General features: G+C 66.0%; 113 protein-coding genes and 1 other RNA gene (2 of these 114 only partly in view). 46 read left to right on the top strand and 68 right to left on the bottom strand.

Translation table 11 applies throughout. The features are described from left to right. The 8 genes in view from ACK4FJ_RS10730 to cysG are tightly spaced (at most 40 nt apart) and all read right to left on the bottom strand, a layout consistent with a single transcriptional unit that may run on beyond the window. Positions 1-619 carry the 5' portion of a sulfite exporter TauE/SafE family protein gene (locus ACK4FJ_RS10730; RefSeq protein WP_409766230.1) on the bottom strand. 155 nt of this gene lie to the left of the window's left edge, so only the first 619 of its 774 coding nucleotides appear in the window; it begins with the start codon at positions 617-619; its stop codon lies beyond the left edge, outside the window. A 40-nt stretch (positions 620-659) separates the two neighbouring features. Continuing rightward, a complete protein-coding gene (gene cysC / locus ACK4FJ_RS10725) occupies positions 660-2,546 on the bottom strand; it encodes an adenylyl-sulfate kinase (protein ID WP_409766228.1) in 1,887 nt (628 codons plus the stop codon). 10 nt (positions 2,547-2,556) lie between these two features. Beyond that, entirely contained in the window at positions 2,557-3,357 is an 801-nt protein-coding gene (cysD, locus tag ACK4FJ_RS10720; RefSeq protein ID WP_409766226.1) for a sulfate adenylyltransferase subunit CysD, read from the bottom strand. A 5-nt stretch (positions 3,358-3,362) separates the two neighbouring features. Next, positions 3,363-4,091: a phosphoadenylyl-sulfate reductase gene (locus ACK4FJ_RS10715; protein ID WP_409766224.1), complete on the bottom strand. Its 729-nt coding sequence runs from the start codon at positions 4,089-4,091 to the stop codon at positions 3,363-3,365. Next, the gene (locus ACK4FJ_RS10710; RefSeq protein WP_409766222.1) at positions 4,088-4,606 is read right to left on the bottom strand and encodes a DUF934 domain-containing protein; all 519 of its coding nucleotides are present in this window, start codon (positions 4,604-4,606) and stop codon (positions 4,088-4,090) included. The genes ACK4FJ_RS10715 and ACK4FJ_RS10710 overlap by 4 nt, the downstream gene beginning before the upstream one ends. Next, positions 4,593-6,254, bottom strand: a complete 1,662-nt coding sequence (locus tag ACK4FJ_RS10705; RefSeq protein ID WP_409766220.1) for a nitrite/sulfite reductase — start codon at positions 6,252-6,254, stop codon at positions 4,593-4,595. Before ACK4FJ_RS10705 ends, ACK4FJ_RS10710 begins: the two co-directional genes overlap by 14 nt. A 16-nt stretch (positions 6,255-6,270) precedes the next feature. Next, complete coding sequence (locus tag ACK4FJ_RS10700; RefSeq protein ID WP_409766218.1) at positions 6,271-6,579, bottom strand: DUF2849 domain-containing protein; 309 nt, start codon at positions 6,577-6,579, stop codon at positions 6,271-6,273. An 11-nt stretch (positions 6,580-6,590) separates the two neighbouring features. After that, positions 6,591-7,976 (bottom strand): siroheme synthase CysG, encoded by a 1,386-nt coding sequence (gene cysG, locus ACK4FJ_RS10695; protein ID WP_409766216.1) that lies wholly within the window; start codon positions 7,974-7,976, stop codon positions 6,591-6,593. Positions 7,977-8,185: 209 nt separating this feature from the next. Between cysG and ACK4FJ_RS10690 the strand changes: the two genes are divergently transcribed. From ACK4FJ_RS10690 to ACK4FJ_RS10680, 3 genes are all read left to right on the top strand, one after another. Further along, positions 8,186-8,599: a hypothetical protein gene (locus ACK4FJ_RS10690; protein WP_409766214.1), complete on the top strand. Its 414-nt coding sequence runs from the start codon at positions 8,186-8,188 to the stop codon at positions 8,597-8,599. Between the two features lie 28 nt (positions 8,600-8,627). Continuing rightward, positions 8,628-9,524, top strand: a complete 897-nt coding sequence (locus ACK4FJ_RS10685; RefSeq protein WP_409766212.1) for a helix-turn-helix domain-containing protein — start codon at positions 8,628-8,630, stop codon at positions 9,522-9,524. Between the two features lie 66 nt (positions 9,525-9,590). Then, positions 9,591-10,301, top strand: a complete 711-nt coding sequence (locus ACK4FJ_RS10680; protein ID WP_409766210.1) for a CBS domain-containing protein — start codon at positions 9,591-9,593, stop codon at positions 10,299-10,301. A gap of 21 nt (positions 10,302-10,322) precedes the next feature. Here ACK4FJ_RS10680 and ACK4FJ_RS10675 read toward each other — a convergent pair whose 3' ends face one another. Both ACK4FJ_RS10675 and ACK4FJ_RS10670 read right to left on the bottom strand, forming a co-directional pair. Further along, the gene (locus ACK4FJ_RS10675; RefSeq protein WP_409766208.1) at positions 10,323-10,805 is read right to left on the bottom strand and encodes a DUF4442 domain-containing protein; all 483 of its coding nucleotides are present in this window, start codon (positions 10,803-10,805) and stop codon (positions 10,323-10,325) included. Position 10,806: 1 nt separating this feature from the next. Then, positions 10,807-11,454 carry a TetR/AcrR family transcriptional regulator gene (locus ACK4FJ_RS10670; protein ID WP_409766206.1) on the bottom strand — a complete coding sequence of 216 codons (648 nt, stop codon included), beginning with the start codon at positions 11,452-11,454 and terminating at the stop codon, positions 10,807-10,809. A 147-nt stretch (positions 11,455-11,601) separates the two neighbouring features. Between ACK4FJ_RS10670 and ACK4FJ_RS10665 the strand changes: the two genes are divergently transcribed. The 3 genes from ACK4FJ_RS10665 (at position 11,602) to zapE (ending at position 15,500) form a co-directional block, all read left to right on the top strand. Further along, a complete protein-coding gene (locus ACK4FJ_RS10665) occupies positions 11,602-12,666 on the top strand; it encodes an NAD(P)H-dependent flavin oxidoreductase (RefSeq protein ID WP_409766204.1) in 1,065 nt (354 codons plus the stop codon). A 138-nt stretch (positions 12,667-12,804) separates the two neighbouring features. Further along, positions 12,805-14,304 (top strand): CoA-acylating methylmalonate-semialdehyde dehydrogenase, encoded by a 1,500-nt coding sequence (locus ACK4FJ_RS10660; protein WP_409766203.1) that lies wholly within the window; start codon positions 12,805-12,807, stop codon positions 14,302-14,304. A gap of 68 nt (positions 14,305-14,372) precedes the next feature. Beyond that, positions 14,373-15,500 carry a cell division protein ZapE gene (gene zapE, locus ACK4FJ_RS10655; protein ID WP_409766201.1) on the top strand — a complete coding sequence of 376 codons (1,128 nt, stop codon included), beginning with the start codon at positions 14,373-14,375 and terminating at the stop codon, positions 15,498-15,500. A 3-nt stretch (positions 15,501-15,503) separates the two neighbouring features. Here the strand turns inward: zapE and ACK4FJ_RS10650 are convergent, their stop codons facing one another. The 8 genes from ACK4FJ_RS10650 to ACK4FJ_RS10615 all read right to left on the bottom strand — a co-directional run bounded on the left by ACK4FJ_RS10650 (position 15,504) and on the right by ACK4FJ_RS10615 (position 24,081). Next, a complete protein-coding gene (locus ACK4FJ_RS10650; RefSeq protein WP_409766199.1) occupies positions 15,504-16,853 on the bottom strand; it encodes a pentapeptide repeat-containing protein in 1,350 nt (449 codons plus the stop codon). Between the two features lie 120 nt (positions 16,854-16,973). Next, complete coding sequence (locus ACK4FJ_RS10645) at positions 16,974-17,765, bottom strand: succinate dehydrogenase iron-sulfur subunit (RefSeq protein ID WP_409766197.1); 792 nt, start codon at positions 17,763-17,765, stop codon at positions 16,974-16,976. Positions 17,766-17,786: 21 nt separating this feature from the next. Next, positions 17,787-19,574: a succinate dehydrogenase flavoprotein subunit gene (sdhA, locus tag ACK4FJ_RS10640; protein ID WP_409766195.1), complete on the bottom strand. Its 1,788-nt coding sequence runs from the start codon at positions 19,572-19,574 to the stop codon at positions 17,787-17,789. 4 nt (positions 19,575-19,578) lie between these two features. Beyond that, entirely contained in the window at positions 19,579-19,974 is a 396-nt protein-coding gene (sdhD, locus tag ACK4FJ_RS10635) for a succinate dehydrogenase, hydrophobic membrane anchor protein (protein ID WP_409766193.1), read from the bottom strand. Between the two features lie 10 nt (positions 19,975-19,984). After that, complete coding sequence (sdhC, locus tag ACK4FJ_RS10630; RefSeq protein WP_409766191.1) at positions 19,985-20,371, bottom strand: succinate dehydrogenase, cytochrome b556 subunit; 387 nt, start codon at positions 20,369-20,371, stop codon at positions 19,985-19,987. A gap of 203 nt (positions 20,372-20,574) precedes the next feature. Continuing rightward, the gene (locus tag ACK4FJ_RS10625; protein ID WP_409766189.1) at positions 20,575-21,885 is read right to left on the bottom strand and encodes an ammonium transporter; all 1,311 of its coding nucleotides are present in this window, start codon (positions 21,883-21,885) and stop codon (positions 20,575-20,577) included. Between the two features lie 251 nt (positions 21,886-22,136). After that, positions 22,137-23,195 (bottom strand): MaoC family dehydratase, encoded by a 1,059-nt coding sequence (locus ACK4FJ_RS10620; RefSeq protein WP_409766187.1) that lies wholly within the window; start codon positions 23,193-23,195, stop codon positions 22,137-22,139. A 7-nt stretch (positions 23,196-23,202) separates the two neighbouring features. Then, positions 23,203-24,081, bottom strand: a complete 879-nt coding sequence (locus ACK4FJ_RS10615) for an HpcH/HpaI aldolase/citrate lyase family protein (protein ID WP_409766185.1) — start codon at positions 24,079-24,081, stop codon at positions 23,203-23,205. A 153-nt stretch (positions 24,082-24,234) separates the two neighbouring features. Here ACK4FJ_RS10615 and pdxY point away from each other — a divergent pair, with 153 nt between their 5' ends. Next, complete coding sequence (pdxY, locus tag ACK4FJ_RS10610; RefSeq protein WP_409766183.1) at positions 24,235-25,101, top strand: pyridoxal kinase; 867 nt, start codon at positions 24,235-24,237, stop codon at positions 25,099-25,101. Between the two features lie 3 nt (positions 25,102-25,104). Here the strand turns inward: pdxY and ACK4FJ_RS10605 are convergent, their stop codons facing one another. The 6 genes from ACK4FJ_RS10605 to ACK4FJ_RS10580 all read right to left on the bottom strand — a co-directional run bounded on the left by ACK4FJ_RS10605 (position 25,105) and on the right by ACK4FJ_RS10580 (position 28,581). Beyond that, positions 25,105-25,611 (bottom strand): PAS domain-containing protein, encoded by a 507-nt coding sequence (locus tag ACK4FJ_RS10605; protein ID WP_409766181.1) that lies wholly within the window; start codon positions 25,609-25,611, stop codon positions 25,105-25,107. Further along, positions 25,608-26,102, bottom strand: a complete 495-nt coding sequence (locus ACK4FJ_RS10600) for a hypothetical protein (RefSeq protein ID WP_409766179.1) — start codon at positions 26,100-26,102, stop codon at positions 25,608-25,610. The genes ACK4FJ_RS10605 and ACK4FJ_RS10600 overlap by 4 nt, the downstream gene beginning before the upstream one ends. Positions 26,103-26,167: 65 nt before the next feature. Further along, positions 26,168-26,605, bottom strand: a complete 438-nt coding sequence (locus ACK4FJ_RS10595) for a DoxX family protein (RefSeq protein WP_409766177.1) — start codon at positions 26,603-26,605, stop codon at positions 26,168-26,170. Positions 26,606-26,616: 11 nt separating this feature from the next. Further along, on the bottom strand, positions 26,617-27,372 hold the full coding sequence (locus tag ACK4FJ_RS10590) for a putative DNA-binding domain-containing protein (protein ID WP_409766175.1): 756 nt from the start codon (positions 27,370-27,372) through the stop codon (positions 26,617-26,619). A 1-nt stretch (position 27,373) separates the two neighbouring features. After that, positions 27,374-28,210, bottom strand: a complete 837-nt coding sequence (locus ACK4FJ_RS10585) for a DUF692 domain-containing protein (RefSeq protein ID WP_409766173.1) — start codon at positions 28,208-28,210, stop codon at positions 27,374-27,376. An 86-nt stretch (positions 28,211-28,296) separates the two neighbouring features. Next, entirely contained in the window at positions 28,297-28,581 is a 285-nt protein-coding gene (locus ACK4FJ_RS10580) for a DUF2282 domain-containing protein (RefSeq protein WP_409766171.1), read from the bottom strand. 213 nt (positions 28,582-28,794) lie between these two features. On the opposite strand from ACK4FJ_RS10580, the gene ACK4FJ_RS10575 reads away from it, so the two are divergent. Both ACK4FJ_RS10575 and ACK4FJ_RS10570 read left to right on the top strand, forming a co-directional pair. Continuing rightward, positions 28,795-29,349: a sigma-70 family RNA polymerase sigma factor gene (locus tag ACK4FJ_RS10575; RefSeq protein WP_409766169.1), complete on the top strand. Its 555-nt coding sequence runs from the start codon at positions 28,795-28,797 to the stop codon at positions 29,347-29,349. Continuing rightward, positions 29,346-29,981 carry an NrsF family protein gene (locus tag ACK4FJ_RS10570; protein ID WP_409766167.1) on the top strand — a complete coding sequence of 212 codons (636 nt, stop codon included), beginning with the start codon at positions 29,346-29,348 and terminating at the stop codon, positions 29,979-29,981. Before ACK4FJ_RS10575 ends, ACK4FJ_RS10570 begins: the two co-directional genes overlap by 4 nt. A 60-nt stretch (positions 29,982-30,041) precedes the next feature. Here the strand turns inward: ACK4FJ_RS10570 and ACK4FJ_RS10565 are convergent, their stop codons facing one another. Then, on the bottom strand, positions 30,042-31,067 hold the full coding sequence (locus tag ACK4FJ_RS10565; RefSeq protein ID WP_409766165.1) for an aspartate-semialdehyde dehydrogenase: 1,026 nt from the start codon (positions 31,065-31,067) through the stop codon (positions 30,042-30,044). 209 nt (positions 31,068-31,276) lie between these two features. On the opposite strand from ACK4FJ_RS10565, the gene ACK4FJ_RS10560 reads away from it, so the two are divergent. The 4 genes from ACK4FJ_RS10560 (at position 31,277) to ACK4FJ_RS10545 (ending at position 33,964) form a co-directional block, all read left to right on the top strand. Then, positions 31,277-31,741: a DUF1348 family protein gene (locus ACK4FJ_RS10560; protein ID WP_409766163.1), complete on the top strand. Its 465-nt coding sequence runs from the start codon at positions 31,277-31,279 to the stop codon at positions 31,739-31,741. A 79-nt stretch (positions 31,742-31,820) separates the two neighbouring features. Continuing rightward, complete coding sequence (locus ACK4FJ_RS10555; protein WP_409766161.1) at positions 31,821-32,381, top strand: TetR/AcrR family transcriptional regulator; 561 nt, start codon at positions 31,821-31,823, stop codon at positions 32,379-32,381. 51 nt (positions 32,382-32,432) lie between these two features. Continuing rightward, complete coding sequence (locus ACK4FJ_RS10550; protein WP_409766159.1) at positions 32,433-33,353, top strand: glutathione S-transferase family protein; 921 nt, start codon at positions 32,433-32,435, stop codon at positions 33,351-33,353. A 5-nt stretch (positions 33,354-33,358) separates the two neighbouring features. After that, positions 33,359-33,964 carry a 2-hydroxychromene-2-carboxylate isomerase gene (locus ACK4FJ_RS10545; protein WP_409766157.1) on the top strand — a complete coding sequence of 202 codons (606 nt, stop codon included), beginning with the start codon at positions 33,359-33,361 and terminating at the stop codon, positions 33,962-33,964. A 114-nt stretch (positions 33,965-34,078) separates the two neighbouring features. Here ACK4FJ_RS10545 and ACK4FJ_RS10540 read toward each other — a convergent pair whose 3' ends face one another. Next, positions 34,079-34,714, bottom strand: a complete 636-nt coding sequence (locus tag ACK4FJ_RS10540) for a LysE family translocator (RefSeq protein WP_409766155.1) — start codon at positions 34,712-34,714, stop codon at positions 34,079-34,081. A gap of 70 nt (positions 34,715-34,784) precedes the next feature. Here ACK4FJ_RS10540 and ACK4FJ_RS10535 point away from each other — a divergent pair, with 70 nt between their 5' ends. Continuing rightward, positions 34,785-35,288, top strand: a complete 504-nt coding sequence (locus tag ACK4FJ_RS10535) for a 2'-5' RNA ligase family protein (RefSeq protein ID WP_409766153.1) — start codon at positions 34,785-34,787, stop codon at positions 35,286-35,288. A gap of 1 nt (position 35,289) precedes the next feature. Here the strand turns inward: ACK4FJ_RS10535 and ACK4FJ_RS10530 are convergent, their stop codons facing one another. The 4 genes from ACK4FJ_RS10530 to leuC all read right to left on the bottom strand — a co-directional run bounded on the left by ACK4FJ_RS10530 (position 35,290) and on the right by leuC (position 39,373). Continuing rightward, on the bottom strand, positions 35,290-35,907 hold the full coding sequence (locus ACK4FJ_RS10530) for a glutathione S-transferase family protein (protein WP_409766151.1): 618 nt from the start codon (positions 35,905-35,907) through the stop codon (positions 35,290-35,292). A gap of 198 nt (positions 35,908-36,105) precedes the next feature. Further along, positions 36,106-37,218: a 3-isopropylmalate dehydrogenase gene (gene leuB, locus ACK4FJ_RS10525; protein ID WP_409766149.1), complete on the bottom strand. Its 1,113-nt coding sequence runs from the start codon at positions 37,216-37,218 to the stop codon at positions 36,106-36,108. A gap of 104 nt (positions 37,219-37,322) precedes the next feature. Then, on the bottom strand, positions 37,323-37,946 hold the full coding sequence (leuD, locus tag ACK4FJ_RS10520; RefSeq protein WP_409766147.1) for a 3-isopropylmalate dehydratase small subunit: 624 nt from the start codon (positions 37,944-37,946) through the stop codon (positions 37,323-37,325). Positions 37,947-37,963: 17 nt separating this feature from the next. After that, positions 37,964-39,373: a 3-isopropylmalate dehydratase large subunit gene (gene leuC, locus ACK4FJ_RS10515; protein ID WP_409766144.1), complete on the bottom strand. Its 1,410-nt coding sequence runs from the start codon at positions 39,371-39,373 to the stop codon at positions 37,964-37,966. Between the two features lie 160 nt (positions 39,374-39,533). Here leuC and gcvA point away from each other — a divergent pair, with 160 nt between their 5' ends. Both gcvA and ACK4FJ_RS10505 read left to right on the top strand, forming a co-directional pair. Beyond that, the gene (gene gcvA, locus ACK4FJ_RS10510) at positions 39,534-40,448 is read left to right on the top strand and encodes a transcriptional regulator GcvA (protein WP_409766142.1); all 915 of its coding nucleotides are present in this window, start codon (positions 39,534-39,536) and stop codon (positions 40,446-40,448) included. Positions 40,449-40,475: 27 nt separating this feature from the next. Next, complete coding sequence (locus ACK4FJ_RS10505; protein ID WP_409766140.1) at positions 40,476-41,345, top strand: hypothetical protein; 870 nt, start codon at positions 40,476-40,478, stop codon at positions 41,343-41,345. On the opposite strand, the gene ACK4FJ_RS10500 is transcribed toward ACK4FJ_RS10505, so the two are convergent. From ACK4FJ_RS10500 to ACK4FJ_RS10490, 3 genes are all read right to left on the bottom strand, one after another. Continuing rightward, positions 41,331-41,798 carry a DUF2867 domain-containing protein gene (locus ACK4FJ_RS10500; RefSeq protein ID WP_409766138.1) on the bottom strand — a complete coding sequence of 156 codons (468 nt, stop codon included), beginning with the start codon at positions 41,796-41,798 and terminating at the stop codon, positions 41,331-41,333. The two genes, ACK4FJ_RS10505 and ACK4FJ_RS10500, sit on opposite strands and share 15 nt — an antisense overlap. 111 nt (positions 41,799-41,909) lie before the next feature. Further along, positions 41,910-42,314 (bottom strand): DoxX family protein, encoded by a 405-nt coding sequence (locus ACK4FJ_RS10495; RefSeq protein WP_409766135.1) that lies wholly within the window; start codon positions 42,312-42,314, stop codon positions 41,910-41,912. Between the two features lie 117 nt (positions 42,315-42,431). Continuing rightward, the gene (locus ACK4FJ_RS10490) at positions 42,432-43,082 is read right to left on the bottom strand and encodes a glutathione S-transferase family protein (protein ID WP_409766133.1); all 651 of its coding nucleotides are present in this window, start codon (positions 43,080-43,082) and stop codon (positions 42,432-42,434) included. Between the two features lie 105 nt (positions 43,083-43,187). Between ACK4FJ_RS10490 and ACK4FJ_RS10485 the strand changes: the two genes are divergently transcribed. Beyond that, on the top strand, positions 43,188-43,589 hold the full coding sequence (locus tag ACK4FJ_RS10485; protein WP_409766130.1) for a winged helix-turn-helix transcriptional regulator: 402 nt from the start codon (positions 43,188-43,190) through the stop codon (positions 43,587-43,589). Positions 43,590-43,720: 131 nt separating this feature from the next. Here the strand turns inward: ACK4FJ_RS10485 and rplS are convergent, their stop codons facing one another. The 8 genes from rplS to ACK4FJ_RS10445 form a co-directional block, all read right to left on the bottom strand. Further along, on the bottom strand, positions 43,721-44,104 hold the full coding sequence (rplS, locus tag ACK4FJ_RS10480; protein WP_409766128.1) for a 50S ribosomal protein L19: 384 nt from the start codon (positions 44,102-44,104) through the stop codon (positions 43,721-43,723). 39 nt (positions 44,105-44,143) lie between these two features. Continuing rightward, positions 44,144-44,881 (bottom strand): tRNA (guanosine(37)-N1)-methyltransferase TrmD, encoded by a 738-nt coding sequence (gene trmD, locus ACK4FJ_RS10475; RefSeq protein ID WP_409766126.1) that lies wholly within the window; start codon positions 44,879-44,881, stop codon positions 44,144-44,146. A 3-nt stretch (positions 44,882-44,884) separates the two neighbouring features. Continuing rightward, positions 44,885-45,439: a ribosome maturation factor RimM gene (gene rimM / locus ACK4FJ_RS10470; protein ID WP_409766124.1), complete on the bottom strand. Its 555-nt coding sequence runs from the start codon at positions 45,437-45,439 to the stop codon at positions 44,885-44,887. Positions 45,440-45,457: 18 nt separating this feature from the next. Further along, positions 45,458-45,835, bottom strand: coding sequence for a 30S ribosomal protein S16 (rpsP, locus tag ACK4FJ_RS10465; protein WP_300295478.1), 378 nt, complete (start codon positions 45,833-45,835; stop codon positions 45,458-45,460). Between the two features lie 67 nt (positions 45,836-45,902). Further along, positions 45,903-47,276: a signal recognition particle protein gene (gene ffh / locus ACK4FJ_RS10460; protein ID WP_409766122.1), complete on the bottom strand. Its 1,374-nt coding sequence runs from the start codon at positions 47,274-47,276 to the stop codon at positions 45,903-45,905. A gap of 278 nt (positions 47,277-47,554) precedes the next feature. Further along, positions 47,555-47,941: a response regulator gene (locus ACK4FJ_RS10455; protein ID WP_409766120.1), complete on the bottom strand. Its 387-nt coding sequence runs from the start codon at positions 47,939-47,941 to the stop codon at positions 47,555-47,557. A gap of 23 nt (positions 47,942-47,964) precedes the next feature. Beyond that, positions 47,965-48,870 (bottom strand): DUF3108 domain-containing protein, encoded by a 906-nt coding sequence (locus tag ACK4FJ_RS10450; protein WP_409766118.1) that lies wholly within the window; start codon positions 48,868-48,870, stop codon positions 47,965-47,967. 124 nt (positions 48,871-48,994) lie between these two features. Next, positions 48,995-49,498 carry a hypothetical protein gene (locus ACK4FJ_RS10445; protein ID WP_409766117.1) on the bottom strand — a complete coding sequence of 168 codons (504 nt, stop codon included), beginning with the start codon at positions 49,496-49,498 and terminating at the stop codon, positions 48,995-48,997. Between the two features lie 140 nt (positions 49,499-49,638). Here ACK4FJ_RS10445 and ACK4FJ_RS10440 point away from each other — a divergent pair, with 140 nt between their 5' ends. The 4 genes from ACK4FJ_RS10440 to ACK4FJ_RS10425 all read left to right on the top strand — a co-directional run bounded on the left by ACK4FJ_RS10440 (position 49,639) and on the right by ACK4FJ_RS10425 (position 54,374). Beyond that, complete coding sequence (locus ACK4FJ_RS10440; RefSeq protein WP_409766114.1) at positions 49,639-51,876, top strand: ATP-binding protein; 2,238 nt, start codon at positions 49,639-49,641, stop codon at positions 51,874-51,876. Continuing rightward, positions 51,873-52,265 carry a response regulator gene (locus ACK4FJ_RS10435; protein WP_409766111.1) on the top strand — a complete coding sequence of 131 codons (393 nt, stop codon included), beginning with the start codon at positions 51,873-51,875 and terminating at the stop codon, positions 52,263-52,265. The genes ACK4FJ_RS10440 and ACK4FJ_RS10435 overlap by 4 nt, the downstream gene beginning before the upstream one ends. Before the next feature lie 73 nt (positions 52,266-52,338). Beyond that, positions 52,339-53,367 (top strand): methylmalonyl Co-A mutase-associated GTPase MeaB, encoded by a 1,029-nt coding sequence (gene meaB, locus ACK4FJ_RS10430; protein WP_409766109.1) that lies wholly within the window; start codon positions 52,339-52,341, stop codon positions 53,365-53,367. Beyond that, entirely contained in the window at positions 53,364-54,374 is a 1,011-nt protein-coding gene (locus ACK4FJ_RS10425; RefSeq protein WP_409766107.1) for an alpha/beta fold hydrolase, read from the top strand. The genes meaB and ACK4FJ_RS10425 overlap by 4 nt, the downstream gene beginning before the upstream one ends. Before the next feature lie 8 nt (positions 54,375-54,382). On the opposite strand, the gene ACK4FJ_RS10420 is transcribed toward ACK4FJ_RS10425, so the two are convergent. Continuing rightward, positions 54,383-54,805, bottom strand: a complete 423-nt coding sequence (locus tag ACK4FJ_RS10420; protein WP_409766105.1) for a DOPA 4,5-dioxygenase family protein — start codon at positions 54,803-54,805, stop codon at positions 54,383-54,385. After that, a complete protein-coding gene (gene nudC, locus ACK4FJ_RS10415; protein WP_409766103.1) occupies positions 54,802-55,761 on the bottom strand; it encodes an NAD(+) diphosphatase in 960 nt (319 codons plus the stop codon). The genes ACK4FJ_RS10420 and nudC overlap by 4 nt, the downstream gene beginning before the upstream one ends. A 107-nt stretch (positions 55,762-55,868) precedes the next feature. Between nudC and ffs the strand changes: the two genes are divergently transcribed. The 5 genes from ffs to ACK4FJ_RS10390 all read left to right on the top strand — a co-directional run bounded on the left by ffs (position 55,869) and on the right by ACK4FJ_RS10390 (position 59,754). Beyond that, positions 55,869-55,964: signal recognition particle sRNA small type (gene ffs, locus ACK4FJ_RS10410), an RNA gene on the top strand. A gap of 84 nt (positions 55,965-56,048) precedes the next feature. Further along, positions 56,049-57,800: a DNA polymerase III subunit gamma/tau gene (locus tag ACK4FJ_RS10405; protein WP_409766101.1), complete on the top strand. Its 1,752-nt coding sequence runs from the start codon at positions 56,049-56,051 to the stop codon at positions 57,798-57,800. A 14-nt stretch (positions 57,801-57,814) separates the two neighbouring features. Further along, positions 57,815-58,138 (top strand): YbaB/EbfC family nucleoid-associated protein, encoded by a 324-nt coding sequence (locus ACK4FJ_RS10400; protein WP_409766099.1) that lies wholly within the window; start codon positions 57,815-57,817, stop codon positions 58,136-58,138. Between the two features lie 10 nt (positions 58,139-58,148). After that, the gene (gene recR, locus ACK4FJ_RS10395; RefSeq protein ID WP_409766096.1) at positions 58,149-58,757 is read left to right on the top strand and encodes a recombination mediator RecR; all 609 of its coding nucleotides are present in this window, start codon (positions 58,149-58,151) and stop codon (positions 58,755-58,757) included. Between the two features lie 205 nt (positions 58,758-58,962). Further along, positions 58,963-59,754: a substrate-binding periplasmic protein gene (locus ACK4FJ_RS10390; protein WP_409766093.1), complete on the top strand. Its 792-nt coding sequence runs from the start codon at positions 58,963-58,965 to the stop codon at positions 59,752-59,754. Here the strand turns inward: ACK4FJ_RS10390 and gloB are convergent. Then, entirely contained in the window at positions 59,744-60,517 is a 774-nt protein-coding gene (gene gloB, locus ACK4FJ_RS10385; protein ID WP_409766091.1) for a hydroxyacylglutathione hydrolase, read from the bottom strand. The genes ACK4FJ_RS10390 and gloB overlap by 11 nt on opposite strands. 43 nt (positions 60,518-60,560) lie before the next feature. Here gloB and ACK4FJ_RS10380 point away from each other — a divergent pair, with 43 nt between their 5' ends. Then, the gene (locus ACK4FJ_RS10380; protein WP_409766089.1) at positions 60,561-61,328 is read left to right on the top strand and encodes a class I SAM-dependent methyltransferase; all 768 of its coding nucleotides are present in this window, start codon (positions 60,561-60,563) and stop codon (positions 61,326-61,328) included. Between the two features lie 12 nt (positions 61,329-61,340). Here ACK4FJ_RS10380 and metW read toward each other — a convergent pair whose 3' ends face one another. Continuing rightward, on the bottom strand, positions 61,341-61,967 hold the full coding sequence (gene metW / locus ACK4FJ_RS10375) for a methionine biosynthesis protein MetW (protein ID WP_409766087.1): 627 nt from the start codon (positions 61,965-61,967) through the stop codon (positions 61,341-61,343). Then, entirely contained in the window at positions 61,964-63,154 is a 1,191-nt protein-coding gene (locus ACK4FJ_RS10370; RefSeq protein ID WP_409766085.1) for a homoserine O-acetyltransferase, read from the bottom strand. Before ACK4FJ_RS10370 ends, metW begins: the two co-directional genes overlap by 4 nt. Positions 63,155-63,361: 207 nt before the next feature. Here ACK4FJ_RS10370 and pheA point away from each other — a divergent pair, with 207 nt between their 5' ends. From pheA to ACK4FJ_RS10355, 3 genes are read left to right on the top strand one after another with little or no spacing between them, the layout of a single operon-like run. Beyond that, entirely contained in the window at positions 63,362-64,228 is an 867-nt protein-coding gene (gene pheA / locus ACK4FJ_RS10365; RefSeq protein WP_409766084.1) for a chorismate mutase, read from the top strand. A 26-nt stretch (positions 64,229-64,254) separates the two neighbouring features. Continuing rightward, on the top strand, positions 64,255-65,343 hold the full coding sequence (hisC, locus tag ACK4FJ_RS10360) for a histidinol-phosphate transaminase (RefSeq protein ID WP_409766082.1): 1,089 nt from the start codon (positions 64,255-64,257) through the stop codon (positions 65,341-65,343). Between the two features lie 3 nt (positions 65,344-65,346). After that, positions 65,347-66,273, top strand: coding sequence for a prephenate/arogenate dehydrogenase family protein (locus ACK4FJ_RS10355; protein WP_409766080.1), 927 nt, complete (start codon positions 65,347-65,349; stop codon positions 66,271-66,273). 96 nt (positions 66,274-66,369) lie between these two features. Here the strand turns inward: ACK4FJ_RS10355 and ACK4FJ_RS10350 are convergent, their stop codons facing one another. Continuing rightward, positions 66,370-67,389, bottom strand: coding sequence for a DUF2125 domain-containing protein (locus ACK4FJ_RS10350; protein WP_409766078.1), 1,020 nt, complete (start codon positions 67,387-67,389; stop codon positions 66,370-66,372). 113 nt (positions 67,390-67,502) lie between these two features. Here ACK4FJ_RS10350 and ACK4FJ_RS10345 point away from each other — a divergent pair, with 113 nt between their 5' ends. Continuing rightward, entirely contained in the window at positions 67,503-68,408 is a 906-nt protein-coding gene (locus tag ACK4FJ_RS10345) for a DMT family transporter (protein ID WP_409766076.1), read from the top strand. After that, positions 68,408-69,031 (top strand): gamma-glutamylcyclotransferase, encoded by a 624-nt coding sequence (locus ACK4FJ_RS10340; protein WP_409766073.1) that lies wholly within the window; start codon positions 68,408-68,410, stop codon positions 69,029-69,031. The genes ACK4FJ_RS10345 and ACK4FJ_RS10340 overlap by 1 nt, the downstream gene beginning before the upstream one ends. Positions 69,032-69,117: 86 nt before the next feature. On the opposite strand, the gene ACK4FJ_RS10335 is transcribed toward ACK4FJ_RS10340, so the two are convergent. The 4 genes from ACK4FJ_RS10335 to ACK4FJ_RS10320 form a co-directional block, all read right to left on the bottom strand. After that, positions 69,118-70,656, bottom strand: a complete 1,539-nt coding sequence (locus ACK4FJ_RS10335) for a class I adenylate-forming enzyme family protein (protein ID WP_409766071.1) — start codon at positions 70,654-70,656, stop codon at positions 69,118-69,120. Next, positions 70,653-71,315: an HAD-IA family hydrolase gene (locus ACK4FJ_RS10330; protein WP_409766069.1), complete on the bottom strand. Its 663-nt coding sequence runs from the start codon at positions 71,313-71,315 to the stop codon at positions 70,653-70,655. Before ACK4FJ_RS10330 ends, ACK4FJ_RS10335 begins: the two co-directional genes overlap by 4 nt. A 62-nt stretch (positions 71,316-71,377) precedes the next feature. Continuing rightward, complete coding sequence (locus ACK4FJ_RS10325) at positions 71,378-73,753, bottom strand: adenosylcobalamin-dependent ribonucleoside-diphosphate reductase (RefSeq protein WP_409766067.1); 2,376 nt, start codon at positions 73,751-73,753, stop codon at positions 71,378-71,380. A gap of 288 nt (positions 73,754-74,041) precedes the next feature. Then, entirely contained in the window at positions 74,042-74,671 is a 630-nt protein-coding gene (locus ACK4FJ_RS10320) for an NADPH-dependent F420 reductase (protein WP_409766065.1), read from the bottom strand. A gap of 113 nt (positions 74,672-74,784) precedes the next feature. Here ACK4FJ_RS10320 and ACK4FJ_RS10315 point away from each other — a divergent pair, with 113 nt between their 5' ends. Beyond that, positions 74,785-75,720, top strand: a complete 936-nt coding sequence (locus tag ACK4FJ_RS10315; protein WP_409766063.1) for a LysR family transcriptional regulator — start codon at positions 74,785-74,787, stop codon at positions 75,718-75,720. 127 nt (positions 75,721-75,847) lie between these two features. Here ACK4FJ_RS10315 and ACK4FJ_RS10310 read toward each other — a convergent pair whose 3' ends face one another. From ACK4FJ_RS10310 to ftsE, 6 genes are read right to left on the bottom strand one after another with little or no spacing between them, the layout of a single operon-like run. Continuing rightward, entirely contained in the window at positions 75,848-76,351 is a 504-nt protein-coding gene (locus tag ACK4FJ_RS10310; RefSeq protein ID WP_409766061.1) for a hypothetical protein, read from the bottom strand. After that, on the bottom strand, positions 76,348-77,076 hold the full coding sequence (locus tag ACK4FJ_RS10305; protein ID WP_409766059.1) for a lysophospholipid acyltransferase family protein: 729 nt from the start codon (positions 77,074-77,076) through the stop codon (positions 76,348-76,350). Before ACK4FJ_RS10305 ends, ACK4FJ_RS10310 begins: the two co-directional genes overlap by 4 nt. Further along, positions 77,073-77,798: a YdcF family protein gene (locus ACK4FJ_RS10300; RefSeq protein ID WP_409766057.1), complete on the bottom strand. Its 726-nt coding sequence runs from the start codon at positions 77,796-77,798 to the stop codon at positions 77,073-77,075. The genes ACK4FJ_RS10305 and ACK4FJ_RS10300 overlap by 4 nt, the downstream gene beginning before the upstream one ends. Beyond that, the gene (locus ACK4FJ_RS10295) at positions 77,798-78,364 is read right to left on the bottom strand and encodes a D-glycero-alpha-D-manno-heptose-1,7-bisphosphate 7-phosphatase (RefSeq protein ID WP_409766055.1); all 567 of its coding nucleotides are present in this window, start codon (positions 78,362-78,364) and stop codon (positions 77,798-77,800) included. Before ACK4FJ_RS10295 ends, ACK4FJ_RS10300 begins: the two co-directional genes overlap by 1 nt. Positions 78,365-78,371: 7 nt before the next feature. After that, positions 78,372-79,259 (bottom strand): cell division protein FtsX, encoded by an 888-nt coding sequence (locus ACK4FJ_RS10290; protein WP_409766053.1) that lies wholly within the window; start codon positions 79,257-79,259, stop codon positions 78,372-78,374. Beyond that, a complete protein-coding gene (gene ftsE, locus ACK4FJ_RS10285) occupies positions 79,256-79,924 on the bottom strand; it encodes a cell division ATP-binding protein FtsE (RefSeq protein ID WP_409766051.1) in 669 nt (222 codons plus the stop codon). The genes ACK4FJ_RS10290 and ftsE overlap by 4 nt, the downstream gene beginning before the upstream one ends. Before the next feature lie 130 nt (positions 79,925-80,054). Here ftsE and ACK4FJ_RS10280 point away from each other — a divergent pair, with 130 nt between their 5' ends. Together ACK4FJ_RS10280 and ACK4FJ_RS10275 are read left to right on the top strand one after the other, a co-directional pair. Further along, positions 80,055-81,014: a zinc-ribbon domain-containing protein gene (locus tag ACK4FJ_RS10280; protein ID WP_409766049.1), complete on the top strand. Its 960-nt coding sequence runs from the start codon at positions 80,055-80,057 to the stop codon at positions 81,012-81,014. A 240-nt stretch (positions 81,015-81,254) separates the two neighbouring features. Continuing rightward, positions 81,255-81,629, top strand: a complete 375-nt coding sequence (locus ACK4FJ_RS10275) for a response regulator (RefSeq protein WP_409766047.1) — start codon at positions 81,255-81,257, stop codon at positions 81,627-81,629. Between the two features lie 191 nt (positions 81,630-81,820). On the opposite strand, the gene ACK4FJ_RS10270 is transcribed toward ACK4FJ_RS10275, so the two are convergent. Genes ACK4FJ_RS10270 through argH form a run of 4 tightly spaced genes read right to left on the bottom strand, consistent with a single transcriptional unit; the run spans position 81,821 to position 87,290 of the window. Beyond that, positions 81,821-84,415 carry a TIGR02302 family protein gene (locus ACK4FJ_RS10270; RefSeq protein WP_409766045.1) on the bottom strand — a complete coding sequence of 865 codons (2,595 nt, stop codon included), beginning with the start codon at positions 84,413-84,415 and terminating at the stop codon, positions 81,821-81,823. Continuing rightward, positions 84,391-85,683 carry a diaminopimelate decarboxylase gene (lysA, locus tag ACK4FJ_RS10265; protein WP_409766043.1) on the bottom strand — a complete coding sequence of 431 codons (1,293 nt, stop codon included), beginning with the start codon at positions 85,681-85,683 and terminating at the stop codon, positions 84,391-84,393. The genes ACK4FJ_RS10270 and lysA overlap by 25 nt, the downstream gene beginning before the upstream one ends. A gap of 7 nt (positions 85,684-85,690) precedes the next feature. Further along, positions 85,691-85,843, bottom strand: coding sequence for a hypothetical protein (locus ACK4FJ_RS10260; RefSeq protein ID WP_409766040.1), 153 nt, complete (start codon positions 85,841-85,843; stop codon positions 85,691-85,693). After that, positions 85,833-87,290, bottom strand: coding sequence for an argininosuccinate lyase (argH, locus tag ACK4FJ_RS10255; RefSeq protein ID WP_409766038.1), 1,458 nt, complete (start codon positions 87,288-87,290; stop codon positions 85,833-85,835). The genes ACK4FJ_RS10260 and argH overlap by 11 nt, the downstream gene beginning before the upstream one ends. 13 nt (positions 87,291-87,303) lie before the next feature. On the opposite strand from argH, the gene ACK4FJ_RS10250 reads away from it, so the two are divergent. From ACK4FJ_RS10250 to ACK4FJ_RS10210, 9 genes are all read left to right on the top strand, one after another. Further along, positions 87,304-87,888 (top strand): TlpA disulfide reductase family protein, encoded by a 585-nt coding sequence (locus ACK4FJ_RS10250; RefSeq protein ID WP_409766036.1) that lies wholly within the window; start codon positions 87,304-87,306, stop codon positions 87,886-87,888. Between the two features lie 242 nt (positions 87,889-88,130). Then, positions 88,131-88,679: an RNA polymerase sigma factor gene (locus ACK4FJ_RS10245; protein WP_409766034.1), complete on the top strand. Its 549-nt coding sequence runs from the start codon at positions 88,131-88,133 to the stop codon at positions 88,677-88,679. A gap of 44 nt (positions 88,680-88,723) precedes the next feature. Next, a complete protein-coding gene (locus tag ACK4FJ_RS10240; RefSeq protein WP_409766032.1) occupies positions 88,724-89,698 on the top strand; it encodes a FecR family protein in 975 nt (324 codons plus the stop codon). Between the two features lie 333 nt (positions 89,699-90,031). After that, positions 90,032-92,284 carry a TonB-dependent siderophore receptor gene (locus tag ACK4FJ_RS10235; protein ID WP_409766030.1) on the top strand — a complete coding sequence of 751 codons (2,253 nt, stop codon included), beginning with the start codon at positions 90,032-90,034 and terminating at the stop codon, positions 92,282-92,284. 2 nt (positions 92,285-92,286) lie between these two features. Continuing rightward, positions 92,287-93,327: a PepSY-associated TM helix domain-containing protein gene (locus tag ACK4FJ_RS10230; protein WP_409766028.1), complete on the top strand. Its 1,041-nt coding sequence runs from the start codon at positions 92,287-92,289 to the stop codon at positions 93,325-93,327. Positions 93,328-93,342: 15 nt separating this feature from the next. After that, a complete protein-coding gene (locus ACK4FJ_RS10225; protein ID WP_409766026.1) occupies positions 93,343-93,975 on the top strand; it encodes a hypothetical protein in 633 nt (210 codons plus the stop codon). Positions 93,976-94,017: 42 nt separating this feature from the next. Beyond that, positions 94,018-94,515 carry a sigma-70 family RNA polymerase sigma factor gene (locus tag ACK4FJ_RS10220; protein ID WP_409766024.1) on the top strand — a complete coding sequence of 166 codons (498 nt, stop codon included), beginning with the start codon at positions 94,018-94,020 and terminating at the stop codon, positions 94,513-94,515. A 115-nt stretch (positions 94,516-94,630) separates the two neighbouring features. Further along, positions 94,631-95,569, top strand: a complete 939-nt coding sequence (locus tag ACK4FJ_RS10215) for a FecR family protein (RefSeq protein ID WP_409766022.1) — start codon at positions 94,631-94,633, stop codon at positions 95,567-95,569. 169 nt (positions 95,570-95,738) lie between these two features. Further along, positions 95,739-98,165, top strand: coding sequence for a TonB-dependent siderophore receptor (locus tag ACK4FJ_RS10210; protein ID WP_409766020.1), 2,427 nt, complete (start codon positions 95,739-95,741; stop codon positions 98,163-98,165). An 85-nt stretch (positions 98,166-98,250) separates the two neighbouring features. On the opposite strand, the gene ACK4FJ_RS10205 is transcribed toward ACK4FJ_RS10210, so the two are convergent. From ACK4FJ_RS10205 to ACK4FJ_RS10185, 5 genes are all read right to left on the bottom strand, one after another. Continuing rightward, on the bottom strand, positions 98,251-99,123 hold the full coding sequence (locus ACK4FJ_RS10205) for a 3-hydroxybutyryl-CoA dehydrogenase (RefSeq protein WP_409766018.1): 873 nt from the start codon (positions 99,121-99,123) through the stop codon (positions 98,251-98,253). 15 nt (positions 99,124-99,138) lie between these two features. Continuing rightward, the gene (locus tag ACK4FJ_RS10200) at positions 99,139-100,071 is read right to left on the bottom strand and encodes an electron transfer flavoprotein subunit alpha/FixB family protein (protein ID WP_409766016.1); all 933 of its coding nucleotides are present in this window, start codon (positions 100,069-100,071) and stop codon (positions 99,139-99,141) included. Between the two features lies 1 nt (position 100,072). Then, positions 100,073-100,822 carry an electron transfer flavoprotein subunit beta/FixA family protein gene (locus ACK4FJ_RS10195; RefSeq protein WP_409766014.1) on the bottom strand — a complete coding sequence of 250 codons (750 nt, stop codon included), beginning with the start codon at positions 100,820-100,822 and terminating at the stop codon, positions 100,073-100,075. Positions 100,823-101,045: 223 nt separating this feature from the next. Next, on the bottom strand, positions 101,046-102,992 hold the full coding sequence (gene asnB, locus ACK4FJ_RS10190) for an asparagine synthase (glutamine-hydrolyzing) (protein WP_409766012.1): 1,947 nt from the start codon (positions 102,990-102,992) through the stop codon (positions 101,046-101,048). 103 nt (positions 102,993-103,095) lie between these two features. Next, positions 103,096-103,680, bottom strand: a complete 585-nt coding sequence (locus ACK4FJ_RS10185; protein WP_409766010.1) for a hypothetical protein — start codon at positions 103,678-103,680, stop codon at positions 103,096-103,098. Positions 103,681-103,853: 173 nt separating this feature from the next. Here ACK4FJ_RS10185 and ACK4FJ_RS10180 point away from each other — a divergent pair, with 173 nt between their 5' ends. Both ACK4FJ_RS10180 and clpB read left to right on the top strand, forming a co-directional pair. After that, positions 103,854-104,756, top strand: coding sequence for a hypothetical protein (locus tag ACK4FJ_RS10180; RefSeq protein ID WP_409766008.1), 903 nt, complete (start codon positions 103,854-103,856; stop codon positions 104,754-104,756). Between the two features lie 266 nt (positions 104,757-105,022). Continuing rightward, on the top strand, positions 105,023-107,629 hold the full coding sequence (gene clpB, locus ACK4FJ_RS10175; RefSeq protein WP_409766006.1) for an ATP-dependent chaperone ClpB: 2,607 nt from the start codon (positions 105,023-105,025) through the stop codon (positions 107,627-107,629). Positions 107,630-107,749: 120 nt separating this feature from the next. Here clpB and ACK4FJ_RS10170 read toward each other — a convergent pair whose 3' ends face one another. Together ACK4FJ_RS10170 and ACK4FJ_RS10165 are read right to left on the bottom strand one after the other, a co-directional pair. Continuing rightward, positions 107,750-108,358 carry a glutathione S-transferase family protein gene (locus tag ACK4FJ_RS10170; protein WP_409766004.1) on the bottom strand — a complete coding sequence of 203 codons (609 nt, stop codon included), beginning with the start codon at positions 108,356-108,358 and terminating at the stop codon, positions 107,750-107,752. A 95-nt stretch (positions 108,359-108,453) separates the two neighbouring features. After that, positions 108,454-108,696 carry the 3' end of a peptidoglycan DD-metalloendopeptidase family protein gene (locus tag ACK4FJ_RS10165; RefSeq protein ID WP_409766002.1) on the bottom strand. The gene runs 1,050 nt beyond the window's last position, so 243 of the gene's 1,293 nt are visible here — the last part of the coding sequence; its start codon lies beyond the right edge, outside the window; its stop codon occupies positions 108,454-108,456.

Raw genomic sequence — 108,696 nt, 5'->3', positions numbered from 1 at the left:
CGGTGCTGCCGATGGTGGTGAGCGTGGCCGCGCCCAGCCAGAAGGAAAACACCGCAGCCTGCACGGCGGCCACGACGGGTTCCGCCGTGTTGGCTGAACCGACGGCCTTGCGCGGATCGCGGCCCTGCATGATCAGGCTGGTGGTGACGATCGGGCCCCAGCCGCCGCCGAAGGAATCGAACAGGCCGCCGAACAGCCCGACGATGCCGGGCCGGCCTTTCGGCGCGTCGATGGCAACCGGAGCAAAGCCGTGCCAGCGCATGGCGCGCAGAATCACCACGATGCCCATGACGCCCAGATACAGCGCGGCCAGCGGCCGGATCACGTTCAGCGGCAGCAAGGCGATCACGCTGGCGCCGACGATGCCGCCCACGATGCCGGGCAGGATCAGGCGGCGGCAGACGGCCCAGTCGATATTGCCGAACTTCCAGTGCGACAGGGCCGAGGCAATGCCGGTGGGAATCTTGGTGACATGCACGGCGGCGCTGGCCACCGCCGGCGGCAGGCCGGTCGCCACCAGCACGCTGCTGGCGATCACGCCATAGCCCATGCCGATGGCACCATCGATAAGCTGTGCGGCAAAGCCTACAGCGGCAAAAAGCGCCAGATCGAAATCCACGCCGCCTCCTGGTTACGGTAACGCTTGAACCGGAGAAATATCACGCAGCAAAGCTGCGCAGGGCATAGTCTACCAGAGTCTGCACCGTTTCCGACAGGGCGCACTGCGTGGTGTCGAGTGTCAACTGTGGTGTCCGTGGCGCCTCATAAGGCGCCGAGATGCCCGTGAAACCGGCAATTTCTCCGGCACGGGCGCGCTTATACAAGCCCTTGGGGTCGCGCGCCTCGCAGGTCGCAAGATCGGCCTGCACAAAAATTTCGTGGAAGTTCTCGCCAATGATCGTACGCGCATGATCGCGCTGCTGTTGTAGCGGGCTGATGGCGGAAACCAGCACGATCAGGCCGGCATCGCTCATCAGCTTCGCCACTTCGGCGATACGACGGATATTCTCCGCACGGTCGGCATCCGAGAATCCCAGGTCGCGATTCAGGCCATGGCGCAGGTTGTCGCCATCCAGCACCGTTACCTGGCGGTCGCGCGCGAACAATGCCGCCTGCGCCGCCATTGCCAGAGTCGACTTACCAGCGCCCGACAAACCGGTCAGCCACAGCACCCCGCCACGATGACCATTTACGGCGGCGCGGTCCTGTCCGGTAACACTCGAATCCACGGCCACGGTGGCCGGGGTGGCCTGCTGCAATACGTCCTCGATCACCAGACCGCCGGCGATCTGCGGCCCGCGGATCAGCACGCCGCGTCCGGTACGCGGCAGCGCATCGTAGAGATCCAGCGCCAGCGGCCGGCGGCAGCGCAGGATCGCGCGGGCCACGCCGTTGCGTTCGATCTGCGCAGCATCGGCACTGCTTAAGGATTCCACGTCCAGCGCCTCGGTGATCGCCTCGATCTCGACCTCGCGTTCGGTGGTGCCGATTTTCAGCGTCAGGCGGTCGCCGGGTTTCAGCGGTGCCTTGTCCAGCCAGAACAGCCGCACGGCAATGCGACTGGCCTCGCGTGGGGCCTGGTCCGGGTGGCTGGCCAAGACGCCACGTTCGACGAACACATCCTCGTCCAGCGTGAAGGCGACGCTGTCGTCGGCGATGGCCTCCTCGCGCGGCTGGTGATGACTGGCATTGCCGCGCCAGCTTTCCAGGCTGGCTACCACGGCCTCGCGACCCAGCGGCGCAAAACGGATGCGCTCGCCCACCTTCAGGCGGCCGCTTTCGATGCGGCCCACCACCACGCGGCGGTCGTCCAGGCGGTAAAGATCCTGGATCGGCAGACGCAGCGGCTGTTCCACCGGCACGGCCCGTGCGCCAAAGGCATCCAGCGCACCGATCAGGGTCGGACCGCGATACCAGCCGGTCTGCGCGCTGTGCGTGGCGATGTTGTCGCCGGTGCGCGCCGAAACCGGCACCAGGGCGGCGACCTCGATGCCGATATCGGCCAGGTAGTTGCGCACGGATTCGGCCACGGCCTGGAACCGGGCTTCGTCATGGTCGATCAGGTCGATCTTGTTGATCGCCACCGCCACCTGACGGATGCCCAGCAAATGCAGCAAATAGGCATGGCGCCGCGTCTGTTCGGCCAGGCCCTGGGCGGCATCCACCACCAGGATGGCGGCATCGGCCTGGGCCGCGCCGGTCACCATGTTCTTCAGGAATTCCTTATGGCCGGGCGCGTCGATGATCACATAGCGGCGGCGCTGGGTGGTGAACCAGATCTGTGTGGTGTCCACCGTGATGCCCTGGTCGCGTTCCACTTGCAGTGCGTCGAGCAGGAACGACCATTCGAAATCCAGGCCGCGTTTTTCCGACACGGCCTTCAGCTGTTCCAGTTTGCCGGCGGGCAGTGAATCCGTGTCGTGCAGCAGGCGGCCGACAAGGGTGGATTTGCCGTGGTCGACATGGCCGACGATCACGATGGGGAAGGCGCGGCCCTTCTGCAGGCCGGCCGCCTTCGGGTGGATGGCGAGATCGATAACGCTCATGGCGCGGTCCTTACATATAGCCGGCGACGCGCAGCCGCTCGAAGGCATCTTCCGAATCGTGATCCATGGCTCGACCGGCGCGTTCCGGTTCGCGCGTTACTTCCAGCTCGGCGATGATCTGCTCGATATTGGCGGCGCGGCTGTCGATCGGGAAGGTGATGCCGATCTCGCCCAGGGAGCGGAAGCGCTTGCCTTCATCATTGGCGAAATACAGCGGTACCACCGGAATCTCTTCGCGCTGGATGTAGCGCCAGATGTCCAGCTCGGTCCAATGCAGCAGGGGATGGATGCGCATATGCACGCCCTCGGGCAACTCGGACGCGAAATGGTCCCACAATTCGGGCGGCTGGTCGCGGAAGTCCCAGGCGCCGTCATCGCCACGCGGGCTGAACACGCGTTCTTTGGCGCGCGTGGCCTGTTCGTCGCGCCGGATGCCGGCGATCACGCCCTTCCACTGGTATTTGGCGATGGCCTCTTTCAGGCCCAGCGTCTTGCGCGCGGCGATGCGCGAGTTATGCGGCAGGGTGGGGTCGGTGGCTTCCAGCGGCGGGCAGGAATCCTTGATCAGTTCCAGCCCCCATTCCCGGGCATAGCGGTCGCGGAAGGCATAGGTCTCGGGGAATTCCAGCCCGGTATCCAGATGCGCCACCGGAAACGGCACGCGGCCCAGGAAGGCCTTCTTGGCCAGCCAGATCATCACATTGGAATCCTTGCCCAGCGACCACAGCATGGCCAATGGGCGGATGCGGCTGTAGGCCTCGCGCAGGATGTAGATGCTCTGGGCTTCGAGTTGGTCGAGATCGTCGTGCATGACTGTCACTTCAGGGAGGAATAAGGGCGGTTATGGATGCCGCATTCGGTTTTTTCGCTGTCGCGCCAGCGGCCGGCACGGGTATCCTCGCCGGCCTGCACCGGCTGGGTGCAAGGCGCGCAGCCGATGGAGGGATAGCCCTGCGCCACCAGCGGATGGCGCGGCAGGTCGTGGTGGATGAAATAGGCCTCGATCTCGGCCGGGCCCCAGTCGGCCAGCGGATTGAATTTCAGCCGCGCACCATCAGCTTCCACCAGCGGGATGGCGCTGCGGGTCGCGGCCTGGAAACGCTTCCGGCCGTTGATCGAGGCGGCGAAAGGCTTCAGTCCGCGTTCCAGCGGCTCCACCTTGCGGATGCGGCAGCAGGCATCGGCATCGCGGAACCACAGCGTGCCGCCTTCGTCGTTGGCGGCCAGCGCCCTGGGATCGGGCCGCAGGTTGCGCAGATTGGTCAGACCCAGTTTGTCGATGAGCAGGTCGCGATAGGCCAGCGTCTCGTCGAACAGCTTGCCGGTTTCCAGGAACAGCACCGGCGTGCTGCGGTCTACCTGCGCCACCAGATGCAGCAGCACGGCCGCTTCGGCGCCGAAGGACGAAACCAGCGCGATCTGGCCGGGGAACAGCTCGGCGATGGCAATGCGCAGGATGTCTTCGGCCGGTTTACCCTGCAGTCGCGCATCCAGCGACCGGGCGTAATCGTCGATATCCAGAGAAGCGAAGGCAAGCGCGCTCATTCGGCGGCCTCCTGCCGGCGTACCGTGGCCAGTCGCAGTTTCAATGCGCTGGTTCGGCCATCGCCCGTAGGCTGGTAGACATGGCTGAAACTGCGCATCGCGGCGGCAAAGGCCTCGGCGGCGTCTTCGCGGGCGATCTCGAAGGTATCGAAGCCGCTGCGCTGCATGTGCCAGAGCTGGTCCTGCAGCACATGGCCGGTGGCGCGCAGTTCGCCCGCGAAACCGAAGCGTTCGCGCAAAAGGCGCGCCTGGCTGTAGGCGCGGCCGTCGCTGAATTTGGGGAATTCCAGCACGATCAGGCCGAAGCGGCCGGCTTCGGGACCGAATTCCAGCACGTCCACAGTGTTGGGCAGGCGGATGCCCAGCGGCGCATTGCGTCCGGCCAGAGCTTCCTTTTCGGCCTGCCAGCGTGCGTAAGAAACCAGCGCCGGCCTGTCTTCGGGCAGTGGCGCGTCGTCGGCGACGCTCACCCAGGCATCCTCGCCGATCAGGCGTCCGTCCTTAAGCAGCGGCATAGACGGCCTCCTTGAACGGCTGCAGGCCGACACGGCGGTAGGTATCGAGGAAACGCTCGTCGCTGCTTTTGCGCAGATGCAGATAGGTCTCCACCAGCGCGTCGATGGCATCCACGGTCTGGGTCGTGTTCAGCGCGGGCCCGAGGATGTCGCCCAGCGCCGCATCCTGGTCGGCCGAGCCGCCGAGCGTGAGCTGGTAGAATTCCTCGCCGTTCTTGTCGACACCGAGGATGCCGATATGGCCCACATGATGGTGCCCGCAGGCATTGATGCAGCCCGAGATCTTGATCTTCAGTTCGCCTATGTCATGCGCACGCTCCCAGTTTTTGAAACGCAGGGCGATCTGCTGGGCGATCGGGATCGAACGGGCATTAGCCAGGGCGCAGTAATCCAGGCCTGGGCAGGCGATGATGTCGGAAGCCAGGCCCACATTCGGCGTGGCCAGGCCCCAGGCCTTCAGGGCCTTGAACAGGGCCGGCAGGTCGGCCTGTTTCACATGCGGCAGAACCAGGTTCTGCTCATGCGTCACGCGAATTTCGCCGAAGGAATAGCGGTCGGCCAGGTCGGCCACAGCCAGCATCTGCTCGGCCTTCATGTCGCCCGGCGGTTCGCCCTCTTTTTTCAGCGAGATGGTGACGATGCTGTAGCCCGGCTGCTTGTGCTTGAAGGTGTTGCGCCGGGCCCAGAGGCCAAACTCGAAATCGGTGCGGAAGGCGGCGGCATAATCTGGCGCCACGCCGCCCGGCAGGCTCTCGAAGGCCGGCGGGGCGAAATGCGTCGCGATCTGGTCGATGGCGTCCTGCGGCAGCTGCAGGGCGCCGTCGCGGATCGCCTGCCACTCGGCTTCCACCTTCTCGCGCATGGTCTCGATGCCGATCTCGTGCACCAGGATCTTGATGCGCGCCTTGTAGATGTTGTCGCGCCGGCCGAACTGGTTGTAGACGCGCAGGATGGCTTCCAGGTAGCTCAGCAGATGCAGTCTGGGCAGGAAATCGCGGATCGTCTTGCCGATGAAGGGTGTGCGGCCCAGGCCGCCACCCACGATCACCTCGAAGCCGGTCTCGCCTTCGGCATTCCTGTGCATGCGCAGCCCGATATCATGCACCCGCACGGCGGCACGATCATTCGGCGAGCCGGTGACGGCGATCTTGAACTTGCGCGGCAGGAAGCTGAATTCGGGATGGAAGGTCGACCATTGCCGGATGATCTCGCACCACAGGCGCGGATCCTCGATCTCGTCATGGGCGGCGCCGGCGAACTGGTCGGTGGTGGTGTTGCGGATGCAGTTCCCGCTGGTCTGGATCGCATGCATCTGCACTTTCGCCAAGTCGGCCAACGCATCGGCGGCGTCTTCCAGCCGGATCCAGTTGTATTGCAGGTTCTGCCGGGTGGTGAAATGGCCCCAGCCGCGATCGTATTTGCAGCCGATCTGCGCCAGCGTGCGCAATTGCTGCGACGACAGCGTGCCATAGGGAATGGCGATGCGCAGCATGTAGGCGTGCAGCTGCAGATACAGGCCATTCTGCAGGCGCAGCGGCTTGAACTCATCCTCGCTGATCGCGCCGCTCAGGCGCCGCGCCACCTGGTCGCGGAACTGCGCCACGCGTTCGTCCACAAGGGTCTGATCGATCTGGTCATACTGGTACATGGGGCAAATCCTCAGGCTACGCCGCCGGCCGTTTTTCGGTGGTCGGCCCGGCGGCGCGGATGCGTTCGCGGAACTGGATCGGCCATGGTGGTGTCTGGCCGGCATCCACCGGCACCAGATATGGCCCCACCACGATGTTGCGTGCCGCCTGCGCCTCGGCTTCGGCCAGCCAGGCGGCGGCCGCCTCGGCATTCGGCGCCACGAAGGCGGCGGCGATGTCGCGGCTCCAGTCGTTGCGGATGGTCAGGTAGACCACGTCGCCGCTGGTCAGATGATTGGCGGTGACGATATGGGCCTGGTCTTTCAGTTTGGGGGCTTTGGCCATGGATCTGGTCCTTATGCGCGGCGCTGCTGCGGCAGGATGGAATGCTGGACTGCGGCGGCCACCTTGCCGATCACAAGCAATACGGGTCCGTTGCCATGCCGTGCGGCCAGCGCGGGCAGGGCCTGAAGCGGCCCGGCGCTCACCTGCTGGTCGGGCCGCGTGCCGTTTTCGATCAGCGCGACGGGTAGTGTGGGCGACACGCCGGCCTGCAGCAGGCGGTCGCGGATATCCGCCGCCCGGCTCAGGCCCATATAGACCACGACGGTTTCACCCGCGCGGGCGCGCGAGGCCCAGGCGAGGCCGTCCTCGCCGTCTTTCAGGTGGCCGCTCACCAGCGTCACGCCATGGCTCAGGTCGCGATGGGTCAGCGGTATGCCGGCTGCGGCCGCGCAACCTAGCGCCGCCGTGATGCCCGGCACCACCTGCACAGCAATGCCGCGCGCCTGCAGATATTCCATTTCCTCGCCGCCACGGCCGAAGATGAAGGGATCGCCGGCCTTCAGCCGCACCACGCGTTTGCCCTGCGCAGCCAGTTCGGCCATCAGGGCGTTGATGTCGTCTTGACTCAGGCGATGATGACCCTTGCGTTTGCCCACGGCGATGCGCTCGGCGTCGCGGCGTGCGCGGTCCAGGACAGCCGGCGCCACCAGGTCGTCGAACAGCACCACATCGGCCTGGCTCATTGCCTGCTGCGCCTTCAGGGTCAGCAGGTCGGGATCGCCCGGTCCGGCGCCCACCAAAGCCACGCTGCCCTCGATCCCGGCCTGCGGCATGTTGAGCTGGGCCAGCAGGGCGCTGCGCGCGCCGCTCAGGTCGCCGGCCAGCGCCTTTTGCGCAATGGCGCCATCGAACACACGCTCCCAAAAGCGTTTGCGTAGAGCGGGCTCGCCGATCACACGCGCCACGCTGTTGCGGAATTCACCGGCCAGCGCGGCAAGGTCGCCCAGACGCGACGGCAGCAAAGCCTCGATCTGCGCGCGGATGCGGCCCAGCAGCAGCGGCGCGGTGCCGTTGGATGCGATGCCGATGGTGATGTCGCCGCGCTCGACGATGGCGGGCACGAGAAAGTCGGAAAGGTCGGCGCGGTCCACCACGTTCACGAAAACACCGCGTGTGCGCGTCGCCTCGGCCAGGGCGAGGTTCTGCGCCTCATCCTCGGCGGCGCCGATGGCCAGCCGTATCCCATCGAGCAGGGCGGGGGAGAAAGCCATTGCCAGATAACGCACATGGCCAGCGACGACGTGGCCGGCGATCTCGTCATTGATATTGGGCGCTGCCACGGTGACCGCAGCTTCGGCCTTCAGCAGCAGGCGAATCTTGCGCGCGGCATTTTCGCCGCCACCCACTACCAGCACGGGCTGGTCTTTCAGCACGAGGAAACTCGGGAATGTCTGCATGGCGCACCCTCTCCGTGGCGCAGGACCGATGCGGCATGATATTTAACAGTCACATATGAGAGTCAACATAATTATACCTTCATAAGTGATATTATAAATAATCAAACATTATAATAATGTATAATAAGAACACTATTACCTGCTCGGTAATTGTTAAGCTGCTGTTCTGCCTGAAATATCGGGTCACCACTCAAACCCGGAGGTTTCCCATGCTTACCCAACGCAGCCTGCTCCGTTTCGATGCCGCCCTGTGTTTCACCTGCGGCCTGCCCGGCCTGCTGGCCGCCGGCTGGACGGCGAAATTCCTTTTGCCGGCCCAGGCTGGCCTGTTCGGTCTGCCCATGGCCGGAGTGATGCTCGGCCTGGGCATCGCGCTGGCCGCCTATGCCGCCCTGCTGCTGGTCATGTCGGGCCGGCCGCAGCTGCCGCGCGCTTTCGTGGCCTTCACCGTGCTGGCTGATGGCCTGTGGGTGCTCGGCACGCTGGCCCTGCTGGCCGCCTTCGGCGGCGTGTTCAGCCTGTGGGGCAGTGTCGCCCTGCTGGCGGTTGCGGTCGATACGGCGCTGATCGGCTGGCTCAAGGCCCGTACCCTGCGCGGTACCGGCAGGCTGGCTGCCGCCTGAGGCAGAGCAATGGCGGGGGCGGGCGTTCATGCTGGACGCCCGCCATCCTGCCACGCATAACCGCTTCAGGGAGATCATTGCCATGGCCAGCCTGCACGGCGAAATGCCGATCCGTTCCAGCGCGACCGAAACGCCCGGCTTCGGCACGTTGATGCGGCAATGGCGCCGCCGCCGCGGCTTCAGCCAGCTGGAACTGGCCGAACTGGGCCGCGTGTCGCAGCGCCATGTCAGTTTCCTCGAATCCGGCCGTGCCCGGCCGAGCCGGCAGATGGTGCTGCATTTGAGCGAACTGCTCGACATGCCCTTGCGCGAACGCAACCGCCTGCTGCATGCCGCCGGCTTTGCCGCGGCCTATCGCGAAAGCCGGCTCGATGCGCCGCAACTGGCCGAGGCGCGCCACGCGTTGGATCTGCTGCTGCGCCAGCAGGAGCCCTTTCCCGCCGTGGTCGTCGATGCCGCCTGGAATGTGCAGCTGGCCAATGCCGCCGCCCAGCGCATGGTGGCTTTCCTGCTCGGCGCCGCGCCCGATCCGGCGCAGCCGCTGAACATGATGAAGCTGCCGCTGCACCCCAAAGCCGCCCGGCCTTACATGCTGCGCTGGCCCGAGGTCGCCTCGGCCTTGCTGCATCGTTTGCAGCGCGAGGCGATGGACAGTCCCGCCGCTGCCGCCGTGCTGGCGGAAGTGCGCGGCTATCCCGATGTGGATGCGCTGTGGCGCAAGGTGGACTGGGACAGCGAGCCGGCGCCCCTGCTGGGCTTCAGTGTGGAGAAGGATGGCCTGCGGCTCGACATGGTCACCCTGATCGCCACCTTCGGCACACCGCAGGATGTCACCCTGCAGGACATGCGGATCGAAAGCTTCCTGCCGGCCAATGCGGCGAGCGAACAGCTTCTGCGCGAATTGGCGAAACAGGCGGGCGATTGACGCGGATCAAGCCTGGCGGCGCGGTTTGCGCTAGGATCGCGGCAGCTTCAGTCCAGGAGATGCCGCATGAAAGCCGCCGATATCATGACCAGTCCGGTCTACACCGTTGCCCAGGATGCCAAGGTGGCCGAGGCGGTGCGCCTGATGCTGCAGAAGCATGTCAGCGGCCTGCCGGTGGTGGATGCGGCCGGCAAACTGGTCGGCATGGTCACCGAGGGCGATTTCCTGCGCCGCAGCGAGATCGGCACCGCAAAGCGCCGCGCCCGCTGGCTGGAGATGCTGCTGGGTCCCGGCGCCCAGGCCGAGACTTACACCCACAGCCATGGCCGCCGCGTGGACGAGGTCATGACGCGCGAACCGGTCGCCATTGCCGAAGACACGCCGACCACTGAGATCGTGCGGCTGATGGAAAAACATCGCGTGAAACGCCTGCCGGTGGTGCGTGACGGCAAACCCGTCGGCATCGTCAGCCGCGCCAACCTGCTGCATCTGTTCGCCGGCGCGCTGGCAGACGTGAAACCGGTGGCGGCCAGCGACGCGGCGATCCGCGAGCATATCCTGGCCGAGATGAAGGCTCAGTCCTGGGCGCCGACCGGCAGCACCAATATCATCGTGCGCGACGGCGTGGTGCAGCTCTGGGGCACCATCTTCGACGAACGTGAACGCCAGGCCCTCAAGGTGCTGGCCGAGGGCGCGCCCGGCGCCAAGGGCGTCGAGGATCACCTGATCTGGCTGGAGCCGATGTCGGGCCTCTACCTCGAACCGCCCAAGGTCTGAGTTTTAAGCCTTCGCCCCGTTTTAAGCCTTCACGGCGTCCGGGCCGATCTTCCAGCGCGGCGTGGCCAGCATCACGATGTCGCCGGCGGCGTCGCGCAGTTCCACGCGGCCCGACAGGCTCTGCGGCTGCGACCAGTCCAGCGGCGCCACCTCGCATTGCGCCGTCACCGCGCCGCGTGCCTTCTTGACGAATTCGGTGTCGAAACCGGTGACGATCCAGCGCGCACCCTTTGCCGGCTGGCGGCTCATGATGGCGAGGTTGGCGGTCAGTTCGGCCAGGTTGGTCAGGGCCACGGCATGGATCGAGCGCAGATGGTTGCGCACGGCACGACGGTCGGCCATCTGCGCTTGCGCGCGGCCAGGCACCAGGCTCAGCACGCGGGCATTGATGCTGGCCGCATAGGGCACGGTCAGGCCGATCAGACGGCTGAACAGCCAGTTACCGAAAGGCAGGCGCGAAACACGCTGCCATTGCTGCAGGATCGCGGGTTCGTTGCGGGACATGTCAGCTCTTCCTTGTTTTGCGGGCGGGGGTGGGGGCGGCGATGGCGTCCCAGATCGTGTCGGCCAGTTGTTTTGCTGCCAGATCGGGCCGGATGCTGGCCTTGCCGGCGCGATGGCTGCGCAGCCAGGCCTGCACCGGACCGACGATCAGGCTGATCAGCACATCGGGTGCAATCGGCTTCAGGATGCCGGTCTCCACCGCGGGGCGGAACAGCAGCATCAGTGGACGCAGGAAATCGGCGGTGCCGCGCTGCAGTTTGGCTTCCGCCACGGTGACGGCGCGATGGTAGCGATGCTCGGCCAGGAACCGTGCGGCATCGGGATGTCGTATCGACCAGGCGATATGGGTTTTCACGAAAGCGTCGAGGAAGGCGCGCGGCGTATCGTGCCGGGACAATTCCGCCATCAGCGCCACGCGATAACGCTCCAGCAGATCTTCATATAACGCGGTGACCAAACCCTCGCGGCTGCCGAAATGGTGATACAGGCTGCCGATCGAGACCTCGGCGGCGTCGCGCACCTGTTCGATGGTGGTGGATTCCACACCCTGTGCGTCGAACAGCGCCAGGGCTGCAATCAACGCTCGCTCGCGCGTGCCGGCTTTCGCGGTGTAATCCGGGATGGTGGGTTTGCGGGCGGCTCTGGTCATGGTCGGGTTATAACAGTGTTAGAATAAAATTCTAGAAAAATATTCTAATCGATCCAATCGGCACAATTTTGCCGACCCTATCCCCTTGGCGGCCGCTGCGGAAAGGCGCAGTCTTAAGCCAGACCCATCTGGGGAGAGAGAAACGCCATGATCCAAGACTTCGTCCGCCGACTCGGCATAGACCATCCCTTGCTGCTGGCCCCGATGGCCGGCGAAACCGCAAAACCGGCACTGGCCATCGCCGTCTCCAATGCCGGCGCGCTGGGTGCGCTGGGCGGGGCCTATATGGCGCCGCAGGCCCTGCGCGATGCGATCCGCGCCATCCGCGCCGGCACGCAGCGGCCCTTCCACATCAACCTGTTCTCACCGCAGCCCTGGAGCGCCGATCAAACCAAGATGGCGGCCTATCGCGCGGAGCTGGGCAAGGCGCATGCCGAGCTTGGCCTCGGCGCACCCGATCTGCCGAACACGTATCAGGAATCCTTCGAGGCTCAGTTCGCGGTGGTGCTGGAGGAAGCGCCGCCGGTCTTCAGCACCACCTTCGGCACGCTGACGCCCGATCAGGTGGCGGCGCTGAAAGCCCGCAACATCCTGGTGATCGGCACGGCCACCACGGTGGCCGAGGCGCGTATGCAGGAAGCGGCCGGGGTCGATGCCATCCTGGCGCAGGGCGCCGAGGCGGGCGGCCATCGCGGCAGTTTCCTAGACAGCGTGGAACACAGCCTGGTCGGCACCATGGCGCTGGTCCCGCAGATCGTATCCGCAGTGAAGCTGCCGGTGATCGCCGCTGGCGGCATCGGCGACGGGCGCGGCATCGCCGCCGCACTCTGCCTGGGCGCTTCGGCCGTGGCCATGGGCACCAGCTTCCTGCTGGCCGAGGAAATGGCGCTGTCGCCCGGCTACAAGGCCCTGCTGCAAAGCGAGCGTGCGGAAAGCACGGCGCTCACACGGGTCTTTTCCGGCCGCCATGCCCGTGGCATCCGTAATGCCTTTCTCGACCGCATGGCCGGCCGCGACGACATCATCCCCGATTTCCCGGTCGCCAATGCCATGAGCAAGGCCATGCGCGGCGCGGCCTCGAAATCCGGCCAAACCGACTACCAGTCGCTCTGGGCCGGACAGGCGGCGCGGCTGGCCCGGCCGGAGCCGGCGGCGGCCATCGTCGCCCGCCTGCTGGCCGAGGCACGGCAGGCGCTGCAGACCCGGTTCTGAACCGTCTCCCGGCCCTTGTCATTGGGGCCGGGGCCTTTAGAGTCTGCCGGTCTTAAATCGAGCATCGGGCTTAGCAACATACAGGCTGCCGGCCGCCATACAGACAAGGCCGCCGGAACCTGTCCTGGGGAGTGAGTCATGGCGAAGGAACTGCATCATTTCATCGGCGGCAAGAAGGTGGCGGGCAAGTCGGGCCGCTTCCTTGACGTCTATAATCCCAGCACCGGCGAGGTCGGCGCCAAGGCACCGCTGGCCACCAAGGCCGAGGTCGAGGCCGCCATCGCCGACAGCCAGCGCGCCTTCGCCGAATGGAGCGCCACCTCGCCGCTGGTGCGCGCCCGCGTGATGTTCAAGTTCAAGGAGCTGTGCGAAAAGCATGCCGACGAGCTGGCCCTGCTGATTGCCAATGAGCATGGCAAGGTCGTCTCGGATGCCAAGGGTTCGCTGCAGCGTGGCCTGGAAGTGGTGGAATTCGCCTGCGGCATCCCGCATCTGCTGAAGGGCGAGTATTCCGACAGCGTGGCGCGCGGCATCGACGTCTATTCGATGCGCCAGGCGCTCGGCGTCGTCACCGGCATCACCCCGTTCAACTTCCCGGCCATGGTGCCGATGTGGATGTTTGCCATTGCGATTGCCGCCGGCAACACCTTTGTGCTCAAGCCCAGCGAAAAGGACCCCTCCTGCCCGCTGCGCCTGGCCGAACTGATGCTGGAAGCCGGCGCACCGGCCGGCGTGCTGAACTGCGTGATCGGCGACAAGGAAGCGGTGGATACGCTGCTCACCGATCCGCGCATCCAAGCGGTCAGCTTCGTGGGCTCGACCCCGATCGCGCAGTATGTCTATTCGACGGCGGCGGCACATGGCAAACGCGTGCAGGCCATGGGCGGCGCCAAGAACCACATGATCATCATGCCGGATGCCGACATGGACCAGGCCGTGGATGCCCTGATCGGCGCCGGTTACGGCTCGGCGGGCGAGCGCTGCATGGCGGTGTCGGTCGCCGTGCCGGTGGGCAAGGGCACGGCCGATCGTCTGGTCGAGGCGCTGGCGCCGCGTGTGCGGGCGCTGAAGGTCGGTCCCAGCACCGACAAGGATTCCGAAATGGGTCCGCTGGTCACCAAGGAGCACCTTGCCAAAGTGAAGGGCTATGTCGATGCCGGTGTGGCCGAGGGCGCCAAGCTGGTGGTGGATGGTCGCGGCCTGAAGCTGCAGGGCTACGAAGGCGGCTATTTCATGGGCGGCTGCCTGTTCGACAATGTCACGCCGGACATGCGCGTCTATAAGGAAGAGATCTTCGGCCCAGTGCTGTCGGTCGTGCGCACCGAAAGCTTCGAGGAAGCAGCCAAGCTGCCCACCGAGCATGAATTCGGCAACGGCGTGGCGATCTTCACTCGCGACGGCGATGCCGCCCGCGACTTCGCCGCGAAGGTGCAGGTCGGCATGGTCGGCATCAATGTGCCGATCCCGGTGCCGCTCGCCTTCCACACCTTCGGCGGCTGGAAGAAATCGGCCTTCGGCGACACCAATCAGCATGGCCCGGAAGGCGTGAAATTCTACACCAAGATCAAGACGGTGACGGCGCGCTGGCCGACCGGCATCCGTTCGGGTGCCGAGTTCAACATCCCGACCATGAAGTAAGATAAGTAATGTCAAAACTGGGCGGGCGGCAGATGACTCTGCCGCCCGTTTTGTTTTAAAGAAACCTCATGTCCATCCTCGAAGCCTACCGCGCCAAGCTCGCCGCCCGGGAAATCGCCGAAGACCCGGCGCAGGAACTGGCGGTGGAGAAGCTGGAACTGCTCAGCCACCGGCTGCAGCATTACCGGCCGGGCGAAGATAGCTGGCTGCAGAAGCTCAGTTTCGGCCGCAAGCGCGAGGCGGCGCCGCAGGGCCTGTATATCTACGGCGATGTCGGGCGCGGCAAGTCCATGCTGATGGACCTGTTCTTCGGCGCGGCACCGGTGGAAAAAAAACGCCGCGTGCATTTCCATGCCTTCATGCAGGAGGTGCATGCCGAAATCTTCCGCTATCGCCAGCTACCAGATGACGATGCCGAGAAAAAGAAAGGCGGCGACGACCCGATCCGGCCGCTGGCCAAGAAGATCGCCGAGGCGAGCTGGCTGCTCTGCTTCGACGAGTTGCAGGTGACCGACGTGGCCGATGCCATGATCCTCGGTCGCCTGTTCGAGAAACTGTTCGAACGCGGCGTGGTGGTGATCGCCACCTCGAACCGCGCACCCGAAGACCTGTACCAGGGCGGGCTGAACCGCCAGCTGTTCCTGCCCTTCATTGCCCTGTTCAAGGAAAAACTCGACGTGCTGCATCTGGCGGCCCAGCGCGACTATCGGCTGCAGCGCCTGAGTCGCGAGAAGGTCTGGTTCAGTCCCTTGAGCGCCAAATCGACGCTGGCGCTGGACCGCGCCTGGGGCCTGCTGACCGACGAAGCCGAAGGCAGGCCGATGGACCTGGAGCTGCTGGGCCGCAAGCTGCATGTGCCCGAACAGGCGCGCGGCGTGGCGCGCTTCACCTTCGGCGATCTCTGCGAGGCCAATCTGGGTCCGGCCGATTTCCTCGCTATCGCGCGCGCCTTCCACACCGTGATGATCGACGGCATCCCCACGCTCAGCCCGGCGCGGCGCAACGAGGCCAAGCGCTTCGTCACGCTGGTCGATACGCTGTATGAGGCGAAGGTGAAGCTGATGGCCACGGCCGAGGCGCCGCCCGAGACGCTGTATCCCGAAGGCGACGGCGCGTTTGAATTCCAGCGCTGCGTGTCGCGGCTGAACGAGATGCAGAGCGAAGATTACCGCGCGCTGGCGCACGCGGCGCAATAATCGTCAGTTCGGCAGCAGCAGGTCGCGGGCGCGGTCCAGCCGCGCGTTGGTGAATTGCGCGCCGGTCAGCACCGCGCCGTCGAAGCGGCCATCGGTGAGGTCGGCGCCGGTCAGGTCGGCGCCCGACAGGTTGGCCTCGCGCATATCCACGCCCACCAGGCTGGCACCGCTTAAGTTAGAAGCCACCAGCAGGGCTTTCTTCAGCTTGGCCGCGCTCAGGTTGGTGCGTGCGGTGCGGCTGTTCGGCGTATCCTCGCGGATCGCCGCCAGATTGGCACCCGACAGGTCGGCGCCATCCAGGATGGCGCGCGTCAGGCTGGTGCCGCGCAGGTTCGCTTTGGTCAGGATCGCGCCGCGCAGGTCGGCAAAGTTCAGCCGCGCCAGCGCCAGATTGGCCTGGGTCAGGCGCGCATTGGCGAAGCAGGCGCGTTCCAGCAGCGCGCCCATCAGGTTGATGCCCTGCAGGTCGCGGCCGGAGAAATCGAAATCGCTCAGGTCGGCGCGCAGGCCCTGGCGGCCTTCCGAATGCACCCAGAGTTCGTGTTGGCGCAGCACCTCGCTCAGGTCGTCCAGGGTATGGCGCGAGGCACCGGCGAAAATCGCGGCCGACAATTCGGGCAGGGTGCGGCTGGCGGCATCGACGATGGCGCCGCGCAGGTCGGCGCCGGCAAAGTTGGCGCCGCCGAAATTGGCGCCGGTCAGCGTTGCGCCCGACAGGTTGGCACCGGAGAAATCGGAATGCTGCAGGTCGGCGGACCCGAGCCGGGCCGACATCATCTGCGCCTTGCGCAGGTCGGCGCGGGCCAGGTTGCTGTCGTCCAGGTTGGCGTCGGCGAAATCGGCATGCAGGGCGAAAGCGCGCGACAGCTGGGCGCCCGAAAGATCGGCGCGCTGCGCCGAGGCGCCCGAAAGGTCGATGGCCCGCTTGGCCGGGCCGCTGTCGCTGATCTTGCCCTCCGAATCGTAGACCGGGGCCAGGGCCTCGACGCCGTTCGACTCGGCCATGTTGGCATCGTTCAGGCCGGCGGCGCGCAGGCAGGCGCCGCGCAGGTCGGCCCAGCGCAGGTCGGCGCCGTCCAGCGTGGCGTTACGGAAATCCGAACCGCCGCATTTCGACATGGAGAGCCTGGCGCCGTCGAGACGGGCGCGGTGCAGCCGCGTGCCGGTCAGGTTGGCCAGCGTGAGATTGGCGCCGGTCAGGTCGGCGTCGGACAGGTCGGTATAGGAGAGGTCGGCCGGCTTGGCGTCGGTCTTGCCGGCCAGATGGGCCTCATGCTCGCGCAAAACGTCGCGCAGCTTTTCCGCGCCAAGCTTGGTCAGGTGCGAGGGGGCCCCGCGGGTAAAATCGCCCATAACGTTCTGCGGCCTTGCTAACGAACGATGCACAGAAAACAGAATCGGCCGCGAGTTTATCCCGGACCGGCCATGCCGATCCAGCCGTTTGCCCCCTGTATTGGTCGTAAGTCTAGCAGCTTAGCCGCGGCGTTCCACCATCAGCTTCTTGATTTCGCCGATCGCCTGGGCCGGGTTGAGGCCCTTGGGGCAGGTCTGCGCACAATTCATGATGGTATGGCAGCGATACAGCCGGAACGGGTCTTCCAGGTTGTCGAGACGCTCGCCGGTCATCTCGTCGCGGCTGTCGGCGATCCAGCGATAGGCCTGCAGCAGGATGGCCGGGCCCAGATAACGGTCGGAATTCCACCAGTAGCTGGGGCAGGAGGTGGAACAGCAGGCGCACAGGATGCACTCATACAGGCCGTCCAGCTTTTTGCGGTCTTCCGCAGATTGCAGACGCTCGCGCGCCGGCGCCGGGCTCTGGGTCTGCATCCACGGCTTGATCGAGGCATATTGCGCGTAGAAGTTGGTGAGGTCGGGCACCAGGTCCTTGATCACCGGCATGTGCGGCAGCGGATAGATCTTCACGTCGCCGTCGATATCCTCGCAGGCCTTGGTGCAGGCCAGCGTGTTGCCGCCGTCGATGTTCATGGCGCAGGAACCGCAGACGCCCTCGCGGCAGGAGCGGCGGAAGGTCAGCGACGGGTCGATCTCGTTCTTGATCTTGATCAGCGCGTCCAGGACCATCGGGCCGCAATCGTTCATGTCGACTTCGTAGGTGTCGACCTGCGGGGTCTTGCCGTCATCCTGGTTCCAGCGATAGACGCGGAAGCGCTTGACCTTGCGCTCCTCGCCCGGCTTGGCCGGCGGCAGGCTCCAGGTCTTGCCTTCGGTGATCTTGGAATTCTTCGGCAGCGCGAACTCGGCCATGGGGAGCGTCCTCGTCTTCTCTTAGTACACGCGCTTCTTGGGCTCGATATACGAGACCTCGTTGGTCAGCGTGTAGGTATGCACCGGGCGGTAGTCGATGGTGATGTCGCCCTTGTCGCCGAGCCAGGTCAGCGTGTGCTTCATCCACTGCGAATCGTCGCGGTCGGGGAAATCCTCGCGGGCATGGGCGCCGCGGCTTTCCTTGCGGTTCTCGGCCGAATGCATGGTCACGACGGCCTGGCGGATCAGGTTGTCGAGTTCCAGCGTCTCGACCAGGTCGGAATTCCAGACCAGCGAGCGGTCGGAAACGCCGATATCCGGCATCATCTTGTAGACGTCGTCGATCAGGCCGACGCCTTCCTTCAGGACCTCGCCGGTGCGGTACACCGCGCAGTTGTTCTGCATGGCGCGCTGCATCTTGTCGCGGATCTTCGCCGTCGCGCTGCCGCCCTTGGCATTGCGGAAACGGTCCAGCCGCGCCAGTGCTTCATCGCCGGCCTTCGGCATGTCCTTGTGCTTGGCGCCCTTGTCGACCACCTGGGCGGCGCGGATGGCGGCGGCGCGGCCGAACACCACCAGGTCGATCAGCGAATTCGAACCCAGGCGGTTGGCGCCGTGCACCGACACGCAGGCGGCTTCGCCCACGGCCATCAGGCCGGGCACCACCTTGTCGGGGTTGCCGTCCTTAAGCGTGACGACTTCGCCATGATAGTTGGTCGGGATGCCGCCCATGTTGTAGTGCACGGTCGGCAGCACCGGGATCGGCTGCTTGGTCACGTCGACGCCGGCGAAAATCTTGGCGCTTTCCGAGATGCCGGGCAGGCGCTCGTGCAGGATCTTCGGGTCCAGGTGATCCAGGTGCAGGAAGATGTGGTCCTTGTTCTTGCCCACGCCGCGGCCTTCGCGGATTTCCATGGTCATGGCGCGGCTCACCACATCGCGCGAGGCCAGGTCCTTGGCCGACGGCGCGTAACGCTCCATGAAGCGCTCGCCTGCGGAATTGACGACATAGCCGCCTTCGCCGCGTGCGCCCTCGGTGATCAGGCAGCCGGCGCCATAGATGCCGGTCGGGTGGAACTGCACGAATTCCATGTCCTGCAGCGGCAGGCCGGCGCGCAGCACCATGCCGCCGCCATCGCCCGTGCAGGTATGGGCCGAGGTGCAGGAGAAATAGGCGCGGCCGTAACCGCCGGTCGCCAGCACCACCATATGGGCGCGGAAGCGGTGGATCGTGCCATCGGCCAGGTTCCAGGCCATCACGCCGCGGCAGGCGCCGTCCTCGTCCATGATCAGGTCGAGGGCGAAATACTCGATGAAGAACTCGGTGTCGAACTTCAGCGACTGCTGATACAGCGTGTGCAGCATCGCATGGCCGGTACGGTCGGCGGCGGCGCAGGTGCGCTGGGCCGGCTCGGCGCCGAAATTCTTGGTCATGCCGCCGAAGGCGCGCTGGTAGATTTTGCCTTCTGCCGTGCGGCTGAACGGCATGCCGAAATGCTCAAGCTCCAGCACGGCCGGCACGGCCTCGCGGCACATGTATTCGATGGCGTCCTGGTCGCCGAGCCAGTCGGACCCCTTGACGGTGTCGTACATGTGCCAGCGCCAGTTATCCTCGCCCATGTTGCCGAGCGAAGCCGAGATGCCGCCCTGCGCCGCCACGGTGTGGCTGCGGGTGGGGAACACCTTCGAGATGCAGGCTGTCTTCAGGCCGGCCGCGGCCATGCCCATGGTGGCGCGCAGGCCGGCGCCGCCGGCGCCGACGACGACGACATCGTAGAAATGATCTTCAACCTGATAGCTGGCGGGCATGGTCTTACACCCCAAGGAAAAGCTTGAGCACGGAGAGCGCGGCGATGCCGCCGACGACGAAGACCGCGAAGGTCACGCCGAGCAGGCTGGCCATCTTCAGGCCCTCGCTATGGACATAGTCCTCGATCACCACCTGTAAACCGAGCTTCAGGTGCCAGAACACCGCCAGGGTGGCGAGCAGGGCGATGATCGCAAAAATCGGGTTGCGGAAGGCGGCGACGACGGCGGCATGGTCGCCAGTGGCCAGCTTCAGCACGCAGACCAGCATGACCAGCAGCAGCGGGATCATCGCCACGGCGGTGACGCGCTGGACCCACCAATGCTGCACGCCGTCCTTGGCCGCGCCGAGGCCGCGCACGGATTTCAGCGGGCTGCGCATGTGTTTGTTGGCATTGCTCATGGCGCGCTCCTCACTTCCAGGCGTAGGCGACGATCCAGGCCAGCACGGCCAAGACCACCGAGCCGACGATCACCAGCCAGGCCGTGCGGTTGGCGACGGGGATGCTGTAGCCATAGCCGGCATCCCAGAACAGGTGCCGGATGCCGTTGAGCAGGTGGTAGAACAGCGCCCAGGTGAAGCCGAACAGGACCAGGCGGCCGAGCCAGGAGGCCAGCACCATTTGCACCCAGGCGTAGTATTCGGGGCCGGCGGCGGCGGCGACCAGCCACCAGGTCAGCAGCAGGGTGCCAAGGCCAAGGCCGACGCCGGTGGCGCGGTGCAGGATCGAGGAAGCCATGGTGACAGGCCAGCGGTAGACCTGCAGATGCGGGGAGAGCGGTCGTTCGACATTCGCCATTTTATGCGCCTTCGAGTGGGGACGGCGCGCCGGGATCGGTGGAATACGTCTCCTGATCGGCGCCCCGAAAGCGGGGCAGATACTAGACCCGGCCACCGCCTAGTCAATGATTGGCAGCCCTGTTTTTAACGACCTAAACCCGCTGCCGGCAAGGCAAATTACCGGCAGCGGGAATGTTCTCGAGGATGTTCCTTGATGCGGGTCTATCGCAGATCGTAGGCCCGCTCGCCATGGGTAGTGATGTCGAGGCCGTCGAACTCCTCTTCCTCGCTCACCCGCAGGCCGCTGGTGGCGCGCAGCAGCGCCAGGATGGCCCAGCTCACGCCGCCGGCCCATGCGGCCGTGACGACGAGGCCCAGCAGCTGGCTGCCGAGCTGGCCCATGGCGTCGACGCCTTCGGCGAAGCCGCTGCCGCCGAAGCCGGGCTGGCCGATCAGGGCCACCAGCAGGATGCCCAAAGCGCCGCCCACGCCATGCACGGCGCAGACATCCAGGGAGTCATCCAGTTTCAGGCGCTGTTTCAGCAGGGCCGTGACGCTGAAGCAGATTACGCCGCCGCAGAAGCCGGCGATCAGGCCGCCGACCGGGCCGGCCACGCCGGCTGCCGGCGTGATGGTGGCCAGGCCTGCGATCAGCCCGGTGACGGTGCCAACCAGCGAAGGACGGCCATGGCGCAACCATTCGATGCCCATCCAGGTCAGCGCGCCGGCCGCAGCCGACATATGGGTGGCCAGCAGGGCCATGCCCGCGCTGCCATTGGCGGCCAGCGCCGAACCGGCATTGAAGCCGTACCAGCCGACCCACAGCATGCCGGCGCCCGTGGCGGTCATGCCCGGATTATGCGGCAGGATCGGCTCATGCGGGAAATCGCGGCGCCGGCCCACCGTCAGGGCCGCGGCCACCGCGGCCATGCCGGCGGTCACGTGCACCACCAGGCCGCCCGCGAAGTCGATCACGCCGGCCTCAAACAGCCAGCCGCCGCCCCAGATCCAGTGGCAGACCGGCACATAAACCAGCAGCAGCCACAGAGCCGAGAACAGCACCACGGCCGAGAACTTGATGCGTTCGGGATAGGCGCCGACGATCAGTGCCGGCGTGATGATGGCGAAGGTGGCCTGGAACATGAAGAAGACGGCTTCGGGGATGCCATCCTTCAGCGTGTCGGCCGTGATGCCGGCCAGGAAGGCGCGGTCCAGCCCGCCGATCCAGGCCTGGTTCGCGCCGCCGTCGGAAAAGGCCAGGCTATAGCCGAAGGCCAGCCACAGCACCGACATCAGGGCGGCAATCACCACGCAATGCATCAGTACACTGAGCGCGTTCCGCGCCCGCACCAGCCCCGCATAGAACAGCGCCAGGCCGGGCAGGGTCATGAACAGCACTAGGGCCGTGGCGGTCAGCAGCCAGGCCGTGCTGGCCATGTCGAGCGGTTTCTCGTCGGCAGCCAGGGCCGGCAGCGGCGACGCAAGCAGCAGAATAGCGGGCGCCGCCAGACGGCGCGCGAAGAAGGCGATCATGGGTCCCACCCTGTGTCATTAAAGACTGGATCGTTATGTCTTGCCCGGCTCCTGCCGGCGGGCGAAACGCCGGCAAAACGGGCAGACTGCCCAAGCACGAGGCATGCCAGCAGACAGGGCGGGTCATGGCACGGGAAGTGCTGATAAACGCTCAGGCAGGCCGGCGTCTCGGGATATACCTCCCGAGGCTGCCGGTAAATTCAGCATATTGCCGCTGAAGAAATGATCTTTTGCCTTTTAAATAGGCAGAATTAGCCGCGACGCGGCATCGCCACCCAATAATCCAGGTCCAGCACCACGTTGTCGGGGTATTTGCCGGCGGCATCCCTGTCGGGGAAGCCCTGCGCGGGCTGGTCCTTCACCGCCAGCGTGCGGATGCGCAGCAGGCCCACATCACCGCGGGCCTCGACCTCGCCTTTGTCCAGCACTTCCGACCAGGCATAGATCGTGTTGCCGGCCAGGGTGGGGTTCACATGCCGGCCGCCATTGATGCCCACCACGAAGGCGGCATTGCCCAGGCCATTGAAGCTTAAGCCGCGGGCGAGGCTGATGACATGGCCGCCATAGATCAGGCGGCGGCCGAGTTTCTCCTGCCCCTGGCGGTGCTGGTCGAAATGCACCTTGGCCGTGTTCTGGTACAGCCGCGTCGCCAGCATGTGCTCGGCCTCCTCGATGGTCATGCCATCGACATGGTCGATCTTCTCGCCGACCGCGTAATCCTCCCAGCCATGCGGGCTGCCGGCCATCACCCAGTCGTATTTGCGGAAATCGGTGCCCTCGGGCACGCGCAACTGTGTCGGCGCCAGCGCCTCGGCCAGTTGCGGCACATGCTCCTCGGTGATCGCGGCGTTTTCGTCACGCTTCTTCACCATCACCCAGCGCACGTAATCCAGCACAAGGTCGTTGCCGTTCTTGTAGCCCTGGCTGCGAACATAGACCACGCCGGTCTTTTTGTTCGAATTCTCCTTCAGGCCGATCACGCCCGACACGGTATGCAGCGTGTCGCCGGGATAGACCGGCGCGAACCAGCGGCATTGCGCGTAACCCAGATTGGCCACGGCATTCAGCGATATTTCCGGCACGGTCTTGCCGAAGATGATGTGGAAGGCCAGCAGGTCGTCGATGGGTGCTGCCTTCATACCGATGCTGCGCGCCAGCGTGTCGGCCGATTGCAGCGGGAAGCGCGATCCATACAGCGCAGTATACAGCGCCACGTCGCCGCTGGTCACCGTGCGCGGCGTGGCATGACGCAACTGCTGTTTCAGTTTGAAGTCTTCGAAGAAATTGCCGGGATTGGTCTTGTTGCTCATGACCGCCTCACGCCGCCTGCAGTTTCGCGATGGCATCGGCCAGTGCGGCCAGCTTCTTCGCCTGCTCGACATGCAGGTTTTCCACCAGCTTGCCATCCACCAGCACCACGGCCTTGCCTTCCTTCGATGCGGCTTCGAAAGCGGCGATGATCTTGTGGGCATGTGCCACCTGCGCTTCGCTGGGGGCAAACACGCGATTGGCGGCATCGATGGTCTTGGGATGGATCAACGTCTTGCCGTCGAAACCCAGTTCCAGGCCCTGTTTGCAGGCCGCTTCGAAGCCGGCCTCATCGTCCAGATCGAGATAGACGCCGTCAAGGATGCTCAAGCCGTAGGCGCGGGCCGCCAGCATGCACAGGCCCAGCGACGTGATCACCGGCAGGCGCAAAGGCGTGTGCTGCGCGTTCAGGTCCTTCACCAGATCGGATGTGCCCATCACGAACACCGCCAGCCGCTTCGAGGCGCTCGCGATTTCCTCGGCATGCAGGATGCCCTTCGGCGTTTCCATCATGCACCAGATCGCGGTCTTGTCCGGCGCGCCGCTGGCCTTCAGCAGGGCCTCGGCCGCCTGCACCTGGGCTGCGCTTTCCACCTTGGGCAGCAGCACGGCGTCCGGGCCGGCCTTGGCGGCGGCGACCAGGTCATCCTTGCCCCAGGCGGTGTCGAGGCCGTTGGTGCGGATGATCAGCTCGCGCCCGCCATAGCCGCCGCCGGCGACGGCGGCGCAGACCTGCTCGCGGGCCAGCGCCTTCTGTTCCGGCGCCACGGCATCTTCCAGATCGAGGATCAGCGCATCGGCCGGCAGCGTCTTGGCCTTGTCCAGCGCCCGGGCATTCGAGCCCGGCATGTACAGCACGCTGCGGCGGGGGCGGACGGATGCGGACATGCGGATTCCTCTCTGGTTTATGGTTATGCTGCACTGCGAAAAAGATCGCCGGCGCCACTATAATCGCGGCCGGGGGCATGGCAAGTTTCCCCAATGGCTTTCCCTGGCGTCCCGATCCGCTGTGGCAAGCAATTCGCACAGGAACAACCGGCCATGCGTGTCCTGAGTATCCAGAGCCAGGTGATTTTCGGCCATGTCGGCAACAATGCCGGCATCTTCCCGCTGCAGCGCCAGGGGGTGGAGGTCTGGGCCGTGCCGACCGGCCTGCTGGCCTTCAATCCTTCCTACGGCCCGCCGGCGCACCGGCCGACCGAACCGGCCGAACTGGATGCCTGGATCGCCGCTTTGCAGACCCGGCCGGAATGGCACCAGATCGACGCCGTGCTGTTGGGCTGGCTGGGCAATCCGCGCATGGCCGAGGCGGCTTTGCGCGCGGCGCAGGCCGTGAAGGCGGCCAATCCGAAGGCGATCTTTCTCTGCGATCCGGTGATGGGCGACAGCGACAGCGGGCTTTATGTGCAGGACAGCCTGCCGCCTTTCATCCGCGACCATCTGCTGCGCCATGCCGACATCGCCACGCCGAACGGCTTCGAGCTTGAATATCTGACCGGTTCGAAAATCGAGGACCTGCCCGCCGCGTTGGCCGCCTGCGACGCGCTGCGCGCGAAGGGCCCCCATACCGTGATCGCCACCACGCTCAAGCGTCGCGATGGCGGGTTGAATCAGGGCGTGGGGATGCTGGAGGCCCTGCTGGTCAACCGCGACGGTGCCTGGCTCTGCGCCGTGCCCGATCTGGGCGAGAATCTGCCCAAGGGCGCGGGTGACCTGTTCGCCGCGCTGTTTCTGGCCCGGCTGCTGAAAGGGCGCACGCCGAAAAAAGCCATGCTGTTCGCCATGGCGGGCACCTATGCGCTGCTGCGCGATGCACTGGAGCGCAAGGCGCCCGAGATGCGCCTGGAGGCGAAGCAGGACGACCTGATCGCGCCACCGCATCTGCCCGATATCGAACGGGTGCGTTGATCGCTACAGCGCCGGATGCAGTTCGGCGCCGTTGCTCTCGTAGAAAACCGTGAAGCCCAGCAGCATGTCGACGTCGCGGCCGTTGCCGGCCAGCGGCAGCATCAGCCGCTCCAGTTCGGCCGCGGCGGCGTTCATGCCGAAACGCGGAGCGCCACGCCGGTGACTGATGCGGCCTTCCGTGGCGGCGGCGACGAAACTGGCCTGCATCGCCGCGTTGCTTTCGAAATCCGGCTCTATCTCATGCAGCCAGCGTCCGGTCTTGGGTCCGCCGAAGCCCAGGTCGACATGGCTGCCGACCAGCCGGAAACGAAAGCGTGGGATGGTCATGCCGTCGGCTGGCCGATGCACTTCCAGCAGCCAGGCATAAGGCAGCAGCCTTGGCATGCTCAGCGGATCGATATGCTGCCGGCCCGGCAGTAGGCCGCCGCCCGGATGCGCCTTTCGCCAATAGGCCAGGCCGTCATGCATCACGCGATGCGCGGAATCGGGCAGCTGGAAATCGGCGCTCATATGCTTCCCTTCAGGACCTGCCCGGTCCGGGTCAGGAACAGCGACAGGCAGAACAGCATGTCGACATGGCTGCCATCGGCGGCCAGTGGCAGGAAGATGCGTTCGATGGTCAGATGTTCTAGGCTTGGCGGATAGACCGGCGTACCCTTGCGATAGCCGGGGCGGCCCTGTTCCGCCACTTCGGCAAAGGCGGCAAAGCGCGGATGGCCCGGCGCGAAGCCGGGGTCGACCTCGTCGATCCAGCGGCCTACCACCGTCGCCCCCGATTCCGTCACGCGCCGGATCGCGGTACCCAGCAGGCGATAGCGGAAGCGCAACGGCTCGCGCTGCACATCCACCAGCCAGACATGGGGCAGCAGGGTGGGTACAGCGGTCGGATCCAGCCGCGTGCGGCCGGGCAGGCCCCCGCCGGGTGGATGGATGTTCAGCCAATACTCATGGGCCCGCCGGATCAGCGGATGCGAATCGGCGGGCAGGTCGAAGGCGTGCATGCGATGGCATTACGCATGACGACCCCGACTTCCGCAATCGGTGATTGCGAAGAGAATTGTATCGGTTATGTCAGGCGCCGCGCGATCAGCGCATCCAGCGCGATCCGGCCCGGACCGCGCGCGGTAACGATCAGCAGACAGATCGCCCAGACGCCATGGGTGGGCCAGGCATCGGGATAGACGAAAACCTGGATCACCGCCGTCATGCCCAGCAGGCCCAGCGCCGCGAAGCGGCTGGCCAGGCCGAGTGCCAGCAGCAGGGGCAGCAGATGCTCGCCCAAAGCCGCCAGATGCGCGGCCAGTGCCGGATCGATCAATGGCAGCTTGTATTCCTCGCGGAACAGGTAGATCGCGTTGTCGGAAACCCGCCAGCCTTCCAGCTTGCTCTGGCCCGATTGCCAGAAGATCGCGGCGGGGAATACGCGCGCACCCAGGGCGATCAGGCTGTAGGGGATGCGGTCAAGGCCGGACACAATCTGCCGGATCAGGTCGGTTGCGGACATGAGATGCTCTTTCAGTCTATGCGGATGGCAGTGACGAGGCCGTCGGCGAACAAAGCTGCCAGCGCGGCGGCTAGGTCGAAGTCGGGGGCTTCGGCAAAGGCGGCCAGGGCGGCATCACCCAGCGGCCGGTCGTTGCGCAGGCCATTCAGGAAGGCGGTTGCTCCCGGCGGCAGGCGGCGGATCTCAACGCGCTGTGCCAGGTCACTGCCGACACGCAGCACCAGCGCATCCTCCGGGCTCCAGTCGGTGATCTCCTGCAGGGGCAGGGCATCGCTGTTCATCGCCCAGATGGTGACGACGGGATGTCGCGAACGCAGCACCGCGCAGGCCGGATGCAGCGTCACACGCAACTGCTGCAGGCTGGCGGGATCGAGCCGGGCTAGCATGGCGGGCGGCAGGGCGGAAGCATCGGCGGCGTGATGCACATGTCTGCGCAAAACCTCCAGCCGCGCCACATCGGCCAGATAAGGCAGGGCGGCGGCCGGTGCGAAGCCCGCGACGAAATCGGGGAAGGTTTCGCCATAACGCAGCAGCACGGGTGAACGCGGCGGTTCGACCCTGATGTAGTCCTGCGCCATGGCGGCGAAGAATTCCGCGCCGACGATGCGTTCGGTGGCGGGAAAGCCGGCGGCCAGTGCGCGTGCAAGGCCGACCACCACATTGTTGCGATAGACGTTGAAGCGCTGCGTGAGATCGCTCGGTGCGATTATGCCGGCCGGCGGTTGCAGGGCCGGGTCGAGCAGAGCGGCGGCGAAGGCGGGCTGCATGTCAGGCCGCCTGCCGCAGGGCATCGAGCGCGGCCTGTGCCCTGGCCGCCTCGCGGGCCAGCACCGGCCAGTCCGGCAGATCGTTATCCCATTCGATCAGAGTCGGCTGCGGGCCGCAGAACTGCAGCGCGGCGCGATATAACGTCCAGACCGCATCGGCCACCGGCGCGCCGTGATGATCAATCCACAACGGCATGCCATGGTCGTCGGTCGTGGCGTCATGGCCGGCCAGGTGGATTTCGCCGACATATTGCTGCGGAAAACGCCGCAGGTAATCCAGCGGGTCCTCGCCGCGGTTGCGGCAGGCCACGTAGACGTTGTTCACGTCCAGCAGCAGGCCGCAGCCGGTCTGCCGCGCGATGGCGGCCAGGAATTCGGTTTCCGGAATCGTGCTGGCGCCGAAGCTTAAATAGGTCGCCGGATTTTCCAGCAGGATGCGCCGGCCCAGCATCTCCTGCGTCTGGTCCACATGCGCGATCACGCGGGCCAGCGTGGCTTCCGTATAGGGTAGGGGCAGCAGGTCGTTCAGGAAGACGCCGCCATGGCTCGACCAGGCCAGATGCTCGGAAAAGCTCTGCGGCGCGTAACGGTCGCACAGAGCGCGCAGGCGGCGCAGGTGATCCTGATCCAGTGTGGCCTCGCCGCCGATGGACAGGCCGACGCCATGCAGCGACAGCGCATGGTCGCGGCGCAGGTCGGCCAGCATCGCATGGGGCAGGCCGCCATCGCCCAGGTAATTCTCGGCATGTACCTCGATGAAGCCGACCCGTGCCGCGCCTTCGCGCATGGCGGCGAAATGCTCGGGCTTGAAACCGGTACCGGCGGAAACGGGCAGCATCGAAGAACTCCGGTAGGATGATTGGGGCGCCGGGGGTAACGGCCGGCGCCCCGCCCCTTGTCGTGTCAGCGTCAGGGGAGGAAAACTCAGCTCTTGATCGGCTGCAGCGACCCCGTGCCCTTGGGCGTCTTGATGGTGACGCAGGTGCCCTTCGGCACCAGGGTCCAGGCATTGCCCTGGTAATCCACCTTCGAGGTGCCGGCGCAGGTGGTGCCGGGGCCGGCGGCGCAGTCGTTCTTGCCGGCCAGCGAAACGCCGTAGCATTTCTCCTTGTCGGCCGGCTGGGCCGGCGCGTCCATGGCGATCAGGCCGATGGCGGTGGCGAGCGAGCCGGCCAGGAGGGCGGCGGACAGATGGGTCTTAGCAAGCATGGGTGTTTCCTTCAGTGGTGCAGCCGCAGGGGATCGGGAGGCGGGCGGATGCGGCCTGCTGCCGCCCATACCCGGACATTCGCAGCCATCCCGGCCTGTGTTACGCTGCTCACGGTTTCGTGTAGCCTGTCCCCATGGCTGGGTTTTCTTGCCCGCCGCCCGTAACACTCCGACCCCGTAACATTTCGACCTTGTGCAGCGAATGGATTTGATGTGAGCGAGCGAGACGCCGAATGGGCAGCCCTGATGCGGGCCGGCCTCGCGGGCGACCGCGCCGCTTATGCCGAGTTGCTGGCCGTGCTGGCGCCGGTTTTGCGCGCGGCCGCGCGGCGTGGCCTGCAGCGGGCCGGCATGCCGGCGGATGATGCGGAGGATGTGGTGCAGGAGACCCTGCTGGCGATTCACCTGAAGCGGCAGACCTGGCGGCCCGACGAGCCGGTGGGGCCGTGGATCCGTGCCATCGCCCGCAACAAGCTGATCGATGCCCTGCGCCGACGGGGCCGGCGGGGCCGCGAGGTCGATATCGACGATCTCAGCGACGTGCTGGCGGCACCGCCCGAGGCCGATGGCAGCCTGGCACGTGACGTCGCCCGCCATCTGGATGGTCTCAGCAGTGGCCAGCGCCAGGTGGTGCAGGCCATCGCCGTGGAGGGCGTGTCGATCCGCGATACGGCGGCCCGGCTGCTGATGAGCGAGGGGGCCGTGCGCGTTGCCTTGCATCGCGGGCTGGCTGCGCTGGCGGCCAAACTGAGGGAGAGGCCGGAATGAAGACCGACGATCTGATCCGCGCCATTGCCGCCGACGCGGCGCCGGTGCCGCCGCTGCATCTGCGCTTCGCCCTGCTGCTTGGCCTGGCGGTCGCGGCGGCGGCTACAACCTTCTGGATTCTGCTCGGCCCGCGCGATGACGCCGTGCAGTCGCTGGGCGAGCTGCGTTTCGTGTTCAAGTTCGTGGTCACGCTCAGCCTGGCCGTGCCCGCCATCGGTCTGGTGCTGCGGCTGGTGCGGCCGGGGGCGGCTATGGGCATCTGGCGCATCGCCATCCTGCTCAGCCCCGGCCTGCTGGCGCTCGGCGTGGCGCTGGAACTCGCCGCCCTGCCATCCGATACGTGGCGCGCGGCCATGGTGGGCGAGAATGCCCGCATCTGCCTCACCTATGTGCCGCTGATCGGGCTGGCCCCGCTGGGCCTGCTGCTGCTGGCCCTGCGCCAGGGCGCGCCGGCGCATCCGATGCGGGCCGGCGCCGTGGCCGGGCTGATCGCCGGCGGCATCGCCGCCAGCTTCTATGCCGCCCATTGCCCGGACGACAGCCCGCTCTTCGTCGCCGTGTGGTACAGCATCGCCATTGCCATGCTCACGGGGCTCGGCGCGCTGATCGGCCGCCGGCTGCTGCGCTGGTAACAAAAAGGGCCGCTGAAACAGCGGCCCTTTCGGTATTCGGTGCCTGCGCGGCAGGTCGGTTTACGCCGCCTGCTTCTTCAGGTGGCGGGCTGCCAGTTCCTCGGCAATCTGCACGGCATTCAGCGCCGCGCCCTTGCGCAGGTTGTCCGAGACCACCCACATCGCCAGGCCGTTCTCGACAGTGAAATCCTCGCGGATGCGCGACACGAAGGTGTTGTAGTCGCCCGCGCATTCCAGCGGCGTGATGTAGCCGCCCGGCTCGCGACGATCCAGCACCTGCACGCCCGGCGCGGTCGACAGAATTTCGCGCGCTTCCTCGGCCGAGATCGGTTGCTCGAACTCGATGTTCACGGCTTCCGAATGGCCGATGAAGACCGGCACGCGCACACAGGTGGCGGTCAGCTTGATCTTCGGGTCGAGAATCTTCTTGGTCTCGGCCGTCATCTTCCATTCCTCCTTGGTGAAACCGTCGTCCATGAAGACGTCGATGTGAGGAATGACGTTGAAGGCGATCTGCTTGGTGAACTTGTGCTTCTCGACCGGATCGTTGACGAAGATCGCCTTGGTCTGGCGCTCCAGCTCGGTCACGCCCTCGTTGCCGGCGCCCGACACGGACTGATAGGTCGAAACCACCACGCGCTTGATCGTGGCGCGGTCGTGCAGGGGCTTCAGCGCCACGACAAGCTGCGCGGTCGAGCAGTTCGGATTGGCGATGATGCCCTTCCTGGTATAGCCGGCAATGGCATCGGCATTCACTTCCGGCACGATCAGCGGCACGTCGGGGTCCATGCGCCACTGGCTGGAATTGTCGATCACCACCGTGCCCTGGGCAGCCACGCGGGGCGCCCATTCCTTCGAGGTGGCGCCGCCGGCCGAAAACAGCGCGATGTCGACGCCCTTGAAATCGTAATCGTCGAGCGCCTTCACCTTGATCTTCTGGTTGCCGAAATGGGCGTCCTTGCCCACGCTGCGGCGCGACGCAAGCGCGACCACTTCCGAGACCGGGAAGTTGCGTTCGTGCAGGATGTTGAGCATTTCGCGGCCCACCACACCGGTGGCGCCGACGACAGCGACCTTATAGGCCATGACGTACCTTCTTTCTCTGATCCGGCAGGTCGACACCCGGCGGACGGTGATACACGAGGACAAATGTTGGTGCCCGGCAGGCCGTGCCCGGCAGGCGAGGCGGAAATTAGGCCCGGATTTGCCCCCGGGCAAGCGGGAAATTGTCGCGGTTGACACCCGGACGGCCATATTGTACCTATCAGTACAATTCTTCTTAGCCGGAGCCAGTCATGTCCCGCCCGCCTCTGCCGCCCTTCACCGCCGAAACCGCCGCCCAGAAAGCCCGCATGGCCGAGGATGCCTGGAACAGCCGCGACCCGGCCCGGGTGGCGCTGGCCTATACCCCCGACAGCCAATGGCGGAACCGGGCGGAATTCATCCGCGGCCGGGCCGAGATCGGGGCGCTGCTGACCCGCAAATGGCAGCGCGAGATGGATTACCGCCTGATCAAGGAGGTCTGGGCCTTCACGGAGAACCGCATCGCCGTGCGCTTCGCCTATGAATGGCATGACGACAGCGGCCAGTGGTATCGCAGCCATGGCAACGAGCAGTGGCAGTTCGATGCGAACGGCCTGATGGAGCGTCGCGAGGCCAGCATCAACGACGTGCGGATCGCGGAGAGCGACCGAAAATTCCACTGGCCGCTGGGCAGACGCCCGGACGATCATCCGGGGCTCAGTGCGCTGGGGCTTTAAGTTTTTTGTCACCCCGGCCTTGAGCCGAGGTCCCATTAATGGGATGCCGGGTCAAGCCCGGCATGACGAAGGAGAGACGATGCCCGCCGCCCTGCTCAGCCGCGAAGACGCCATCGCCCGCATCGCCGAGGTGTTCCGCGAACACGGCTTCGCCGGCGCGTCTTTGAGCGCAATCACCGAAGCCACGGGGCTGGGCAAGGGCAGCCTGTATAACCACTTCCCCGGCGGCAAGGACCAGATGGGCGAAGAGGTGCTGGCCCATATCGATGGCTGGTTCGAAACGCAGGTCTATGCGCCGCTGCGCGATTCAGACGACCCGCGTGCAGCGATAACGGCCATGTTCGATGCGGTGGACGCCTATTTCCGCTCCGGCCGGCGCATCTGCCTGGTCGGCGCCTTCGCCCTGGATGTCACGCGCGACCGTTTCGCTTCCCGTGTGCAGGATTATTTCCTCCGCTGGATTGAGGCGCTGGCGGCGGCGCTGCACAAGGGCGGCGCGGCGGATGCCCGCGTCCTGGCCGAAACCGCCGTGGCTGGCATCCAAGGCGCGCTGATTTTAAGCCGCGCGCTAAACGATCCGGCCGTGTTCACGCGGCAGATCCAGGAAATGCGCGCCCGGCTGAAGGCCGCGCTTGCCTGACGCTGCGGCAACGCCCTTAATCTCCCCGGCATAGTCCGGGAGGAAAACACAATGTCGGGTCCGATCCTGCATCATTACGGCACCTCGCCGTTTTCGGAAAAAGTACGCGTCGCCTTCGGTATCAAGCAGATCGCCTGGCGTTCGGTGAAAATCCCGCCGATGATGCCCAAGCCCGACCTGACGCCGCTCACCGGCGGCTACCGCAAGACGCCGGTGATGCAGATCGGCGCCGACATCTTCTGCGACACTCAGGTTATCCTGCGCGAGATCGAACGCCGCCATCCGCAGCCCACTTTGTTCCCCGGCCTGGCTAAAGGCCTGGCCGAGGGCGTCGCCTACTGGGCCGATCACCAGCTTTTCTCCGCCTGCGTGGCCATTGCCTTCGGCATCATGGGCGAGCAGATGCCCGATGCCTTCCTGGAAGACCGCGCCAAATTCTCCGGCCGCCCGATCGACCGCACCAAGCTCAAACGCCAGTCGGCCGTGATGCACGGGCCTTTGCGCGCCCATCTCGGCTGGGTGGAAGAGGCGCTGAACGATGGCCGCGCCTTCCTGTTCGGCGATGCGCCCAGCCTGGCCGATCTTGCCGTCTATCATGGCGTATGGTTCGTGCGCGACCGCGCCAAATCGGATGCCGTGGCCGATTACGCGAAGCTGAATGCCTGGGCCGACCGCATGAAGGGCTTCGGCCACGGCACGGTCAGCGAGATGGACGGCAAGGAGGCTCTGGCCATTGCCGCGCAGGCGCAGCCGATGGCGATGCCAAACGGCGTGGCGCCCAATGCGCTGGGCCTCAGCCTGAACGACACCGTCAGCGTCACGCCCGACGATACCGGCCGCGATCCGGTGGTGGGGCAACTGGTGGCGCTGGATGCCCAGAGCATCACCATCCGTCGGGCCTCGGAAGAAACCGGCGAGGTGCAGGTGCATTTCCCGCGCGCCGGCTTTATCCTCGTGCCGCATAAAGGATAAGCGTTATGAGCAAGCAGATCGAGGTCTTCTACGACGTCTCCTCGCCCTGGACGTATCTGTGTTTCGTCAACGTGCAGACGCTGGCGAAGGAAGAGGGTGCCGAAATCCTCTGGCGGCCGTTTCTGGTGGGCGGCGTGTTCAACACGGTGAATCCCACCATGTATCGCATGCGCGAGAATCCGGTGCCGGCGCGCGATGAGTGGACACGCAAGGATATGCAGGCCTGGGCGCGGCTGGCCGGCGTGAAGATCGTGTTTCCGCCGAAAGTCTTTCCGGTCAATCCGGTGAAGGCCCTGCGCGCCCTGCTCTGGGCCAAGCAGTTCGGGAAAGAGGTTCCGCTGGCGTTGGCTTTCTTCGAACTCTACTGGAGCGAGGATCGCGATATCAGCCAGGACGACGTGGTGGCCGAAGCGGCGCGGCGTGCTGGCCTCGATCCCGCGCGCCTGGCGCAGGCGATCACCGAACCCGGCGTGAAAGAACAGCTCAAGAAAAACACCGACGAACTGATCGCGCGCGGCGGCTTCGGCTCACCTACGCTGTTCGTGAACGGCGAGATGTTTTTCGGCAACGACCGCCTGCCACTGGTGCGCGAGGCGCTGAGGCGCGGCTGAGGCAAGCTTCACTATTCTTTTCGTCATGGCCGGGCTTGGCCCCGCCATCCACGAGTTTCTTGTAAAACAAGACGTGGATGCCCGGCACAGGGCCGGGCATGACGGGCTAGGGAATCACGCCCGCCGCAGCAGCCCCGGCGTTGATTGCCACAGCGCCTGCAGGCCGAAGCCTAAAAAGATCACGCCGGAAATCCGCGTCACCCAGAGTTCGTGGCGGCGATAGAGCCGGCGCACCGGCGCGGCCCCGATCACCCAGACCAGGATCGCGTCGCCGATCACGAAGCCGGCGCAGGCCGCCAGCAGCAGGGGCGGCAGACTGGCCCAGGTCAACGCGCCGGCATGGGCCGCCAGCAGGGCCGTGAACATGGCGATCGCCACGGCATAACTCTTCGGATTGGTGATGCCGAAGGCCAGCCCGCGCCGCAAAGGCTGCGTGACCTCGGTGCTCAGGTTTCCGTCATCGCGCCGCTGCACCGTCACGGCGCGCCAGCCGAGCAGCAGCAGATAGGCGCCGCAGATGAAACCCAGGATGTCGAAGACCAGCGTGCCGAGGCTGGCCGAGCCGATGATGGCGGTGAGCGCCAGCGTGGCCCAGACGATGTCGCCCGCGAAATGGCCGGCCAGGAATTTCAGGCCCGCCACGCGGCCCTGCCCCGCGCCGATGCCCAGCAGGGCAAGGAAAGCCGGACCGGGGGTGAGGGTATAGGCGGCGCCGGCAATGGCGGCAGCGAGATAGAGCGAGAGCGGCATGGTTTCAGCCTAGCGGATCGCGCCGGCCGGCGGAATATGCCAGTCTCGATACACGCCATAGGATTTCGTTATGTATGCCGTGATTGCGATACCGGAATTTTCACCCAGTGATGCCGCCTGGATCGATGCGATCCGGCAGAGCCACGATCCGCAGCATGCCCGTGTCGCCGCCCATGTCACGCTAAGCTTCCCGCACCGGCCGGCCGATGCCGCCTGGTTCGCCGGCCATGTGGAAAGCGTCGCCGCCGTCACCGCGCCCTTCGATGTTGCCTTCGACCGTCTGGAGCGCATGGACGATCCCTTCAATCCCAAATACCGCCATCTCGCCGTGCTGCTGGCCGACGATGTTTCCGCCGCGCCGCTCACGGCGCTGTATCGCGCCCTGGGCGGCGAGGGCGAGTACCGGCCGCATGTCACGCTGGCCCGCTTCGGCGCGGTGTTTTCGGCCAAGGCCCTGCTGCGGCAGATAGGCGAGATGCAGCAGCCCCTGCGCGGGCGCATCGCGGCACTGGAGCTGCTGAATCTGGAAAACGGCGCGATCCGGATTGAAGCGACGCTGCCGCTGCGCGGCTAGATCAGGGCGTTTCCAGCTTATGCGCCTGGAAGGCCGGCAGGGCCTCGGCGCGGGCGGTGAGCTCGTGCAGCTTCGGATACAGGCCGCTGCCGATCAGGTCGGGCAGCATGGCCTGCAGGAAGGTCACCGTCACGGCAGCGGTGATGTCGGCCATGGTCAGATGATCGCCCTGCAGCCAGGGATTCTGCGGCCGCTGTTCCAGCGCCGCCAGTCCGCCGCTGGCCTGGCGCAGCAGATGCTGGCGCCATGGCTCATGGATTTTATCCGCCGGGCGGCGGCGCATCTCATAGATCGCGTTCACCGACTTGTCCAGCACGCCGCTGGCCACGGCCATGAGTTGCAGGCAGTCGCGCCGCGCCTTGCCGTGCGGCGGGATCAGGCTTTTCGCCGGGCCGACAAGGTCCATCAGGTAGTCGAGGATCGCGCCGGATTCGATCAGCGTGTCGCCGTCTTCCAGCTGCAGGGCCGGCACGCGGCCGACCGGGTTGATCTCAAGTCCACGATCCGGATCGACGGTCACCGAGAGGTATTCGCGCGCATGCGGCACGTCCAGCATGGTCATGGCAATCGCCACGCGGCGCGTATAGGGCGACAGGTTGCGGCCGATCAGCGTCATCATGGTCTTGCTCTCCCCGGTAACGGCGGCAAGAGTTGCGCCATCGCGCGACGAAGGCAAGGGGTTGTCATGAAAAAGGCCGGGATAACGCCCGGCCTCCAATCACAATCGTCACCCTCGGACTTGGTCCGAGGGTCCACGAGTTTTTTTAATTAAAACGTGGATGCCCGGCACAAGGTCGGGCATGACGGTCTTTTCTTTTTACGCCGCCAGCTTGTCGAGCTCCTTGAGCAGGGCGTCGCCCATGCCGCTGGTGCCGACCTTGGCGGAGCCGCCGCCGAGGTCGGCGGTGCGCACGCCGCTCTTCAGCACGTTCTCGGCCGCCTTATCGATCAGGTCGGCATCGTTGCCGAGATCATAGGCATAGCGTAGGGCCATCGAAAAACTCTGGATGGTGGCGAGCGGATTGGCCACGCCCTTGCCGGCGATGTCGGGCGCCGAGCCGTGCACCGGCTCGAACAGGGCCATGCGGCGGCCGGTGGCCGGATCGGCGGCGCCGATCGAGGCCGAGGGCAGCATGCCGAGCGAACCGGTCAGCATCGCGGCTTCGTCCGACAGGATGTCGCCGAACAGGTTGTCGGTCACCATCACGTCGAACTGCTTCGGGTTGCGCACCAGCTGCATGGCGCCGTTATCGGCATACATGTGCTCGAGCTGCACATCCTTGTACTTCTCCTGGTGCAGCTTGGTGACTTCCTCGCGCCACAGCACGCCGGATTCCATCACGTTGGCCTTTTCCAGCGAGGTGACCTTGTTGCCGCGTTTCTGCGCCAGCTCGAAGGCCACGGCCGCCACGCGGCGGATTTCCGACGTCGTGTAGACCTGGGTGTTGATGCCGCGACGCTCGCCGTTGGGCAGGGTCTCGATACCGCGCGGCTGGCCGAAATAGACGCCGCCGGTCAGCTCGCGCACGATCATGATGTCCAGCCCGCGCACCAGTTCCGGCTTCAGGCTGCTGGCTTCCACCAGCGCGTCGAAGCATTTCGCCGGGCGCAGGTTGGCAAACAGGTCCATCTCCTTGCGCAGGCGCAGCAGGCCGCGTTCGGGCTTCTTGTCGAAGGAGAGGTTGTCCCATTTCGGGCCACCCACGGCGCCCAGCAGCACCACGCCGCAATCCAGCGCGTCCTGCATGGTCTTGTCGGCCAGCGGCGTGCCGTGCTTGTCATAGGCGGCGCCGCCCACAAGGTCTTCCTTCACGTCGAAGGAAACATGCCGGCGCTTGTCCATCCATTCGATCACCCGGCGCACTTCGCCCATCACCTCGGGACCGATCCCGTCGCCGGGCAGCATCAGCATGGTACGGTTGGAAGCCATTTCAGTTTTCCTCTGTTCTTCATGCGTCATGCCGGGCCTGACCCGGCATCCCATTTTTTAATGGGACCCCGGCTCAAGGCCGGGGTGACAGTTGGTGGTTGTGCTTACCGCCCCACCTGGGCATAGAGCCAGGGCTGGGTGCCATGCTGCTTGCTTTCGAAGGCGTCGATTTTCGACTTCTTCTCCAGCGTCAGCCCGATATTGTCCAGGCCGTTCAGCAGGCAGTGCTTCTTGTGGGCGTCGATCTCGAACTTGATGGTGCCGCCATCGGGGCCCTTGATCTCCTGTTTTTCCAGATCGACGGTGACGCGGGCATTCTGGCCGCGCTTGGCATCGTCCATCAGCTTGTCCACATCGGCCTGCGGCAGCTTGATCGGCAGGATGCCGTTCTGGAAGCAGTTGTTGTAGAAGATATCGGCAAACGACGGCGCGATCACGCAGCGGATGCCGTAATCCAGCAGCGCCCAAGGCGCATGCTCGCGGCTTGAGCCGCAGCCGAAATTGTCGCCGGCCACCAGGATCTGCGCGCCCTTGTATTGCGCCTGATTCATGAAGAAATCGGCTACAGGCTTGCCGTCCGGCGTCTCGCGTAGTTCGAAGAACAGGCCTTTGGCCAGCCCGGTGCGCTCCACGGTCTTCAGGAACTGCTTGGGGATGATCATGTCGGTATCGACGTTGATCATCGGCAGCGGGGCGGCAACGGCGGTCAGTGTGGTGAACTTGTCCATTGGTCTTCTCCTGCCCCTTAAATCTTGCGCACGTCGGCCAGCTTGCCGGCAATGGCTGCGGCTGCCGCCATCGCCGGGCTCATCAGATGGGTGCGGCCGCGCGCGCCCTGGCGGCCCTCGAAATTGCGGTTCGAGGTGGAGGCGCAGCGCTCCTCGGGCTTCAGCTTGTCGGCATTCATCGCCAGGCACATCGAGCAGCCCGGCTCGCGCCACTCGAAGCCGGCCGCGACGAAGATCTTGTCCAGGCCCTCTTCCTCGGCCTGATGCTTCACCAGGCCGGAACCCGGCACCACCATGGCCTGCACGCCGGCGGCCACCTTTCGGCCCTTGGCGATTGCGGCGGCAGCCCGAAGGTCCTCGATGCGGCCATTGGTGCAGGAACCGATGAACACGCGCTGGATCGGCACGGTATCCAGCTTCTCGCCGGCCTTCAGGCCCATGTAGTTCAGCGCGCGCTCCAGCGCCGCGCGTTTCTGCTCGTCCTTCACATCGGCGGGGTTCGGCACCACGCCGGTGATCGGCGCCACGTCCTGCGGGCTGGTGCCCCAGGTGATATGCGGCGCGATATCCTCGGCCTTCAGCTCGACCACGGTGTCGTAATGCGCGCCCGGATCGGAGGGCAGGGTTTTCCACCAGGCCAGCGCCTGCTCAAACGCCGCGCCCTTGGGCGCATGGGGTTTGCCCTTCACATATTCGAAGGTCTTTTCGTCGGGAGCGATCAGACCCGCGCGGGCGCCGGCCTCGATCGACATGTTGCATACCGTCATGCGGCCTTCCATGGAAAGGGCACGGATGGCGCTGCCGGTATATTCCATCACATAGCCGGTGCCGCCGGCGGTGCCGATCTTGCCAATGATGGCGAGGATGATGTCCTTGGCGGTCACACCGGGGCCAAGCTGGCCGTCGATGTTGATCTTCATGTTCTTGGCCTTGCGCTGCGGCAGGGTCTGGGTGGCCAGCACATGCTCGACCTCCGAGGTGCCGATGCCGAAGGCCAGGCTGCCGAAGGCGCCATGGGTGGAGGTGTGGCTGTCGCCGCACACGATGGTCATGCCCGGCTGGGTGTAACCCTGCTCAGGCCCGACGATATGCACGATGCCCTGGTTGATGTCGTTCATCGGGTAGTAGTTGACCCCGAATTCGCGGGCGTTGCGGTCCAGCGTCTCGACCTGGATGCGGGCCTCCTCGTCCTCGAACACGAACTGGGCGCGGTCGGGCGTGGTCGGCACGTTGTGGTCGGGCACCGCCACGGTGCGGTCGGGGCGGCGCACCTTGCGGCCCGCGGCCTTCAGGCCGGCGAAAGCCTGCGGCGAAGTGACTTCATGCACCAGGTGCAGGTCGATATAGAGCAGGCCGTTGCCCTCGGCATCGATGTCGACGAGGTGGCTGTCCCAGATCTTGTCATACAGGGTGCGGGGCGCGGTCATGGCGGCTGGTCCGTTCTCTTGCGTACTTTTATTGCGAGTACAGGGCGTTTCGGGGCCAAAAATGGCCGGGGAATTCAACCCGACCGGCCCCCGTCCGTCCAGTGGCGATTACGCCCGGCCCGGTGGATTTAAATTCGCCTCCGGCTTAAAAGAAATTCCCATGGCCCACCTGCCCAGCCGCCGCCTGCTGCCCCTCAACGCCCTGAAAGCCTTCGAGGCCGCCGGGCGCCACCTGAATTTTACCGCCGCCGCCGAGGAACTCTCGGTCACGCTGTCGGCGATTTCCCACCAGATCCGCCAGCTGGAGGAACTGCTGGGCGTGCCGCTGTTCCATCGCACCCGCAAGGGACTGGTGCTCTCCACCGAAGGCCAGCTCATCCTGCCGGACGTGCAGGAAGGCTTCGACCACCTGGCCTCGGCGCTCTCCAAGCTGGAGGCCCGGCGCGGCGAGGGCACGCTCACGGTGTCGATGCTGTCCACCTTCGCCATGCGCTGGTTCATCCCGCGCCTGCCGCGCTTCCAGGAGCAGTATCCCGATATCGAGGTACGCATCACCACCTCGCTGAAACCCGCCGACCTGGAGCGCGAGGGCATCGACTGCGCCATCCGCCATGGCGACGGCGTCTGGCCGGGCCTGTCCTGCACGCGGCTGTTCTCGGAATCCCTGGTGCCGGTGGCGCATCCGAAATTCGCCGAGGCGATCAAAAAGCCCGCCGACCTGAAGGACCAGAAGCTGCTGCACAGCCAGAACCGGCGCGACGACTGGCGCATCTGGCTCAACTCGGTGGGCGAGACCCGCATCGACGTGAATGTGGGCCAGATGTTCGAGACGCGCTCCTACGCGATCCAGGCCGCCGTCCAGGGCATGGGCATCGCGGTGATGGATCCCGAACTGGTGGCCGAGGAAGTGGCGGCAGGCCGGCTGGTGAAACTGTTCGACAAGACCCTGCCGCTCACCAACGCCTACTGGTTCGTCTGCCTCGAACACATGGCCGACGCGCCGCGCATCAAGGCCATGCGCGACTGGCTGGTGCAGGACGTATCGGCAAAGAGCGGGGAGACGGCAGCGCAATAGCGCGGCTCCGCTGCATGGAGGTATATCATGTGGCGGAAAATCATAACGCGAGTCGTCATCCTGGCCGGGCTGCTGGCCTTTGCGGCCTCGGCAGAGGCGCAGCCCATCCCGATTGGCGATGGCTATCGGGTCGTGAAGGCCGGCGACTACAATCTCGAACTCTTCACTTACAAGCCCGCCGGCTACACGGATGGCGCGCTGCTGCTGGTTTTCCATGGCGTCGCACGCGACGCGGATGTTTATCGCGATAATGCGAAGACCATTGCCGACCGCTATGGCCTTGCGGTAGTTGCGCCGCTGTTCGACAAGAATCGCTTTCCCTCGGCGCTTTATCAGCGCGGTGGCATCGCCAACCAGAAAGCGTTGCAGCCGCAGGAGAAATGGATCGGCACAACCCTGCTCAGGCTGATCGAGATTCTGCGTCGTGAAGAAGGCCGGGCGGATTGGCCCTATTACCTGATCGGCCATTCCGCCGGCGGCCAGTTTCTCAGCCGCTTTGCCGCCTTCGTGCCGCATGCGGCAAAGCGCATCGTCGTCGCCAATCCGTCTTCGTGGGTCTTCCCGACGGCGAAAGAGGAATTTCCCTACGGCCTCGGCGGCGCCACCGCTTCGCTGGTCAACGACGACTTTATGAAACGCTATCTGGCGGCGCCGCTCACCGTCTATCTCGGCATGACCGATACCGGCACCACAAACCGGGACGATAACGAAGATGCGGTCGAACAGGGCGTCACACGCCATGAACGCGGCCTGAATTTCTTCCGCGCCGGGCAGGCATTGGCACAGGAAAAGGGCTGGGTGCTGAACTGGCGGCTGGTCGAGGTGCCAAAGGTGGGGCACAGCAGCAAGCGCATGTTCGATGCGCCGCAGGTGAAAGACGCCCTATTCGGCCCCTAATCGGACGGCCATTTGCCGTACCATGCTGCGCACGATCAGCTTGTGGAACGGCATGATGAGCGTCAGGTAGACGCGGCCGATCCAGTTATGGGTGGCGACTGCGGTGGTCAGCGTGATGCGGCTGCCGCCTGCTTCCGCGTCGATCCGCATCAGGGCGCGGAAATCCAGGTGGCCGTCATCCAGGCCGGACACGACTTCCGTTTGCGACTCGCGCAGCACCGGAAAGCCCGTGTGTATCTTGGGCGCCTTGTAGCCCAGCCGGCGCATGATGGCATTGCGCGTCGCCAACAGCGTGGCGACCCAGGCCGGCGGCGTGCTGAAGAACGCCGCCGAGAGTTCACGCGCGTCCAGATCGCGGCGCGCGACCGCCACGCTGAAGGCATCGGCGAAATCGCAGCCCGGCAGGCTGGCGAGGAAGGCGGGATCGGGCAGTGCGGGCGTGACGAGGATCATGGCCGCAGTTGACGCTGTCGCGACCGTCGGGTCCAGCATCGCCGTGCAATAAAAAAGCCGCCGGCCAGGATTTGCTCCCGGGCCGGCGGCCTTTCAGGCAATGATCTTCGATCAGCCCTTGCGATTGTCGAGGCTGAGCGGACCGGCGCCGAAGGCGGCGACGAACAGCAGGCCGCCCACGATGGCGAGGTTCTTGAAGAAGTTGATCTGCTGCATCATCACCTGCTCGGCCGGCACGGCCCAGAAATTGTGGAAGATCACGGCAGCGACGAAGGTGAAGGCGGTCAGCACCAGGGCGGCATAGCGCGCCTTGAAGCCCAGCAGCAGCGCGGCGGCCACAACAACCTCGACGACGATGGTGCCGGCGGCGGCCACCTGCGGCAGTGGCAGGCCCTTGGAGGCGATATAGCCCACCGTGCCTTGGAAGCCGCCGATCTTGTTGATGCCGGCAGGGATGTAGAGCAGCGCGATCAGGATGCGGCCCAGCAGCGGGGCGAATTTTTCAATGGCGGTCATGGGAAGTGTCCTTTGCTTTTTTGACGTCTGGTGAAGTGCGGGGCAGCACCAGTCTATGGCGCCGCCCCGATTCCGTGATCTACACGAAACGGTGATTCAGGCTTTATGCCGGGCTGTTTACGCCGCCTTCTCCATCGCGGCCATCGCTTCGGCCTCGCGGGCCAGCGCACGCTGCACGGCCGGGCGCTGCTTCATGCGCTCGGCATGCTTGGCGTAGTTCGGATAGGCCGACAGGTCGAGGCCCAGTTTCGAGGCCCAGTTGAAGAACACGAAGATATAGGCATCGGCCGCCGACCACTCGCCGAACACCCAGTCCTTTCCGGTCACGGCCTTTTCGATCAGCGCGAAATTCGCCGCCGTCGCCTTGGTGGCCAGCGCCTTCACATTGTCGGCGCTGTCCGGCAGGTCGCAGAAATTCTGCGGGCCGAAGAAGCGGCTCATCACCGGATGCACGCCCGAGGCGCACCAGGCAACAAACGCCAGCGCCTCGGCTTCCTTCAGCGCGTCGCCCGTGGGCAGCAGCTTGGCATTCGGATAGCTGCGGTTCAGCCAGGTGATGATCGCGGTATTCTCGGTCAGCATGTGGCCGTCGATGCCCAGCATCGGCACCTTGCCCTTGGGGTTCAGCGCCAGGTATTCCGGGGTGCGGGTCTGGCCCTTGCGGGTATAGGTCGGCTTCGGCGTGAAGGCCGCGCCGGCCTCTTCCAGGCAGATATGGGTCGCCAGCGAGCAGGCGCCGGGCGAGAAGTAGAAATCGAGCTTGGCCATCCGGGCTTAATCCTCCTTGTATCGGCGCGAAACCGCCGGACCAGAGGGATAGGCCATAGTAGTATCCATTTGCAAGCAGGCACCAATAGGCTCTATACTTGCCAAATGGATACCAAGGGCGACCTCGATTTCCGCCACGAGCTGACCGCAGACGGCCAGCCGCTCTGCGCGCGCATGATCTGCGCCACGCTCGACCTGATCGCCAACAAATGGGCGGTGCCGATCATCCTCACCCTTGCGCGGGCGAAAGGCGAGCCGCTGCGCTTCTCCGAACTTTCCCGCTCCATTCCGCTGATCACCCAGAAGGAGCTGACCAAGCAGCTCCGCGCGCTGGAAACCGCCGGCCTGGTCGGCCGCCGCGTACATGCCGCAGTGCCGCCCAAGGTCGAATACTGGCTCACCGATCTGGGCCAGTCGCTGCGGCCCGTGCTGGATGCGCTGGGGAAGTGGGCGGCGCAGAACGGCCCGCGCCTGCGTGGATCGCAGGATCGCGCTGCGGCGGAATAGCCACGCTGTAACAGAAGCAGACAAAGAAAAGCCGCCCGCATCCCCATGAAGGATGCAGGCGGCTTTCAACTCAAAACCGCATGTCAGAAAACGCGTCGCCGGCCGGGCTGCACCCTGGGCCGGCGCGAGGATCAGGCCTTGTCGGCCGCGCCCTGGTTGTCGCGCTTCTCGGTGATGCGGGCGGCCTTGCCGGTGCGGCCGCGCAGGTAATACAGCTTGGCGCGACGCACGTCGCCGCGGCGCACCACCACGATCGACTCGATGCGCGGGCTGTACAGCGGGAAGATACGCTCCACGCCTTCGCCGTAGGAAATCTTGCGTACGGTGAACGACGAATTCACGCCGCGGTTGGAGCGGGCAATGCACACGCCTTCATAGGCCTGCACGCGCTCGCGGCCGCCTTCGACCACCTTCACGTTGACCTTCAGCGTGTCGCCGGGGCCGAAATCGGGCACCGCACGGGCGGCGACCAGAGCGTCGGACTGCTCTTTCTCGATCTGCTGCAACAGGTTCATGGCACTCAGCCTTTCTCTTCGTAAAAGTCCAAACTCGTTTCAATCCTTCGCCGCCGGCTTGCGCCGGCGGTAACGCTCCCACAGGTCCGGCCGGCGCTCGGCGGTGATCTTTTCCGCCATCTCGCGCCGCCAGGCTGCGATCCTCTCGTGGTGGCCCGACAGCAGCACCTCCGGCACCGCGCGGCCCTCCCACATTTGCGGCCGGGTATACTGGGGATATTCCAGCAAGCCGTCCGCGAAACTCTCCTCGGTGCCGGACTCTTCGGCACCCATCACTCCGGGCAACAGCCGCACCACCGCGTCGATCAACGCGTAGGCTGCGATCTCGCCGCCCGAGAGGACGAAATCGCCGAGGCTGACCTCGACGACGGGGCGTGCCTGCAGCAGGCGCTCGTCCACCCCCTCGAACCGACCGCAGATCAGCGTCGCGCCGCCTGCCGCCTTCACCTCATGCACCAGCGCCTGGTCCAGGCGCCGGCCACGCGGCGAGAAATAGATCAGCGGCTGTTCCGCCGCTGCACTCCCCGCGCCGGCCAGCGTCTCATCGATCGCTGTCGCCAGCACGTCGGGCCGCATCACCATGCCGGGCCCGCCCCCGCAGGGGGTGTCGTCGACGGTGCGGTGTTTATCGCGCGCGAAATCGCGGATGTCCACCGCCGTCAGCGACCACCGGCCCTCGACAAGGGCCCGTCCGGCCAGGCTCTGGCCCAGCGGGCCGGGGAACATCGCGGGATAGAGCGTCAGCACCCGCGCATTCCACGGCATCGCCGCTGCCATACGTTACGCCCCGACCTTCCGGTCTTCGTCCTTCCGGTCCTCGTCCGTCTCCGGATCGCCCAGCCAGAAGGCCGGTTCGACCAGCACGCGACGCTCCACAAGGTCCACTTCCGGCACCGCATCGTCGGTGAACGGCACCATCGCCGAACGCCCGCCTTCGGTTTTCACTTCCAGCATGTCGCCGGCGCCGTAATTATGCACCGCCATCACCTGGCCCAGTACGCGGCCGGTGGTGGTGATCGTCGCCAGGCCGATCAGATCGGCGTAGTAGAACTCGCCCTCTGCGGCCGGCGGCAGGGCGCTGCGCGGCACGAACAGTTCCGTGCCCTTCAGCGCTTCCGCCGCGTTGCGGTCGTCGATGCCCTTGATACCCGCAATCACCACATCACCCTTGGCAATACGCCGCACGGTCAGCCGGAACGTCTTCTCGCCGCGCGCATCCTGCAGGGGACCGTAATCCCCCAGGGCCTCCGGATCGCCGGTGAAGGTCTTCACCTTCACCTCGCCGCGGACGCCCTGCGCGCCGATAACGACACCGAGCAGGACCGTGTCGGTCATGCTGCAAGCGTCGCCGGCTTACTGCGCGTCGCCGGCCGGGGCGGCAGCAGCCTCGGCGGCCGCCTTCGCGGCTTCCTCGGCAGCCTTGATGCGCTCCTGCGCCTTGGCCTTCGGCTTGCCCTTCTCCGGGTTGTTGCCGTGGGTCCAGGTCATCAGGCCGGCCTTGGCGAAGAAGCTGGCGCAGCGGTCGGACGGCGTGGCGCCCTGGCTCAGCCAGTACTTCACGCGCTCGACGTCGAGCTGCACGCGCTCGCGGTCCTTCGGCAGCATCGGATCATAGGAACCGATCTTCTCGATGAAGCGGCCATCGCGCGGGCTGCGCGAGTCGGCCACCACGATGCGATAGTACGGGCGCTTCTTGGCGCCGCCGCGGGTCATGCGGATCTTGACGGACATGGTCTTCCTTCCAGTTAAACGTTGAAACCCAGAAACTCGAAAACAAACGAACTCATTCAGCGCAGCCTTACAGCTTCGGCATGCCGGGCATGCCCGGCAGCATCGCACCCATGCTGCGCATGAAACCCTTCTGGCCGAGCTTGGACATGCGCTTCATCATGTCGGCCATCTGCATATGCTGCTTCAGCAGCTTGTTCACATCCTGCACCGAGGTGCCCGAACCCGCCGCGATGCGCTTCTTGCGCGAGGCGTGGATCACCTTCGGGTTCTTGCGCTCGTCCTTGGTCATCGAGCCGATGATGGCTTCCTGGCGCTTCAGCACGGTCTCGTCGACGTTGGCCTGGGCCATCTGCTGCTTCACCTTGCCCACGCCGGGCAGCAGGTTCATCACGCCCGACATGCCGCCCATCTTGCGCAGCTGCTTGAGCTGGCTGGCCATGTCGTCCAGGTCGAACTGGCCCTTCTGCACGCGGGCAGCCAGGCGTTCGGCCTCTTCCTTCTCGATCGTCTCGGCGGCCTTCTCGACCAGGCTGACGATGTCGCCCATGCCGAGGATGCGCTGCGCGATGCGCTCGGGATGGAATGTCTCCAGCGCATCGGCCTTTTCGCCCACGCCGATCAGCTTGATCGGCTTGCCAGTCACGGCGCGCATGCTCAGCGCCGCGCCGCCGCGGCCGTCGCCGTCCACGCGGGTCAGCACGATGCCAGTGACGCCGACGCGCTCGTTGAAGCTTTTTGCGACATTGACGGCATCCTGGCCGGTCAGGGCATCGGCCACCAGCAGCGTCTCGTGCGGCTGCACGGCGTCGCGCACGGCCGCCACTTCCAGCATCAGTGTCTCGTCGATATGCAGGCGGCCGGCGGTATCCAGCAGCAGCACGTCGTAACCGCCCAGCTTGGCGGCCTGCAGGGCGCGTTTGGCGATATCCACCGGCATCTGGCCGGCCACGACGGGCAGCACGGGAATGCCGTTCTGCTCGCCGAGAATTTTAAGCTGTTCCTGCGCGGCGGGGCGATAGACGTCCAGCGACGCCATCAGCACCTTCTTGCGCTCCTTCGTCTGCAGGCGCAGTGCGATCTTCGCCGTGCTGGTCGTCTTGCCCGAACCCTGCAGGCCGACCATCAGCACCGGCACCGGCGGCACGGCGTTGAGGTTGATCTCCTCGCCTTCGCCGGCACCGCCCAGCATCTCGACCAGGTGATCGTGAACGATCTTGATCACCATCTGGCCCGGCGTCACCGAGCGCAGCACTTCCTGGCCGACGGCCTTGGCCTTCACGCCGTCGATGAAGCTTTTGACGACGGGCAGGGCGACATCGGCTTCCAGCAGCGCCACGCGCACTTCGCGCAGGGCTTCCGAGACATCGGATTCCGTCAGCGCGCCGCGCTTGCGCAGCCGCTCGAAAACCTCGCCCAGTTTGCCGCTCAGAGACTCGAACATGTCGACCCTGAAATTCCTCAAAGCATGGCCCAAAACAAATTGACGCCCGTGCGCGACACTCGCGGACGGACGGCGATCCTCGGACCGGATTGCTCCCAAAAGTCGGAAAGCGCGCGGAATAAAGCGGTTTGGGGGCCAGAAGTCAAGGCGGGCCGCGGTCAGACTCGCCGCCGCAGACAGCGGACGTGTTCCGGGGGCCTCAGCGGGGGCGGGCAAAGCTGTCCGGTTCAAGCCCGGACATGGCGGGATTTTGTATTAATAATATTTAGATCAATGGGTTAAGGCGTCAGCGCCCGGATCGCAGCGACCAGCTTTCGCGGATCCACCGGTTTTACCAGCACCTCGTTCATGCCGCAGGCCAGGCATTCCCGGCGCACTTCGGCCCCGTCGGCCGCCGTGATGCCGATGATCGGGATTTTCATCCCGCGTGGCCCGCCGGCCAGGCGGATTTCCTGGGTCGCCTTGATGCCGTTCAGGCCCGGCATGCGGATATCCATCAGGATCACGGCGATATCGGCATTCTCGATGAACAGGCCGATGGCCTCGCGGCCATCCATGGCGAACAGGGTGGTGAAGCCCAGCGCGCCGAGCAGTTTCTCGAAGGCGGCGCGGCCGGCCGGGTTGTCCTCGGCCACCAGGGCCCTGCGCATTGGGGCTTTGCGCATCGGTTTAGCGGGCGATGGTCCGGTCAGGGCGTAAGCTCGCGCGGCATCTCGGCGCGGATGAAGCCCAGCGGCGCCAGCCATTCGCGGTCGTTGAGCTTCGCGCGGCTGATCCAGCCGCTGGCCGAGCCCAGGCGGAAGCCGCCTTCCAGCTTCACCGGCAGCCAGACGGCGAAGCCCGGCGGCTGAACCAGCCAGATATAGGTCGGCTGCTGGTCCTTCTCGCTCCAGCTCGCCAGGTATTTCCGATCATAACCGGCGATCGGTTCGCTGCGGATTTCGCATTTGAAGGCCGGGCCGTCATAGGCGGTGCGGTTATGCGGCTGCACCATGTCGGGCCCGACCGGTGCGTAATGCAGGTTATAGCGCCGGCGCCCGTCATAGACCGCGTCGCTGCCCGTGCAGGGTGGTTCGCTGCCCTCGCGCAGGGCACGGGCGAAAATCGCCGTGGTGGGATCGACCGTGCCGATCTTGAGATGGTCGGGCACTTCGTCGCGGTCATCCTCGTCGTTGGGCGGGCTGACTTCCGCCACCGGCAGGCCGTCTTCGCCCCAGCGCATGCGCGTCATGCGTTTCGACCAGCTTCCGTCGCTCTGGATGTCGTAGCGCAGCGGCTTGAGTTCGTCGCCGTCGATCCGCGCCGCGGCCTGGCCGGTCATGGTGAAGCTCATCGCCCAGTCCAGCATACCCGCCGTGCGCATGGCGGTCGCCATTTCAAAGGTCTCCGCCTTGCGTTCCGCCGTCACCGTGAAGTCCACGCCCTTGGCGCCCAGGGCATAAACGCTGAAGCCCAGTTCGGCGCTGTGCAGGCGTTGGGTCAGGCGCTCGGGCGTTCGGGAATCGGGGTTCTGCCCCGCGGCCGCGAAAGCGGGGCCGGCGGCGATTGGCAGGGCCAGCAGGAATCCGGTCGCAAGCGATACGGCGTGGCGCATGACTTATACTTTAGTCTTGTTTTGCCGATTTCCAGAGCGCCATTTTGCGGAAATAACGGCTTGACGCGGCTTTGTTCGCGTCCTGGTCGGATTATACCGCGGCCTGATCGCCCAGGCGCCTCGTTCAGGCGTCGGTTGATCGCAATTCTCGCGAAATCGCCAGGCGCAGGCCGCGCAGCAGGTCCTCGCCGGCGCGGTCCATGTCCGGGCGCGTTTCGGCCCGCCGCAGGGCATAGAGTGCGTCGATCAGCAGGCCGATCACACCCAGATGGCGTTCCTCCGACGGCAGGGCGCGGCGCAGGCAGTCGCTCAGCAACTCCACGCCGGCCGCCATCATGCGCCAGTTCGCCGTCTCGCAGGATTCCAGCAGAGCGTCGCAATCGCGCTGGGCATCGCCCAGGAACAGCAGGGCGGAAACCACATCCTCGCGCGCCTTGGCGAACCGCGCGCGCATCAGGTCGATGCGGGCGGCCACGGCGGCGGGGTCGACCTGCGGCGGCGTTTCCGTGCTGACGATATCGGTGGCGGTATCCTCCACCCGGCGTGCCGTGCGCGACAGGTCGGCCCGCGCCTGCTCAAGCCGGCGCAGAGGATCGTTCGGAAGCGGTGATTCATTCCGATTCGCCATGGTCTTACCGGAATACGAATCCCGGGGAGTCGCTGTCAATCTTGTTCTATGCAAAACCGACTGCCCGCTCGCAAAAGTTGTAAATTCTTGGTGAAGAGCGGCAGCTTTGCTAGGCTGGTAATGGGGAAACAATCAAACGGGTGAAGCGTGTGACCATGCTGGCCGAGCCTGTCGCCGCCGCGCAGACCGACCCGGAAGCGCGCCCCCCGGAAACTCGCGTCCGGGACACGCCACGCCAGCGTCGCCTGTCCGCCCGCATCGTCGATGCCTTCGTGCCGCCGGCCGTGCTGCGCGAGGGCGATCCGCGCAGGCTACACCGCTATCGCAGCAACCTGCAGCTTACCTTGTCGGTCGCCGCCGCTTTGCTGCTGATCCCGCCCTATCTGCTGATCCGTTCCGGCCTCAATCTGTGGGAAGTGGCGGGCTTCGTCTCCATGATTGGCGGGCCGCTGGCCGGCGCGCTGCTGATCCGCTTCACCGGCAACATCGCGCTGGCCATCGGCCTGATGGCGCTGAATGGCGGCCTTGGCAACACGGTGCTCACGCTGGGCACCGGTGGGCTGGCCTCCAGCTTCGCGCTGTTCAGCGTGCTGGGTCTGGCGCTCACCATGCTCACCAACAACGGCCGCGTGATCGCCTGGGTCGCGGCGATGGCCAGCCTGAATTTCATCGTGCTGCTGGTCTGCCATCTGCTTGATCTCGTGCCGGCCTTCGATGTGCCGCGCGGGGAACAGATGCTGCTGTATTTCCTCTGCCTGATGTTCGCCGTGCTGCTGATGACGCGCTCGGCCATCGCGTCCCTGCGCGCACGCACCATCTCGCGAGCCGCGCTGCAGGCCGCGCGCATCGAGGCCGAGGCGGCGACGAAGGCGAAATCCGATTTCCTCGCGATGATGAGCCACGAAATCCGCACGCCGATGAACGGCGTGCTGGGCCTCACGCGCCTGCTGCTCAACACGAAGCTGGACGAGGAACAGCGCGGCCTGGCCGCCACGGCGCTGCAATCGGGCGAGGCCCTGCTCGCCATCCTCAACGACATCCTCGATTTCTCCAAACTCGAGGCCGGCCGTATCGACCTGGAGGATATCGACTACGATTTCGCCGCCCAGGTGCATGCCGCAATCGCCTTGCTGGCGCCGCGTGCTGCCGAGAAGGGCCTGGTCCTGCGCCACGAGATCGCGCCCGATCTGCCGCCATACCTGCGCGGCGATCCCGGCCGCCTGCGCCAGGTGCTGCTCAACCTGATCTCCAACGCGATCAAGTTCACCGAAAAAGGCAGCGTCACGGTGAAGGCTGGTATGGCCGACGGCCGGTTGCATGTTGCCGTCCAGGATACCGGCATCGGCATCGCGCCCGAACAGGCCAGCCGGCTGTTCGCGCGATTCTCCCAGGCCGACTCTTCCATCACGCGGCGTTTCGGCGGCACCGGGCTGGGCCTGGCGATCTGCCGCGCACTGGTCGAGGCGATGGGCGGCGAGATCGGCGTCGACAGCAAACCGGGCGCGGGCAGCACATTCTGGCTGCGCCTGCCCCTGCGTGAAGGTGCCGCACCGCGCGCAAAGGCAGCGACAGCGCCGCGCGCACCCCTGCCGCGCCTGCGCATCCTGGTGGCCGAAGACAACGCGGTGAATCGCAAGGTTCTGGGCGGCCTGCTGGCGGCGCGCGACGATGCCGGCGAACACGATGTGATCTTCGCCGAAACCGGCCGTGCCGCGCTTGATCTTGCCGCCACGCAGGATTTCGACCTGATCCTCACCGACCTGCACATGCCCGAGATGGACGGCATCGCCGCCACGCGCGCCATCCGCGCCCTGCCGCCGCCCCATGGCCGGGTGAAGATCATTGCGGTTACCTCCAGCATCGGGCCCGATGGCATGCGGCGTTGCCTGGAAGCCGGCATGGACGGTTTCGTGGCCAAGCCGGTGCATCCCGATGCGCTCGACCTCGCCATGCGCCGCGCGTTGGGTCTTGCCGATGTGGAAGCCTCAATCGCCGCCGGCGCTGACGAAGCCGCCGCCAGCCTCGATCACGATCCGGCTGCTTTGCGCATGCTGGTCGATGGGGTGGGCCACAGGGGGCTGGCCGAACTGATCGACCTGTTTTTCGCCATGCTGGGCGATGTGCGGCATGAACTGGCCGCATCCATGCAGGCGGGCGACTGGCCGCGCCTGGCGCGCCAGGCCCATACGCTGCGCGGCCCGGCGGGCAGCCTGGGGCTCAACCGCGTGCTGGATCTGGCGCGGCGGATCGAAGCGGCGGGATTGGCCGGGCCGGTCGACGCGGCGTTGCTGACGGAACTGAACGACGCGCTGGAACAGGGCAGCGGCTGGCTGCATGAGCAGCGCGCCATGCTGGGGGATGGAGACAGGGCGGAATGACCGATTTCAAGGATTTGTGGGTGCTGCTGGTCGAGGACGATACATACTCGCAGCGCATGACCCAGATGATGCTGCGGCAATACGGCGTGGAAAAGCTGGAGACGGCCAATAACGGCGCCAAGGCGCTGGAGATGATCCAGCAGGTGAAGGGGCATTACGACCTGATCGTTTCCGACTGGAACATGCCCGAGGTCACCGGCCTCGACCTGCTGAAGGCGATCCGCGAGATGGGCGTGCGCACCAAGTTCCTCATGCTCACCAGCAATGCCGGCAAGGAGTTCGTGCTGCAGGCGCGCGAACACCGGGTGGATGCCTATATCGCCAAGCCGTTTTCCTCGCTGCAGCTCAAGCAGAAGCTGATCGCCCTGTTCAACATCCGGCCCTGGTAAGCACGACGGAGAAGCCCGATTCGGCGCCCATCTGTTGGTGGCGCGATGGGCGGGGCTTGGCTAAGGTCGCGCCATGTCGCCCACGCTTCATGCCGGCCGCCGCGCCGCCGATCCCGCCCAGCTGGCCGAACGCCTGCTGACCGGCGACCGGCGCGCGCTGGCCCGCGCCATCACCCTGGTGGAATCGAGCCATCCGCAGGACCAGGCCGCCGCCGACACCCTGCTGCAGGCGATCCTGCCGCATACGGGCCAGAGCACGGCCGGCAAGAAGACCGGCGCAATCCGCATCGGCATTTCCGGCACGCCCGGCGTGGGCAAGTCCAGCTTCATCGAACGCTTCGGCCTGTTCCTCACCGGGCAGGATCTTAAAGTGGCCGTGCTGGCGGTCGATCCGTCGTCCTCGCTCTCGGGTGGGTCGATCCTGGGCGACAAGACCCGCATGGAACAGCTCGGCCGCGAACCCAACGCCTTCATCCGGCCATCGCCCTCGGGCGGCTCGCTCGGCGGCGTGGCGCGGCGCACGCGCGAGGCGATGCTGCTGGTGGAGGCCGCCGGCTTCGACGTGGTGCTGGTGGAAACCGTGGGCGTCGGCCAGTCGGAAACCACCGTGGCCGAGATGGTCGACATGTTCCTGCTGCTGCTGGCGCCGGCCGGTGGCGACGATCTGCAGGGCATCAAGCGCGGCATCATGGAACTGGCCGACCTCGTCATCATCAACAAGGCCGATGGCGACCTGCTGCCCAAGGCGCGGCTGGCTGCCGCCGACTACCGCATGGCCTTGCAGCTCATGCGCCCGCGCCATGCCGAATGGAAACCCGAAGTGCAGATGGTCTCGGCTTTGCTGAACGAGGGCATCAATGATGTCTGGCGCATCATCGGCGAATATCGCAAGGCGCTGGACAAAACCGGCGCGCTCCAGGCCCAGCGTCGCAAACAGGCCGAACACTGGCTGTTACGCGAATTGCAGGATGGCCTGCTCGACTGGCTGCGCCGCGACCCGGCCATCGCCGAAGAACTGCCGCGCCAGCAGAAAGCCGTGGCCCAGGGCAAGATCACGCCGGCGGCCGCGGCGCGCAAACTGCTCGGGATGCTGCGGACATGAGTTGGCCCACGCAGTCCGGCCGTTTCGATCTCGGTGATGTCCAAACCCAGTCGGGCGAAACGATCCGGGGCGCCTTCATCAGCTGGAAAACGCATGGCACGCTGAATGCGGCGCGCGACAACGTGGTGCTCTATCCCACCAGCTATTCGGCCCAGCATCCCGATCTGGAATGGCTGGTCGGTCCCGATGGCGTGCTCGATCCCACGCGCTGGTTCATCGTGATCCCCGACATGTTCGGCAACGGGTTGTCCTCCAGCCCGTCGAACACGCCGGGTTACCCGCATCTGGTCACCGCGCATGATAACGTGGCGGCGCAGCGCCATTTCCTGAAAGAGCAGTTCGGCATCGAGAAACTGCATGCCGTCTATGGCTGGTCGATGGGCGCGCAGCAGGCCTATCACTGGGCCGCCGATTTCCCCGATGCCGTGGCGCGCATCGTGGTGAATTGCGGCAGTGCGCGCACCGCCACCCATAACAGGATTTTTCTGAAAAGCCTGATGGCCACGCTGGAGGCTGCGCCCGAGCATGTCGGCCATGGCCGCTTCAGCGCGCCGCCCCGAGCTGCGATCCGCGCCTTCGGCCGCATCTATGCGAGCTGGGCGCTCAGCCAGGATTTCTACCGCGCCGATCTGCATCTGTCGGCATTGAAGGCCCCCGATCTGGAGACCTTCCTGCGCACCGACTGGGAAGAGCGTTATGCCCGCCGCGATGCCGCCGACCTCTATGCGCAATTGCGCACCTGGGAAGCCGGCGATATCAGCAGCCTGCATCATGGCGGCGACCTGACGGCGGCACTGAAGGCGATCCGGGCGAAGGTGCTGCTGATGCCGGGCGCTACCGACCTGTATTTCCGCGTCGCCGACAACGAGGCGGAACTGCCGCATCTGGCGGAGGCCGAACTGAAGCCGATCCCCAGCATCTGGGGCCATCGCGCCGGCAACCCGGTGCAGAATCCGCCGGACGCGGAATTCATCAGAGAGAACGTGCGGCGGCTGCTCGACAGCTAGTGCCGCGCTCAGGGCTCCAGCCGGGGTGCCGTATTCGGGGTCACCGGATCGATGGCGCCGCTACCTTCGCCAGCCCCGCGGGGCAGCACGTCCCCCTTGATCGGCAGCGGCGTGCCCAGCCACAGGGCGTGCACCAGATGGTCGTCATACTGCGCGCCGGTATTGGGGTGGACCAGGATGCTCAGGCCCTGCCGGTTGAGCATCAGCCATGGAACCAGCTGCGGGAAAACCTCAACCGCGAAGGCGATCTGATACATCGCCAGCACATGCGGCCCGACCGGCTGCTCGTGCCAGCGGCCAAGCTGCACGGCAAAGCGTTCGGCCACCTGATCGCGGATCGTCGCGGCGGCGGCGCGTTGCGCCGGCCCGTCGAAATAGACATGGGCGTGATAGCTGGCGATGCCGGCCAGCGGGCGCGGTGCCCCGCTCACGCCCCTGCCAGCCATCGCTTCGCCAGCTGATGCGCCAGCGCCAGCGGCGGCGAGAGGCGGGGCGAAGCTTCCATGTCGGTGGATTTCACCCGCATCTCCTCCACCTCGTCGCGGCTGAACCAGCGCGCCTCTTCCAGCTCAGTGGGGTCCACGGTGATCGCGCTGCTGGTCGCCTCCGCGATGCAGCCGATCATCAGCGAGGAGGGGAACGGCCAGGGCTGGCAGGCCACATAGCGCACCGCCCCCGTCTCGATCCCGGATTCCTCCAAAATCTCGCGGCGCACGGCTTCCTCGATGGTCTCGCCCGGCTCCATGAAGCCGGCCAAAGCCGAATACATGCCGGGCGGAAAGCGCGACTGCCGACCGAGCAGCACCATGTCTTCGCCGGTCGCCTCGTCGCGCCGCACGGCCAGCATGATCACCACCGGATCGGTGCGCGGGAAATGCTGCGCCTTGCAGGCCTCGTTCGTGCAATGCCGGCTGTAGCCGGCTTCGGCGATCTGCGTGGGGCTGCCGCACTGGGCGCAGAAACGATGGCGCTGGTGCCAGTCGGTCAGGCTGCGCGCCTGGGCCAGGATCGCGGCCTCCTCGGGCGGCAGCATCGCCGCGATCGAGCGCACGTCGATGAACTTGATGGCCTCGCCATGCAAATCGGCGGTGGTTTCGTCCGCATCGCAGTCGACGGCAAAATGCGCGATGCCGGCCTCGTCCAGGCCGAGGAACAGGCAGGGCAGGGTTGCATGGGCATCGGCCCAGGCGGTATCCAGCCAGGCGATGCGCGCCGGTTTCGCCGTGATGTCGACCAGGGCTTTCAGCTCGCGTAAGGGCAGGAAGCGGCTGTCGGCCCGGCGGCGTTTTTCCCCCAGCCAGGCGGGGTCGCGGCGCGGATTGCCGGCGCGGTCCAGATTCGAGCCGGAAAAGACGATGGGCTTGGGTGGGCGAGGGGCGGTAAGCATGCCGAAACGCTGGCATATCCGGCGCGCCGCGTCCATTGCCGGCCGAGCCTGGAATTGCGACTCCCTACCCATTGAAAACCATGGCTTAATGACGGATATAAGGCCCGGGAGGTTGGTGGCGGACGGGCGCCTCGCCAACCCGGTCAGGTCCGGAAGGAAGCAGCCGTAACGAGTTTCCGCTCGGGTCGTTGTCAGCCTCCCACCGCATCCTTGCCCAGTCCGGCGCTTGCTGCCCGGGCGCAGCCCATTCAAGCAAAGGGCCCGTGAGCGAATGAGCCTGTGAGCGAATGAGTCAGCCGGCGCCCTATCGCGTGCTTGCACGCAAATACCGCCCCAGCAATTTCGCCGAGATGATCGGCCAGGATGCGCTGGTCCGCACGCTCACCAATGCCATCGCCACCGGCCGCATCGCCCAGGCCTTCATCCTCACCGGCGTGCGCGGCGTGGGCAAGACCACCACCGCCCGCATCATCGCCCGCGCGCTGAACTGCACCGGGCCCGACGGCCAAGGCGGCCCGACCATTTCGCCCTGCGGCGTCTGCGACAACTGCAAAGCCATCGCCGAAGACCGGCATCCGGACGTGTTCGAGATGGACGCCGCCTCGCGCACCGGCATCAACGACATCCGCGAGATCATCGAGGCCGTGCGCTACGCCCCCTCGATGGCGCGCTACAAGATCTACATCATCGACGAAGTGCACATGCTCTCCACGGCGGCCTTCAACGGCCTGCTCAAGACGCTGGAAGAGCCGCCGCCGCATGTGAAATTCGTCTTCGCCACCACCGAAATCCGCAAGGTGCCGGTCACGGTGCTGTCGCGCTGCCAGCGTTTCGATCTCAAGCGCGTCGAGATCGCCGTGCTGAACGGACATTTCAAGCGCATCGCCGAGGCCGAAAACGCCCAGATCGACGAGGATGCGCTCACGCTGATCAGCCGCGCCGCCGAAGGCTCGGTGCGCGACGGCCTCTCGCTGCTCGACCAGGCGATTGCCCATGGTGCCGGAAGCGTGAATGCCGAACTGGTGCGCGACATGCTGGGCCTCGCCGATCGTGGCCAGGTCTTCGCCCTGCTCGATCTGCTGCTGCATGGCCAGCTGGCCGAGGCGCTGGATAACCTGCAGGCGCAGTACAATCTGGGCGCCGATCCCGCCGTGGTGATGCAGGATCTGCTCGATCTCACCCACTGGCTGACGCGCGTCAAGGTCATCGGCGGCACGCCCGACGATGTGACGCTGCCCGAAAGCCAGCGCCAGCGCGGCAAGGAACTGGCCGCCAAGCTCGGCATGCCGGTGCTGGCGCGCTCGTGGCAGATGCTGCTCAAAGGCCTGGCCGAGGTGCGCAGCGCGCCGGTGCCGCTGGCGGCGGCCGAAATGGTGCTGGTGCGCTTCGCTTACGCTGCCGACCTGCCCAGCCCGGCCGATCTGGCCAAGGAATGGAAAGAGAAGGGCGGTCCCGGTATTGCCCCCGGTGGCCCGCGTGCGCCGCTGGGCGGCGGTAACGGTGGCGGCAATGGCGCGACGGCAACCGCCGTCGCCGCGCAGCCGCGTGCGGTGGCCTCACCCGCGCCTCAGCCGGGTGAAACCGTTGCCCTGGCGACGGTGCCGACCAGCTTCCCGGCCCTGGTGCAGCTGGCGAAGGACATGCGCGAGGGGATTCTCGCGGCCGAGCTTTACAACGACGTGCATCCGGTCAGCTTCGAGCCCGGCCGCATCGAATTGCGGCTTGAGCCCGGCGCGCATCACGATCTGCCCGGCCGCCTGATCGAAAAGCTTAAACAATGGACCGGCCAGCGCTGGGTGGTCAGTTTGAGCAAGCTGCCGGGCGAGCCGACCCTGGCCGAGCAGGAACAGGCCGAGGAATCCCGCCGCCGTGCCCATGTGCAGGCGCATCCGCTGGTGCAGGCGGTGCTGACCGCTTTCCCCGGCGCCGTGCTTGAGAGTGTGCGCGAGGCCGCGCCGCCCGAGCCCGAAGCTGTTGAGGAAGACGCCGGCGACGGCTATGTCACCGACGATATCGATCCGCTCGACGAGCTGGATTGAGATAGGAGTGCGCCATGAAGAATCTCGGCAACATGCTGAAGCAGGCCCAGCAGATGCAGCAGCGCATGCAGGAAATGCAGGCCGAGCTGGAGCAGCGCGAGGTGCAGGGTTCGGCCGGCGGCGGCATGGTGATCGTGACGCTGAACGGCAAAAGCGAGCTGCGCGGCGTGAAGATCGATCCCAGCCTGCTGGTGCCCGACGAGGTCGAGGTGCTGGAAGACCTGATCAAGGCCGCCCATGCCGATGCCAAGGCGCGCGCCGACCGCGAGATGGCGGAAGAGATGCAGAAGCTCACTGCCGGCCTGCCGCTGCCGCCGGGCATGAAGCTGCCCTTCTGAGTTTTCCGTCATGGCCGGTCCCGAGATCGAGCGGCTGATCCAGCTGCTGGCGCGCCTGCCCGGCCTGGGCCCGCGTTCGGCGCGGCGTGCCGCGCTGCATCTGCTCAAGAAAAAAGACGCCCTGCTCAACCCGCTGGCGGCCAGCCTGCGCGAAGTGGGCGAGAGCGTGCACGCCTGTTCGGTCTGCGGCAATCTCGATACCCGCGATCCCTGCGCCATCTGCACCGACGAACGCCGCGATGCCGGCCTGATCTGCGTGGTGGAAAGCGTGGCCGATCTCTGGGCGCTGGAACGCGCCGGCGTGTTCCGTGGGCGTTACCATGTGCTGGGCGGCACGCTCTCGGCGCTGGATGGCGTCGGCCCGGCCGACCTGAATGTCGACAGCCTGATTGCCCGCGTGCAGGCCGGCCAGGCTGGCGAAAAGAAGGTGCGCGAGGTGATCATCGCCACCAACGCCACGGTGGAAGGCCAGACCACGGCGCATTACATCACCGACCGATTGCAGCATGCCGGCGTGGCGATTAGTCGGCTCGCCCATGGCGTGCCTGTCGGCGGCGAACTGGATTATCTCGACGACGGTACACTCGGTGCGGCGCTGAAGGCGCGACGCCCGCTGTAAAAGTCACTCGTCACCCCCGGCCGAGCATCAGCGAGAGCCGGGGTCCCATTTGTGCGGCACTAACGGAAACGGGATCCCGGCTCGCGCGATGCGAAAGGCATCGCTTGGCCGGGATGACGAAAGGGGCTGCGCCGATGCCTCACTCTGACACCCCGCACTACTATCGTATTCCGCCGCCCGGCTTCCGTGGCTAGACTGGACGATAATGATTCGTCGACTCGCCATCGCCGGCCTGCTTCTGCTGGGCCTGTCGTCCGCCGCCCGTGCGGTCGAGTTGCGGCTGGTCTATATCGAGCAGGATGCCAGCCCCTATCTCACCGGCAGCGGCCCGATCATCCCCGCCCGGCCGGGCATCGCCGTCGAGCTGGTGCAGCGCACGGTGACGCGCCTGGGCGGCCGGCTGGTGCTCACCCGCATGCCGGCGCGGCGCATGATCCAGGAGGTGAAGGCCGGCCGGCAGGACGGCGTCCTCGGTTTCCGTTATTCCGCCGAACGCGCGCAGGACCTGGTCTTTCCCATGCGCGACGGCCAGCCCGATGCCACGCGCCATGCCGCCCGCCTGGCCCATTCGCTCTATCGCCGGCAGGGCAGCGCCATCACCTGGGACGGCCGGCGTGTTGGCGGCCTCACCACGCCGCTTGCGGTCAGCAGCACCCAGCTGGTGGCCGACGCGCTGCAGGCCCAGGGCATCGAGATCATCCGCATCGAAAACAGCGGCCAGATGTTCGCCATGCTGGCGCTGGAACGCGTCGATGCCGTGGTGTCGATTGACATCATCGGCGACCGCCAGATGGTCGAGCAGCCCTCGACGCAGGCTGGGACCCGCATCGAAAAGGTGATACCGCCGGTGCTGATCGAGGATTTCCATGTGCCGCTCGGCCATGCTTTCCATGCCGCCAATCGCGACTTCGCCGAGCGGCTGTGGCGCATGATAGGCGAATTGCGCGATGCCACCTATGCCGAGCTCACGCCGGTCTACGTCACCACTAGCCCCTGAATGTATCCTTGCGCTTGCGCGTCTCGGCGAACACCGCCACGTCGTCGGCATCCGCCATTCCTAAGGTCGCGCGCAGATTCGCGCTCATCGGCCGCAGGAAGGGATTGGTGGCCTTCTCCTCGCCCAGCAACGACGGTACGGTCGGCTGGCCCTTTGCGCGCGCCGCCCTGATGGCCTCGTAACGCGTTTTCAGCGCCGCATTGTCCGGTTCGACGGTGACGGCGAAGCGCGCGTTGGATTCGGTATATTCATGGGCGCAATAGACCCGCGTGTCGTCGGGCAGGACGCGCAGCTTGCTCAGCGACGTCCACATCTGCGCCGGCGTGCCTTCGAACAGCCGGCCGCAGCCCAGGGCGAACAGCGTATCGCCGCAGAACAGGGCCTTCGATTCGGGGAACCAGAAGGCGATATGCCCTTTGGTGTGGCCCGGTACGTCGAAGATGCGGGCTTGCTCGTCGCCCAGGCTCCAGGTCTCGCCGTCCTTCAGCGCCACGTCGATACCCGGGATGCGCTCGGCATCGGCTTTTGGCCCCACGATCTGGCAACCCGTGGCCTCTTTCAGCGCCATGTTACCGCCCACATGGTCGGGATGGTGGTGGGTGTTGAGAATATGGGTGAGTGTCCAGCCGCGTTTCCGCAATTCGGCCAGAACCGGCTCATGCACGGCGGGATCGACCACGCCGGTGGCGCCCGTCGCCGGATCATGGGCGAGGTAGACGTAATTGTCGTTCAGCACGGGAATCTGCACGATATCGAGGGGCATGGCATCGTTCTCAAGTCAGACGGGAAGCTGCTAATATAGCGCCATGCTGCGGCCGGACATCATCGATCTGCGCGAATTCTACGCCAACCCGCTGGGCCGGGCGGTGCGTCGGCTGCTGCGCCCGAAACTGCGGGCTTTCTGGCCGAATGTGCAGGGCATGACTGTGCTGGGGCTGGGCTATGCCACGCCCTATCTGCGCATCTTCGAGGGCGAGGCCGAACGGGTGATCGCCGCCATGCCGGGGCCTCAAGGAGTCGTGCGCTGGCCGCGCGGCCTGCCCGGCCGGGTCATGCTGGTGGACGAGGACGACCTGCCGCTGCCCGATGCGTCTGTCGACCGCCTGCTGCTGATGCATGCGCTGGAGAATTCCGAGAATGTGCGCGCCCTGCTGCGCGAGGTCTGGCGTGTGCTCACGCCGCAGGGCCGGCTGCTGGCCGTGGTGCCGAACCGGCGCGGCCTGTGGGCGCATATCGAGGCCACCCCGTTCGGCCAGGGGCACCCGTATACGCCGCCGCAGCTCACCCGGCTGATGCGCGACGCGATGTTCTCGCCCACCCAGTCGCAGGCGGCCCTGTGGCTGCCGCCCTCCGACCGCGCCTTCGTGATCCGGGCGGTGAATGCCTGGGAGAAGACGGGCGAGATCCTGTGGAACCGCTTTTCCGGCGTGCTGCTGGTGGAGGCCGAGAAGCAAGTCTATGCCGGCGTGCCGGCCCGCGCCGTGAAAGCGAAACAGCGCGCCTTCGTGCTTAATCCATCGCCATCGGCGCGGCTGGGTACGCAGCGCGACGGTTCAGGTCCCGCGCCAGCGTAATACGCGCACGGCCTACCGGCGGTGCAATACATAAACAGCCTGGGCGCCGAACCAGTTCGCCGCCGCGCCCTGCAGCTTCCAGCCATTGCGGTTGCCATGGCCGTCCACGGCGATGCGCTGCTCGACGATGAAACCGTCGCGGGCGCAGAGCTCGTCGAAATCCTGGATGGTGCAGAGATGGATGTTCTGCGTCTCGTACCAGGGATCGTCCAGCGCCGCCGTCATCGGCATGCGACCGCCGAACATCAGCTGCAGCCGCACCCGCCAATAGGCGAAATTGGGGAAGGACACGATGGCGCGCCGGCCGATGCGCAGCATCTCGTGCAGCACCTTGCGCGGGTTGCGTGTGGCCTGCAGGGTCAGGCTCAGCACCACATAGTCGAAGGCGGCATCGGGATAATCCGGCAGGTCGGTATCGGCATCGCCCTGGATCACGCTTAAGCCCCGCGCCACGCAGGCATTCACGCCGCTCTGGCGGATTTCGATGCCGCGCCCGTCCACCTGCTTCTCGCGCGCCAGGTATTCCAGCAGCGCGCCGTCGCCGCAGCCCACATCCAGCAGGCGGCTTTTGGGCGCCACCATCTCCGCGATCATCAGCAGGTCGCGGCGGATGTCCTTGTATGTGCTCTCGCTGCTCATTTCCGGTCTCCCTGCGGGAGCCCGCCATTCAGGCCGCGCTGTTCGGCGCAGCCCTCGATGAAGCCTTTCAGCGTGCGGAACATCACCGGCTCGTCCAGCAGGAAGGCATCGTGGCCCTTGTCGGTCTCGATCTCGACGAAGCTGACATTGGCCGCCGCCGCGTTCAGGGCGCGCACCACTTCCTTGCTCTCCGCCGTGGGGAACAGCCAGTCGGAGGTGAACGACACCACGCAGAAGCGCGTCTTCGTGCCCTGGAAGGCATTGGCGAGATTGCCGCCCGCCTGCGCGGCGAGGTCAAAATAATCCATCGCGCGGGTGATGTAGAGATAGGAGTTGGCGTCGAAACGCTCCACGAAGGTCGAGCCCTGGTGCAGCAGGTAGCTTTCAACCTGGAACTCGGTCTCGAAGCCGTAGGTGATGCGTTCGCGGTTCTGCAGGTTCCGGCCGAACTTGCGGTGTAAGGCTGCTTCCGACAGGTAGGTGATATGGGCGGCCATGCGCGCCACAGCCAGGCCGGCGCGCGGAATCGTGTCGTGGTCGAAATAATCGCCCTGGTGCCATTGCGGATCGGCATAGATCGCCTGGCGGCCCACCTCGTGGAAGGCGATGTTCTGCGCCGAATGCTTGGCGGCGCAGGCGATCGGGATGGCCGAGAAGACGCGGTCGGGGTAACTCGCCGCCCATTGCAGCACCTGCATGCCGCCCATCGAGCCGCCGATCACGCAGAACAGCTGATGGATACCCAGATGGTCCAGCAGCATGGCCTGGGCATTCACCATGTCGCGGATGGTGATGACGGGGAAACGCAGGCCATAGGGCTTGCCCGTCGCCGGATCGGTCTCGGCCGGGCCGGACGAACCCATGCAGCCGCCCAGCACATTGGCGCAGATCACGAAGAATCTATCGGTGTCGATGATCTTGCCCGGACCCACCGCAGTCAGCCACCAGCCCGGCTTGCCGGTCACCGGATGGGTGTTGGCCACATGCTGGTCCATGGTGAGCGCATGGCAGATCAGGATCGCGTTCGACTTATCGGCATTCAGATGCCCATAGGTCGTGTAGGCGATCTGGTAGGGACCGAGGTCCAACCCGCAATCGAGCTTCAGGGGCAGGGTTTCGCCTAAAGTGACCCGGTGGCCGGGACCGACGGGATCGTGGCGGGACAGGGGGGGGAGCGCGGCACTCATGGCAGGCAGCCGGAATATCCTACAGGGCTTGGAGCGGGGGATATTCGCCGGCCGGAATCGGCCTGGACGAAGCCCGGCCGGGACCCTGTCCGGCGCGGGCTCCCGTGCTTAGTGACCCCCGCCGATGGTGTCAATGTTTTCTTTGCTTTTCAGGGGCGAAGCCCCTAAGACTATGCGGTTTTTTCAGCCCCCGGTATCCTGTTTCCCATGAGTGACCATACCCCGAGCCTGGCCGATCTGCGGCGCGAGATCGACGTGCTGGACGACCAGATCCTGGATCTGCTGCGCCGGCGCGCCGAAGCCGTGCAGCGTGTCGCCGCCGTCAAGCGCACCACGGGCGACGGCTTCCTGCGGCCCAGCCGCGAGGCCCAGATCATCCGCCACCTGATCGGCCGCCATCGCGGCGCCCTGCCGGCCGCCTCCGTGTCGCGCATCTGGCGCGAAATGATTGCCGCGCTCTATCCGTTGCAGGCGACAGCCGTGAAGGTGGCGGTGCATGCCCCCAACAAGTCGGCCGCCCGCTGGGACCTGGCGCGCGACTGGTATGGCTCGACCACGCCGCTGCAGCTCTGCACCACCGCCAATGCGGTGATGCGCGCCATCTCGGCCCAGCCGGCCGCCATCGGCGTGATGGCCCAGCCGGAAGACGGCGAGAAGGAAAGCTGGTGGCCGCAGCTCGCCACCCGTTCGCCCGGCACGCCGCGCGTGATCGCGCGCCTGCCCTTCGTGCCCAATCCCCACGGCCGGCTGGCCGAACTGGATGCCTATGTGATCGCCAATGCCGCGCCCGAGGAATCGGGCGAGGATCGCAGCCTGCTGGTGCTGACCATGACCGAGTCCGCCCCCAGCATCGCGCGGATTTCGACGCTGCTGGCCCAGGTGGGGCTGGACGGCCGTGCGCTGGCCCAGCATCGCCGCGGCGAGGATGGTGCCCGCATCCTGCTGGAAAGCGACGGTTTCCTGGCCGCCGACGATCCGCGGCTGGCCGCGTTGATTGCGGCCGATCCGAAACTGATCGACGATGCGGTGGTGATCGGCGCCTATGCCGTGCCGCTCGCCGCCGATCCGACGTAAGACTGTTTCCTGAAGGAGTGCTTGCCGTGACCGCGCCGAAGCCGCAACCCGGAATTCTCGACATCGCCCCCTACAAGGGCGGCGAAGGCAAAGTGCCCGGCGTCACCAAGGTCCATAAGCTCTCGTCCAACGAAACGCCGCTCGGCCCCAGCCCGAAGGCGATGGCGGTGTTCCAGCAGATGGCTGCCGAGCTGCACCGTTATCCCGACGGTGCGGTGGATGCGTTGCGTCAGGCACTGGCCAAGCATTACGGCATTCCGGCCGAGAACATCGTCTGCTCCAACGGCTCGGACGAGATGATCTCGCTGATCTGCGCCGCCTATGTCGGCCCGGGCGACGAGGTGATCTATTCGCAATACGGCTTCATGATGTATCCCATCGCCACCCAGGCACGCGGCGCGACGCCGGTGAAGGTGGCAGAAAAGAACTTCACCGCCGATGTGGATGCGATCCTGGCCGCCGTCACGCCGAAGACGCGGGTGGTGTTCCTCACCAACCCGAACAATCCCACCGGCACGTATATTCCCGCCGCCGAACTGCGCCGCCTGCGCGCCGGCCTGCCGGCTGCCGTGCTGCTGGTGGTCGATGCCGCCTATGCCGAATATGTCAGCCGCAACGACTATTCCAACGGCATGGAGCTGGTGGCCGGCTCCGACAACACGATGGTGCTGCGCACGTTTTCCAAGATCTATGGCCTCGCCGCCCTGCGTCTGGGCTGGGCCTATGCGCCGGCCAACGTGATCGATGTGCTGAACCGCGTGCGCGGCCCCTTCAACGTCAATGCCGCCGCCCAGGCCGCCGGTGTCGCCGCGCTGGAAGACACCGCCTGGGTCGAGAAGGCGCGCGCCCATAACGATGGCGAACTGGCCCGTGTCACGGCGGCGTTGCAGAAGCTCGGCATCGAAGTGCTGCCCAGCGTGGCGAATTTCATCCTGATGCGCTTTCCCGGCGGCGCCGAGCAGGTCAAGGCGGCCGATGCCGCCCTGCGCCAGCGCGGCCTGATCCTGCGCGGCATGGGCGGTTATGGCCTGAACGACGCCCTGCGGCTGTCCATCGGCACGGTGGAGGAAGACGACATGGTGATCGCGGCGCTGACCGAAGTCATGAAGGGCTGAGGCGTGTTCGACCGCCTCGCCATCATCGGCATCGGCCTGATCGGCTCGTCGATTGCCCGCGCCGCGCGCGAGCATGGCCTGGCGCAGCATATCGCCATTGCCGATGCCAGCGAGGCGCATCGCCGCCAAGCCCAGGAATTGAAGCTGGGCGACAGCGTGCATGAGGATGCCGCCGAAGCCGTGAGGAATGCCGACTTGGTGCTGCTCTGCGTGCCGCTGGGCGCCAATGCCGCGGTCGCCGCCCATATCGGCGCGGCGCTCAAACAAGGCGCCATCGTCTCCGATGTCGGCTCGTGCAAGCAGGCGGTGATCCGCGATGTGGCGCCGCATCTGGCCCCGGGCGTGCATCTGGTGCCGGGCCATCCGGTGGCGGGCACCGAACATTCCGGCCCGAAGGCGGGCTTCGCCGCGCTGTTCCAGAACCGCTGGTGCATCCTCACGCCCGAGGCCGGCACGGATGCCGCCGCCGTCGAGAAGATGAAGGCCTTCTGGGCCGCCATCGGCAGCAAGGTCGAGATCATGGAGCCGCGCCATCACGACCTGGTGCTGGCCATCACCAGCCATGTGCCGCACCTGATCGCCTACAACATCGTCGGCACCGCCGACGACCTGGAGACCGTGACGGAATCGGAAGTGATCAAGTATTCCGCTGGCGGCTTCCGCGATTTCACGCGTATCGCGGCCTCCGACCCCACCATGTGGCGCGACGTCTTCCTCAACAACAAGGAAGCGGTGCTGGAAATGCTGGGGCGGTTCACCGAGGACCTGATCGCCCTGCAGCGCGCGATCCGCTGGGGCGAAGGCGACGCGTTGTTCGATCTCTTCACCCGCACCCGCGCCATCCGCCGCGCCATCATCGATGCCGGCCAGGAAACCGCCGCACCCGATTTCGGCCGCAGCCCGGCGGCAAAGGGCGATGCGCAGTCCTGATTGCAAAATGGGATGCCGGGTCAAGCCCGGCATGACGATAGTGGAATAGGCGCCAATACCTTTTCCATCACCCCGGGCGCAGACCCGGAGTCCCATTTACTGCGCCGGCGGCGTCAGCACCGGCGTCAGCTTGAACAGCGGCACCGGGCCGAGGAACAGCTTGCCCTCCTGCGCGGTCAGCGGCACGGGCAGGTAAGGCTCGCCCTTGGCATCCTTCCGCGTCACCAGCGTCAGCGCGGCCTTTGCCGCCGCCGCTTCGTTCGGCTTCATCTTCTCGGCCGCCACCAGCGCGTCGATACCGGCATTGGCGTTGCGGATCTGGCCGCCCAGCGCGCCGAGCGGGCGGAACTGCTTGTCCAGCGTCAGCGTGCCGTCGCCATCCAGCATCAGGCCGCCCCAATGTAGGCTCACGGTCTGAAAATCCACCACGCCGCCATCGTCGCGCCACGAGGCCAGCAGGGCTTCCGGACTGTTGCCGAAAGCCGTGCCGCGCGCGGTGCCGATCAGTTTCAGCAGCGCCACCTGGCGGCCGAGCGGGCCATCGGCGTTTGGCGGCAGCATGATGGTGTCGGCCTGTAATGAAAGATCGGCGCTGGGCGGCAGGTTGCCGGTCCGGCGCGCATGCAGCAGCAGCTTGTCGGCCGACCAGCCGTCCAGCACGCTGCCGCTCAGGCGCGGTCCGGCGATGTCGGCGGCGAAGCGCAGCGGGTTGCTGGCGCCGTCCAGCACCAGGCTGGCGCGGAAGCGTTCGCTCGCCAGCTCGATGCCTTTTTCGGCCTTGCCCTCGCGCCAGCTCAGTCGCTGCTTGCCCGGCAGTTCGAAGATGGCGTGGTGCAGGTCCCAGAATTGCAGGTGGGCGGTGAATTCCTCGGCGCCGGCCTGCCAGGCCAGCGGGCTGTTCGGGTCGCGCCAGGTCAGGTTGGTGATGGTCAGCGACAGGCGATAGGGGAAACCCCAGAGCCGCCAGCCGGTGTATTCCACCACGCGGCCCTGGCGCCGCTGGCCCTCGATCCAGGCATTGGCCTGGGCCGCCACCTGGTCGGCCAGATGCGACCACAGGACGTAATAGCCGAGCAGGGCGCCGACGATCAGGCCGGCCAGGATGAAATAGCGCATGGCGTGGATATAGCAGGCCCTCCGGTGCTTCTCCAGCTTGCCAACAGCCTTTGCTTGCCATAGCTGGTCATTAAACCGATAGTGCCATGAACAATCCGCCGCCTCCCGCCGTTATGTCCGTTTCCTCTGCCACAAAGCCAGCACTGCTGCAGACCTGGGCCATCGCCGCCATGCCGGGCCTGTTCGTGCTGCTGTGGTCCACCGGTTTCATCGGTGCCAAGCTCGGCCTGCCCTATGCCGAGCCGATGACCTTCCTGGTGCTGCGTTTCGCCATCGTCACCGTGCTGCTCTGCCTGTTCGCGGCTTTCACCGCCGCGCCCTGGCCGCAGGACTGGCGCATGGCCGGCCATATCGCCATTGCCGGCCTGCTGCTGCACGGCGTCTATCTCGGCGGCGTTTTCGCTTCGATCTTCCATGGCGTGCCGGCCGGCATCTCGGCGCTGATCGTGGGCATCCAGCCGCTGCTGGTGGCCGCCGCTGCTGGCCCCGTCCTGGGCGAACGCGTCACCATGCGGCAATGGCTCGGCCTCGCGCTGGGCCTGGGCGGCGTGGTGCTGGTGGTCTGGACCAAGCTGGATATCGGCATTGGCACGACCTGGGGTTACGCGCTCTCGGGCATCGCGCTCATCGGCATCACCATCGGCACGCTGTATCAGAAGAAATTCTGCCCCCAGATCGACCTGCGCTCGGGCACGGCGATCCAGTTTGCCGCCACCACGGTCGCCCTGGTGCCTTTCGCTTTGCTGTACGAGACGCGGCAGGTGCAGTGGAGCGGCGAATTCATCTTCGCGCTCGGCTGGCTCTGCATCGTGCTGTCGCTTGGGGCTATAACGCTCCTGTTCATACTCATCAGACGGGGCGCGGCGGCAAAAGTCTCCAGCCTGTTCTTCCTGGTGCCGCCCTGCACGGCCCTGGTGGCGTATTTCCTGTTCGGCGAGCAGCTCAGTCTGCTGGCGCTGGCCGGCATGGCCGCCACCATGGTCGGCGTGGCTTTGGTCAACATCGCGCCGAAACGCTGATGCCGAAGCGCAAGCATATCCCCTTCGACCACGAAGAACCGTTGCCCGGCGAAGCCGCGCCGCCCTTTCCCCAGATCGCGCCCGAGAAGGGCCAGCCGCTCTGGGTGTTCGGCTACGGCTCGCTGATGTGGGATCCGGGTTTCCCCTTCACCAGACAGATGATGGCGCGGCTCTGGGGTTTCCATCGCGGCTTCTGCGTCTGGTCGCACCGTTATCGCGGCACGCCGGAACGGCCCGGCCTGGTGCTCGGCCTGATGCCCGGCGGCTCCTGCACCGGCAAGGCGTTTCGCGTGAAGCGCGGCGACGAAACCGCCGTGATCGATTATCTGTATCGCCGCGAAATGGTCACCGGCGTCTACCGGCCGGGTTTCCACCTGGCGCAGATGGAGGATGGCAGCCGCGTGAAGGTGCTGGCCTTCGTGGCCGACCCGCACCACAAGCAGTATGCGGGATATTTAAGCGAACGGCAGGTGATCGACACGATTGCCACCTGCCGCGGCGCGCGCGGGCCCAATGCAGTCTATCTGGCCAACACCGTGGCGCACCTGGATGAGCTCGGCATCGGCGACGGTCCGCTGCACCATCTGCTGGCGGAAGTGAAAAAACGCTGCCCGGGGATATGAAATGGGATCCCGGCTCTCGCTTCGCTCGGCCGGGATGACGCGATAAAATTGATCGTCACCCCGGGCTTGACCCGGGGTCCCATTTTTCAGGCCTTGGCCGGCGCCCTGTATTCATCCCGCAATTCGCGCTTCAGCACCTTGCCGATGGCGCTGCGCGGCAGCATGTCGCGGAATTCGATGGCCGATATGCGCTGCATCTTGCCAAGCCTTCCATTGGCCCAGGCCAGCAGGGCCTCGGCCGTGATATCCGCGCCCGCAGACTTCACCACAAACGCCACCGGCGTCTCGCCCCATTGTTCGCTCGGTACCCCCACCACGGCCACATCGAACACGGAAGGATGCTGGCGCAACACGGCTTCCAGATCGCTGGGATAGACGTTGAAGCCGCCCGAGATCACCATGTCCTTGCGGCGGTCCATCAGTTGCAGGAAACCGTCCTCGTCGAAGCGGCCCATGTCGCCGGTGCGGATGAAGCGCTTGCCGGTCTCGTCGAACCACTCGGCTTCCGCCGTCTTGCCCGGCTGCTTGTGGTAGTTGGTCATGATGGCGCCGGAATGGCCGACGATTTCGCCGACCTCGCCGGGCTGCGCTGGCTTGCCGTCTTCGGTGATCAGGCGGATGTCGTGGCCTTCCGCCGGCCGGCCCACGGTATGCAGCTTGGTGGGGAATTCGTCGGCCACCAGAATGCAGGTGCCGCCGCCTTCGGTCATGCCGTAATACTCGATCAGCTTGCCGGGCCAGCGTTTCAGGATGTCGGCCTTCAGCGCCGCGTTGAACGGCGCGCTGGTGCAGAACTTGGCGCGGAAGGCGCTCAGGTCATGTTTGTCGAAATCGGGATGCGCCATGATGCGCTGGTATTGCACCGGCACCAGCATGGTATGGGTCACGCGGTGTTTCTGCGCGAGGCCCAGGTATTTCACCACGTCGAATTTCGGCATCAGGATCGCCGTGCCGCCGCCGGCCAAAGTGGGAAACAGGCTGACCAGCGTCGTGTTGGAATAAAGCGGCGTTGACAGCAGCGTGATCGCCGCGCGGTCGTAGCCATAGAGATTGGCGCGCTGCATGTGCAGCCAGCGCATGGCATGCGACTGCACGATGCCCTTCGGCGTGCCGGTCGTGCCGGAAGAATAGATGATGTTGAACGGCATCTGCGGCGCGAGGGTCGCAGGCTGTGGCTTCGTGCCCTCGGGCGCCAGCCATAACTCGAATTCCGGCGTATCAAGCCGGATGCGGCGCGGCAGCTGGCCCAGCACGCCGTTCAGCGCCGTTTCGTTGTCGCCATCCAGGAAGATCAGCGCGGCATCGGCATCGTTGGCCATGGCCACGATCTGCTCAGGCAGCGACGACGGCGCCAGCGGCGCCACGGCGAGGCCAGCGCGCAGGGCGCCGACATAGACCACGACGTAATCGTTGCGGGAATAACTGACGATGCTGACGCTGTGTTTGGCGCCATCGCGCTGCAGGGCCGCCGCCACACGATCCGCGCGGGCATCCAGCTGGCCGTAGGTGAGCATACCGTCCGGATCGATCACCGCCGGATGATCCGGCCGCTCGGCCGCATAGGCGGCCACCAGCGCTGGCAGCGTGCCGAATTCGGAATTGAGGATGTCGTCGGCGCGGCTCATGCGAATTCCATCCCGATGATGCGGCTCAAATCGGCCAGGGCCCTGTCCGGGTCTTCGACCTTGATGGTCTGCATGCCCATGGCGGCGGCGGGTTTCAGGTTGATGCCGAGGTCGTCGAGGAACACGGCCTCATGCGGCGCGATTTCCAGCAGGTCGCAGGCGCGTTGATAGAAGGCGGGTTCGGGCTTGCGCACGCCCACCTTGCTCGATTCCACCACGATGTCGAACAGACGCATCACCTCGGCCACGGCGGCGGCCTTTTCCGGACTCACCGCCATGGCCGGGCCATGGCCCAAAGGCATGTTGTTGGTCAGGCAGGCGATCTTGAAGCGCGTCTTCACGGTCTTTAGCGCGGCCACCATGCGCGGCCGGATCTCGCCCGACACCAGCTTCAGCACCTCGCGGCCATGCACATCGTGGCCCAGCGCGCGGGCTTCCGCGGCGAACAGCTCGCCGAAGGTATCGGCATCCACCTCGCCGCGCTCGAAGCGCGCCCAGGCATTGCCATGGGGATTGATCGCGTTCACCCCGCGCAGGAAATCGCGCGGCAGGCCACGCGCTTCTTCATAACGGCGGAAGGCCTCGAACGGCGAGGTGAGGATCACCCCGCCGAAATCCCATAAGACGGCTTTGATCGGCTGGCCCGGCTCGGCGCTCATCGGCTTTAGCGTGCGGTGCGTTTCCCTTACGGCAACGCCTTACGCGCGCGTAAAGCCCTGCCTTATCCGCACTTACTATAGCCGCAGGAGGTGCAGGTGTCGCAACCCTCGGAACGGATCAGGCCGGGCTGGCCGCATTTCGGACACTGGCGCAAACCGGACAAAGGCTTCGGCGTTTCCGCATTGGCGGCCAAAGCCAGCACGGCCTTTTCCTCGCGCTGCGCGTTGGGATCGGCCATGAAGCCGATCTCGATCAGGTGGCGTTCGATCACCTCGCCGATGGCCGCCAGCAGCGACGGCACGTAGCGCCCGCCCATCCAGTGGCCGCCGCGCGGATCGAACACGGCCTTCAACTCGTCGACCACGAAACTCACGTCGCCGCCGCGCCGGAACACCGCCGACATCATGCGGGTCAGCGCCACGGTCCAGGCGTAATGCTCGGTGTTCTTGGAGTTGATGAACACCTCGAAGGGGCGCACGCGGCCATCTTGGATGATGTCGTTCAGCGTGATGTACATCGCGTGTTCGGATTCCGGCCATGTGATCTTGTAGGTGCGGCCGGGCAGGGCCTCGGGCCGGTCCAGCGGCTTGGTCATGTAGACGACGCCGCTGCCCGACAAGGACTGCGCGGCGGGATCGCGCGAGCGCGTCGCCTCCACCGGGCGCAGTTCGGCCGGCCGCGCCGCGGGGGCCAGCGGCAGTTCGGCCTGCTGCGCGGCTTCAGCCGGCTTCTTCTTCTCGTCCTTCTTCACGGTCAGCACCGAGCCGGTGATGTCGTTCGGGCGATAGGTGGTGCAGCCCTTGCAGCCCTGCTCGTAGGCCATCGCATAGACGTCCTTGAAGGCATCGAAATCGATGTCTTCCGGCACGTTGATGGTCTTGGAGATCGAGCTGTCGATAAACTTCTGCACGGCGGCCTGCACGCGCACATGGTCGGCGGGCGACAGGTCCTGCGCCGTCACGAAAGCCTCGGTCAGCGGCGCGTTGTCGCCCTTGATCTGGCGATAGAGGCGATAGGCGTAATCGCTCACCTCTTCCTGCTGGCGGCTGCCATCGGGCAGCAGCACGCTGCGCATGTATGTGAAGCTGAACACCGGCTCCAGACCCGACGAGATGTTGTCGGCGAACAGCGAGATCGTGCCGGTCGGCGCGATCGAGGTCAGCAAAGCGTTGCGGATGCCATGCTGCGCGATCGCCGCCCGCACGTCCTCGTCCAGTTCGCGAATACTCTCGCCGGCCAGATAGGCATCCCTGTCGAACAGCGGAAACGCGCCCTTTTCCTTGGCCAGCTCGACCGAGGTCAGATACGCCACCCGCTGCAGCCGCTTCATCCAGGTCTCGATCAGCCTGATCGAGGCGGCCGAGCCATAGCGCGCGCCCACCATGATCAGGGCGTCGGCCAGGCCGGTGATGCCCAGGCCGATGCGGCGCTTGGCCTGGGCCTCGTGCTGCTGCTGCTCCAGCGGGAAGCGCGACACGTCGATGGTGTTGTCCATCATGCGCACGGCGCGCTGCACCAGCGTGTCGAGCAGCGTAAGGTCCAGTTCGGCCCCGGCCTCGAAAGGTTTTTTCACCAGCCGCGCCAGGTTGATCGAACCCAGCAGGCAGGCGCCATAGGGCGGCAGGGGCTGTTCGCCGCAGGGATTGGTGGCGGCGATGGTCTCGCAATAGGCCAGGTTGTTGCGGCGGTTGATGCGGTCGATGAAGATCACGCCGGGCTCGGCATAGGCATAGGTCGCCCGCATGATCTTGTCCCACAACTCGCGGGCCTGCACGGTGCGATAGGCCGTGCCGTTGAATGTCAGTTCCCAGGGCAGGTTCTGCTTCACGGCATTCATGAAGGCATCGGTCACCAGCACCGAAAGGTTGAACATGCGCAGGCGGCCCGGCTCGCGCTTGGCCTCGATGAAGGCCTCGATATCCGGATGGTCGCAGCGCAGCGTCGCCATCATGGCGCCACGCCGGCTGCCGGCCGACATGATGGTGCGGCACATCGCGTCCCACACATCCATGAACGACAGCGGCCCCGAGGCATCGGCGCCCACGCCCTTCACCGGCGCGCCGCGCGGCCTGAGCGTCGAAAAGTCATAACCGATGCCGCCGCCCTGCTGCATCGTCAGCGCGGCTTCCTTCAGGTGTTCGAAGATGCCGCCCATGTCGTCGGGGATCGTGCCCATGACGAAGCAGTTGAACAGGGTCACGTTGCGCGCGGTGCCCGCGCCGGCCACGATGCGGCCCGCCGGCAGGAAACGGAAATCCTCCAGCGCCTCGAAGAAGCCCTGCTCCCACTGCGCCGGATCCTTCTCGGCCACGGCCAGGGCCTTGGCGATGCGGCGCCAGGTGTCGGGGATGGAAAGGTCGAGCGGATTCCCGTCCGGTCCCTTGAACCGGTACTTCATGTCCCAGATTTGCTGCGAAATCGGCGCGATGGGCGACATACGGGAATCCTGAAAAAGAGACGAATGCAAACAGGCGGCGCGGACGGCAAAACCGCCCGCTGCCACAGTCTTCTGACTCTATCGCCCAAGGGGGCAGAGTCCAGCGTAATGTTCCCTTAATGTTTCTACAGATTGATCAACCGGGCAGGGCGGCACAATATGTTGTAACGCCTGAAAAATCCGGCTTATCCCGGCAATCCACGCACAGGCGTTTTAAAGTTATCCCGGGTTATGCACAGCCCTTCCAGCGTCATCCCGGGCTTGACCCGGGATCCCATTTTCGAAGCCTCATTCCAGCTTCAGCAGATTCAGCCCCGGCAGCGGGCCGCCAGGGAACTGCTGCAGCCGGCCACCAGCGGAAAGGCTGCCGAGATCGACGGGCGCGAAGCCCAACCGCGTGGCCAACGCTGCCACCTCAGCCTTGGCCTGGGCATCGTCGCCCGAGAGGAACACCACGCGGTTGCCGCCGGCTGCGCGCGGATCGGAGGCCAGCACGGCGGTGGGCAATGTGTTGAAGGCTTTCACCAGCCGCGCGCCGGGCAGCATGTCGGCCACTACCTCGCTGGAGATGCGGCCATTCAATTCGGCCATGCGGAAACCGGGCTGGATCACCGGATTGTTGGCGTCGATCACGATGCGCCCGTCCCAGGCAGGCAGACCGTTTAAGGCGCGTTCAAGCTGCGGCCAGTAGACCGACACGAACACAATATCGGCCCGGGCCGCCTCCTGCACGCTGCCGGCGCGCACGGTCGGGCCCAGCGCCTTGGCCGTGTCGATCAGTGTCTCCGGCCCGCGGCTGTTGCTGATGATGGTGTCGATCTTCGCCGCCGCCAGCCGCGTGGCGAAGGCCTGGCCGATATTGCCGGCACCGATGATGCCGATCGTGCTGTTCGGCGTGATGTGGCTGTTGCTGCTCATGGCTTTGCTCCGTTGCATCATCGCGAGGGGTGTGCGATGGGGCAAAGCTAGGTCGGAAATTAATTCCAAATTAGCCGATAATGCGGTATTTCACTTTCAAGTATTCATTGAAAATGGCAAAGCCGGTGGAAAGTCTCGCCAACCTGGAATCCTTCGTCAAAAGTGCCGAGTTGGGCGGTTTTTCCGCCGCCGCCCGCCGGCTGGGGCTGACGCCGGCGGCGGTCAGCCGCAATGTCGCCGCGCTGGAAGCTAATCTGGGCGTGCGCCTGTTCCAGCGCAGCACGCGGCGGCTCACGCTCACCGAGGCGGGCGAACGTTTCCTGCAATCGGTCGTCGGCGGGTTGGCGAGTATCCAGGCCGCCATCGACGGCATATCGGCCGATCATGCCGCCCCCGCCGGGTTGTTGAAGGTCAGCCTCGCGCCCGGGTTCGGCATGGACTACATCCTGCCCATGCTGCCGGCCTTCCGCGCCCTCTGTCCCCAGGTGAAGATCGACTGGCATTTCGAGAACCGCCATGTCGACCTGATCGCCGAAGGCTACGATGCCGCCATCGGCGGCGGCTTCGATCTCACGCCCGGCGTGGTGGCGCGCGAATTGGCGCGGGCCCATGTCGTCGCCGTGGCCGCGCCTGCCTATATGAAAGGTCGCAAACCGCCGAAACGGCCGGAAGACCTGGGCGGATTCGACTGCATCGCCATGCGCTCGCCGCAGACCGGCCGCATCCGCAGCTGGATGCTGCGCGACACGCGCGGGCGCGAGGTGGCCCTGCCGCTCGATCCGCAGATCACGCTGAACGATCCCGATGCCATCTGCCGCGCCGCGCGCATGGGACTGGGCGTGGCGATGGTGGCGATGCCCAATGTACTGGCCGATCTGGAAGCCGGTCGGCTGTTGCGCCTGCTGCCCGGTTGGTATGCCGATCTGGGTCCGATCTCGCTGTATTTCTCCAGCCGCAATCAGATGCCGGGCAAGCTGCGCGCCTTTGTCGATTTCGTGACCGAACAATTCCGCCGCCAGGACCTGACGAAACGCTTCTCGGCGGTCTAGGCTGTGTGACCTACTTCATCGGCACCGATGTCGTGAAGCTTGGAAAATCCGGATTATCCTGACAATCCCCACGAACGCGCTTTGAAATTATCCCGGGTTATGCGCAGGCCCCGCGCAAGCGCAGCCCTTACGGCCCCGGATCGTTGGCCGCGCCGGCGATCTCGGCCTGAATGCCCGCCGCCCAGTCGCGGAACAGTTTTGTGTCCTCGTCAAACAATGCGCGGGTGACATTGGCGACCGCGAAAACCTGTCCGCGTTCCTCATGCGGCTCGGCGTAAGGGTTGTCGGCGGCGATCTCGACGCCGATTTCGCCGGGCCGGGCGCCCATCTTCAGCACGAAGCAGTCGCGCTCCGGATGGTCGCGATGTATCGCGCAGTTCAGCGCCAGCCAGACTGCGCCCATCGCCACGGCATTGGCCTCCGCGCCGCCTTTCATATGGTCGCCGGCCTCGATGCTGTTGGCCAGCATGTCCCACATCTGCAGGCGGAATGCGGCAAGGCCCAGGCCGGTATTGGCCATCATCCGGTTCGCCATGTTGGAGAACAGCAGCGCCTCGGCCAGCGGCATCTCGAACTGCAGCTCGCCCAGGCCATACTGGATGGCAAAGGCACAGGTCGTTCCGGCGGTCATCGCAGTCCCGCCCGCGTCTCCGCTTCCAGCGCCGCCTGCGCGGTTTCGATCTCGCTCTCCAGCCGCGCCATGAATGTCTCGCGGTCCAGTCCCGCTGGTATCGCCGGCAAAAAGCGCATCACGATGGTGCCCGAGGGGCGCTTCAGGCCGTGCTTGGGCCAGAAGAAGCCGGAATTGAGCGCCACCGGCACCACGGGAATCTTCAGGTCGCGATAGAGCGCGACCACGCCGGGCTGGTAGTCGTGTTTCTGGCCGGGCAGGGTGCGCGTGCCCTGCGGGAAGATGATCAGCTTGCGGCCCTCGGCCACGGCGTCGCGCGCGCTTTTCAGCATCGATTTAAGCGCCTTGGCGCCGCCGGCGCGGTCAACCGCGATCATGCCCTGGATGCGGCAGAGCGCGCCATAGATCGGAATGCGCAGCAATTCCTGCTTCATCACGATGGCGGGGCCGCGAAACAGCGCCAGCACGATGGCGGTATCCCACAGCGACTGGTGTTTGGAGGCGATCAGCACCGCACCCGGCGGCACGGTCTCCATGCCCTCGATGCGATAGGTGATGCCCGTGATCAGGCGCAGCAGCAGGTTGATGCTGTCCGACCAGAATTTGCCGATGGCGAAGATATGCTCGCGCCGGCCCAGCGCCAGCGGCACCAGACTGTAGAGCGCCACCAGCGTGCTCCAGGCCAGGAACAGGATCTGGAAGACCAGCCCGCGCAGCCAGCTCATTCGACAGCTTTCTGGTCAGGCGCCTTGCGCGCAGTACTCTCGGCTACCGTCTCCTCCAGCAGCACGTCCAGATGCGCGCGCAGCAGGGCGGCCACGTATTTGGTGTATTCGCCCAGCAGGAACAGGGTCGCCGTGCGGCGCTGCCACCAGTCCTCCACCCGCATGGCATCCGAACGCACCGGATGCGGCAGCACGGTGATGTCGCTTAATCGGCGGCGGAATTCCGCCATGGCGCGCGGCATGTGGTAATTCGCCGTCACCACGCGCAGGGATTTGTAGCCGCGCGCCCGCGCCCAGCTCGCGGCTTCCACCGCGTTGCCCGCCGTATCCTCGGCCTCGAAGCCCAGATCCACGCAGCAGTCGAACAACAGCTGCAGGTCGATGCCGCTCCAGTCGTTCGAGGCCTGGGCCGAATCCGGCATGGCGGGGATCGCTGCCTGCATCAGCGTGGCCTTCGTGGTGGTGGGCGCCACGCCCGAAACCAGCAGGCGCTCAGCCTTGCCGTCGTTCAGCAGGCGCAAAGCCGTGCTCAGGCGCACCGCGCCGCCGGTCAGCACCACGATGGCATCGCTATGCACCTCGCTGTCGGGCGGGGTGAAGGTCTCCACGCGTTCCAGATAGGCCAGCCCGCCGCCCAGCCACAGCAGGGCGATGGCGCAGAGCGCGACCAGCCAGCGGAACAGGCGGGTGGAGAGGGGCGTATCGGAATCGCGACGGGCCATCAGGGTCTTGTTGCTTCGGTCTGTTCGTCCAGCAGTCGCGCCACCGCATCGGGCAGCGATTCGGCAATCGTCACCGGCAGCACGGCCTCTGGCAAGCCGGCGGCCTGGGTCTTTTTGCCCTTGCCGGTGCGCACCAGGATGCGGCGGCAGCCGGCAGCTTTCGCCGCCTGCAGGTCGGTGACGGCATCGCCGATGAATACGGTCTGCTCGGGCGTTACGCGGAACTGCCGCATCGCCTCGCGCAGCATGCCGGGGCCGGGCTTGCGCCGGTCGGTCACCGCCCAGGGTGGATCGGGCGCAAAGAAGATCGCATCGATCCTTGCCCCGGCATCGCGGGCGATGCGGTCGCGCAGGTCGTCATGGATGCGGGCCAGCATCGCCTCGTCGATGATGCCCTTGCCCACGCAGGCCTGGTTGGTGCAGAGCGCCACCGGCCAGCCGCGCGCGTTCAGTTTGGCGATGGCTTCGCCAACGCCGGGCAGCAGGATCAGTTCCGCCGGCGACTTCACGTAATCGTCGGGGTAATCCTGGTTCAGCACACCGTCGCGGTCGAGCAGGATCAGCATGCCGCCCTCACACCATGGCCCGCAGCGCGCCCAGCACGGTCAGCCGCGCGGTGAAGATCGCCAGTAGCAGGGCGGCCAGCGGCAGCACCAGCAAAGCCAGCCAGTGCCACCAGGCCATGCCCATGCCGGGCAGCAGGCCCGCGCCCACGCCGCCGGCCAGGAACTGGATCGCCAGCAGGATGATGATCGCCAGCACCACGCCGGCCACGCCGCCCTGCACCGCCTGGCGCGCCACATGGCGCTGGAACTGCTTGGCGATATAGCCGTCCTCGGCGCCGATCAGGTGCAGCAGCTCGATGGTGTCGCGCCGCGCTGCGAGGCCCGCCCGCGTGGCGAAGATCACCATCGCCGCCAGTGCCAGGCCCACCAGCAGCACGATGCCGCCGCCTAAACTCTGCAGCAGGCGGCCCAGCTGCACCAGGCGGTCGAGCCAGGGTTTGGGATCGTCGATGCGCGCGCCGGGTACGGCGCTTTGCAGGCGCGCGCTCAAGGCGTCCACCGACAGCGCGGCATTGTCGGCCAGCGTCACGTCGATCAGGCCAGGCAGGGGCAGGTCGGCCTCCAGCGCGTCGCGGCCCAGCCAGGGCTGCAGCAGGGCCTCCACGGCGGCGCGGGGCAGGGCCTGCGCGCTCTGCACGCCCGGCACGGCGCGCAGGATGCCGATGGCGGCATCGACGCGCGGCTGCATCGGCTGGCCCGGCCGGTCGGCGATCTGCACCGTCAGCTTCGACGACACGCCACGCCGCCAGCCCTCGATGCTGCCCCCTAAGCTCAGCGCGCCGGCCAGCGCAAGCGCTGCGAGGAACACCATCACCGCCAGCGCCCAGGGCAGGAACCGCGTGCCGGAATCGGCTTCCAGCTGAAGATCGGAAACGGTGCGGCGCTTCTTGCTCATGCGGCGTTCCGTTCGATGTGGAGTTGCCCGCCGCGCAGACGCATCACGGGAAAGCGGAACTGCTGCAGAAGCTGCGTATCATGCGTCGCCAGCACCACGGCGGTGCCCAGCTTGTTCAGCTCCACGAACAGGTACATCAGCCTCTGCGCCATGTCGGCATCCACGTTGCCGGTCGGCTCGTCGGCCAGCAGCAGGGAGGGCCGCGCGATCACGGCGCGCGCAATCGCCACGCGCTGCTTCTCGCCACCCGACAGCGTGGCCGGTCGCGCCTCCAGCCGGTCGCCCAGGCCAACCCAGGTCAGCAGCTCGATCACATGATCCCGCGTGCGCTTCTCGTCGGCGCCGGCGATACGCAAAGGCAGGGCCACGTTGTCCAGCGCCGTCAGATGGTCCAGCAGGCGGAATTCCTGGAACACCACCCCGATCCGCCGCCGCAGCATGGGCAGGGCGGCCCGGCTGGCGGTCGAGACATCCTGGCCGAACATGGTGATCAGGCCGCGCGAGGGCCGCTGGGCCAGGTAGAGCAGTTTCAGCAGGGAGGTCTTGCCGGCGCCGCTGGGCCCGGCCAGGAAATGGAAGGAGCCCGGCGCCAGCTCGAAGCTGACATCCCGCAGAACCTCCGGTCCCGGTCCGTACCGCATGCCGACATTCTGGAAACGCACCAAGCCCGAATCTCCCAATGCCTTGCGCGCCAATATCTTGCGGGGAAGTAGCCTTGCTTCGGCGGCCCCGTCCGTCCTATAAGGGAAAGCATCCGGAAACGCAAAAGGGGCTGGCTTCAGGCAGTTCACAGGCATGATCCTCACCTGCCCAAGCTGCGCCACGCGGTTTCACGTCGACCCCTCGGTCTTTGGTCCGGCACCCCGCAAAGTGCGCTGTTCACGCTGCCGCGAGACCTGGAGCCAGGACCCGCTGCCCGAACCCGAGCCCGAAATCCCGGTTCCGCCGCCGCCGGCCGCCAAGGCTGCGGCCCCGGCCAAAGCCGAGCCCCCGGCCCATGACGACGACTGGGTGCCGCCCCCGCCGCCCGGCGGCGCGCCGCCCCCGCCGGAGCGGGTAGCCCCGCCCGAACCGCCGCCCCTGCCGCCGGTGCCCGATCTGGAGCCGCCGCCGCCCCGCATCGCCGGCTTCGACGATGACGAGGACGACGACCTGGTGCTGCGCGACCGCCCCCCGCTGCATCCGCCGCTGGACGAACCCACGTCGGGCGAGGTGCTGGACGAGGACCCGGACGAGGTTCTGAACCGCCGCCGCGCCCGCCTGGCCGAAGCCGGGATGCAGCGCCCGCCGTCGAAGCCGCGCAAGCAGCGCTCCTGGGCCTGGCTCGGCTGGCTGCTGCTGCTGGCCTTGCTCGGCGGCGCCGGTTATGGCGGCTATACCAAACGCGCCGAACTGATCGCTTTCTACCCGCCGCTCGCCAAGCTTTACGAGGCCGTGGGTCTGCCGGTCGAGACCGCGGAATGGCTCGGGCTGGAACTGCACAACCTGAAATCCGCCACCATTCTCGATGGCGGCCAGACCCGCATCGCCGTTTCGGGCGAAGTGGTCAATGTCGGCGGGGTTGAGCGGCCGCTGCCTGCTTTGCGCGTCGCCATGCGCGGCGCCGGTGGCCAGGAGCTGGCCAGCTACACGCTGCAGCTCGAACAGGGCAGCATCGCCGCCGACGAGAAGCTCAGCTTCGACGTCAAGCTGCCCGCCCCGCGCGACGAGGTCACCGACCTCGAAGTCGCCTTCGCCAGCCAGCCGGCCCAGTAAGCAGATCAGTAGACGGCCGAACCGGCTGTCGTGCAGATCGCAGGTTTTCCTGAAGTTTTTTCGAATCCTGCGGTTGTGTTTGCGCCGCTAAAATGCCCGTTTCCGTCGCCCGCGAATCGGTGTTAGGGTTAATGACTGGCCGCCGGCATGATGCCGCCGGACCAGACCAAGCTGTTCCAGAACAGGGGGCTGCCCCGGGCGAGAAACCGCCGGTGCAACGGGCAGCCACGGCGAGGGACCATGGCGCGGATTTTGGTCGCCGAAGACGATGTGGCAGTGCGCGAATTCATCCGGCGTTCGCTGGAGGCGCGCGGCCATGCCGTCGTGGCGGCGGCCGATGGCGCCGAGGCTCTGGTCAAGCTCAGCCGCGACAGTTTCGACCTGCTGCTCTCCGACATCGCGATGCCGAACATGGATGGCATCGAACTCACGCTGAAGGCGGCGCGCGACTGGCCGCGCCTCATTGTGCTGCTGATGTCGGGCATCGAGATGGAGCGCCGCCGCGCCCATGGCCTGGGCGAACTGGCCCATGCCGTCCTGCGCAAGCCCTTCACCATGGTCGACCTCGTCCAGGCGGTGGAAGCCGCGCTGGAAACCGGCGTCGACGCGGATTAGGCGTCGTTCCTTTTCGCGCTAGCCTCGCGCCTCCAAAGTAAACGTCATCCTCGGGCCACCGGGTCCGACCAAGGGTCGGCCCGGCGGTAAACTTCACGGCCCGAGGATCCACGAGTTGTTTTAACGAAAACGTGGATGCCCGGCACAAGGCCGGGCATGACGGTTTCTGTAATGCGGGAATGGGCGAAACCTCAGAACCGCCGCAGCAGGCGTTCCAGGTATTCCAGTTCGCCAGGCGGGCGTTCGCGGTTGCCGGCGCGGCGCTGCAGTTCTTCCAGGATGCGGCGCGCGCGTTCCACCGGCAGCAGGTCGGGCACGCCGTCGCCGCGCGCATTCTCGTCGATGCCCACGGTGTTGCGGCCCAGTGGATCGCGCGAATTGCGCTGGTTCTGCCGCGAATCCGCCGACGGCGCCTGGCCGTCGGGATTGCCGCGCTGGGCCTGCTGCATCTGGTTCAGGCCCTGGCGCAGTTGGTCCAGCGCATCGGTCTGGCCCTGCATCGCCTCGCCCGGTTCGCCGCGGCGCAGGGCCTCGCGCGCGTCGCGCATGGCGCGGTCGGCGCGGCCGAGCTGGTCGGGGATCGGCATGCCGCGTTCGCCCAGGCGGTTCATCATCTCGCCCAACCGGCGGCGCAGTTCCTCCTGCTGGCGCGCATCGGATTCGTTCTCGCCGCCCTGCTGGCCGCCGCGCTGGCCCGGCTGTCCGGGCTGGTTGCCGCGGCCGTATTGCTGGCTGCGGCGGAAGCTGCGATCCAGCAACTGCTGCTGCTGGCGCATCATGTCGCCGAATTCCTGCATCATCTGGCCCTGGCCGCCCTGGCCACGCTGCCCGCGCTGGCCCTGTCGGCCCTGGGGCGCAATCGCCAGGCGGCCGTTCTTCATCGCCTCCAGCATGCGCTGCATCTGCTGCAGCATGTCGCGGGCCTGGTCGCGGTCGCCCATGCGGGCCATCTGCTCGGCCTGTTCCATCATGTCCTGCATGTCCTCGTCCGACATGCCCTGCTCGTCCTCGCCCAGTTCCTCCGGCTGTTCGCCGCGCGCCAGCCGCTCCAGCGCATCCTGCAGCATCTGCTCCAGCATGCGGTCCATCGCCTCGCGCAACTCCTGCATCAGCTTCTGGATTTCCTCATCGTCCGCGTTGCGGTCGATGGCCTCCTGCAGCCGGTCCATCAGCGCCTGGAAGTCGCGCTCGTTCTGGCTGGCGCGGCCATCCTCGATATGCAGCGCGGTCTGCCACAGCAGGTCCTGCACGGCGGCAACGGAGTCGGGCGCGCGGTTCATGCGCAGGCGCGAGGCCGACATGCGCAGGCCCAGATGCGCGGTCACGTCGTCGCGATAGCGTTCCGGCGCCAGGCTCAGGCCGTTCAGGGCCGTCACCACGCGCTGCCACTGGCCGGGTTTCAGCGCCAGTTCGCGGCGCTGTTCGACGATGGCCTTCGCCACCGGATGAAAGAAGCGCCGCGCCGGCAGGGTCACCGTCACCGCCTCGCTGCGGCCCACCTGACCCAGCGCATCGGTCGCCACCAGGGTCATGCTCACCTGCAGGCCGGCCCAGGGATGGGCGGTGAAGTCGAACGTCTCCTTGGCGCTCACCGGCCCGCCGCCGGCCGGCGGCACCGGCCAGTCCACACCCTGCGGCTGCTCGGCGCCGTCGCGGCGCATCTCGATGCGCAGGCTCTGGATGCCGTAATCGTCCTCGCCCTCGAAGGCGATCTCCAGGTCGGCGCGTTTGCCCGCCTTGGGATCGCCGGCGAAGGCCACGATGGGCGGCAGGTCGGGCACCATGCGCAGGGGCCATTCGGCATAGACCTTGTCGCGCCGATGCAGGGTTAGTTTCGGATCGTTGCCCTGCGTCAGGTCCAGCGCCAGGTCGATCTCGCCGTTGCGTTCGTCGATGGCGTGCAGCGCCTGTTCCTGCGTGCCGAAGCGCAGGCTGAAGCCGGCCGGAGGCGCGGCGAGGCGAAGTTTCAGCAGGCTGCCGGTCGGCACGGCGATGGCGGGCGGGGCATCGCTGCCGGCAATCACCGGCTGGGACGCCGTCTGCACCGGCTTGCCGTCGCGGGTCAGGAACAGCGGCGCCTTGCCGGTATAGGCCGGCGGCGTGATCCAGGCATCAAGCATCAGCACCGCGCCGGGCGGCAGCGCGCTGCCGGGGTTGAGCGTATCGGCGATGCGCTGGACGCGGTCCTCGCCCGGCCCGGCCCAGGCCACGATCAGCAGCAGGGCGAGCGCCACGCGCAGGCCCCAGCTGTCGCGGCGCCACCAGCCGGCCTCGGGCGTGCCGACGCGCACGGCGGCCAGCTTCTCCAGCGCGCGGCGGCGATGCAGGGCCCATAGCGCCTGGGCGATGGGGTCCTGCTGTTCGGCGGCCAGCCGGTCGGCGGCCGCTTCCAGCGGGCGGTGTTCCAGCAGGTTCACGCGCTCCAGCCGGCGCATGGCGGCGGCGCGCTCGGGCCAGCGCAAGACGCGCAGGCGATGCCACAGGGCGGCGAGGATGCCGCCGGCGAAACCGGCCAGGGCCAGCCAGTGCAGCCAGACCGGCGTGAAGCGCCAGACATCGAAGCCGGCCAGGATCAGAAAGACGGCCAGCAGGCCGGCGGCCGGCATCAGGGCGGGCCAGAAGCTTTCCCAGAACAGGGCGGCGCGGGCGAGGGCCAGCCGGCGTTCCAGCACGGGAGAAAACGCGGCGGAATCCGAGGCGCGGGAATCGGCAACGCGGCCGGAAGCCCGGCCCTCGACCGGGTCCGTCTCCGTGGTGGGTGTTACCCCTGCGCCTCGCTGAACCATCCCGGCATCGTCTCCAAAGCCGTCATCTCATCGATGCTAGGGCGACGCCGCACGATGGCAAACCTGTCGCCATGGACCAGCACCTCGGGCGCCAGCGGGCGCGCGTTGTAGGTGGAGGCCATGGCTGAACTATACGCACCGGCCGAGAGGATGGCGAGTAAATCCCCCGCGACAACGGGGGGCATCGGGCGGCCTTCGGCGAAGGTGTCCCCGGTCTCGCAGATCGGACCCACGATATCCACCGGCGCCAGTTCCGCGCCGTTTTCCGGCGCTTTCACCGGCACGATGCGATGAAACGCCTCGTACATCGCCGGGCGGATCAGGTCGTTCATGCCGGAATCGAGGATCAGGAAGGTCTTCTCCTCGGCCTGTTTCACGTATTCCACGCGGGTCAGCAGCAGGCCGGCATTGCCGACCAGGAAGCGGCCGGGCTCCAGCGCCACGGCGATGCCCAGCGGCAGGATATGCTTGCGCACCATGGCGGCATAAAGCTGCGGGTCGGGTGCGGTCTCGTCGTCGTAGCGAATCCCTAAGCCCCCGCCCAGGTCGACGCGGCGGATATTGTGGCCTGCCGCGCGCAGGGCGGTGACCAGCTCGGCCAGGCGGATGAAGGTGTCTTCATAGGGCGCGAGGTCGGTGAGCTGGCTACCGATATGCACATGCACGCCCACCACCTCGATGCCGGGCAGGCCGGCGGCCAGGGCATAGACCTCGGATGCGCGGCGATAGGAAATGCCGAACTTGTTCTCGGCCTTGCCGGTGGTGATCTTCTTGTGCGTCTTGGCATCCACATCCGGATTGATGCGGATCGCCACCGGCGCCTTCACGCCCAGGCTGCTGGCCACCTCGGACAGCACCTGCAGTTCGGCTTCCGATTCCACGTTGAACTGCGCGATGCCGGTATTGCCGGCCTTCAGGCCCAGCATCATTTCCGCGCGCGTCTTGCCCACGCCGGCGAAGATGATTTTGCCCGGCGGGATGCCGGCCTTCATGGCCAGCTGCAATTCGCCGCCCGACACCACATCGGCGCCGGCGCCGAGGCTGCCGAAATGGCGCAGCACGGAGAGATTGGAATTCGCCTTCATCGCATAGGCGATCAGGCAGTCGATGCCGGCGAAGGCATCGGCCAGGCTACGATACTGCCGGGTCAGCGCATCCGACGAATAGACATAGGCCGGCGTGCCGACGGCCTCGGCAATGGCATGCAGATTGACGCCTTCGGCATGCAGAACGCCGTCGCGGTAGTCGAACCAGGGTAGACCGGTCATGGATAACTCAGTAATAGCGGATGGTGTTGCGATTGACGCGGTCGATGGCGCCGGGCCGCTCGACGGCGTCGGGCGGATAATCCGGCAGGTCCTTGCGGCCGCAGGCGGCGAGGCCCGAGGCGGCCAGCAGCGTCAGCAGGAGAAGGGCTTTAACGCGCATCGGTTTTGCCTTTCTCCTTGGCAAGCTGCTTGCGCCAGCGCGCGATCTGCTTCGCCACGTTGGCCGGCGCGGTGCCGCCATAGGATACGCGGCTTTTCACCGAATTCTGCACGCCCAGCACGGCGAAGATATCCTTGGTGATGCGCGGCTCCACGCTCTGCATCTCCTTCAGCGTCAGGGCCTCCAGCGGCTTGTCCTGGCTTTCGGCCAGTTTCACCAGGCTGCCGGCCACATGATGGGCCTGGCGGAACGGCATGTCGATCCTGCGCACGCACCAGTCGGCCAGGTCGGTCGCGGTGGTGTAACCCTCGCCGGCCGCCTCCTGCATGCGCGGTGCATTGGCCTTCAAATCGGCGATCATGCCGGCCGTGGCGGCGATGCAGAGTTCCAGGCTGTCGACGGCGTCAAACGTCGGTTCCTTGTCCTCCTGCATGTCCTTGCCATAGGTCATCGGCAGGCCCTTCATGGTGATCAGCAGGGCATTCAGGCTGCCGACGATACGCCCCACCTTGCCGCGCACCAGCTCGGCGGCATCGGGATTGCGCTTCTGCGGCATGATCGACGAGCCGGTGGTGAAAGCGTCGCTGAGCGAGATAAAGCGGAACTGGGCAGACGTCCAGATCACGATCTCTTCCGCCAGGCGGGAAAGATGCACGGCGCAAATGGAAGCCGCGCTCAGGAATTCCAGTGCATAGTCGCGGTCGGCCACAGCGTCCAGCGAATTGGCCATCGGCCGGTCGAAGCCCAGTTCCTTCGCCGTGCTGTCCCGGTCGATCGGCAGGGATGTGCCCGCCAACGCCGCCGCGCCCAGCGGGCTTTCGTTCAGCCGTGCGCGCGCATCCTTCAGGCGCGAACGGTCGCGGCCGATCATCTCCACATAGGCCATCAAATGGTGGCCGAAGGTCACCGGCTGCGCGGCCTGTAAATGCGTGAAGCCCGGCATGACCGTCGCGGCATACTCCTCCGCGCGGCGCAGCAGGGTCTTCTGCAGGTCCAGCAGCCCGGCATCGATGCGGTCGATGGCATCGCGCACCCATAGCCGGAAATCGGTCGCCACCTGGTCGTTGCGCGAGCGCGCGGTGTGCAGGCGCCCGGCCGGCTTGCCGATCAGCTCGGCCAGCCGCGCCTCCACATGCATGTGGATGTCTTCCAGGCGCAGGTCGATTTTGAACTTGCCGGACTCGATCTCACGCAGAATTGTCTGCAACCCGGCCTGGATTTTTTTGCCCTCGGCAGCGGAAATCAGGCCCTGGCGCACCAGCATGCGGCAATGCGCCATCGAGCCGCGGATATCCTGGCGATACAGCTTCTTGTCGAAGCGGATCGAGGCGTTGATCTCGGTCATGATCGCGGCCGGGCCGGCGGCGAAACGGCCGCCCCACATGCTGTTGGAGCCGCCTTGCTTAGAGCGGGCCTTCGACTTATCTGATGCTTTGCGTGCGGACATGAAGGATTTTGTGATGGCGCTGATGAAACGGGTTGCGATGATGGCCGTGTTGATGATGACCGTGCTGGCGTCGGTTGCCCTGGCTGTGCCGGCCCTGGCCGCCGATCTGCCCCGCGACGGCGAGATGCGCAAACTTAGCCTCTCGGCCGAGCGGAAGCCAGTCGCGCAGCCCGAATTCAGCGACCCGGCCGACCAGCCCACCACCCTGGAGGCCCAGCGCGGCAAGGTCGTGCTGCTCAATCTCTGGGCCACATGGTGCATCCCCTGCCGCGCCGAGATGCCGGCGCTCGACCGTCTGCAGGCCCAGCGCGGCGGCAAGGATTTTGAGGTGGTGGCCGTGGCGCAGGATCGCGGCGGCCGCGCCAAGGTGGAGAAGTTCCTGGCCGAGACCAAGGTGGTCCATCTCAAGCCCTATCTGGATGCCAGCATGAAATCGGGCCGCGCCTGGGGCGCCGTCGGCCTGCCCACCACCATCCTGATCGACCGTCAGGGCCGCGAGGTCGGCCGTCTGGTCGGCGAGGCCGTGTGGGATGGGCCGGACGCGCTGAAACTGATCGACGCGCTGATCGCCGAGAAGACCAAGACGGCGGGGAAGTAGGGGCGGCGGCGTCCCGTGCACTCCCCTTACGTCATGCCCAGGCTAAGCCGGGCATGACGGTCTTAGGGACGAAAATCATGGAAGGCTTAGGGTTCTTTTCCGCGCCTCGCGCTGCCTTCTTTCCGGCAGCGACGATCAGTTGAGAATAATTCTCAGACAATCTAGGCTGTTGGCCCATATCGCCCAAGCCAGCATCCCCGCAAGCCAGGGCCACCGCAGCCCGGGATTGTCCGCTGGGGATCATGACGAGCACGCGCGATACATTGCTGGCGGCCTTTGCCGAGCATCAGGACAGCCTGAAGCGCTACCTGGCGCGGCGGCTGGGCAATGCCGCACTGGCCGAGGACCTGACCCAGGAGACTTGGCTGCGCGCCGCGCAGGCCGAGGGCACCGCGATCATCGGCAATCCACGTGCCTATCTGTTCCGCATTGCCGCGAACCTCGCCCTGGATCACCAGCGCCATGTCGCGAAGGGCATCGAGCTTGAGGCCGTGGCGCAGCCGCATAAGGTGGCCGACCGCAATCCCAGTCCCGAGAATGTGGTGCTTCACCGCAGTGAATTCGCGCGGTTGCTGCGTGTGGTCGACAATCTGTCGCCGCGCTGCCGCGAGGTCTTCATCCTCGCCAAATTCGAGGAGCGGACCTATGCCGAGATCGCAGCGTTGCTGGGAATCAGCCGCAATACCGTGATTTCCCACATGGTGACGGCGCTGGCGGCGATCGAGCGCGAGATGCCGGCGGAAAAATTATCCGATCCGCCCCCCATCGGTTTGCGCCGTCGGCCGTCTTAGAGAATGAGGCTATGTCTGCCCGCCCCGGCAGCCAAGGAACCCGCATGACACAGGACCAGCATACGCCGTTGATGGAAGAAGCCCTGCGCTGGCTGGTCATCATGCGCGAGGATGGCTCGGCGCAGGCTCGCGCCGATTTCCAGGCCTGGCTGGCTTCCGGTCCCGGTCATGAAGAGGCCTGGCAACGTGCGCAATATGTGTGGCGGCGCATTGAGGTGATCGAACCGGCGATACGACCCAGGACGGCGGAAGAACCTGCGGCCATACCCATTCCGATTGCATCCCTGCCGCCGCCTGCATTCCGGGTCCGGCGCTGGCTGCCGCTCGCCGCGGCGGCCAGCATCCTGCTGGCGGTGGCGGGTTATGCGGTCACGGCCATGTCCCTGCTGGCCGATCACCGCACGGCGTCGGCGCAGATCGAGAATCTTCGTCTGGCCGATGGTTCCGAGCTGCAGCTGGGCAGCGACACGGCCGTGTCGGTCGATTTCGGGCCGGATTCGCGCACCGTCACGCTGCACAGGGGCGAGGCCTATTTCGCGGTCGCGCCCGATCCCGGCCGGCCCTTCGTGGTCCGCGCCGCCGGTGGCCAGGCCCGCGCGCTGGGCACGGCCTTCAATGTGAAGACCCGGGACGACAGCGCCATCGTCACCGTCACCGAACACAGCATCGCCGTGCAGGCACCGGGCGGGCAGGGCGTCACGCTGCGCGAAGGCCAGCAGGTGCGCTACGACAGCAGCGGCATCTCTGCCGCGACCATCGCCGATACCGCCAGCGTGCTGGCCTGGCGCCGCCACCGCCTGGTCGCCTACGACATGCCGCTCGGCGAGGTGGTCGCCGAACTGGAGCGGTATCAGACCGGGCGGGTGCTGATCACCGATGCGCGCCTGAAAGACCTGCCCGTCACCGCCGTGTTCGACACCAGCCAGGCCGATGCGGCCATCGCCACCATCGCGGGCAGCCTGCCGGTCAGACTCCGCCGCTTCGGTCCGCTGCTGACGGTGATCTCTCCCGCCGACTGAATTTTTTTACTCCGCCCCTCATAACCCCGCAGGTGGCCGGGCGTCATACTCCTTGAGAGACGCAAATGCGTCGCATTTGAATATTGGGGGATGTTAATGCCTGGGGCAAAGTCTTCGGCCGATCGGTCGGAAGTTTTCATAATTGAGTCAGTGGTTTATGGCTCATTCAGAGCTTTCCTGCTCGGCACCGCCCTGGCCATCGCCGCTGCGGCCATCATCGCCCCCATACCCGCCCTGGCGCAGGGCGGCGCGCCGTCTGCGGCCGGACCCGCCCCCGCGGGCAGCTAAGCCCGCAGCTTCGATATCCCGGCCCAGCCGCTGCCGCAGGCACTGGTGCGGTTCACCGAGATCACCGGCCTGCAGCTTTTCGCCGACGCCAATCTGACCCGCGCGCTGCGTTCCAGCGCGGTGACCGGCAGCCTTACCCCCGAAGCCGCCCTGCAGCGACTGCTGGACGGCACCGGGCTCACCTACCGCTTCACCAACCCCACCACCGTCACCCTGCTTGAGGCGCCCAAGGCGGGCAGCGCCACCGTGCTGCCGGTAATCGGCGTGGAGGGCCGCAGCGGCACGCCGGAAACCGCCTGGGGGCCGGTGCAGGGCTACATGGCCCGACGCAGTGCCACGGCGACCAAGACCGATACGCCGATCATGGAGACCCCGGCGGCCGTGCAGGTGATTCCGCGCCAGGTGATCGAGGATCAGCGCGCGTTGAGCCTGAAGGACGTGTACGAAAACGTCAGCAGTGTGCAACAGGCCGGCAATACGCTGAACGCGCAGACGGAAGTGCTGCCCATCATCCGCGGCTTCGAATCGCCGACGCTGCTGCGCAATGGCCTGCGTTCAACCAACGTCGGCGCCGTCGATCTGGCCAATGTCGAGCGTGTCGAGGTGCTGAAGGGGCCTGCTTCCATCCTGTATGGCTCTCTGCAGCCCGGCGGCATCGTCAGTTACGTGACCAAGCGTCCGCAGGCGACCGAGAGCCATACCCTGGAACAGGATGTCGGCAGCTACAACCTGTTCCGCACTGCCGTGGATTCCACCGGTCCGCTCAGCCAGGATGGCGCGCTGAGCTATCGCGTCAATCTCGCGCGCACCGATTCCGACAGTTTCCGCGACAACATCGATCTGCAGCGCAGCTCACTGGCACCCAGTTTCCTGTGGCAGGGCGACCGTACCGAGCTGCTGCTGGATTTTTCCTACATGCACGAGCGTCAGCCCTACGATATCGGTGTGCCGCTGACGGCCGATGGCAAGCCGATGGTGTCGTCCAACGTTTTTCTCGGCGATCCGGATCTCGATGGCCGCACGCTCGACGATTATGTCGCCAGTTACCAGCTCAGCCACGAACTGAGCAGTGTCTGGAGCCTGCGGCATCAGTTCCAGGTTCATCGTGCCGAAGCCAAGAACGAATCGCTGCGCCCACGCGGCATCGCCGGCACGGCAGCCAATCCACAGCTGCAGTTGCGTTATCAGAACGAGGACCGGCGCGATGACGAGGTGCAGCTTGTGCTGGACGCGACAGCGAAATTCGCCACCGGTTCCATCGAGCATACCCTGCTGCTCGGCGGCGATGCAGTGCGTCAGGATTCCGATTTCCGCCGATTCCGACAGAACATTGCCAATGTCGCGATCAGCGACAGCACCGTGGTGAACTACACGCCGCCGGTTAACCAGACCAAGCAGGTGATCAGCGGCGCCACCGACTGGGCCGGACTCTATGTGCAGGACCAGCTTTCGTTGCTGGAAGACGGCAGGTTGAAACTTTTGCTCGGTGGCCGCTACGACATCGTGCACCAGGAAAGCACCACCGACAGTGTGACGGCGCGCGATGTGCACGACCGCGCCTTCACCGGCCGCGCTGGGCTGCTGTACCAGTTCACCAGGCAGCATGCCGGCTATGTCAGCGTCAGTCAGTCTTTCCTGCCGCAGTCGACCGGCACGCTGGACCGTAGCGGCGCGCCGCTGGACCCGGAGGAGGGTCTGCAATACGAGACCGGTATCAAGAGCAGTTTCTTTAATGAGCGCTTGACCGCTACGGCCGCGATCTTCGAGATCGAGAAGTCGAATGTCGCCGTTTCCGACCAGGCCTGGCTGGATGCCACCGGCCAGAGCGCTTCGATCCCCGGCGTGAGCCAGCGCAGCCGCGGATTCGAGTTCGACCTGATCGGCGATCTGACGCCGCAGCTGCGCATCATTGCCAATTACAGCTTCACGGATACGGAAACCCTGGAAAACCCCAATGATGCATCGGTGGTGGGTAAACCGTTGGGCGGCGTGCCCGAACACAAGGCCCGCCTGTGGCTGACCTACGAGTTCGAGGAAGGCCTGCGGCTGGGCGGCCTGGGCTTCGGCGGCGGCGCGCGTTATGTCGGCAGCAACACCGCGCAGTTCGCCAATACAATCCAGCTCGACCCCTACACGGTCTTCGACGCGGCCGTGTGGTATCGGTGGAAAAACCTGAAGGCCGGCCTGAACGTCTACAATCTGTTTGATCATGATTATATCGCCCGCGCCAGTGATCGTTCGATCGCCCACCCTGGTGCGCCGCTCACTGTGGTCGGTTCGTTGTCGATCACATTCTAGCCGTGGCTGCCGAGAGCCGTTCCTGGCGCAGGGGGCTGTTCCGCATCCACGCCTGGATCGGATTGCAGTTCGGCTTCCTGCTGTTCGCCGTCTGCTTCACTGGCACGCTGGCGGTGCTGAGTGCCGAACTTACCTGGCTGGCGGATCCGCAACTGCGCGCCGGCGGGCAGGCACCGGCTGACTCCGCGCCACTGTCGTGGCAGCGGCTGCATGATGTCGTCGCGGCCGCTCATCCGCAGGCCGCCATTCTCTATCTGCACGCGCCCGAAGGGCCACGCTCGGTGGCGCGCGCCGTCATCGCCTATGGACCGCAGGACTATCGCTGGGTGCCGGTGGATGTGACGCAGGGCTACGCGGTCCGTGATCATCGCAGCAGCTTCGGTCTGCAGAGCTTCCTGCGTATCCTGCACAAGCAGTTCTATCTTGTGCCCGCCGTGATCGGAATTCATGGCACGCTGATTGTCGGCGCGCTGGGGTTGCCTCTGTTGCTGGCGGTCTTTACCGGCCTCGTCTCCGTGAAGCGTTGGTGGCGCGCCATGCGGCAGGTGCGCCGTGGCCGCAGCGCACGGCTGTTCTGGTCCGACCTGCATCGTTTCGCCGGTCTCTGGGCCGCGCTGGTCACCCTGCTTCTGGCTCTCACCGGTCTGTGGTATTTCGCCGAGACGATCCTCGAGAGAAGCGGCCTGCTCCACGAGGATGGTCCTCGCGTCCGTCTGTCCGCCGCCGTCATGGAACAGCGCCCCGCCCTTTTGCCGCCATCCGATCTCAATCGTGCAGCTCTGGTGGCGCAGGCGGCCTGGCCGGGCCTGAGGCTCACACAACTGGCCCTGCCGGTGCGCGGCGACGACGCTCTGGTCTTCACCGGCCCGGCCGAAGCCTGGCTGGTGCGCGACCGCGCCAACAAGATACTGATCGACCCCTTCGCCTACACGGTCCTGCAGGCGCAGCATGGTGAGGATCTTCCTGCCGGCCAGCGCTGGATCGAAACCGCCGACCCATTGCATTTCGGCAGCTTCGCCGGTCTGGGCAGCAAGCTCGTCTAGTTCGCTGTTGGGCTTTTGCTGTGCGGTGGCATCCTCGCCGGCCTGGTCAGCGCCTGGCTGCGGCTGTGGCGGCATTCCGATCCGGCGGCGCCGAAGGCTGCGCTGGCGGCGGCATTCTGTTCGCTGCTGATTCTCGCGGCGGCTGCGCATGGCGTCTGGGCCTACGGCTATGGCATTCACCGTCAGGCACAGCAGCCACGTCCGCTGCTCGGCCTGGGCGAGATCGCGCTCGGGCCCTGGCGGATGCAGGTGAATGCGGTGGGCGATGAGCGGATCGAATTTCGGCCTGTCGAAGCCGGCCTGCCCAACCTGCGTCGCGCCGTGCTGAACGGCGTGGCGATGCGGGGCGCCGGGGCTGCGTTCTGGGCGCCGATGCCGGCCGGCTGTGCCATGGCTTGCAGCCTGCGCATCGAAGCCGAGCAGTGGAATGGCACGCGTCATGTCGCTGTCTTCGACATCGCGCCGGCCGCGGCGCGGCGCCGGCCGCTGCCGGTCGCGACGGACTGGAGCATGGGTGAGCGGTTGCTGCTGGTGCCGGCGCTGTTCGGTTTGCTGCTGCCGCTGCTGTTCTGGCTGTGGCTGCTCTGGCCGGCGGCCCTGAAAGCCGGCCGGGCCCGGACAATTGCGCGCCTGGGCAACCCGCGTTAGAACAACTGAGAATCATTCTCAGATGGACGGGCGGGCCGTCGCGTGCTGCAAGACACCACATTGGACATCTACATGCGCTATCGCCGCGAGCTGGTCAGTTACGCCAGCGGCATCGTCGGCGATCCCGGCCGCGCCGAGGATGTGGTGCAGGAAGCCTACCTGAAATTCCGTGCTGCGGCGGGCGGCACGGCCATCGAGGACCCGGTCGGCTACCTCTACCGCATCGTGCGCAACCTTGCTTTCGACGGCCGGCGCCGGCAGGCGCTGGAGCGGCGCTATTTCGGTGATTACGGCGAACAGGTCCTGGAACAGGTGGCCTCTCAGCGCCCTTCGCCGGAAGCCGAGCTGATCGGGCGCCAGCAGGTCGAGCGCCTGCGCGCCGCCATGGCCGAACTGCCCGAGCGCACCCGCATCGCACTGGAGATGCACCGGCTCGGCGGCTGCAAGCTGCGCGAGATCGCCGAACGGCTCGGCATATCCGAATCGATGGCCCATGTGCTGGTCAAGGACGGCATCAAACATTGCCAGCGCCGCATGTAGGCCGCATCGGAATCCAGCCGCGGCAATTCATTGGAGAAATATCCACCCCGTTCGTCTGTGTATCAGGGCCGGTCCATGCATCGGGCCGGAGCGGACGGCGCAAGGTTGACGAGGAATGCCCCAGATCGAACATGAACGCGCCGAGGACGAAGCCGCCGAATGGCTGGTCCTGCTGGCGGAAGACCCGGAGAATGCGACGCTTCAGGCCGGTTTCGAGGCCTGGCACAGCGCGCATCCGCGGCATGCCGAAATCTGGGCCCGTACCAGGCGCGCCTATGACCTGGCCGGCCCCGCCCTGCGCAAGCCAGTGCTGCAGATGATCCCCGATCCCGCGCCGCGCCGTCGCCTTGCCATCCGCGTTGCCGCGCTGGCGCTGGCCGCCGCCATCGCGATCGCCCTCACGCCGTCCGTGCTGCTGCGCCTGCAGGCCGATGTCACCACCGCATCGGCCGAGACGCGCGCGCTCGATCTGGCCGATGGCTCGCAGCTGCGCTTGGCGCCGCAATCCGCCGTCAGCGTTGCGGTCACGGCCGAAGGCCGGCAGGTGCGCCTGCTGAAGGGGCGCGCCTTTTTCGAGGTGACGCCCGATCCGGCGCGGCCCTTCACGGTGCAGGCGGGCGACACGCGGGTCACCGTGGTCGGCACGGCCTTCGAGGTGCGGCGGGGCGGGAACGGCACGGCCATCGCGGTCAGCCACGGCCGCGTGCGGGTCGAGAATGCAAAGCTGCCGCCCGAAGGTGAGTTGCTCGGCATCGGCGACGCGATTTCCGTGACGGATGCTGGCGCCGAACGGCACAGGGTGGATGCCGCCGAACTGGCCGACTGGCGCAGCGGGCGGCTGACCGTGCGCGATGCCGCGATTGCCGAGGTGATCGACGAGCTGCGGCCGTATTTCGCCGGCTATATCTTCGTGGCCGACGATGCCTTCAGCCGTCAGCGCGTCAGCGGCATTTACGACCTGACCGACCCGGTCAGCACCCTGCACCGCTTGGTCGAATCCCATAGGGGGCAGATCCATCAGGTTTCGCCCTGGTTCATTCAGATTCAGAAATAATTCCTTTTTATTTCAGGTGTTTATTTAAAATCCGCATACCCGGGTCTGCAATTTTGCTGGAAATTCCCCGGGCCCGTCCGTCCTGAATGGCAAGAGACGATTTTGAGACGCAATTGCATCTCAGCCGTCGCATCTGGCACCGTTTGGGGGAATTAGGATGTTTTGGGCAATGACCGCGCCACGCCGCGCGCAGGTTCAGTCGATCTTTGTTGCAGGCCTGCTGGTGACGACCGCCCTGACGGGCCTGGTGCCCGCGCCTGCACAGGCCCAGGGAACCGCCGCCCAACAGGCCGGCGAGGTCCGGTTCAGCATCCCGGCCCAGCCGCTCAGCGATGCGCTGATCCAGTTCGGCCGCCAGTCCGGCCTGCAGGTTTCGGCCGACAGTGCGCTCACCGCCGGCCTGCGCTCCTCCGCGGTCGATGGCGCCATGACGCCGCAGGCGGCGCTCAACCAACTGCTGGCGGGCACCGGGCTCGTCCATCGCATCAATGGCAGCATGGTGTCGCTCGAACGCGTCAGCGGTGCTGGCGCCGCCGTGCTGCCGGTGATCGGCGTGGAGGGCCGCAAGGCCGCCACGGCGGCTTCGGCCAGCGAACTGCCCGAGCCCTATGCCGGCGGCCAGGTGGCGCGCGGCGGACGGCTCGGCCTGCTCGGCAACCGCGATTTCATGGATACGCCGCTCAGCACCACTAGCTTCACCGCCACCAAAATCGAGGACCAGCAGGCCACCACCATGGGCGAAGTGGTCGGAAGCGATCCCTCGGTGCGCGTCACCGGCCATGCCGGCGGCATCCTCGATGCCTTTTTCATCCGCGGTTTCCCGGTCAACGAGGGCAATGTCGGCGAGATCGCCTTCGACGGCGTCTATGGCGTCGCGCCCAGTTTCCGTGTGCTGACCGAATATGCCGAGCGCATCGAGGTGGTCAAAGGCGCCACGGCGCTGCTGTACGGCATGGCGCCGAACAGCGCGGTGGGCGGCGGCATCAATATCGTGCCCAAGCGCGCGGGCGAGACCGATCTCAATCGCGTCACCTTCGATTACGCCCAGGATACCCAGTTCGGCAGCCGCGTGGATGTCAGCCGCCGGTATGGCGAGAACCGCGAATTCGGCGTCCGCTTCAACGGCAGCTATCATGACGGCGACACCCAGCTCGACAACCAGACGCGTGCCGCCTATGTCGGTGCGCTGGCAGCGGATTACCGCGTCGAGCGGTTCCGTGGTTCCATCGACCTGATCAACCAGACCGAAGAATGGAATGCGCCGTCGCGCCCGTTATTCCTGGCCAACTCCACCATGGCCGTGCCAGACGCGCCCGATAACCGTCGTAACATCACGCAATCCTGGGAATGGTCCGATATCACCGACCGCGCCGCCTTGCTGCGCGGCGAGCTGGATCTGAACGAGAACCTGACGCTGTTCGCCAATTTGGGCGGCGGCCAGACCCGCGTGGACCGCTTCTTCGGCGCACCCACGATCCAGAATGCCAGTGGCAATACCTCGGTCACCCCGGCGCGCTGGGCGCAGGAAACCGACCGGATCGTCGGCGATCTGGGCCTGCGCGGCAAATTCGATACCGGCATGGTCAGCCATATCGCCACCCTGCAGGCCACGCGTTACCAGGACGTACTCTCGCGCGGCACGGCATCCGGCGGCGCGGTGCTGTCGAATATCTACAATCCGGTGGCGCGCCCGGCGCAGGGGCTGCCCGAGCCCACGACACTGTCGAAAATCTCGCAGACCGATCTCGGCGGCGTGGCGGCCGCCGATACGCTGGCTGTGCTGGATGAGCGCGTGCAGCTCACCCTCGGCATGCGGCACCAGAATATCGAATCGATGAACTACAACACGGCGGGCACGATCACGTCGTCCTACGACGACAGCGCCAACACGCCGATGGCCGGCCTGGTGGTCAAGCCATGGCAGCATGTCTCGTTCTACACCAGCTATATCGAGGGCCTCAGCAAGGGCGATGTGGCGCCCAGCACGGCGGCCAATGCCGGCGAGGCGATGGCGCCCTACATTTCCGAACAATACGAGGCGGGCGTGAAGGTCGATTTCGGCCGCGCTGCCGTCACGGCGGCCTTGTTCCAGCTCACCAAACCCTCGGGCCAGACCGTCAACAACGTGTTTTCCGCCAGCGGCGAACAGCGCAATCGGGGCCTGGAACTGAATGCCTTCGGCGAGGTGATGCCCGGCTGGCGCCTGCTGGGCGGCATTACGCTGATCGATGGCGAGCTGACGAAGACCACATCCGCCGCCACGCGGGGCAACCGTCCCGTCGGCGTGCCGGAAATCCAGGCCAATCTCGGGCTGGAATGGGATGCCAGCTTCCTGCCCGGCCTGACGCTGATGGCCAATGCCGTCCATACCGGCAGTCAGTACGTCAACACGGCCAACACGCAGAGTGTGCCGAGCTGGACGCGCTACGATCTCGGCGCGCGCTATGCCACGACCGTCGTGCAGACCCCGGCCACCTTCCGCCTCACCATGCGCAACATCCTCGACACCGATTACTGGTCGGGCGTGTCCAGCTTCGGCGGCCTGGGCCAGGGCGACCCGCGCACCGTGCTGCTCTCGGCCAGTTTCGATTTCTAGGCCAGAGTTCGATTTATTGGCCGGGCGATCCGGGCAAAAGAAAAGGGGCCTTACGGCCCCTTTTTTCGTCGTTCGTGTCGCCGCCTCAGCGGGTGGGCGTCGGATGTTCGCCGCGATAGTCGTAGAAGCCGCGGTTGGTCTTGCGGCCCAGCCAGCCGGCCTCGACATACTTCACCAGCAGCGGGCAGGGGCGGTACTTGCTGTCGGCCAGACCCTCGTACAGCACCTGCATGATCGAGAGGCAGGTGTCGAGGCCAATAAAATCCGCAAGCTGAAGCGGGCCCATCGGATGGTTGGCGCCCAGCCGCATGGCCGTGTCGATGGCTTCCACCGAACCGACGCCCTCATAGAGGGTGTAGATCGCCTCGTTGATCATCGGCAGCAGGATGCGGTTGACGATGAAGGCGGGGAAGTCTTCCGAGTTGGCTGGCTGCTTGCCCAGCTTGACGGTCAGCTCGCGCACCTGGCGGAAGGTGTCCTCGTCGGTGGCGATGCCGCGGATCAGCTCGACCAGCGCCATCACCGGCACCGGGTTCATGAAATGCATGCCCATGAACTTCTCGGGCCGGTCGGTGGCCGAGGCCAGCCGGGTCACCGAGATCGACGAGGTGTTGGTCGCCAGCAGCGCGTCTTTCTTCAGCACCGGGCAGAGGTCGGCGAAGATCTTTTTCTTCACCGCCTCGTTCTCGGTCGCCGCCTCGACCACGAAATCGGTCTCGGCGAAGGCGCGGATGTCGTTCGAGGTGCGGATCAGGCTGAGCGCCTTGGCCTTGTCGGCCTCGCTGATCTTGCCGCGGGCGACTTGGCGGTTCATGTTGCCGCCGATGGTCTCCAGCGCCTTGTTCAGCTGCTCGGCGTTGATGTCCTGCAATACGACATCATAGCCGGCCAGCGCGCAGACATGGGCGATACCGTTGCCCATCTGGCCCGCGCCGATCACCCCAATCGTCTTGATCATGCGGTTTCCCGGTCCTTACTTGGCTAGCTCGGCTTCAAGCTCGGGCAGCAGCTTGAACAGGTCGCCGACCAGGCCGTAATCGGCGACCTGGAAGATCGGCGCCTCCTCGTCCTTGTTGATGGCGACGATCACCTTGCTGTCCTTCATGCCGGCCAGGTGCTGGATGGCGCCCGAGATACCGACGGCGATGTAGAGCTGCGGCGCGACGATCTTGCCGGTCTGGCCCACCTGGTAGTCGTTCGGCACGAAGCCGGCATCCACCGCGGCGCGGCTGGCGCCCACGGCGGCGCCCAGCTTGTCGGCCACGGCCTCGATCAGCTTGAAGTTTTCGCCCGAGCCCATGCCGCGGCCGCCCGAGATCACGATCTTGGCCGAGGTCAGCTCCGGACGGTCCGACTTCTGCAGCTCCTGGCCGATGAACTTCGACAGGCCCGGATCGGCATCGGCATCCGCCTTCTCGATGGCGGCCGAGCCGCCTTCGGCGGCGGCGGCAAAGCCGGTGGCGCGCACGGTGATCACCTTGATCGCATCCGACGACTGCACGGTGGCCATGGCGTTGCCGGCATAGATCGGGCGGACAAACGTATCCGCCGACTTCACCTCGACGATGCCCGAAATCTGCATCACGTCCAGCAAAGCGGCGACGCGCGGCATCACGTTTTTGCCCGAGGTGGTCTCGGGCGCCAGGATGGCGGCATAACCCTTGCCCAGCTTGGCGATCAGCGTGCTCAGCGCCTCGGCCAGGCCATGGGCATACTGCGCGGCCTCGACCTGGATCACCTTGGAAACGCCCGCGATCTTGGCGGCGCTTGCTGCGGCCGCGCCGCAATTCTCGCCGGCCACCAGCACATGCACGTCGCCGCCGATCTTGGTCGCGGCGGTGACGGTGTTCAGGGTCGGCGCCTTGAGCGAGGCGTTGTCGTGTTCAGCGATAACCAGAACGCTCATCTCAGATCACTCCCGCTTCGGTCTTCAGCTTCTGCACCAGGGTCGCCACGTCGGGCACCTTGATGCCGGCCGAGCGCTTCGGCGGCTCCTCGACCGACAGCGTCTTCAGCCGCGGCGCGATATCGACGCCGAAATCCTCCGGCGTCTTCTCGTCGATCAGCTTCTTCTTCGCCTTCATGATGTTGGGCAAGCTCGCATAACGCGGCTCGTTCAGGCGCAGGTCGGTGGTCACCACCGCCGGCAGCTTGATCTCCACCGTCTCCAGGCCGCCGTCGACTTCGCGCACCACGGTGGCCTTGCCGTCAGACAGCGCCACCTTGTTGGCAAACGTGCCCTGCGGCCAGTTCATCAGGGCGGCCAGCATCTGGCCGGTCTGGTTGCTGTCGTCGTCGATGGCCTGCTTGCCGACGATCACCAGCTGCGGCTGTTCGGCTTCGGCGATCTTGGCCAGCAACTTGGCCACGGCCAGCGGCTGCACTTCTGAATCGGTCTTCACCAGGATGCCGCGGTCGGCGCCCATGGCCAAAGCGGTGCGCAGGGTTTCCTGCGCCTGGGCCGGGCCGATCGAGACGGCGATCACTTCGGTCGCCGTGCCGGCTTCCTTCATCCGCACGGCTTCCTCGACGGCGATTTCGTCGAAGGGGTTCATCGACATCTTCACGTTGGCGAGGTCGACACCCGTCTTGTCCGCTTTCACGCGGATCTTGACGTTGTAGTCCACCACGCGCTTGACCGCGACCAGAACCTTCATGGACATCCAATCCTGATTTATTGAGCGAATAAACGGCGATACGGATGCAGCACCCGGAAAGACCCATAAAGACGCGGGTGCGCATGCGTTTTTCGCGCTGCACACTATAACCCGCCCGGGGGGCTGTCAACGAACCGCAACGCGGTGTTTCCGCTCCGTCATCATGACGCAAGTCATTGCGATGTTGCGGAAATTCGCGCTTAACGCGCAGCCCGTAGAGGGCCTAGAGCGACACGCCCGGCCAGCGTGCCCGCCAGGCCTGGAACATCAGGATGCTCCACAGGCTGTGCTGCCAGTTGCGCCGCCCCGTCAGATGCTCGTCCCAGCGCGCACGCACGGGTGCCGGATCGATCAGGCCATCTGCCTTCAGGCGCTGTTCCGACAGCAGGTCCTCGGCCCAGTCGCGCAAACTGCCACGCAGCCAGTCGCCCACCGGCATGCCGAAGCCGGTCTTGGGCCGTTCGACCAGGCCGCGCGGCACATACTTGTACAGCACGTTGCGCAGGATGCGTTTGCCGGTGCCATCCTTCAGCAGGCGGTCGGGCGGCAGGGTCCAGGCGAATTCCACCACGCGATGGTCCAGCAGCGGCACACGCGCCTCCAGCGACACCGCCATGCTGGCGCGGTCTACCTTGGTCAGGATGTCGTCGGGCAGGTAGGTCGCCATGTCGCGATACCGCAGCCGCGCCACCGTCTCGGGCAGTTCGCCCACCAGCCGCGGATCGGCCTGCGGCGCGCGGGCATGAACGCCGCGCACCAGGCCTTCCGGATCGGGCCACTGCGCCAGCAGCCGGTCATACATCGCGTCCGGGTCGCCGGCCGACAGGATCGCCGCGCCCTTGTGGATCTTGTCGCCGAGGAATTTCGGCTTGTAGCGCGCGGGCACCGGGGTGAACAGGGCATCCCAGCTGTCGGGCGACAGCATCTGCAGCAGCCCGCCGGCCCCGCCGCGTAAGGACCCGGGCAGCGGGCCGAGCCAGGTCCACAGCCGGTCGATGCCCTGGTAGCGCACATAGCCGGCGAAGATCTCGTCGCCGCCATCGCCCGACAGCGACACGGTCACTTTGCGCCGCGCCAGTTCCGATACCAGATGGGTCGGAATCTGCGAGGAGTCGGCAAACGGCTCGTCATACATCTCGGCCAGGCGCGGAATCACGCTTAAGGCATGTTCGGGTTCGACGATCAGGTCGGTATGGTCGGTGCCCAGGTGTTTCGCCACCGCGCGGGCATGCTCGGCTTCGTTGAAGGCATCCTCGCGGAAGCCGATCGAGAAGGTCTGCACCGGGCGGTCCGACTGCGCCTGCATCAGCGCGACCACGGTGGATGAATCGATGCCGCCCGACAAAAACGCGCCCAGCGGCACGTCGGCCATCATGCGCCGCTGCACGGCATCCTTCAGCAGGATGTGCAGGGCTTCGGTCTGCTCCTGCTCGTTGCGCCGGTCGCGGTTGCGCAGGCCATGGGCCGCGATCTCGCGCAGGTTCCAGAAACAGCTCTGCGCGGTGCGGCCATCCGCATCGATGCGCAGGATATGCCCCGGCGGCAGCTTGTGCACGCCGGCATGGATCGAGCGCGGCGCCGGCACATAGCCGAAGCGCAGGTAACCGGCCAGGGCCTCGCGGTCCAGTTTCGGCGCCCAGCCCGGATAGGCGGTCAGCGCCTTCAGCTCCGACCCGAACAGCAGCACCTTGCCTTCATTGCTGTCCTGGATCGTCCAGTAAACCGGCTTGATGCCCAGCCGGTCGCGTACCAGCCACAATTGCCGGCTCTCGCGGTCCCACAGGGCGAAGGCGAACATGCCGATGAAACGGCGGATGGCGGCATCCACGCCCCAGGCGGCGCAGGCCTCCAGCAGCACTTCGGTGTCGGAATGGCCGCGCCAGGTGATGCCGGGCAGGTCACGCGCCACCTCGGCGGCGTTGAAGATCTCGCCGTTGTAGCAGATCACGAAGCGGCCATTGGCGCTGGCCATCGGCTGCGCGCCGGTTTCGGTCAGGTCCACGATGGCCAGCCGGCGATGGCCCAGGGCCAGCCCCGCCGGCGCATCCAGCCAGGCGGTGGCCGCATCGGGCCCGCGATAGGCGATGGCATCGGTCATCGCCGTGATGCGCGTGCCCAGCGTTTCGGGCGAGGTGTCGCGCCAGGTCAGGATGCCGGCAATGCCGCACATGGTCAGGTGATCCTATCGGCCGGGGAGGGCAGACCCCTGTTTAGGCGAGGCAGGAGGACGGGTAAACCTTTTCCGGGTCTCCCTCGCCCATTGCCGCCGGTCCTCAGGGCTTCTTGCCCACCGTCAATGCGGCGCGGAATTCCAGGTCCTCGTCGATATAGGCGGCGTCAGGCCCCGCACCCACGGCGTCGTAGAAACGGCTGATGAAACAGCGCAGTGAGGCGCGCAGCGCAATGTCGCAGATCTGCCGGTCGCTGAAGCCGGCCCTGCGCAGGGGCTCGATATCGGCGGGGCCGATTTTCGAGGCGTCCCTGGCGATCTGCTCGGCATAGGCCAGCATCGCTACGTCCTGCTCGCTCAGGCCGGCCTTGCGGAAATCGCGCTGTAGGGCGATCACCGCCTGTTTCGAGCCCAGGTCGGCAATCAGCTGCTGCCCATAGACATATGAGCAGTAGGTGGACGGCACCTGCTTAGCGGCCACCAGGGTGATCAGCCGCCATTCGCGCTGGCCCAGGGAAAAGCCGGCGCGCACCTTGGCCATGAAATCCGTATAAAGCGGCAGCAGGTCGGGCCGCGGGCTCATGCTGAAGGCCGTGGCCATCACAAAGCCCATGCGGGCCTTCTGGTCCTTATAGATGTCAGCCAGCGCGCCGGTGGCATCGGCCTCGGCGACAGTTTGCAGATACATGAATTTAGTCCTTTTAAATCAGAAGGTTGAATGCTTCGTCCGCCAGCGGCGGATCATGCCCGAGGTCGGGCCAGCAGGAAAGTTCCGATTTGTGACGGTGCCGTCCGAGGGCTGCGCTTGAAATCTGACTATTATCCTATATATTCACTTTATATTCTATACAGGAGGCCGCCATGGCCCGCGAGGCATATGATCCGTTCAAGGATGAAGCCATCCACCAGAAAAAGCCGTCCAAGCCACTGGTGCGGGTCGACTGGAAGCTGGCCGCCCGACGGGTGGCCGAGGGGGCAGGCCTGGCCACCGTCGTCGCCGAGTTGGGCATCACCGAAGAGCATTTCTGGCGCCACCTGCGCCGCAGCCTGCGTTTCCGTTTCCTGCTGGAACAGGCAGTCGAACGCCGCGCCGGCCTGATCGCGCTGCAATCCCGCGCCGCGCTGCCGGCCGCCGTGCTGGACCGCTGCCTGCAGGCCGACAGTCTGGACGACGGCCTGCTGACGGCCCTGCTGACCGATACCGAAGCGGTCAGGGCCTCCGATGCTCCCGCCGGGGATTCATCGGGCCTGATCGGCCGTCTGGCCGAAACCGGCCGCCACCCGCCCAACATGGCCTTTCGCCGCCGTCTCGCCGCCGAGCGGCAGAAGATGGACGCAACCTTTGCCGCGATCAGCGCCCAGGCCGCCGCCAAGCGGGCGCAGCCGGACGAGCCGGCCCGAACCGAAGCGAAATCCAGCCAGCCCGAACGGAGCGAAACGGACCCCAATGGACCTGAACGGTCCCAAACGGACCTCAGTGGACCTAAAACGGACCTCAATGGACCCGAACGGTCCCAAATGGACCTGAACGGACCCGAACGGTGCGAAACGGAACCGAACCCATCGTCGGTCCGCACCCGGCCGGGTGAGTATAACCCCTGGCCCGATCGTCCGCCGCGCCATCTGGTGCCGACGCCGCCCGAACCGCGCAGCCGCGCCGCGCTGCTGGGCACCATTGTCGATCTTGAAGGTCCTGATCTGGCCCGCATCCGCGCCATGGGCGGCCTCGACCCGCCGGAGTCAGCCGAAGCGGATGGGGGATAACGACACAATCGTCATCCCCGCGAAAGCGGGGATCCCATTTTTTGGTATCCCTCACTCCAAAGAATGGGACCCCGGCTCTTCGCTGCGCTCCGGCCGGGGTGACGGAAGTGGGCCCGCCTTGAGGAAGATCAACGCGAAAAACCGCCAAAGGGGCTCTTGTACGGAAGCGGGCGCTTCCCACATCAGATTGCGAGAGAGGGGCCCGACAGGAACCTGCCGCTGAAGCGGGGGTTGCGACCAGGGGCTGCCAGCAAGGAGCTCAAGACATGGATTTCGAGAAGTATACCGAACGCAGCCGCGGTTTTCTGCAGGCGGCGCAGAATATGGCCCTGGCCCGCGGGCATCAGCGCTTTTCCCCCGAACATCTGCTCAAAGTCCTGATCGACGACCCCGAAGGCATGGCGGCGGGCCTGATCCGCACAGCCGGCGGCCAGCCCGAGGTGGTGAAGGCGAAGAACGAAGACGCGCTGGGCAAGATTCCGAAAGTCGAAGGCGCCGGCGCCGGCCAGCTTTACTTGGCGCCCGAGATGGCGCGCCTGTTCGAAACCGCCGACAAGCTGCGCGAAAAGGCGGGCGACAGTTTCGTCGCCGCCGAACGTCTGTTGCAGGCGCTGGCGATGAATGCCGGCAACCCGGCCGCCGATGCCCTCAAGGCCGGTAATGTTTCCCCCCAGGCTCTGGAGAAAGCCATTCAGGACATGCGCAAGGGCCGCAAGGCCGACTCGGCTTCAGCCGAACAGGCCTATGACGCGCTTAAAAAGTACGCCCGCGACCTCACCGAAGCCGCCGAAACCGGCAAGCTCGATCCGGTGATCGGCCGCGACGAGGAAATCCGCCGCACCATCCAGGTGCTCTCGCGGCGCACCAAGAACAACCCCGTGCTGATCGGCGAACCCGGCGTCGGCAAGACCGCCATCGTCGAAGGCCTGGCTTTGCGCATTGCCAAGGGCGACGTGCCGGAAAGCCTGAAGGACAAGCGCCTGATGGCGCTGGATCTCGGCGCCATGATCGCCGGCGCGAAATTCCGCGGCGAATTCGAGGAGCGGCTCAAGGCCGTACTGGCCGAGGTCACCTCGGCGGAAGGCCAGATCGTGCTGTTCATCGACGAACTGCATACCCTGGTCGGCGCCGGCAAGGCCGATGGCGCCATGGATGCCTCCAACCTGCTCAAGCCGGCGCTGGCGCGTGGCGAGCTGCATTGCGTCGGCGCGACGACTCTTGATGAATACCGCAAGTATATCGAGAAGGACGCCGCGCTGGCGCGGCGCTTCCAGTCGGTCTTCGTGGGCGAGCCCACGGTGGAAGACACCATCTCGATCCTGCGCGGCCTGAAGGAGAAGTATGAGGTGCACCATGGCGTGCGCATCACCGACGGCGCCATCGTGGCCGCCGCCACGCTCTCCAACCGCTACATCACCGACCGCTTCCTGCCCGACAAGGCCATCGACCTCGTCGACGAGGCGGCGTCGCGCCTGCGCATGGAGGTCGACAGCAAGCCGGAAGCGCTGGATGAACTCGACCGCCGCATCATGCAGCTCAAGATCGAGCGCGAGGCTCTCAGGAAGGAAACCGATCCGGCCTCGAAGGATCGCCTCGGCAAGCTGGAGAAGGAACTGGCCGATATCGAGGAAGAATCGGCCCGCCTCACGGCTGCCTGGCAGGGCGAGAAGGACAAGCTGGGCGATGCCAAAAAGCTGAAGGAACAGCTCGACCAGGCCCGCCTCGATCTCGACCAGGCCAAGGCCAAGGCCGACTGGAACCGCGCCTCCGAACTTTCCTACGGCGTGATCCCGGACCTGGAGCGCAAGCTGCAGGAAGCCGAGAAGGGCGGCGCGAAAGGCGAGAAGTCCATCGTGCGCGAGTCGGTCACCGAGAGCGACATCGCCGGCGTGGTCTCGCGCTGGACCGGCATCCCGGTCGACAAGATGCTCTCGGGCGAACGCGAAAAGCTGCTCACCATGGAAAAGAAACTGGCCACCCGCGTGGTGGGCCAGGACGATGCCCTGGTGGCGGTGGCCAATGCGGTGCGCCGTGCGCGCGCCGGCCTGCAGGATCCCAACCGCCCGATCGGCAGCTTCCTGTTCCTCGGCCCCACCGGCGTGGGCAAGACCGAGCTGACCAAGGCGCTGGCCGAATTCCTGTTCGACGACGACAGCGCCATGGTGCGCATCGACATGTCGGAATACATGGAAAAGCACTCGGTCAGCCGTCTGATCGGCGCGCCTCCGGGCTACGTTGGCTATGACGAGGGCGGCGCGCTTACCGAAGCCGTGCGCCGGCGCCCGTACCAGGTGATCCTGTTCGACGAAGTCGAGAAGGCGCATCCGGACGTGTTCAACGTCCTGCTACAGGTGCTCGACGACGGCCGCCTCACCGATGGTCAGGGCCGCACGGTGGATTTCAAGAACACCGTGATCATCCTCACCTCGAACCTGGGCAGCGAATATCTCGCGCGCGCCGAGGGCGAGCAGATCGACGAGGCCACGCGGCATCAGGTGATGGAGGTCGTCCGCGCCAGCTTCCGGCCGGAATTCCTAAACCGCCTGGATGAAGTGATCCTGTTCCGGCGCTTAAGCCGCGAGAACATGACCGGCATCGTGGACATCCAGCTCATGCGCCTGCGCAAGCTGCTGGCCGACCGCAAGATCGAGCTCAAGCTCGACGATGCGGCCAAGAAATGGCTGGCCGATGCCGGCTACGATCCGGTCTACGGCGCACGGCCCTTGAAGCGCGTGATCCAGCGCGCGCTGCAGAACCCGCTCGCCAGCCAGATCCTGGAAGGCGCCATCCCCGATGGCGGCACGGTGAACGTGAGCGCCGGCGCGCAGGGCCTGACGATCCAGGGCCGCGCGGTGGACATGGCAGCGGAGTAACGTGCTGTCGTGCGGCCTGTGTGAAGGGCGGCTTTCACACAGGCCGTCACCCCGGGCTTGACCCGGGGTCCCATTCGGAAATGGGATGCCGGCTCAAGGCCGGCATGACGAGAAAAGATCTCAATCCCCCGGCAGCATCTTCACATGGCCGGGCTGGGCGGCAACGCGGTCGAGCCAGCGCCGCAAAGCCGGATAGGGCGTCAGGTCCAGGTCGGCCTCGTCGGCGCGATGGGTGTAGGCGTAGAGCGCGATGTCGGCGATGGTGTAGCGGTTGCCGACGAAGAAATCGTGCTTGGCCAGATGCTGTTCCATCACGGCCAGCGCGGCGCGGCCCTTCTCCAGTCGCTCGGGCATTTCGGCCATGCGCGGATGCTGGCGGCCCAGATGGCGCAGGATGTAGCGCGGCGTGGCGACATAGGGTTCATGGCTGTATTGCTCGAAGAACAGCCATTGCAGCACCTGCGCCTTCAGCAGCCGGTCTGACGGCCAGAACGGCGTGCCGTCGGCCAGGTAGCACAGGATGGCATTGCTCTCGGCCAGCACGGTTCCGTCGTCGAGTTCCAGGGCCGGGATGCGGCCGTTGGGATTCTTGGCCAGGAACTCGGGCCTGCGCGTCTCGCCCTTGTCGATGTCGAGTTCGACGCGGGTATAGGGGATGCCGAGCTGGGCCAGCAGCAGCCGGCATTTATAGCCGTTGCCGGAATCGAGGTAGTCGTAAAGCGTGGGCATGAAAAAACTCCGGGCGACATTTTCGCACCGGAGTTTGGTTCACGCCGCGCCGGGCGGCAAATCCAATATTGTATCGGTTGTATCAGTCCCGCAGTTCATTCGCCGCGGTTCAGCAGGGCCAGCACCGGCGTGCCGCGGATCTCCTGGTCCAGGCCTTCGACATGCTTGCGGAAGCGTTCGTATTCGCGGCCTTCCAGCTTGCGGCCCGAGGGGAAGCGTACGCCGGCGGGGTTTACCTGCTTGCCGTTCACCATCACCTCGTAATGCAGATGCGGGCCGGTGGAGCGGCCGGTGGTGCCCACCGCGCCGATGATCTGGCCCTGGCGCACGCGCTGGCC

This window comes from Ferrovibrio sp. (assembly GCF_046297595.1).
In the GTDB taxonomy this organism is placed as follows: Bacteria; Pseudomonadota; Alphaproteobacteria; order Ferrovibrionales; family Ferrovibrionaceae; genus Ferrovibrio.
This window is presented reverse-complemented; position numbering and strand designations above follow the sequence as displayed.

Excerpts from the sequence above, each read along its gene's own strand:
- cysC (WP_409766228.1), bottom strand. The coding sequence starts at position 2,546 with ATGAGCGTTATCGATCTCGCCATCCACCCGAAGGCGGCCGGCCTGCAG.
- cysD (WP_409766226.1), bottom strand. The coding sequence starts at position 3,357 with ATGCACGACGATCTCGACCAACTCGAAGCCCAGAGCATCTACATCCTG.
- ACK4FJ_RS10715 (WP_409766224.1), bottom strand. The coding sequence starts at position 4,091 with ATGAGCGCGCTTGCCTTCGCTTCTCTGGATATCGACGATTACGCCCGG.
- ACK4FJ_RS10710 (WP_409766222.1), bottom strand. The coding sequence starts at position 4,606 with ATGCCGCTGCTTAAGGACGGACGCCTGATCGGCGAGGATGCCTGGGTG.
- ACK4FJ_RS10705 (WP_409766220.1), bottom strand. The coding sequence starts at position 6,254 with ATGTACCAGTATGACCAGATCGATCAGACCCTTGTGGACGAACGCGTG.
- ACK4FJ_RS10700 (WP_409766218.1), bottom strand. The coding sequence starts at position 6,579 with ATGGCCAAAGCCCCCAAACTGAAAGACCAGGCCCATATCGTCACCGCC.
- cysG (WP_409766216.1), bottom strand. The coding sequence starts at position 7,976 with ATGCAGACATTCCCGAGTTTCCTCGTGCTGAAAGACCAGCCCGTGCTG.
- ACK4FJ_RS10690 (WP_409766214.1), top strand. The coding sequence starts at position 8,186 with ATGCTTACCCAACGCAGCCTGCTCCGTTTCGATGCCGCCCTGTGTTTC.
- ACK4FJ_RS10685 (WP_409766212.1), top strand. The coding sequence starts at position 8,628 with ATGCTGGACGCCCGCCATCCTGCCACGCATAACCGCTTCAGGGAGATC.
- ACK4FJ_RS10680 (WP_409766210.1), top strand. The coding sequence starts at position 9,591 with ATGAAAGCCGCCGATATCATGACCAGTCCGGTCTACACCGTTGCCCAG.
- ACK4FJ_RS10675 (WP_409766208.1), bottom strand. The coding sequence starts at position 10,805 with ATGTCCCGCAACGAACCCGCGATCCTGCAGCAATGGCAGCGTGTTTCG.
- ACK4FJ_RS10670 (WP_409766206.1), bottom strand. The coding sequence starts at position 11,454 with ATGACCAGAGCCGCCCGCAAACCCACCATCCCGGATTACACCGCGAAA.
- ACK4FJ_RS10665 (WP_409766204.1), top strand. The coding sequence starts at position 11,602 with ATGATCCAAGACTTCGTCCGCCGACTCGGCATAGACCATCCCTTGCTG.
- ACK4FJ_RS10660 (WP_409766203.1), top strand. The coding sequence starts at position 12,805 with ATGGCGAAGGAACTGCATCATTTCATCGGCGGCAAGAAGGTGGCGGGC.
- zapE (WP_409766201.1), top strand. The coding sequence starts at position 14,373 with ATGTCCATCCTCGAAGCCTACCGCGCCAAGCTCGCCGCCCGGGAAATC.
- ACK4FJ_RS10650 (WP_409766199.1), bottom strand. The coding sequence starts at position 16,853 with ATGGGCGATTTTACCCGCGGGGCCCCCTCGCACCTGACCAAGCTTGGC.
- ACK4FJ_RS10645 (WP_409766197.1), bottom strand. The coding sequence starts at position 17,765 with ATGGCCGAGTTCGCGCTGCCGAAGAATTCCAAGATCACCGAAGGCAAG.
- sdhA (WP_409766195.1), bottom strand. The coding sequence starts at position 19,574 with ATGCCCGCCAGCTATCAGGTTGAAGATCATTTCTACGATGTCGTCGTC.
- sdhD (WP_409766193.1), bottom strand. The coding sequence starts at position 19,974 with ATGAGCAATGCCAACAAACACATGCGCAGCCCGCTGAAATCCGTGCGC.
- sdhC (WP_409766191.1), bottom strand. The coding sequence starts at position 20,371 with ATGGCGAATGTCGAACGACCGCTCTCCCCGCATCTGCAGGTCTACCGC.
- ACK4FJ_RS10625 (WP_409766189.1), bottom strand. The coding sequence starts at position 21,885 with ATGATCGCCTTCTTCGCGCGCCGTCTGGCGGCGCCCGCTATTCTGCTG.
- ACK4FJ_RS10620 (WP_409766187.1), bottom strand. The coding sequence starts at position 23,195 with ATGAGCAACAAGACCAATCCCGGCAATTTCTTCGAAGACTTCAAACTG.
- ACK4FJ_RS10615 (WP_409766185.1), bottom strand. The coding sequence starts at position 24,081 with ATGTCCGCATCCGTCCGCCCCCGCCGCAGCGTGCTGTACATGCCGGGC.
- pdxY (WP_409766183.1), top strand. The coding sequence starts at position 24,235 with ATGCGTGTCCTGAGTATCCAGAGCCAGGTGATTTTCGGCCATGTCGGC.
- ACK4FJ_RS10605 (WP_409766181.1), bottom strand. The coding sequence starts at position 25,611 with ATGAGCGCCGATTTCCAGCTGCCCGATTCCGCGCATCGCGTGATGCAT.
- ACK4FJ_RS10600 (WP_409766179.1), bottom strand. The coding sequence starts at position 26,102 with ATGCACGCCTTCGACCTGCCCGCCGATTCGCATCCGCTGATCCGGCGG.
- ACK4FJ_RS10595 (WP_409766177.1), bottom strand. The coding sequence starts at position 26,605 with ATGTCCGCAACCGACCTGATCCGGCAGATTGTGTCCGGCCTTGACCGC.
- ACK4FJ_RS10590 (WP_409766175.1), bottom strand. The coding sequence starts at position 27,372 with ATGCAGCCCGCCTTCGCCGCCGCTCTGCTCGACCCGGCCCTGCAACCG.
- ACK4FJ_RS10585 (WP_409766173.1), bottom strand. The coding sequence starts at position 28,210 with ATGCTGCCCGTTTCCGCCGGTACCGGTTTCAAGCCCGAGCATTTCGCC.
- ACK4FJ_RS10580 (WP_409766171.1), bottom strand. The coding sequence starts at position 28,581 with ATGCTTGCTAAGACCCATCTGTCCGCCGCCCTCCTGGCCGGCTCGCTC.
- ACK4FJ_RS10570 (WP_409766167.1), top strand. The coding sequence starts at position 29,346 with ATGAAGACCGACGATCTGATCCGCGCCATTGCCGCCGACGCGGCGCCG.
- ACK4FJ_RS10565 (WP_409766165.1), bottom strand. The coding sequence starts at position 31,067 with ATGGCCTATAAGGTCGCTGTCGTCGGCGCCACCGGTGTGGTGGGCCGC.
- ACK4FJ_RS10560 (WP_409766163.1), top strand. The coding sequence starts at position 31,277 with ATGTCCCGCCCGCCTCTGCCGCCCTTCACCGCCGAAACCGCCGCCCAG.
- ACK4FJ_RS10555 (WP_409766161.1), top strand. The coding sequence starts at position 31,821 with ATGCCCGCCGCCCTGCTCAGCCGCGAAGACGCCATCGCCCGCATCGCC.
- ACK4FJ_RS10550 (WP_409766159.1), top strand. The coding sequence starts at position 32,433 with ATGTCGGGTCCGATCCTGCATCATTACGGCACCTCGCCGTTTTCGGAA.
- ACK4FJ_RS10545 (WP_409766157.1), top strand. The coding sequence starts at position 33,359 with ATGAGCAAGCAGATCGAGGTCTTCTACGACGTCTCCTCGCCCTGGACG.
- ACK4FJ_RS10540 (WP_409766155.1), bottom strand. The coding sequence starts at position 34,714 with ATGCCGCTCTCGCTCTATCTCGCTGCCGCCATTGCCGGCGCCGCCTAT.
- ACK4FJ_RS10535 (WP_409766153.1), top strand. The coding sequence starts at position 34,785 with ATGTATGCCGTGATTGCGATACCGGAATTTTCACCCAGTGATGCCGCC.
- ACK4FJ_RS10530 (WP_409766151.1), bottom strand. The coding sequence starts at position 35,907 with ATGATGACGCTGATCGGCCGCAACCTGTCGCCCTATACGCGCCGCGTG.
- leuB (WP_409766149.1), bottom strand. The coding sequence starts at position 37,218 with ATGGCTTCCAACCGTACCATGCTGATGCTGCCCGGCGACGGGATCGGT.
- leuD (WP_409766147.1), bottom strand. The coding sequence starts at position 37,946 with ATGGACAAGTTCACCACACTGACCGCCGTTGCCGCCCCGCTGCCGATG.
- leuC (WP_409766144.1), bottom strand. The coding sequence starts at position 39,373 with ATGACCGCGCCCCGCACCCTGTATGACAAGATCTGGGACAGCCACCTC.
- gcvA (WP_409766142.1), top strand. The coding sequence starts at position 39,534 with ATGGCCCACCTGCCCAGCCGCCGCCTGCTGCCCCTCAACGCCCTGAAA.
- ACK4FJ_RS10505 (WP_409766140.1), top strand. The coding sequence starts at position 40,476 with ATGTGGCGGAAAATCATAACGCGAGTCGTCATCCTGGCCGGGCTGCTG.
- ACK4FJ_RS10500 (WP_409766138.1), bottom strand. The coding sequence starts at position 41,798 with ATGATCCTCGTCACGCCCGCACTGCCCGATCCCGCCTTCCTCGCCAGC.
- ACK4FJ_RS10495 (WP_409766135.1), bottom strand. The coding sequence starts at position 42,314 with ATGACCGCCATTGAAAAATTCGCCCCGCTGCTGGGCCGCATCCTGATC.
- ACK4FJ_RS10490 (WP_409766133.1), bottom strand. The coding sequence starts at position 43,082 with ATGGCCAAGCTCGATTTCTACTTCTCGCCCGGCGCCTGCTCGCTGGCG.
- ACK4FJ_RS10485 (WP_409766130.1), top strand. The coding sequence starts at position 43,188 with ATGGATACCAAGGGCGACCTCGATTTCCGCCACGAGCTGACCGCAGAC.
- rplS (WP_409766128.1), bottom strand. The coding sequence starts at position 44,104 with ATGAACCTGTTGCAGCAGATCGAGAAAGAGCAGTCCGACGCTCTGGTC.
- trmD (WP_409766126.1), bottom strand. The coding sequence starts at position 44,881 with ATGGCAGCGGCGATGCCGTGGAATGCGCGGGTGCTGACGCTCTATCCC.
- rimM (WP_409766124.1), bottom strand. The coding sequence starts at position 45,439 with ATGACCGACACGGTCCTGCTCGGTGTCGTTATCGGCGCGCAGGGCGTC.
- rpsP (WP_300295478.1), bottom strand. The coding sequence starts at position 45,835 with ATGTCCGTCAAGATCCGCATGACCCGCGGCGGCGCCAAGAAGCGCCCG.
- ffh (WP_409766122.1), bottom strand. The coding sequence starts at position 47,276 with ATGTTCGAGTCTCTGAGCGGCAAACTGGGCGAGGTTTTCGAGCGGCTG.
- ACK4FJ_RS10455 (WP_409766120.1), bottom strand. The coding sequence starts at position 47,941 with ATGCGCAAAGCCCCAATGCGCAGGGCCCTGGTGGCCGAGGACAACCCG.
- ACK4FJ_RS10450 (WP_409766118.1), bottom strand. The coding sequence starts at position 48,870 with ATGCGCCACGCCGTATCGCTTGCGACCGGATTCCTGCTGGCCCTGCCA.
- ACK4FJ_RS10445 (WP_409766117.1), bottom strand. The coding sequence starts at position 49,498 with ATGGCGAATCGGAATGAATCACCGCTTCCGAACGATCCTCTGCGCCGG.
- ACK4FJ_RS10435 (WP_409766111.1), top strand. The coding sequence starts at position 51,873 with ATGACCGATTTCAAGGATTTGTGGGTGCTGCTGGTCGAGGACGATACA.
- meaB (WP_409766109.1), top strand. The coding sequence starts at position 52,339 with ATGTCGCCCACGCTTCATGCCGGCCGCCGCGCCGCCGATCCCGCCCAG.
- ACK4FJ_RS10425 (WP_409766107.1), top strand. The coding sequence starts at position 53,364 with ATGAGTTGGCCCACGCAGTCCGGCCGTTTCGATCTCGGTGATGTCCAA.
- nudC (WP_409766103.1), bottom strand. The coding sequence starts at position 55,761 with ATGCTTACCGCCCCTCGCCCACCCAAGCCCATCGTCTTTTCCGGCTCG.
- ACK4FJ_RS10405 (WP_409766101.1), top strand. The coding sequence starts at position 56,049 with ATGAGTCAGCCGGCGCCCTATCGCGTGCTTGCACGCAAATACCGCCCC.
- ACK4FJ_RS10400 (WP_409766099.1), top strand. The coding sequence starts at position 57,815 with ATGAAGAATCTCGGCAACATGCTGAAGCAGGCCCAGCAGATGCAGCAG.
- recR (WP_409766096.1), top strand. The coding sequence starts at position 58,149 with ATGGCCGGTCCCGAGATCGAGCGGCTGATCCAGCTGCTGGCGCGCCTG.
- ACK4FJ_RS10390 (WP_409766093.1), top strand. The coding sequence starts at position 58,963 with ATGATTCGTCGACTCGCCATCGCCGGCCTGCTTCTGCTGGGCCTGTCG.
- gloB (WP_409766091.1), bottom strand. The coding sequence starts at position 60,517 with ATGCCCCTCGATATCGTGCAGATTCCCGTGCTGAACGACAATTACGTC.
- ACK4FJ_RS10380 (WP_409766089.1), top strand. The coding sequence starts at position 60,561 with ATGCTGCGGCCGGACATCATCGATCTGCGCGAATTCTACGCCAACCCG.
- metW (WP_409766087.1), bottom strand. The coding sequence starts at position 61,967 with ATGAGCAGCGAGAGCACATACAAGGACATCCGCCGCGACCTGCTGATG.
- ACK4FJ_RS10370 (WP_409766085.1), bottom strand. The coding sequence starts at position 63,154 with ATGAGTGCCGCGCTCCCCCCCCTGTCCCGCCACGATCCCGTCGGTCCC.
- pheA (WP_409766084.1), top strand. The coding sequence starts at position 63,362 with ATGAGTGACCATACCCCGAGCCTGGCCGATCTGCGGCGCGAGATCGAC.
- ACK4FJ_RS10350 (WP_409766078.1), bottom strand. The coding sequence starts at position 67,389 with ATGCGCTATTTCATCCTGGCCGGCCTGATCGTCGGCGCCCTGCTCGGC.
- ACK4FJ_RS10345 (WP_409766076.1), top strand. The coding sequence starts at position 67,503 with ATGTCCGTTTCCTCTGCCACAAAGCCAGCACTGCTGCAGACCTGGGCC.
- ACK4FJ_RS10340 (WP_409766073.1), top strand. The coding sequence starts at position 68,408 with ATGCCGAAGCGCAAGCATATCCCCTTCGACCACGAAGAACCGTTGCCC.
- ACK4FJ_RS10335 (WP_409766071.1), bottom strand. The coding sequence starts at position 70,656 with ATGAGCCGCGCCGACGACATCCTCAATTCCGAATTCGGCACGCTGCCA.
- ACK4FJ_RS10330 (WP_409766069.1), bottom strand. The coding sequence starts at position 71,315 with ATGAGCGCCGAGCCGGGCCAGCCGATCAAAGCCGTCTTATGGGATTTC.
- ACK4FJ_RS10325 (WP_409766067.1), bottom strand. The coding sequence starts at position 73,753 with ATGTCGCCCATCGCGCCGATTTCGCAGCAAATCTGGGACATGAAGTAC.
- ACK4FJ_RS10320 (WP_409766065.1), bottom strand. The coding sequence starts at position 74,671 with ATGAGCAGCAACAGCCACATCACGCCGAACAGCACGATCGGCATCATC.
- ACK4FJ_RS10315 (WP_409766063.1), top strand. The coding sequence starts at position 74,785 with ATGGCAAAGCCGGTGGAAAGTCTCGCCAACCTGGAATCCTTCGTCAAA.
- ACK4FJ_RS10310 (WP_409766061.1), bottom strand. The coding sequence starts at position 76,351 with ATGACCGCCGGAACGACCTGTGCCTTTGCCATCCAGTATGGCCTGGGC.
- ACK4FJ_RS10305 (WP_409766059.1), bottom strand. The coding sequence starts at position 77,076 with ATGAGCTGGCTGCGCGGGCTGGTCTTCCAGATCCTGTTCCTGGCCTGG.
- ACK4FJ_RS10300 (WP_409766057.1), bottom strand. The coding sequence starts at position 77,798 with ATGGCCCGTCGCGATTCCGATACGCCCCTCTCCACCCGCCTGTTCCGC.
- ACK4FJ_RS10295 (WP_409766055.1), bottom strand. The coding sequence starts at position 78,364 with ATGCTGATCCTGCTCGACCGCGACGGTGTGCTGAACCAGGATTACCCC.
- ACK4FJ_RS10290 (WP_409766053.1), bottom strand. The coding sequence starts at position 79,259 with ATGAGCAAGAAGCGCCGCACCGTTTCCGATCTTCAGCTGGAAGCCGAT.
- ACK4FJ_RS10280 (WP_409766049.1), top strand. The coding sequence starts at position 80,055 with ATGATCCTCACCTGCCCAAGCTGCGCCACGCGGTTTCACGTCGACCCC.
- ACK4FJ_RS10275 (WP_409766047.1), top strand. The coding sequence starts at position 81,255 with ATGGCGCGGATTTTGGTCGCCGAAGACGATGTGGCAGTGCGCGAATTC.
- ACK4FJ_RS10270 (WP_409766045.1), bottom strand. The coding sequence starts at position 84,415 with ATGGTTCAGCGAGGCGCAGGGGTAACACCCACCACGGAGACGGACCCG.
- lysA (WP_409766043.1), bottom strand. The coding sequence starts at position 85,683 with ATGACCGGTCTACCCTGGTTCGACTACCGCGACGGCGTTCTGCATGCC.
- ACK4FJ_RS10260 (WP_409766040.1), bottom strand. The coding sequence starts at position 85,843 with ATGCGCGTTAAAGCCCTTCTCCTGCTGACGCTGCTGGCCGCCTCGGGC.
- argH (WP_409766038.1), bottom strand. The coding sequence starts at position 87,290 with ATGTCCGCACGCAAAGCATCAGATAAGTCGAAGGCCCGCTCTAAGCAA.
- ACK4FJ_RS10250 (WP_409766036.1), top strand. The coding sequence starts at position 87,304 with ATGGCGCTGATGAAACGGGTTGCGATGATGGCCGTGTTGATGATGACC.
- ACK4FJ_RS10245 (WP_409766034.1), top strand. The coding sequence starts at position 88,131 with ATGACGAGCACGCGCGATACATTGCTGGCGGCCTTTGCCGAGCATCAG.
- ACK4FJ_RS10240 (WP_409766032.1), top strand. The coding sequence starts at position 88,724 with ATGACACAGGACCAGCATACGCCGTTGATGGAAGAAGCCCTGCGCTGG.
- ACK4FJ_RS10215 (WP_409766022.1), top strand. The coding sequence starts at position 94,631 with ATGCCCCAGATCGAACATGAACGCGCCGAGGACGAAGCCGCCGAATGG.
- ACK4FJ_RS10210 (WP_409766020.1), top strand. The coding sequence starts at position 95,739 with ATGACCGCGCCACGCCGCGCGCAGGTTCAGTCGATCTTTGTTGCAGGC.
- ACK4FJ_RS10205 (WP_409766018.1), bottom strand. The coding sequence starts at position 99,123 with ATGATCAAGACGATTGGGGTGATCGGCGCGGGCCAGATGGGCAACGGT.
- ACK4FJ_RS10200 (WP_409766016.1), bottom strand. The coding sequence starts at position 100,071 with ATGAGCGTTCTGGTTATCGCTGAACACGACAACGCCTCGCTCAAGGCG.
- ACK4FJ_RS10195 (WP_409766014.1), bottom strand. The coding sequence starts at position 100,822 with ATGAAGGTTCTGGTCGCGGTCAAGCGCGTGGTGGACTACAACGTCAAG.
- asnB (WP_409766012.1), bottom strand. The coding sequence starts at position 102,992 with ATGTGCGGCATTGCCGGCATCCTGACCTGGCGCGACACCTCGCCCGAA.
- ACK4FJ_RS10185 (WP_409766010.1), bottom strand. The coding sequence starts at position 103,680 with ATGTATCTGCAAACTGTCGCCGAGGCCGATGCCACCGGCGCGCTGGCT.
- ACK4FJ_RS10180 (WP_409766008.1), top strand. The coding sequence starts at position 103,854 with ATGGCCCGCGAGGCATATGATCCGTTCAAGGATGAAGCCATCCACCAG.
- clpB (WP_409766006.1), top strand. The coding sequence starts at position 105,023 with ATGGATTTCGAGAAGTATACCGAACGCAGCCGCGGTTTTCTGCAGGCG.
- ACK4FJ_RS10170 (WP_409766004.1), bottom strand. The coding sequence starts at position 108,358 with ATGCCCACGCTTTACGACTACCTCGATTCCGGCAACGGCTATAAATGC.